Here is a 110,164-nt window from a genome sequence, read left to right as displayed (position 1 = left end):
GATGAGGCGCGTGCGCAGGCTGGCGAAGCGTGGCTGAACGCCAGCTCTTATGCGTTGGAAGGCGAGCATATCGCGCAGGACAAGGACGGGATCACGCAGCGCGTCGCCAGCGCCGACAGCTTCGTCCACCTGCAGGATCTGGCCGAGACCGACCTGTTGCTGGCCAATGACTATGCCACGCATGAGGCCGGATTTGCCGCCGCCAAAAAGATCACCGGCGGCACGGCGCAGCTATACCATCTGGACAATACCAACCCCGAAACGCCCCGCGCGCGGACCCTGCCCGAGGAGATCAGCCGCGTGGTCCACGCCCGTGCCGCCAATCCCGGCTGGATCGCAGGGATGCAACGCCACGGATTCCGTGGCGCGGCCGAGATCGCCGCAACGCTGGATCACATGGCCTCATTCGCGCATCTGTCGGGTACGGTCGCGCCGCATCTGTTCGACCTCTACCACGATGCCACGCTGGGCGACGCAGACGTTGATGCCTTCCTGCAAGAGGCCAACCCGCAGGCGTATCAAGCCATGCAGGACCGGTTCCGCGCTCTGCTGGAGGCAGGGCTTTGGAACACGCGGCGAAACTCGATCCGCGCCGATCTGGAGGGGCTGGGATGAGCGCCCCTATCGTTCAGGGCTGGTGCCCCGGCGCACATCGTCCGATGATGTCTGGCGACGGGCTTGTGGTGCGCGTGCGCCCTCGGCTGGCTCGGTTGACGGCTGAACAGGCAGTGGGTCTGTGCGATCTGTCGGACCGCTTTGGCAACGGCACCATTGACCTGACCAACCGCGCCAACCTGCAGTTGCGGGGCGTTGCGGAGGCTGATCATCAGCCCCTGCTGGTCGAGCTTGCCGCGCTGAACCTGTTGGACGCCGAGCCGGGGATCGAGGTGCGGCGGAACATTCTGGTCTCACCCCTCTATCGCGCCGGAGACCTGACCGCCCGGCTGACGCAGGAATTGATCGACCGGCTGGCCGAACTGCCCGCCCTGCCCGCCAAGTTCGGTTTCGCCATCGATACAGGGCCAGAGCGCCTTTTGGCGAGTGACTCAGCTGATATTCGGCTGGAGAGCGGCCCCGAGGGTCTGATCCTACGCGCAGACGGGGTCGAGACTGGCCGTCTGGTTGCGGAACCTGAGGCCATCGACCAAGTGATCGCGCTTGCGCGTTGGTTTGCCGATACATACACGCCCGAGACCCGCCGCATGGCACGCGTGACCTCAGCGTTGCCGCAAGAGTGGCAAGGCTCTGAACCGGGCCGCGTGGGGACGCCTCTACAACCCGGCCCCTGTGATCAAGGTACTTTCTATGGCGCGGCCTTTGGGCAACTGCCTGCGCGCGCGCTTAAAGACCTGATCGCGCAAAGCGGTGCGCACGCCCTGCGCGTCACCCCGTGGCGGCTGATCCTGCTGGAAGGCGGGGCGGCGATCCCTGCCCCGGGTTTTGTGACAGACGGCACCGACCCTCTGATGACCACCGACGCCTGCCCCGGCGCACCGTTCTGCCCGCAGGCACAGGTGGAAACCCGCGACATCGCGCGCGCTCTGGCTGCGCGTGTACACGGCACGTTACATGTCTCAGGTTGCGCCAAGGGATGCGCGCGAATGGGACCGGCCGATTTCACATTGGTCGGCGATGCAGGGCGATTTGATCTTGTTAAAAAGGGCCGCGCAGGGGATGAGCCCTGCCAGCGCGGTCTAACCGAAGAAACACTGTTGAATATGGACTTCACCTGATGCCCTACACTTACGAAACCGATGGCGCGGCGATCTACAAGGAAAGCTTTGCCACCATCCGGTCCGAAGCCGACCTCGCGCGGTTTGACAGCGATGAAGAACAGGTCGCCGTCCGCATGATCCACGCCGCCGGCATGGTCGGGCTGGAGGAGTTCGTACACTTCTCACCGGGATTTGTTTCGACCGCACGTGCTGCGCTGGAAGCTGGCGCGCCGATCCTGTGTGACGCGCGCATGGTCAGCGAAGGTGTGACCCGGTTCCGCCTGCCCGCCGACAACGAAGTGATCTGCACCCTGCATGACGAACGTGTCCGCCCTCTGGCTGCTGAGATGAGCAACACGCGATCCGCCGCCGCGCTGGAACTGTGGCGCCCGCATCTGGAGGGCGCTCTGGTCGCCATTGGCAACGCGCCCACAGCGCTGTTCCACCTGCTGAATATGCTCGAAGACCCCGACTGCCCGCGCCCCGCCGCGATCATTGGCTGTCCCGTGGGGTTTGTTGGTGCGGTCGAATCCAAAGACGCCCTGTGGGAGGCACAACCCGTCCCGTCTTGCATCGTCAAAGGTCGTCTGGGCGGCAGCGCCATCACCGTCGCCGCCGTGAACGCCATCGCGAGCCGCGCCGAATGACTGCGGGTAAAATATACGGCGTCGGCCTTGGCCCCGGCGACCCGGACCTGATGAGCGTCCGGGCCGATCGGCTGCTGCGCAACGCACGACATGTGGCGTTCTTTCGCAAACCCGGCCGCAGCGGACAGGCGCGCAATATTGTCAACGGCATCATTCCGGGTGAAGCCATCGAGTTCCCTATGGAATACCCGGTGACGACCGAAATCCCGGTGACCGACCCGCGCTATAACGAGTTGCTGTCAGCCTTCTACGAAGACTGCGCCGCGCATCTGAAGGCATTGTCCGAGCAAGGTGAGGACGTTGTCGTCCTTTGCGAGGGAGATCCTTTCTTCTACGGCTCTTTTATGCACCTTTATAATCGCTTGCGCGACGAAGCTGATGTAGAGGTCGTGCCCGCAATTACCGGAATGTCCGGCGCATGGACCGCGACCGGAGACCCCATTACCTGGGGCGATGACGTGTTGACCGTTTTGGTCGGAACCCTGCCCGAGGACGATCTAGCGCGACGCATGGCACAGACCGACGCTTTGGTGGTCATGAAGATCGGTCGCAACATCGACAAGGTGAAGCGAGCGCTTAAAAGCGCTGACTTGTACGACCGGGCTTGGATCGTCGAGTTCGCGCAAATGCCCAACCAAAGGGTGATGAAACTGTCCGAGGCAAGCGACGACGTCACGCCCTATTTCTCGATCATCGTTGTACACGGTCAGGGGCGGCGACCATGAGCGGTTGGGTCAAGATTGCAGGTCTTGGGCCTGGGGATGAAAACCTGGTGACGCCCGAAGTTACTGCGGCGCTGGCCGAGGCAACGGATGTGGTCGGCTACATCCCTTACGTCGCGCGCGTCGCCGAGCGTGCGGGCCTGACCCTTCACGCCAGCGACAACCGGGTCGAGATCGACCGCTCGCAGCATGCGTTGCAAATGGCGGCAGAAGGCAAGCGCGTGGTCGTGGTGTCCTCGGGCGATCCCGGCGTCTTCGCCATGGCAGCCGCTGTGTTTGAAGCGCTAGAGAACGGCCCGGAAGAATGGCGCGATCTCCAGATCGACGTTCTGCCCGGGATCACGGCGATGCTTGCAGCCGCAGCACGTGCGGGTGCACCGCTGGGTCACGATTTCTGCGCGATCAACCTGAGCGACAACCTAAAACCGTGGTGGCTGATAGAAAAACGCCTACGTCTGGCAGCGCAGGGTGATTTTTCCATGGCCTTCTACAATCCGCGCTCAAAGTCCCGGCCTGAGGGCTTTGAGAAAACACTGGATATCCTGCGTGAAGAATGTGAACCCGGGCGCGTGATCCTGTTTGCCCGCGCGGTATCCCGCGCGGATGAAGCGATCCGAATTTCGACTTTGGCCGAGGCAACGCCGGACATGGCGGACATGCAAACCGTCGTTCTGGTCGGTTCCTCGCGAACACGCCTGATCGAGCGGGACGGAAAGCCCATCGTCTACACGCCGCGCTTTACCCCGGACGAGGATCAGGCCGAGGTTCAGGGATGATCCAACCAGTCCAGAACCTGAGCAACGCTCGTCAGTTCTGTTCTTTGCGGCAGGACCGGTCGGTCGATCATCAAAACTGGCACGCCCAAAGATCGGGCAGCGTCCAGTTTGGCTCGAGCCCCGGTTCCGCCTGCGTTTTTGGAGACGACCAACTCGGTCCCGTGCCTTTGCATCAGCGCGCGGTCGTCCGCTTCGGCGAAAGGTCCGCGATCCACAACAACCTCGCAGTGCGGCAGGGGCAGCGCGCCGGGCGCATCCACCAGCCGCAGCAGGTAGTGGTGCTGGGGTTGGGCTGCAAAGTCCTCAAGGTGCATACGCCCGACCGCAAGGAAAATGCGACGAGGGTCGCCGGACAACGCCACAACCGCCGCCTCGATATCGGGAACGTGGTGCCAATCGTCACCAGCCTGCGCCGTCCAGGAGGGGCGGGTCAGCGCAGCAAGCTTTGTTTGAGCAACCGCGCTGGCCTCTATCGCGTTTCGGCTCATCTGGGCGGCAAACGGGTGGGTTGCATCGACAATGTGGGTTATTTCGTTGTCATGAACGTAGGCAACCAGTCCGTCAACGCCGCCAAAACCGCCAACCCGCACCGGCAGCGGTTGCGGGCGCGGGTTGTCCACGCGCCCGGCATAGGAATAGGTCGCAGGCATCCCCAGATCCGCTATGGCTTGGGCCAATGCATTCGCTTCGGTTGTACCACCAAGAATCAGGAGGTTGGGCATGTCTGATACTCCGTGGTTGACCGTTTTGGGCTTGGGCGAAGATGGACTGGATGGCCTTTCGCCTGCAACCCGTCAAGTGCTGGAACAGGCCGAAGTCATCATGGGCCCGCCGCGCCATCTTGCGTTGATAACGCAAAGCGAGGCTGAACACATTGAATGGCCGGTCCCGTTTTCCGACGGCCTGCCCATCCTGAACGGGCTGAGGGGGCGCAAGACCGTGGTTTTGGCTTCGGGCGATCCATTCTGGTTCGGCGCAGGCTCGGTGATTGCCCGCAATTTTGAGGCCAGTGAGTGGACCGCTCTGCCCGGGCAATCGACCTTTTCACTGGCCGCCGCGCGGTTGGGCTGGCCGCTGGAGGGAACCCAGACTTTCGGCTTGCACGCAGCGCCCCTGACGCGATTGCGGCCCCATCTGGCACCGGGCCTTCGTGCGATACTTCTGTTGCGCAACGGTGCAGCGGTCGCAGAGCTGGCGCAGTATCTGACCGAAACCGGCTTTGCCGACACCCGGCTTCACGTGATGGAGGCTTTGGGTGGCCCACGAGAACGATCGCGCAGCCTGACCCTGACCGAAGCCTTGCTGGGCGGGTTCGATCACCCCGTGTGCGTCGCACTGGATGTGGCGGGGCAAGGCAGCGCCTTTCCCAAAGCCTCTGGCAAGCCCGATGAGATATTTGAAACCGACGGCCAAATCACGAAACGCCCCATTCGGGCACTGACCCTGTCCGCGCTGGCCCCTCAGAGGGGCGAGCACCTGTGGGATATCGGAGGCGGCACCGGCTCGATCAGTATCGAGTGGCTGATGTGTGATCCGACGCTAAGCGCCACCACAATCGAACCGCGCAAGGACCGCGCCGACCGCATTCGGCGCAACGCGGACGCATTGGGGCAAGACCGGCTGGACGTGGTGCATGGCACTGCGCCTGACTCTCTGACCTCGCTGCCAAAACCCAACGCGGTTTTCATCGGCGGTGGCCTGAGCACCGCCCTTCTGGAGTGGATCAGTGAAACACTACCGGCGGGGACGCGATTGGTCGCAAACGCCGTGACGTTGGAAAGCGAAGCGGTGCTGGCTCAGTGGCACGAGAAACTGGGCGGTGAGCTGTTGCGGATTGAACTGGCGCAGGCATCGGCTTTGGGCCCCCGTCGCGGGTGGAAGTCATCCTATCCGGTCGTCCAGTGGAGCGTGACGCTATGATTGTTGCGGGCCTTGGTTTTTCGTCATCTGCGACGGTCGAAAGCCTGCGCGCAGCCTATGATGCAGCCGCCGCTGGTCACGACATTTCGGCCTTGGCGACGGCCAGCGACAAAAAAGGGCATCCGGCTCTGGCGGCCTTTGCGGACGCACTGGCCCTGCCCTTGCACTATGTAGCGGCCAGCGAACTGGCCGGACAACGCACCCTGACATGCTCGAACCGCAGCCGGGCCACGTATGGCACTGGCAGCGTATCCGAAGCATCCGCTCTTTCTGCTGCTGGGCCTCAGGCCCGGTTGCTTTCCCCCAGACACATATCGGACGACCGGCTGGCCACCTGCGCCTTAGCCATCGGAGGACAATCATGACCGTTCATTTCATTGGTGCCGGACCCGGTGCCGCCGACCTGCTGACCCTGCGCGGGCGCGATATCATCGCGTCGTGCCCCGTGTGCCTGTACGCGGGCTCGTTGGTGCCCGAGGAAATCCTTGGCCATTGCCCCGAAGGGGCGCGGATCATCAATACCGCGCCTATGGATCTGGACCAGATCATGGCCGAGATCGAGGCGGCGCACAAAGCGGGCCACGACGTCGCGCGCCTGCATTCCGGCGACCTGTCGGTCTGGTCCGCTATGGGCGAACAAATTCGCAGGCTGAAAAAGATGGGAATCCCCGTCAGCGTCACGCCGGGCGTGCCCTCGTTCGCTGCTGCTGCGGCGGCGCTGGGAACCGAGTTAACACTGCCCGGTCTTGCGCAATCCGTGGTTCTGACCCGGACGCCGGGCCGCGCGTCCTCGATGCCCGAAGGTGAGACGTTGGAAAACTTTGCCCGCACAGGCGCTACGCTGGCCATCCACCTGTCGATCGGCAATCTGGACAAAGTGCTCGCTGACCTAATCCCGGCCTATGGAGCAGACTGCCCCGTCGCCGTTGTCTATCGCGCAAGCTGGCCGGACGAGCGCATCATTCGCGCTACGCTAAACACGCTAAAGGATGCGCTGGACGAAAGCATCTCGCGCACGGCTCTGATCATGGTTGGTCCAGCTTTGGCAGGTGAAGGATTTGACGAAAGCTGCCTGTATTCCAAGGATTACGACCGCCGCTATCGTCCACAGAGCGCGGACAGCCCGTGGTCGAGCTGGAGCCACGGCGATGACTAACCCTCCGGGTCTGCTGATTTCCGCTCCGTCTTCGGGGACTGGAAAAACCACCGTAATGCTGGGGCTTCTAAGGGCGTTGGCCGAAGATGGGCTGACCGTGCAGCCGTTCAAAAGCGGACCGGATTATATCGACCCGGCCTTCCACAGGGCGGCGGCTGGGCGTGCCTCGTTCAATCTTGATAGCTGGGCGATGGGAGAGCCGCTTTTGACTGCGATCTCGGCACAAGCCGAGGGTGCGGATATCGTTGTGGCCGAAGGGTCGATGGGCCTGTTCGACGGTGTTGCCAAACCCGGTGAGCTTGGGCACGGCTCAAGCGCGGAAACCGCGCAACGGATGGGGTGGCCCGTCGTTTTGGTGCTGGATGTCGGGGGGCAGGCACAATCTGCAGCGGCAACGGCGCTGGGATTTCGGATGTACAATCCCGATCTTCCCTTTGCAGGCGTGATCCTAAACCGCTGCGCCAGTCCACGTCATGAACGTTTGACACGGCTGGGCATGGAACGCGCCGGGTTGCCTGTTCTGGGTGTCTTGCCGCGCCGGGGCGACTTAACGCTTCCTGAACGGCATCTGGGTCTGATTCAAGCTGTTGAGCACCCTGACCTTGAAAGCGCAATCGTTGGATATGCCGCGTTTCTTCGGGAACACGTGGATCTTGAGGCCATCAAACGTGCGGCTTCCTCAGGCCCCAAGGGGCCATCGTCATCCGCGCTGCCGCGGCCTCCGGCGCAGCGGATCGCGCTGGCTCGGGACGCGGCGTTTTCCTTTACCTATCCGCACTTGTTGGAAGGGTGGCGCGCAGCGGGGGCAGAAATTCTGCCCTTTTCACCGCTGGCGGATGAGCCGCCCGCACCTGACGCAGATCTGGTTTGGTTGCCGGGCGGCTATCCCGAGCTTCACGCAGGCACACTGGCCGCCGCCACAACGTTCTTGGCCGGCTTGCGCACCCACGCAGAAACCAAGCCCGTTCATGGTGAGTGCGGAGGTTACATGACCCTTGGACAAGCCCTTGTCGACAAGGAGGGCACCCAACATCAAATGGCAGGATTGCTGGGGTTGGTCACGTCCTATGAGAAGCGCAAGTTCAACCTTGGGTATCGCAGGGCTGAGCTTTTAGCCCCGATGCCCGGATTTGAAGCCAAGACACCGCTAAGGGGACACGAATTCCACTACTCTTCTATTCTCGAACAACCGGACGCACCATTGGCGCGCGTTTTCGACGCTGAAGGAGCTGAAGGGCCGCAGACCGGGTCGGTACGCGGCAATGTGACCGGCACGTTCTTTCACCTGATCGCGGAGGCCACGGCATGAGCGGGTTTGTCTCATTCATAGGTTCCGGCCCCGGCGATCCTGAGTTGCTGACGTTGAAGGCCGTGGGCCGGATGCAAAAGGCGGACGCCGTGCTGTTTGACGACCTCAGCAGCGGCCCGATCCTGTCCCACGCGCGGGACGATGCTGATCTGGTTGGCGTCGGCAAACGGGCGGGACGGCCCTCACCCAAGCAAGATCACGTCAGCCGACTATTGGTCGATTACGCCAATACCGGCGCGCATGTGGTGCGTTTGAAATCGGGCGATGGGGGCTTGTTCGGACGGCTCGAGGAAGAACTTGTCGCCCTGCGCGAAGCTGGCATCGAGTACGAGATCATTCCGGGCATTCCTTCGGCGGTCGCCGCCGCAGCCGCTGCTGGTATTCCCCTGACCCGTCGGATGACCGCCCGGCGCGTGCAATTTGTCACGGGCCACGACGTCAGCGGCAAACTGCCCGACGATCTGAATCTGCCCGCTTTGGCCGACCCGGACGCAACCACCGTGGTTTTCATGGGCAAACGGACTTTCCCCCTTCTGGTCAAAGCGCTGCACGCTCACGGTCTGCCGCTGGACACCCCGGCATTGATGGCCGAGTCCGTGTCGACCCCCGACCAGAAATTGCATCGCTCCTCGGTCGGTGAACTCTCCGAGAAGTTGGAGGCTGAGATCGGCACAGCCCCTGCCCTGATCCTTTACGGCCCATTGGCAGAGCTTGAAGATGTTTGATCTAACCCTTGTCGGCATCGGTACCGGCAATCCCGACCACGTCACCTTTCAAGGCGCAAAAGCCATTCGGTCGGCGGACCTGATCCTGATTCCCCGCAAGGGTGAAAACAAGGCCGATCTTGCAGGGCTGCGTGAGGAGATCATCCAAGCCGTGACTGAGACACCTCCTCAGATTGCCTATTTCGATATCCCCAAACGCCGCTCGGATGACGGATACCTCCGCGGTGTGGACGAATGGCACGATGCTATTGCCCTTCGCTGGCAAGAAGCCATATCTGCCCACCCAAAGGCGCAACATGTCGCCCTGCTGATCTGGGGCGATCCGTCGCTTTATGACAGCTCGCTGAGAATTGCGTCGCGCCTGAACCCCCAACCGGAAACTCGGGTGATTCCCGGCATTACTGCTTTGCAGGCGTTGACCGCCGCCCACGCGGTTCCGATCAACGAACTGGGCGCACCGTATGTCGTGACAACCGGGCGCCGAATCCGAGAGGAAGGATGGCCGAAAGACGCCTCGAAAGTCGCGGTCATGCTGGACGGGGAATGTTCTTTCCAGAGCCTTGAGACGAAGGACTATGACATTTGGTGGGGCGCTTACGTGGGAATGAAAGAGGAAATTCTGATCCAAGGCCCACTGGCCGAAGTCTCTGGGCAGATTTTGAAAACCCGAGCGCAAGCCCGCGCAGACCACGGGTGGATCATGGATGTCTATTTGCTGAAAAAGCGCGGTATCTGACGCAAAAGGTCGCAAATGACGATTGCGCCCCTGCCCTCATAAGGGCTAAATGGAGGCGTCTGGTCCTGCCGGAGAAATCCGGATGCTAAGAGGGAATTTGGTGCGACTGCCCGTGCAGTCAAGTCCAGAGCCGCCCCCGCGACTGTAAGCGGATAGCCCTTGTTCAACCAGCCACTCCTGATTTCAGGGGGAAGGCGAACAGGGGCATCGACCCGCAAGCCAGGAGACCTGCCAGGCGAAGAATTGAAACACCGGCCGTCGGGTGCGGCGGCAAAGGAGAAAAAAGATGGCAACACAAACAACAACGGCATCCGCATCGCGCGCTGGCTTCTTTCCGGTCATGTTCGCAGTGGTTCTGGGCCTGGGCGTTATCACGCTGACCGGGCATGTTCAGGCAGCCGCCCTGCACGACGCAGCGCACGACGTTCGTCACGCGACCGGCTTCCCCTGCCACTAAGACCATGTTTAGCCGTATTCTAACCAGCGCGTTGTTCGCTGGTGCTGCAGCGGGGCTGATTGCCGCCTTGCTGCAGTTGGTCTTTGTGCAACCTGTGCTGTTACACGCCGAGCTGTATGAATCGGGCGAATTGGTCCATTTCGGCGGAGAGGCCGTCAGCGCACACCCTGAGCTGCCGGGCATGTTCTCGGACCTGTTCCGCGACGCCCTGAGCGTGATTTTCGCCATGCTGACTTATACCGGCTACGCCTTGGTGATGGTGGCGCTGATGTCGGTAGCGGAAGGCAATGGGCACAAGATTGATGGTCGAACTGGCGTGCTTTGGGGTCTGGCCGGATTCGTTGCGTTCCACCTTGCGCCCGGCTTTACGCTGGCCCCCGAGGTGCCCGGAGTTGCTGCGGCCGACGTTTATGCGCGTCAGGTCTGGTGGTTTGCCACCGTTGCGGCTGCGGTAGTCGCCATGTGGCTGATCGCATTCGGCGGAAACCTGATCAGCTACGTGATCGCGGCTGCTCTGCTTCTTGCGCCTCATCTGATCGGAGCGCCGGAGCCGGATGTATTCACAGGACCTGTCCCGACCGAGATCGGCGCGCTGTTTGCCGCTCGTGCTTTTGGTATCGGACTGGTGGCTTGGGTTCTTGTCGGTGCCTTCGCCGGGTATTTCTGGCAGCATGAAGGTCAACGCGCCGAAGCAACGGCCTAATCGTCGAACAGACACGCGCGCCGGGTTTTACCCGGCGCGTTTTCTTTTTGTTTTCAAGGAACTGAAATGGCACGTTCACTTGCCCTTTTTGCAATCGGTCTTGTTTTTGGCGGGGGCGCTGGTTTCGTCGTTGCCGCCGCAAACGGGGTCACTTTCGACGGTCACGACCACGGAGATCCGTCACACCACTCAGGCACGGCCGCGGAATCGGTGGCCCATGATCACTCTGCCACCGTGAACCTACCCTCAGGCGAAAACGCGCCTGATGTCTCTGTCGCGCTAACGAAAGATCCAATGGCGGGGTGGAACCTGCACGTCATGCCCGAGAACTTTCGGTTCTCGCCAGAGAACGCCTCGACCGAGGACAAACCCGGAGAAGGCCACGCACATGTTTACGTCAACGGCGTAAAACTGGCGCGGCTATATGGCAACTGGATGCATATCAGCGACCTGCCGAAAGGTGAGGTCGAGGTGGCTGTCTCGTTGAACTCGAACAGCCACAGCGCACTGACCGTTGACGGCGCACCCGTCAGCGCCACGGTCAAGGTTCAGGTCGACTAAAGCGCGGGAATGCGCGCGCGCAAGCACATCCGAAGTCGCCCGCATGGACGGGCGTCTTCGATCCATCCGTTTGGGCTGCTCAGGTATGTCAGGCAAGTCGCGGCGATATCGTCCGCATCCGCCACCACATCGACCCCCGAAAACACGTAAGACGCCCGCCCCTGCCCTTGCAGCGCCAAGGCTGTGGGTTCAGCGCAACTGCTGAAACATGCTTGGTCGCCCAATGTCACCTGATCCTGCAGGCCAGCCGTTTTCAGCGCTTGCTGCACAGCCAGCAACTCAGCCGCGTGGTCGCGGGAACCGGAACAACTCTTGCAGATCAATAAGCGCATCTGATCCAAAGCAGACCTCGTTTCCTGTCATCCGCCTGTTTCTGAGCCTTTATGATCCGCCGCGCAATCCTGAAAGCGCACAAGATTGTGACTGCGCCGCGCAGTTGTTTCTGGCAAGTTTCGCTTGGGCACGTCTCAGGAGGTCGTCATATGAAAGCTCTCTGATTTGCGTTGGCAATTTTACCGCTGTCTGCTTGGGCCGAAGGGCCGCTGACGGGGTGGGCCACCTATCCGACAGAGAAAACCTTTGCCGACTTGGTGACTGACACCAAAAACGCCGTCAAAGAAAACGGGCTGATCGTTGTAACGCAAGCTGGGCCAACCAAAGCAGCCGCGGCGCGCGGGATCACTATTCCCGGCAATCTGGTCATAGGTGTTTTCAACAACGACTACGCAGTACAAGTTCTAGGAGCATCCGTAAACGCGATGATAGAAGCCCCGATCCGGTTCTATGTTACCGAAAACCCAGATGGCACCGCCACGTTGTCTTACAAGACGCCCAGCTTTGTATTCTCACCCTATTTGCCTGAAGGCGGTGACACGCTGAAAGACATAGCATCAGACCTGGACACAAAATTTCAAATTATAGCCGAAACCGCAGTCAATTAGTCACACTGGCGTGATCCGCCTTGCGTCCCGGGCTGTCCTCCGCAATCTGCTGTGAAACAGTTTATCGGAGCACGACTGATGCAGGACCTTTCGCCGCGCGCTGCGGACCTTCTGGCCGAACGTCTTTACGAGGCCGGGTGCCGCCACGCCTTTGGCATGCCGGGTGGTGAAGTTCTGACACTGGTGGACGCGCTGGAACAGGCCGGGATCACCTTTCACCTGACCAAACACGAGAACGCAGCAGGCTTCATGGCCGAAGCCGTGCATCACCGCGACGGCGCGCCGGCCATTCTGGTCGCGACGCTCGGCCCCGGCGCGATGAACGGGATCAACGTGGTCGCCAACGCCCTGCAGGACCGGGTGCCCATGATCGTGCTGACCGGATGCGTCGACGCGGATGAGGCGCTGACCTACACCCATCAGGTCATGGATCACGCGCAGGTCTACCGCTCGATCACCAAAGGAACCTTTACGCTTACTGCAAAGGGTGCGGACATCATTGCGGACAAAGCCGTTTCGCTGGCCAACCAACCCCGTCCGGGTCCGGTACATATTGATGTGCCGATCTCGGTCGCGGATACCCGCGTATCGGGCGTCAAACGTCGCAGGCTCACCAAACCCGGCGCGGTCGCGCCCGAGGGGAATTGCGTTGAGAAAGCCCGGCGCTGGGTCACCGAGGCTGAGCGCCCCATCGCCATTGTCGGACTTGATGTCCTTTACGATGACTCGCGCAACGTCGTGCAGGCGTTTCTGGAACACTTCAACATTCCATTCGTCACCACCTACAAAGCCAAAGGTGTTGTGCCCGAAGATCACCCCTTGTGCTTGGGCGGTGCGGGTCTGTCGCCGCTGGCAGATAAGCACTTGGTGCCGTTGGTCGAACAGGCTGATCTGGTGCTATGTCTGGGCTACGATCCGATCGAAATGCGCCCCGGCTGGCGCGAGATTTGGGACCCTGATGAGAAACGGGTCATTGATATCTCGGCCGTGGTCAATGACCACTACATGCATCAGGCCGGGTTGAATCTGGTGGCCGATACAGGTGCCACGCTTGAAGCGATTGCCAAGGGCAACCCCGCCCGCAAAACCTGGCCCGGCGATGAGCCAGCCAAGGTCAAATCCGCGTTGGCACAGGCTTTTCCAACCGATGATGAGTGGGGACCGGCTGCCGTCATCGCTGAAACACGGGTTGCCCTGCCGCCGGAAACGCTGGCCACGGCTGACAGCGGGGCGCATCGCATCCTGCTTAGCCAGATGTGGGAATGCGCCGAGGAACGTGGGTTGATCCAGTCCTCGGCCCTTTGCACGATGGGCTGCGCCGTTCCTATGGCGATCGGCCTGAAACTGGCCGAGCCCAACCGCCCCGTGATCAGCTTTTCCGGCGACGCCGGGTTCCTGATGGTCGCCGGAGAGCTTTCGACCGCCGCCGAATTGGGCGGCAATCCGATATTTCTGGTCTTCGTGGACGCAAGCCTCGCCCTGATCGAATTGAAACAACGGCAACGGCAGATGGGCAACAAGGGCGTAGACTTTGACCGCCACGATTTCGCGGCAATGGGCCGGGCTTTTGGCGGCAGCGGCCATACGGTCCGCAATCGTACCGAGTTGCGTGCGGCGCTGGACGCTGCGATGAAGTCCAACACATTCACTGTGATCGCCGCAGAAATCGACCGAGGAGGCTATGATGGCCGGATCTGAAGGCCCGCTGAAGGGCGTAAAGGTATTGGACCTGTCTCGCATCCTTGCGGGGCCGACCTGCACTCAGCTTTTGGGGGATCTGGGTGCCAACGTGATCAAGATCGAAAACCCGGCGACCAAAGGGGACGACACGCGCCAATGGGGGCCGCCCTATGTGGCAGACGCCGACGGAAACCCTTCGGACCTGAGCGCGTATTTCATGTCGGCCAACCGCAACAAGAAATCGGTCGCCATCGACATCGCGACAGCCGAAGGTCAGGCCGAGATCAAGAGGCTGGCCTCGCACGCGGATATTCTGATCGAGAATTTCAAACCCGGAGGGCTGGCGAAATACGGGTTGGATTACAAGGCGTTGTCGCAAGAGCTTCCCGGCCTCGTCTATTGTTCGATTTCGGGCTACGGACAGACGGGGCCGAATTCTTCGAAACCCGGTTATGACCTGATGGCGCAAGGGTATGGCGGCATCATGTCCTTGACCGGCGACCCCGAGGGCGCTCCGATGAAGGTGGGCGTGGGCATCGCGGATGTGATGTGTGGGATGTACGCAACCGTTGGCATTCTGGCCGCGCTTCGCCATCGCGACCTGACCGGAGAAGGTCAGCAGATCGACCTTGCGCTTGTGGATGCTCAGATCGCGTGGCTGATCAACGAAGGCGTCAACTACCTGACCTCTGGCGACGTTCCACAGCGGCGCGGAAATGGTCATCCGAATATCGTGCCCTATGATGTTTACGAAACATCGGACGGCCACGTCATTCTGGCGGTCGGGAATGACAGCCAGTTCGGGCGTTTCTGCGACTTTATCGGTCGCACGGACTTGGCCGATGACATCCGTTTTGCCACCAACCCGGCCCGTCTTGAAAATCGGGACGCGTTGAACGCGATCCTTCGCCCCGCCGTTCGGTCTTTTGACACAGAAACCGTGATCTCCGAGCTTGAAAACCGCAAAGTGCCCGTCGGCCCAGTGCAGACAATGGATCAGGTATTTGACACCGAACAGGTCGCGGCAAGGCAGATGCAGATTGCAATGCAGGCAGACCCGGCCGAGGTTAAATTGATCGGCAATCCGCTTAAATTCTCGCGCACGCCTGTCACATATCGTGCAGCACCGCCGGTCTTTGGGGCGGACACTCAGGATGTTCTGAACGCTGAAAATCCGTTCAACGATTGAAACACAACGCCGAATTAGGCGGCATGTTGCTGAAACATGCCGTTGAATCGGCGGTTTTTTTCACGTTTTACACACACGGCCTTTCACCAATTCGAGAGGTTGGTCGATACTGATACGACGCCGCTAGAGTCTCTGATAAGTCGAATATTGTAAAAAATTCTCAACTGGATCGGACCACAAGCATGAAACAAGACGTTTTCGGACAGATGAACACTCTGAGCCACCCGGCAAGCGTCGATGCGTGGAACGGAGTGCTGCTTGGGTTCATGGCGCACGCTGCGATCACCCCGCAGCACTTGGGCACAGTGCTCGAGCTTGAGCCCGACTTTGCATTGGGTCATGCGGTCAAAGGCTTGTTCATGGTTCTCTTGGGCCGGCGTGAAATGATGCCCGTGGCGACTGACGCGCTGGCCGCGGCAAATGCCGCGATGGAGCGCCAGCCGGTCACAGATCGCGAACGTCTGTACGTTGATGCATTGGGCCTTTACCTGTCCGACCTGCCCTCGCACGCGATCCAGAAGTTCGAGGAAATCTTGCGCGCACATCCACAGGATACGCTTGCGATGAAGCTCAGCCACGCCACCCGGTTTGTGCTGGGGGACTCCGCTGGGATGCGCCGCTCGATCGAACGGGTGATGCCCGCGTATGAACCCGACCACGCAGGGCGCGGATATCTGCTGGGCTGCCACTCTTTCGCGTTAGAAGAAACAGGCGCCTACGAAAAGGCCGAGATTGCTGGTCGTCAGGCATTGTGGATGGTGTCCGACGATGCATGGGGTCTGCACGCCGTGGCCCATGTGCACGAAATGACAGGCAATGCTCAACTGGGTCTGGACTGGCTGGCCGGGCGTGAGGACGCCTGGACCCATTGCAACAACTTTCGCTATCACGTCTGGTGGCACAAGGCGCTGATGCATCTGGATCTGGGTCAGGTCGATCAGGTGATTGAGCTGTACGACAACTACATCCGTCAGGACAAAACCGACGACTACCGCGACATCTCGAACGCGACCTCGCTGCTGTCCCGGCTCGAGCTTGAGGGCGTCAATGTCGGCAACCGATGGGAAGAACTGGCAGACCTCAGCGCCGCACGCACAGAGGACGGCTGCCTGATCTTTGCCGATCTGCACTATATGTTGGCCCTCACAGGCGACAATCGCCCCGAGGCAACCGGAAAGATTCTGCAACGCATCCAGAAAGACGCCCAGCGCAATCACGGCGACACACCGATCCGCATGTCCGATCCGGGGATCGCAGCGGCCAAAGGGCTTGAAGCCTTTGGCGAAGGTCTTTATGGCGAGGCCTTCAACTTTTTGTCGAGCGCGCGCGACTGTATGCAACTGGTAGGTGGCAGCCATGCCCAACGTGATGTTTTTGAGCGAATAACGATTGACTCCGGCCTGCGCGCCGGGCGCTTGGATGATGTCGAGCGCATCCTGGACGACCGCCGATCCAAACGGGCTGGTGGAGAGGACAATTATGCCCTTGCGCGCCGCGCTCTGATTGACGCGGCCCGCGACAGCGGCGACGCACAAAGCGTCCCAGCTGAATAACAAAAAGACTAAAGAAGGACAGAAAACGTATGGCGACTGCATCGCCCGCTTCTGATTTTGCGCCGGTGGCGTCCTCGACGGCTGCCCCTGCGCGCACGCGCGACCCGCGCCTTGATTTCTATCGCGGCATCGCGATGTTCATCATCCTGATCGCCCATATCCCGAACGACCCCTGGGCCAAATGGATTCCCGCTCGGTTCGGGTTCTCGGACGCAACCGAGATTTTTGTGTTCTGCTCGGGCATGGCTTCGGCCATCGCGTTTGGCGGTGCCTTTGTGCGCAAGGGCTGGTGGATGGGCACGGCGCGTGTCGCCTATCGCATCTGGCAGGTATACTGGGCGCATATCTGTCTGTTCTTCTTTGTGGCAATGTCGATGGCCGCGCTGGATCAGACCGGGCTTTTCGAGAAAACCTACGTCTCGTCACTGAACCTACAGCATTTCTTCAACGACCCTGCCCCGCAAATGGTCGGGCTGTTCACGCTGACTTACGTGCCGAACTACTTTGACATCCTGCCGATGTATCTAGTGGTTCTGGCCCTTATGCCCGTGTTCATGGGCCTGCACCGGATCGGATTCTGGGCCGTTGCCACCGCATCCATCGCGATCTGGTTGGTCGCACAGACAGGTGCACTGGCCTTGCCCGCCGAGCCGTGGTCGGAACGGCAGTGGTTCTTTAACCCGTTTGGCTGGCAGTTGCTGTTCTTCACTGGCTTTGCCTTCATGCGCGGCTGGATTCCTGCCCCGCCAGTGTCAAAAACGCTGATCTGGGCAGCGGCGCTTTTCCTGATCCTCTCGATGCCATTCGGGTCCTGGAAAGTGTTCATGTGGATCAATGCGGCAGCCCCTGACCTTGCCGACGAAATCCGCAAGGTCTGGCCCGTGACCAAGGAATTCCGCGACAAGACCGAGTTTGGCTTGTTCCGCTATATTCACTTCCTGTCGCTGGCCTATCTGGGCTGGGTCGTCGCAGGTGAACATGGCCACCGCCTGATTGCCACCGGGCACGGGGCCGCCGCGCGGGTCTGGCAATTCCTGTTGACCGTCATCACCAAAGTTGGGCAGCAATCGCTGGCGGTCTTCGTTTTTTCCATGGCAGCAGCACGACTTATCGGCGTCGGACTGGACCTGAGTGGGCGGGATGTTGCCAGTGTATTTGCCGCCAACATGATTGGCTTTGCCATGATCATCGGCGTCGCATACATGGCCGCCTGGTTTAAGTCACAACCTTGGAAGTCGAAAAAATGAATTTCACACGTCGCGCATTTCTGGCCTCAACCTCGGCGCTTGCATTCGCCCCGGCGACCTTTGCGGTAGGTGGTGAAGTTCCTTTCCAGCGCGACGATGTGGTCGCGCTTGCCCGTGATCTGGCCAGTCGACCGTTTGCTGAACGGGAAATGGTCCCGCAGGAATGGCAGGATCTGACCTATCAGCAATACCGCTCGATCCGGTTCCGTCTGGATCGCGCACTGTGGTACGAGACCGAGACGCCGTTTAACGTCGATTTCTTTACGCCTGGCCTCTACTTTCCCCGCACTGTCAAAGTGTCCACGGTCGAGGGTGGCATGGCCACGCCAGTCGCTTTCGATCTGTCGATGTTCGACAAATCCGAAGACGTGCCACAACTGCCCATCGACGATACGCTGGGCTTTTCAGGCCTGCGCCTGCGGACCGAGATGCACCGCCCCGGCGAAACGGACGAGTTCTGCGTCTGGCAAGGGGCCAGCTATTTTCGCGCTATCGGGCTGCACGAGGTTTACGGCCTGTCCGCGCGTGGCCTTGCCCTGAAGACCGGCGACCCGGACGGAGAGGAGTTCCCGGAATTCATCCGCTTTTGGCTGGAACGCCCTGAACCCGGCCAGCGCAACATGGTTGTGCACGCCCTGATGGACAGCCCCAGCGTGACCGGTGCCTATCGGTTCAACGTCTCCGCCGGCGCGGATTGCGTGATGGATGTCGAAGCCACGCTGTTCCCGCGAGAGGACCTGACCCATGTGGGTATTGCGCCGGGTACCTCGATGTTCCTGTTCGATCAGACCAACCACAGCCGCTTTGACGATTTCCGCCCCGCCGTCCACGACAGCGACGGGCTGCTGATCCGCAACGGCGCCGGAGAAGTTCTGTGGCGACCATTGGCCAACCCCACCCGCCTGCAGATTTCCTTTTTCGTCGACCTGAACCCGCGCGGTTTCGGCCTGATGCAGCGCAAGCGGGAATTCTCGGACTACGCCGATCTTGAGGCCAATTACCACAAACGCCCCAGCCTGTGGGTTGAACCGAACGGGGACTGGGGCAAGGGCACCGTAACGCTGGTGGAAATTCCGGCCGATCAAGAGATTTACGACAACATCGTCGCCTATTGGCGGCCGATGGAGCCATATGCGGCAGGCAGTCAGGTTGACCTGTCCTATCGCCTGATCTGGGGTGAAGAACCGCAGCGCACCCCAATGCCGCGCGTCATCAACACGGCGATGGGTGACAACACCTTTGGCGAAGGCCGTCTTGCCGTCATCGACTTTGAGCCAAGCGAGTTGTTCGATGATCCCGAGGCGATGACCATCTTCGTGGACTCGCCCCACGCCGAAACCTCGGATGGTGTATTGCAGCGTAACCCCGATACGGGCGGGTTGCGGCTGGCGTTCTCGTTCCAGCCGGGTGAGCGTAACCACGTCGAACTGCGCGCTCAGTTGATGAAAGACAAGCAACCGGCCTCTGAGGTCTGGCTGTACCGTTGGACCACATGAGCCACGACCTTCATATCATGCCGCCAGAAACCCCTTTGGCGATGCCAGCGCAGGATTTCCGCGCGGGGTTCCGCGATGCGCAGGTGCCGGGCGGCAAGCGCCCTTCGGCTGGTTTCTGGCGCGCGCTTGCGTTCTCGCCCGCGATGGCGGCGACGCTCGGCTTGCTATGGGTCATGGCGGACTGGTTTGCGGCGGAAGGGATCAATCTGGTGGAAGGTATCCTTCTGTCCTTGATCTCGTTCAATTTCTTCTGGATCGCCTTCACGGTCTGCACTGTTCTTCTGGGCATGATATCACTGTCCCGGCAAGAGCCGCCGCAGCGACAGGATCGCGCGCAACCGCTGCGCGTAGCCCTGTTGATGCCGGTCTACAACGAAGTGCCGTGGAATGTTCTGGGGAATGCCCGGACGATGCTGGAAGACCTGCGCGCGCAGGGAGGGCAGCACCACTATGCCATGTTCATCCTGTCCGACACTCGCGACCCCGAAATTGCGGCGCAGGAACAAGCCAGTATCGAAGCATTGCGCACCACGCTCGCCCCGGGGCTGGAGCTCTATTACCGTCGGCGCGAACAGAACACGGACCGCAAGGTCGGAAATATTGCCGATTGGGTCAGTCGCTGGGGCGCTGATTGGGACGCGATGCTGGTGCTGGATGCAGACAGCCTGATGACCGGCCAAGCGATCCTGCGCCTGACCGACTCGTTGGCGCGCGACCCCGGCGCGGGTCTGATCCAGAGCTATCCCCAACTGATCGGCGCGCAGTCGGTTTTTGCCCGCATGCAGCAGTTTGCCAACGGGGTTTATGGCATTGCCTTTGCCGAAGGTCTGGCCCGTTGGTGCGGGCAAGAGGGCAACTATTGGGGCCACAACGCCATTATCCGCACCAAGGCTTTTGCCAATTGCGCGGGCCTGCCAAAACTCCGGTCGCTGAGCGGTCAGGAAAAGCTGATCATGAGCCACGATTTCGTCGAGGCTGGGCTAATGCGCCGTGCCGGATGGGGCGTACGGTTCTTGCCCCGCATCCGCGGGTCTTACGAAGAGACCCCACCGACGCTGATTGATCACGCATTGCGGGACCGGCGCTGGTGCCAGGGCAACCTGCAGCACCTGAAACTATTGGACTCTACCGGGTTTCGGGCCGTATCGCGGTTCCACATGTTCCACGGTGCTGTTGGATACCTGATGTCACCGCTTTGGTTCGCCCTGCTGGTTATGTGGGCGCTTATCGGTCAGGGCCAGGACGCTTCGGTTCTGCACTATTTCAGCCCCGATAACCCTCTGTTCCCGCAGTGGCCGGAAATGTCGGAAACCCGCCACGTCCTGATCATTCTCGTCATGTACGCCATGCTGCTGGCCCCCAAAGTGCTTGGCGTTCTGGCGCTGCCCCTAAGCGGTAAGCGCTATTCCGAGTTTGGCGGCGGCTCCAAGTTTCTGACCTCATTTCTGGCCGAAGTGGTCCTGTCCGTTCTCTATGCTCCGATCCTTATGGTGCAGCAGATGATCGCCGTTTTCCGCACTGCGTTAGGCGTGCAGAAAGGCTGGTCCCCGCAGGCGCGGGACGGCGGCAGCTATGGGCTGCGCACCTTGATCCTTTGCCATGCGCTGGAAACGGTCAGCGGCATCGCCCTAAGCGTTGGCATTCTGTCCGGCCTCGTGTCGATCTGGCTGGCTCCGATTGCCATAAGCCTTGCGTTTGCCATCCCGCTGTCAGCGCTCAGCGGCGTATCATCCGCACCCGCGCGCCGAATGGTCGGAATGAAAGAAGACATTCAGGAACCCGCGATCACCAGATCGGCTCGCAGACACCGGGACGAGTTGAAACGCCTGATTGAGGGAAAGGGCGTCATGACACCTGCCGAGTAAGGGGCTTTGATCACCCCCCCGGCAGACCCTCATACCAGTCAACCATCATATCGGCCCACCCCTTTGGCACGTTGTGCCCACCGGGAAACAGCGCGAATTCCAGCGCGCTGCCATCGGCGCAGCCGCTCCAGTGACGACGCATGAATTGGCCGGTTGAGGAAAAGCCCGTTGGCTTGGTATCTGCGCATTCATTGGCCACACGCCATATTTCCAACCCCGCGAAAATGTCGCCCTGATGAAAACGGCCTCCGCCAAGGATACGGCCTTCCAGCGGGACCACATTATCCGTCCAGCCATGCGTGTGAAACATACGCACCGGTCCGTCGCAGCTTTGGGGATGAGGCCGCCAAAACCCGCCGGATACCGGCACATAGGCCGAAAATGTCTCGGGCGCGGCACAGGCGAGATAGTAGACCATGAAGGCACCGGCTGAGAATCCGCCCAGCACCACGCGGTCGGCGTCAATACCGAACCGGTCCGAGGCGTCCTGCACCACTTCGGTCAGGAAGGCGGTCTCGTCCCTGCCCTCCCATCCGGGGAAAAAGTTCCAGCTTTGGCGTCCGTTTCGCTCGGACCCTTCCGGCGCCATAACCGCATAGCCACGGGCCAGCAGAGGATCGACCATACTGCGGTTTTTCAATGTCCCCGTCGCGGTGCCGCCATACCCGTGCAGAAAAACCACCAGCGGCGGATTTTCAGCCTGTGGCAGTTCGATGTGATATCCACCCGAAGCCGTTTCGCACATCCTGTCCTGCTCGGCGCAGGCGGCAAGGCCGGTCTGTCCTGCAAGTGATAATCCAAGTGCCAGAGTTACCGTTCGGATCATAGAATTTCCTCGCCATATACGCCCACAGGCAACCCCGCACGCAGCCATCCCGGTCCGGCGGCGGACCCGAGCATTCCTTCGGGAACGTCAATAATATTGGAAAACCCGGCCGCGCTCAGACGGTTACTCAACCGCGCAGATCGCACACCGCGCGCACAGATCAAAGCGATTGCCGCGGTTCTATCGCCGTCTGCCAATTCATCCAACACGTCGACAAAATCTTCCCGGCGCATGTCCAGCGGTGCCGCGCCTTCTGCGACGCCTGTGGCCTTCCACTCTCGCGGCGTGCGGATATCCAGCAACAATATCTCACCAGAGACAGCCTGCTGATGCGCGTCCACGACGCCAATCTGGCCCCCATCGTACGGAGGAGGGGTAAGCTGATATTCCCGAACAGCGAAGCCGACAGCCAAGACAGCAGCGCCACCCAGCAATATCCATCTGCGCGCTTTGTTCATTTTGTCCGACACGCCGCCTTCTCCTGAACCGACGCAACCGGTTTATCACAGCATAGGTTTGAATTCCGCGCCGAAATTTTGCGCAGTCATCAAGATCGCGTCATTTCATCGCGTCAAAAACATCGGTTTGCGACCGCACTAGATCAAAGCTCTAAACTTGCAATAGCTGGACAGTCGGAAAAATTTCCTTACAAAATCAGTACCACTTTTGACCGCCCAGACCGGAGTATCGCACTTGTCCCTATTCCTCATCGCGGCCCTTCCCTTTCTCGGCGCTGTGTTTCCAGCCCTACTTATCAGGGCGGGACGCAACGCAGCTGCATCAGCGGCGGGTTTGACCACTTTCCTGGCACTTATGGGGCTTTTGATCCACATCCCTTCGGTCATGCGCGGCGAGGTCGTAACGGCCAGATTCGACTGGATTCCAAGTCTTGGGCTGAACGCAAATTTCATGCTGGACGGGCTGGGGTTTCTGTTTGCCCTGCTTATCCTTGGGATCGGCCTGCTCATCATTCTGTACGCGCGATTTTACCTGTCGCGCGAAGACCCGATGGGGCAGTTCTATACCTACCTGCTGCTGTTTCAGGGCGCGATGGTGGGTATTGTTCTGTCTGACAATATCCTTCTTCTGCTTATTTTCTGGGAACTTACGTCGCTGAGTTCATTCTTGCTGATCGGCTATTGGAAACACCTTCCCGAAGGCCGCCAAGGTGCGAGGATGGCGCTGGCTGTCACGGGGTCAGGTGGGCTTGCCATGATCGCGGGGATGCTGATCCTCGGCAATATCGTCGGCTCTTACGACCTGAGCGTCATTCTCCAGAACAAAGAGCTGATCCAGTCGTCGCCATACTACCTGCCGGCGCTGATCCTGATCCTGCTGGGGTGTTTCACCAAGTCGGCCCAATTCCCATTCCACTTCTGGCTGCCCCATGCGATGGCTGCGCCAACGCCGGTTTCGGCCTATCTGCACTCTGCCACGATGGTGAAGGCCGGGCTATTCCTGATGGCGCGGATGTGGCCGGTTCTGGCCGGAACCGACGCGTGGTTCTATATCGTTGCGACAACGGGTCTGGTCACGATGCTGATCGGTGCGTGCATCGCGTTGTTCAAGGATGACCTGAAGGCGCTGCTGGCGTTTTCGACGGTGTCGCATCTGGGGTTGGTGACGATGCTGTTGGGCTTTGGCACCAAGTTCGCAGCCGTCGCCGCCGTTTTCCACATCATCAACCACGCGACGTTCAAAGCCGCCTTGTTCATGACTGCCGGTATTGTCGATCACGAGACCGGAACCCGTGACATCAAGCGGCTGGGCGGTCTGCGTCAGCTCATGCCGATAACATTCACCATCGGAACGATTGCTGCACTGTCGATGGCCGGGCTGCCGCCGTTGAACGGCTTTCTATCCAAGGAAATGATGCTTGAGGAAACCGTTCACACCACTTGGCTGAACTCGCACTATCTGGTGCCGGGGCTAGCTTTGCTGGCGGCGCTGTTCTCGGCCGCATATTCGTTCCGTTTCGTCAGCCACGTGTTTCTTGGCCCCCAGCGCAACGACTACCCGTCGCATCCGCATGATCCCCCGGTCGGACTATGGCTGGCTCCGGCCTTTCTGGTTGTTCTGGTCGTTTTGATCGGTCTCTATTCTGCGGCCATCGTGGGACCGCTAGTCGCGGTCGTATCCAGCGCGGTGATCGGTGGAGAGAAGTTGCCCTATTACTCACTAAAGCTGTGGCATGGCTTTACGCCCGCGCTTTACATGTCGATCGTTGCCACGCTGGGCGGTCTGTTCCTGCTGGCCCTCCACCGCCGGGGAGAGCAGTTGTGGACCACCATGCCCCGCCCCGAGGCCAAAGCGATCTTTGACAGGGTCATCGGCGCCCTCACGATCCTGAGCCGATGGATCACAGATGCGCTGCACAACGGCGTTATTAGCCGCTATGCCATCATCATGATCGCCTTCACGGTCGGGCTTGGGTACTACGCATACGCGACCGGGTCGATTGGTGCCGCAACACGCGAGCCGCTGCCCGCTCCGATCATCCCGATCATTGGCTGGATCTGCCTTGTAGGTGCAACGCTGGCGATCATGTGGTTCCACCGCAACCGGCTGTTGTCGCTGGTTCTGATCGGAGTCGTCGGCCTCATCGTTTCAATGGCGTTCAACTATCTGTCGGCACCTGACCTCGCCTTGACACAAATCTCGGTCGAGGTGGTGACCATGATCCTGCTGTTGCTGTCGCTGAACTTCCTGCCCACGGATACGCCGTGGGACAGCAGCGCGGCACGGCGGTGGCGGGACGCAGCGATCTCGGTTGTGGCAGGGATCGGATCGGGCGCTTTGATCTACGCGCTCATGCTGCGCGACTTTGCGTTCCCGACCATTTCCGAGTTCCACCTTGCCAACTCGTACAAGGGCGGAGGGGGCACAAATGTGGTCAATGTGATCCTGGTCGATTTCAGGGGCTTTGATACCTTTGGCGAGATCATTGTTCTGGGCATCTCAGCCCTGATTATCTTTGCCCTGACAGAATCCGTTCTGGGCACCAATGTGCGCAGCTACCTGCTGAACCGCAAACCACACTGGCCTCAGTCAGGAGACGCGCATCCCCTGATGATGGTGGTGGTGACTCGAATGATGATGCCTATTGCGCTGATGGTTGGCGCATACATCTTCTTCCGTGGCCACAACCAGCCCGGAGGCGGCTTTATCGCCGGTCTGATCGTCGCCATCGCCTACCTGATGCAATACATGGCCAGTGGGTACACCTGGGCCATCGAGCGGCAGCGGTTCTATTATCACGGGACGATTGGATGGGGTGTGTTGATCGCCGCCGCCACCGGACTGGGCGCGTGGTTCAATGAACGCCCGTTCCTGACCAGCGACTTCGGGTATCTCCACTGGCCCCCGCTGGAAGAATTTGAATGGGCGACTGCGATGCTGTTCGATACCGGCGTTTTCCTTGCGGTTCTGGGGGCCGTGATGCTGGCGCTCGACAGCCTGTCACGGTTCGCTTGGCAGCCGGGCATGGCGCAGGAGTTTCCAATGGACATCAACCCGCTTCGGGACGATCCGCCGGAAGAAGAACTAGAGAAGGAGCAATCCTGATGGAAGCGCTCGTAGCCTCAGCAGTAGGCATCATGACCGCCGCCGGGATTTTCCTGATCCTGCGCCGCCGGACGTTCCCCGTTATTCTCGGCCTTTCGCTGCTGACCTATGCGGTGAACGTGTTCCTGTTCGCAACGGGGCGGCTGGCGCTGAATGCACCGGCCGTTCTGAACAAGTACGAAGACGTGCCTTATACCGACCCACTGCCACAGGCACTTGTGCTGACGGCCATTGTGATCTCGTTCGGGATGACGGCGGTGATCGTCATGATTGCACTCAGCGCGTATTTGTCCTCGAAGGACGACCATATTGACATGAAGGCACAGGACAGCACCGACGCTGCGGGAGAAGACGCATGAACCATTGGATCGTTGCGCCGATCGTCCTGCCCGCGATCCTGGCCCCATTCATCATCATGGTCCTGCGATACCATCTGGACCTGCAACGCATCTTCTCGGTCGCAGGTGTTGTGGCGCTTTTGGGCATTGCCCTGACCATCACCACTCAGGCTGCTGGCGGGGACATACAGGTCTACGAACTCGGCGACTGGCCTGCGCCATTTGGCATTGTTCTGGTGCTCGACCGGCTGTCCGCCATGATGGTCCTGCTCACCGCGTTGCTGGCCGTGCCCATCGTGCTCTATGCGATTGCGTCAGGCTGGGATGACAGAGGCAAACACTTCCACGCCCTGTTCCACTTTCAACTGATGGGCGTATGTGGCGCGTTCCTGACTGGCGACGCCTTCAACCTTTTCGTGTTTTTCGAGGTTTTGCTGATCGCCTCTTACGGTCTGATGACGCATGGTGGCGGCGCGGTTCGTCTAAAGGCCGGCGTACAGTACGTGGCCTATAACTTGCTAGGCTCAACCCTGTTCCTGTTTGCGCTGGGGACACTGTATGCCGTGACCGGAACGCTAAACATGGCGGATATGGCAGTGCGCGTTGCGGAACTGCCCGCAGAGGATACCGCGCTGTTGCGGGTTGGCGCTGTGCTGCTGTTGCTGGTGTTCTGCATCAAGGCGGCCGTACTGCCATTGCACTTCTGGCTACCTGCGAGCTATGCCAACGCGCCTTTGCCGGTGGCCGCGCTGTTTGCGATCATGACGAAAGTCGGAGCTTATTCGATCCTGCGGATGTACACGCTTGGCTTTGGCCCTGACGTCCAAGCGACACAGGGGCTGGTCGGTGCATGGCTGCAACCGGCAGCATTGGTGACACTGGCCGTTGGAACAATCGGCATCCTCGGCGCGCAGCATATCGCGCGAATGGTGGCCTTTTGCGCTATTGCCTCGATGGGTACTTTGCTGGTTGCAATCTCTCTGTTCACCGAAACCGCGACGGCCGCAGCGCTTTACTATATCTACCATTCGACCCTTGCGACGGCCCTTCTGTTTCTGGTGGCCGACCTTGTTGTGGAACGCCGGGGCGGAGCAATCGCCCCCACTGCGCCCATGCCGCAGGGCGGTCTGATCTCGGCCCTGTTCTTCGTTGGCGCGATTGCCTTGGCCGGTATGCCGCCGCTGTCGGGTTTTGTTGGCAAGCTGCTGGTGCTGGATGCTGCACGAGATGCGCCAGATGCCACCGCGATCTGGGCGGTGATCCTGATCGGGTCGTTTGTCACAATAGTCGGGCTGGCCCGAGCTGGGTCACTGATCTTCTGGAAAAGCCACGACGCCCAGCACAACACAGAACAAGACCCGAAAAACGAGGACAAAGCTGAGCCCGCCCCGGCACCAGAACCTCAACCCGGTCTGGCGTTCACCGCGGTGTTCGCGGCCGCTCTGGGCCTTGTTGTGCTGACCTTGTTCGCGGGTCCGGCTTTGCAATACGCAAGCCGCACGGCCGAGCAGTTATTCACCCCAGAAGATTACATCGCAGCCGTATTGGGAGACGAAGAATGATGAGACTCCTGCACCGGGTTTTTCCGCACCCTCACCTGACCTTTCTCTTGACGGTTGTGTGGGTTCTGCTGGCAAACAAGCCCTCTCTGAACTCGTTGGTGTTTGGCCTGCTTTTGGGGATTATCATCCCATTCATCACGCAACCCTACTGGCCAGACCGCCCCAAGCTGCGCAACTGGCCCATGGTGGTTGAATACATCCTGGTTGTGCTTTGGGACATCGTGATCGCCAATATTACGGTAGCCCGGATCATCCTGTTCAAACGGGACGCTGACCGCCAGCCGAACTGGATCAGCGTTCCGCTGGACCTGCGCACGCCCGAAGCGATTACGGTTCTGGCCGGAACCATAACAATGACCCCCGGCACCGTTAGCTGCGATCTGTCGGCGCAGGGGCATAATCTGCTGGTACATTGCCTTGATGCGCCCAACCCGGACGAGGTGCGCGATCAAATCAAGCAGCGATACGAGCGTCGGCTAAAGGAGATTTTTGAATGATCACCTATGCGATCTATTTTGCCTTTGCCTGTTTCGGAGCCGCCATCATGATGTGCCTGTGGCGAATTATCACCGCCGATGGCGTCGGCACCCGAGTCTTGGCGCTGGACACTATGGTCATAAACACAATTGCGCTGATGATCCTGTACGGGCTGTCGCTGGGGACCGAGATTTTCTTCGAGGCCGCCATGATCATCGCCATGCTCGGCTTTGTTTCAACCGTTGCTTACGCGCGCTTCATGCTGCGCGGCAACATTATCGAGTGAGGGCGTCATGACATTTTTCTTTGAACTGCTAATCGCCTTCTTTCTTGTGGTTTCAGGCATCTTTGGATTTGTGGGATCATACGGGATGATCAAACTAAAAGATCCGATGTCCCGACTGCACGCGCCCACCAAGGCGACGACACTTGGGGTGGGCGGTGTGTTGCTGGCCTCGATATTCCACTCTGTTCTTCTGGAACAGAAGCTGTCGCTGCACGAGCTGCTGATTACACTGTTCCTGTTCCTGACCGCCCCGATTACCGCTCTGTTCATTGCCAAATGGCATATTCACCGTCACGAAAAGCCCGATAGCCTGCCGGACGCGGGCGAAGACGAGCTTTGGGCAACTCATGCGGTTGAACAGGTCGAAGACGTTCCGGACCATACGGCGAATTAGTGATATGCACACACCTCCGCTGCCCCTGACCCGCGACCTGGTTCTGATTGGCGGAGGTCACACCCACGCACTGCTGCTGCGCAAATGGGGAATGAACCCCTTGCCGGGCGCACGGGTTACCGTGATCAACCCTGATCCAACGGCCCCCTATTCGGGAATGCTGCCGGGCTTTGTCGCCGGACATTATGAGCGGCACGATCTGAATATTGATCTTGTACGACTGGCCCGGTTTGCTGGCGCTCGGGTGGTTCTGGGGCCGGTTGAGGGCATAGACTTGGACAATCGCGTTGTTCACGTGCCCGGACGCCCTCCGGTCGCGTTTGACGTGGCATCTATCAATGTTGGCATAACCTCGGACATGCCGTCGCTGCCCGGGTTTGCCGATCATGCCATTCCAGCCAAACCATTGGGGGCTTTTGCGACAAAATGGGCCAATTATCTTGAAGCCCCCGGCCCTGCCTCAGTCGTTGTTATCGGCGGCGGCGTTGCGGGTGTCGAATTGGTCATGGCAATGGCCTATGCCATGCGAAAAAAGGGCCGTCCGGCTCAGGTAACGCTGGTTGACAATGCACAAGCCCTGACCGCGACCGGAGACAAAGCCGCGGCAACCATTCGTCACGCCATGAGCGCCCTTGGCATTGACGTCTTCGAAGGCGCTGAGATCATCGAAATAACCGGCGACCATGTCGCACTGAAAGACGGGCGGCAGATACCTGCGACCTTCGTGACCGGAGCAGCAGGTGCACGGCCCTATGAGTGGATAGCCCAAACGGGGTTGGACCTTCACGACGGCTTTGTTCGCGTCAACGGGCACCTTCAGTCGAGTGATCCCAACATCTTTGCGGCCGGAGACTGCGCGCACCTGTCCGAGAACCCTCGCCCCAAGGCGGGCGTCTACGCCGTCAGAGAAGCGCCGATATTGTTCCAAAACGTGCGGGCGGCACTGGGGGCCGGGACATTTCGCAGGTATGTCCCCCAGAATGACTATCTGAAACTCGTATCATTGGGCGCTAAATCCGCGCTGGCCGAACGTCTGGGCACCTCGTTCAAAGGACCTTTGATGTGGAAATGGAAAAACCACATCGATCAGAAATTCATGGACAAGTTTCGCCGCTTGCCGAAGATGCCTCAGCCAGCCCCACCCAAGCTGCACGCCAGCGGTGTTCACGAAGCGATGGGCGAGAAACCCCTGTGCGGCGGATGCGGAGCAAAGGTAGGGCGCGACGCATTACAAAGCGTGCTGCATGATCTGCCCAAACCGGCTCGTGCGGATGTGGTTCCGCTTCCGGGTGACGATGCGGCCTTGCTGCAAACCGGGGGCGCACGACAGGTCATGACCACGGATCACTTGCGCGGGTTTACCAACGACCCTGTGCTGATGGCGCGGATCGCCGCCGTTCACGCGCTCGGAGACATCTGGGCGATGGGGGCGCAGCCACAAGCGGCGACGGCAACGATAATCCTGCCGCGCATGGCCCCGAACCTTCAACACCGCACGATGGTTGAAATCATGACCGCTGCAAGTGAAGTCATGGGGGCGGCAGGTGCTGAAATCGTCGGTGGTCACAGTTCGATGGGGGATGAGATGACCATCGGATTTACGCTGACCGGACTATGCAGCAGCGATCCAACCACCTTGGCAGGCGCACGCGCCGGGGATGCCCTTATCCTGACCAAGCCCTTGGGCAGCGGGGTTCTGATGGCTGCGGAAATGTCTGGTGAGGCCGCCGGAGAATGGGTCGCAAAGGCGTTTCAACACATGACCCAACCCCAAGGCGACGCAGCGCGTATCCTGAATGGCGCCCACGCGATGACCGATGTCACCGGATTTGGGCTGGCCGGTCACCTACAGGGCATTTGCGAGGCTTCGGCGTGTGGGGCAACGCTTGATCTGGATGCCATTCCGATCATGGCGGGCGCGTTGGAACTAAGCGAACAGGGTGTCAGGTCTACCATCTTCAATGACAACCGCTCGGCCGCGCCAGAGCTTCCCTTGGGCGGCAAGGTGGATTTGCTATTTGACCCTCAAACAGCCGGTGGCCTCTTGGCCGCCGTCCCCTCGGATGACGCGCTGGGGATATGCGAAGACCTGCGCAAGGCCGGATACCCGGCAGTAGTTATCGGACATATGACCGACGCGCCCGGCCTGAATCTTCAAAGTTCCTCCAGAACGCGCTGAACCTGGGCTGCAGCGTTCTCCAGTCCGGTCTCGTTCAGTTCGGACACATTGATTTGCGCGACCACGTTCACGTCACGCGCACAGCTGGCCTTTGCGTAGGCCGGATCGTAGTGCTGTTCCATCAATGCGCGGGTCAAGGCCAGTTTGTCCCCGGCCTCAATCATTTCCAGCCACCCGTCCACAACGTCGTGGCCGCGATGAAACCGTAGCGGAAACAGCCGATCCCGCAGCCGGTCGCTGTCCGAGAGAACGTCATCATAGGCCGATACCAGATAGCTCGAGCGAACTTCGATTGGCGCGCTGATCTGAATTCGCGGAGCAGCACGCAAAGCGGCCCAAACGGTCGGCGGCAGGATCAAAGACCCGATTTTTGACGATTCCGCCTCGACCAGAACCGGGCGAGCAGGGTCCAGGTGACACAGACGCGCCGCCAACGCGGACTCGAATGCCTTTTGGCTTGGCTGTCCACCGGGCATTTCACCCAGCAAGGACCCTCGATGATTGGCCAACCCTTCCAGATCGAGCACCTGAACGCCGCGCGCACCAAGCTTGGCCAGCAATTCGGTTTTTGCAGTACCTGTGTAACCGTCCAGCGCAATCAAACGGTGGGGCAACGGGTCGTGGTAAAGGTACCGGTTCACCAGCCTGCGATAGGTGCGATAGCCACCTTCAACGACCTCGGCACGCCAGCCGATTTGTTGCAACATCCAGGTGAACGAACCCGACCGCTGCCCGCCTCGCCAGCAATAGACCAGAGGCTTCCACCCCCCTTCATGGTGAGACAGGCTGCGTTCGATGTGGTTCGCAGCGTTGCGAAACACCAATGCTGCGCCCAGCTTTCGCGCCAGAAAAGGGCTTTGCTGCACGTATATCGTTCCGACCCTCGCGCGTTCCTCATTGTCCAGTACCGGCAGATTAATCGCGCCGGGCAAATGATCTTCGGCAAATTCCGCAGGGCTGCGCACGTCGATCACGGTGTCGAAACCATGCGCATACAGCTCGGGCAGGTTGGAAAATTTCAGAACCATGTCAACGGTCTAACCCGCCCGGTGTGGTTTGAAAAGAAGTGTGGTCACGCATCTACCGGCTCAATCAGGTCTGGTCCGGCCGCCCGGTTGGAATTTACAACCGGGTCCACCCGGTGAAAGCTCAGAACATCTTCGGCCCCGGGCTGCATCAACCGCGCGGCCCCCTTTCTAGCTTCGCCCAACCACAAAGGCCAGGCGTCCTGCTCAAGGATCAGGGGCATTCGGTGATGGATCGCGCTCAGGTGCGTGTTGGCAGGGGTTGTTACAATCGCACATGTCCCCTGCCGCGCGCCCTCAGCCCCCCAGTTCTGCCAGACACCGGCGAACGCAATGGGCGCGCGATCATTGCGCTGAATATACCAAGGCAGCCGGTCACCTTGATCCGTCTTGGTCCATTCGTAAAACCCGGTGGCCACGATCAGGCACCGTCGCTCGCGGCAGGCTGCACGAAAGGCGGGCTTCTCGGCCAGCGTTTCGGCCCGCGCGTTGATCAGCAAGGGACCGGCGGTTTCCGTCTTGTACCAATGCGGCAGAAACCCCCATCGCAGCGGATCCAGCGTGCGGCCGTTTTCACCGGCCCGCACCACATGCACCTGATTTGTCGGGCAAACATTGAAATTGGGCACCGCAGGCAACGTATTGGCAGGCCGAGCCGAAAAAAGCTGCGCCATTGCGTCGTTGGGAAGAGTTATTGCAAACCGTCCGCACATGGGTAATGAACCATCAACAGTATTTCCTACAGGCACAAGTTCTCACGGGGTCACATGCAAAATCAAACGGCGAATTCCCTCAAAAGCAAGGCGCTGTCCGCCTTGGACGCGGGCAAGCTGCAGCAGGCACTGAAAAAAGCGCAACTGGGCCTCAAGAAATTCCCCAAGGACACGGACTTTCACGCCATTTCAGGCTTTGTCCTGACCGAGATGAAACAGTACCGGAAGTCGATACCGCATTTCATCGAAGCCTCGCGGATGAAGCCGGATGACCCGCAATTTGTTGAAAACCTTGCCAACGCATTGATGCAGACGGGCCAGATTCCGAAGGCCATGGAATTTGCCGAACAAAAGCTGGAAAAATTCCCGAACAACAAGGAACTGACCCGCGTCATTGACGAGATTCAGCAAAAGGGCAGCAACTGGCGCCTTATCATCGACTATACCACCAGAAAGCTGGCCTCTGACCCGGACAATGCGGGTCTGTTGTGCGCGCGGGCACGGGCCTATGGACGCATCGCATTTGTCGAGAACGGCACGCGCGACATCACGCGGGCCTATGCGCTTGAACCTGAAAACAACAATATCGCGTTTCAAATGGCAGTTAACCTGCACCAGAGTGGCGACAAAGCGGGTTCAAAGGACATTATGCAAGGTATTGTGGCCAAAGACCCTGGCCACGTGGCGACGCTGTTTCAACTCTCTACAATGGCAAATGCCGAAACAGCGCCGGATCTGATGCAAGCGGTTGAGGCGGCCCGCCAAACTCATGAGCATGGCGTTTCCGAGTTGGAGTTCGCCAAGGCAGAGCTGATCTCAAAAACCGAAGGGCTGGGCGCCGCGCTTCCGCAATTCGCACGGGCCAACGCCATACAACACGAAGCAAACCCCTACGATTTCGCCGCCGAAGAAGAAAAGCTGGCCCAGATCACTGACCTTTTCCCCACGACCTCTGCACCGGTTGTGACCGATCTTTCAGAGACCCCAAAACCGATTTTCGTGCTGGGCCAGCCGCGTTCAGGCACCACGCTGATGGAGATGATGCTAAGCACAGATCCCAAAATCGCCGGGTGCGGGGAACTGACAATCGGCAGCGATCTATCGCATGTTCATTTGAAAACGCGCAAACGATTTGGAGCCAAGGAAGCTGCGGAATTCGCGCGGGAGTTCCGCAGGCTAATGCCGCCAGTCCCTGAAGACTCGGTCGCATTCGTGGATAAGATGCCGCATAATTTCCAGCGCGCAGGGTTCCTGCTGTCGGCCTTTCCGAACGCCAAAGTCATAAACATGCTGCGCGACCCTCGGGATGTTGGTTTGTCCAAGTGGATCAGAAGGTTCCCCGCCGGCGGGATGCGCTATGCGTCGAACCTTGAGTCCATTGCTCATTCAGCGAACTTGTACCGCCGCTACATGGCGCATTGGATTGCCGTGTTTGGCGACAGAATCTTGACTGTCCCCTACGAAGAGCTGGTTTCTGATCCAAAGACCTATAGCCAGAAAGTCGCGGAGTTCTGCGATATCGAGTGGTCCGAAGCCATGATGCACCCGGAACAGAACAAGCAACAGGTCAGAACTGCCAGCATTGACCAAGTGAGGAAAAAGATTTCGACCAAATCAATCGGCGGTTGGCGCGATGTCTCGGAACATCTGCAGCCAATGCTGCAAGGGTTCGACCCCGAGCTTTGGCCGGAATATGATTTTAGCTGAGCAATCCGAAACCAAAAAAGGCCGCATCATTTGATGCGGCCTTTCTTCTGGTCTGAAGGCGCGGTCACTTCTGTTTGATGCGGCCGTCCAGATAAGGTGTGTAGGGCGCGTTTTCGGCCAGATACTCGGCCGTCACATCCGCAAGGTCCGGCCCGAAGTCGTAGGCGTTTTTGTCGTCGCCCTCAAACATGCTGTAGCCATCCCCTCCGTTGCGAACATAGTTATTCGTCACGACCAGGTACGTGGCGCCGGGATCAATGGGCTGAAAGCCGTCACCACTTGCCACCATGACCTCGGACACGCGACCCTCGTTCGGTGCCACGGCTGGATCCCAAGTAAAGGTGAGCCCCGCCACCTGCGGAAAGCGCCCCTTGACCTCTTCCACCTGACTTACGCCGTTTTCCAACGCATCGATCACGCCCTGCCCGCTGATTTCAAAGGTCGATAGCGTGTTCTGGAACGGAAGAACCGTCAGCACTTCGCCCATTGTCACATCGCCCGGATCAATCGAGGCACGCAATCCGCCCGAGTTGGCAATCGCGATCTGAACGCCCTGATCCGCAACGCGCGCAAGCATCGCGTCGGCGACCAGATTGCCCATCTGACATTCCTGCACCCGACAGATCGAGCGGTCACCCTCAATCGCGTCGGCTGCACTGGCGACAACCTTGTTGCGGATTTCGTCCAACGGCACCGCCAGTTCCGCGATACGGTCCAGCGCAGCCTGATCTTCAGTGACGGTATTGTCCATGATCAGCGGTTCACCCGCTGCTTCGACCACATTGCCGTCATCGTCGAACGTCACATTCAATTCGCCCAGAAACTTTCCGTATGCATAAGCCTGCACGATCTGAACGCCATTCACTACGGTCGGATAGGGACCAACCGCCCGGTCCGAAACGTTGGACAGGTAGGTATTCGAGTGGCCACCCACGATCACGTCAACACCAGTTGTCTCCTGCGCGACCCGCTGGTCCACGCCGTATCCCGAGTGACTGAGGACTATGATCTTGTTGACACCCTCTCCGGTCAGCTTGTCGACTTCGGCCTGAACTGCCGGGACAGGGTCCGAGAAGGTGACATTCGGGCCGGGTGAAGCCAGCTCATCGGTATCCTCGGGCGTCAGCCCGATCAGGCCGATCTTTTCGCCGCCCACTTCGATCACCGTCGATTTCTTGATCTTGTCGGTCAGCAATTCTTCGTCGCGAATATCGGCGTTGGACATCAGAACAGGAAAATCAACAGAGTCGACGAACCCGCGCAGCACTTCCGGGCCGTCGTCGAATTCGTGGTTGCCCACGGTCATGGCATCATAGCCCAGCTTGTTCATGAACTCGGCCGCGACTTTGCCCTTGTAGTAGGTATAGAATAGGGAACCCTGAAACTGGTCTCCGCCATCCACGAGGATCGAGTTTCCAGCCCTTCCGCGTGCCTCGTTCACCGCTGTGACCAGTCGGGCCGAGCCGCCAAAACACTTGCCTTCGGCGTTGTCTTCGTCGCTGCACCCACTGTCATACTTGTTGATCGGCTCAAAGCGCGCGTGGAAATCGTTAGTGTGTAGAATTGTTAGCTTGTACTCGGCTACGGCCATACCTGCGGTCAGGCCCAATACGGCAGCCGAAGCCAGGAAACGGGTCAACATATTGAAACTCCCTGTTGTTATTGCCGCCGATGGTGCGCCTAACGCGGCTAAGAGTCAAAGGGGGAAATCCGCCTTGATTCTACTCGTCTCGCGGGGCATCACGACCCCATGCTGATTTACAAGATATTTCGGGCCGACGAATGGGCCACGCTGCAGGCAAACGGAGAGTCAGACGGCGCGCCGATTGATGTTTCGGATGGGTATGTTCATTTTTCAACCGCTGCGCAGGCCGCTGAAACGGCGGCCAAGCACTTTGCCGGAGTCGAAGGTCTGTTTCTACTTGCGTGCGACGCGGACGCAATGGGTGACGACCTTAAATGGGAGGTGTCCCGCGGTGGGGCGCTATTCCCGCATCTTTACCGCAAAATTCGCATGACCGATATCGCCTGGTCGCGTCCCCTGCCTTTTGATGGGCAATCGCACCAGTTTCCCGAGGAAATGAAATGACCGGTTTCATCGACCCAGAACGCGCCCAGTTCGAGGCGTTCAAAGCGCTGGATCGCGACCAGCCAATCGAAATGCTCAACCTTGTGAAGTTTCGCCCCAAGGCCGAATATCCGGCCGGGCACGAACTGGCTGATGTGGGGCTGACCGGCGCTCAAGCATATCAGAACTACGGAGCCGAAACCGCCCCCATTGTGGCGCGGCTGGGCGCTTCCATCCTATGGCGGGGCGCATTTCAAACCACTCTGATCGGCCCTGATGACGAAACCTGGGACGCCATGTTCATCGCACGCTATCCCACTGCTCATGCGTTTCTCGAGATGGTTACGGACCCTGTTTATCGAAAGGCGGTTGTGCACCGTCAGGCGGCTGTCGCAACATCGCGCCTGATCCGTTGTGCCCCAACCCACGGTGGAGATTCCTTCGGATGAAATTGACTGAAAAACTTGGCCTTGCCGCCTTGCACCGGATGGACCCGGAAGCCGCCCATGGGCTTTCGATAAAAGCCCTGAAAGCTGGCCTGGCCCCGGCACCGGGACCGATTACTTCGCCCCGTCTGCGCACGTCTGTTGCAGGGCTTGATCTGCCGAACCCAGTTGGTTTGGCCGCAGGTTTCGACAAGAACGGAGAGGTTCTGGCCCCGCTATCGCGGGCAGGGTTCGGGTTCGTCGAGGTTGGCGCAGTCACGCCGCGCCCCCAGCCCGGCAACCCGAAACCACGCCTGTTTCGCCTGACCGAAGACCGGGCGGCCATCAACCGATTTGGCTTTAACAATGAAGGCATGGAGGTCATGGCACGCCGTCTGGAGCAGCGCCCAAAGGATGCCGTGATCGGCCTGAACCTTGGCGCGAACAAAGACAGCGACGACCGACCGGGCGATTTTGCCAAGGTGCTGGCCCATTGCGCCCCGCATCTGGACTTTGCCACGGTGAACGTGTCCTCTCCCAACACCGAAAAACTCAGGGATTTGCAGGGTAAAGCTGCGCTGAGTGCCCTGTTGAGCGGCGTGATTGAAACACGCGACGCGCTGGCCCGTCCTTTGCCGATTTTCCTGAAGATTGCCCCGGACCTGACCGAAGCCGAGCTTCAGGACATAGCGGACGTGGCCCGCGAAACTGGTGTCGACGCCGTAATCGCCACCAATACGACACTGTCGCGTGACGGGCTGAGCAGCCCTCACAAATCCGAGGCCGGTGGTCTTTCCGGCGCGCCGCTGTTTGAAAAATCCACCCGCGTTCTGGCGCAGTTGAGCCAGTTGACGAACGGGCAGATTCCGTTGATCGGTGTCGGCGGCATCAGCTCGGCAGAGCAGGCTTATGCCAAGATTTGTGCCGGGGCGTCGGCCGTTCAATTCTATACGGCCATGGTATTCGGCGGCATTTCCCTTGCCTCCGACATCGCGCTGGGGCTGGACAAGCTATTGGCGCGCGATGGGTTTGAAACTGTCGCACAGGCCGTTGGCAGCAAACGAGAGGATTGGCTGTGATCGAATATTGGCACAACCCGCGCTGTTCCAAGTCCCGGGCCGGGCTTGCCCTGCTGGAGGAAAACGGCGCAAAGGTTGAAATCCGCAAGTATCTGGACGATGCACCTTCGGCAGAAGACATTCGCGCCGCCCTACAGCGCTTGGGCATTCCTGCCATCGAAATGATGCGGACAGGCGAAAAGCGTTTTAAGGAACTGGGCCTGTCCAAGACAACGCCTGAAGATGACTTGATTGCTGCCATGGCCGCCAATCCGATCCTGATCGAACGCCCTCTGGCGATATCAGGCGGCAAGGCTGCTATTGGGCGGCCTCCGGAAAATCTGCTGGCCCTGCTTTAAGCGATCTGGGCTTCCAGTCTGGGGTATCGCCATCCCAAGGTGACGCCCCGGGCAATGTTCAGCACCATCAGCGCGGCCCATAATCCGTGATTGCCCAGCAATGGGACAAAGACAAAGAGCGCCACGACATAGATTGCGACGGACTGGATCATCGCCTGCCGCATGGCTCGGGTCCACGTCGCGCCAATGTAGATACCGTCAAACATCCAGCTTGCCACCCCGATCACGGGCGCCAGTGCTGCCCAGACCAGATACTCTCGCGCCGCGACGCGCACATCCGGCGAGGTGGACATCACGTCGATTAGCGCAGGCCCAGCCAGGAAAAACGCAGCGCCCAGCACAAAGGCTCCGCCCACGCCCCATTGCGTTGCCATGACAGAGGCCCGCCGCACCTGATACCGGTCCCTGGCTCCAACGGCGCTCCCGACAAGCGCCTCGGCTGAGAAGGCGAACCCGTCCAAGGCAAACGCCGTGATTTCAAGGAATTGCAGTAAGACCTGATTGGCGGCAAGGTTGACGTCGCCCAAATCTGAACCGACGAACAGAAAGGTCGTGAACGAACCGGTCAAAAGGACCGAGCGGATCATGATATCCCTGTTCACCTGCATCATGCGGCGCAGACGGGCGGGATCGAAAATTCGCGGCCAGTCGCGCCATTGATTGCCGCCAAACGCACTGCGGCACAGCCAGAGACCCAGCGCCAGGCCGGTCCATTCAGCGATCAATGTGGCAATCGCGACACCTTCGACACCCCAGCCAAGGCCCAGCACAAACCAAAGATCCAACGCGATATTCAAGCCGTTCATCCAGACCTGAAGGATGAACACCCCTCTTGTCCGCTCGATCGCGATCAACCAGCCGGTCACCGCATACAGGGCGATGGTCGCCGGTGCCCCCCAGATGCGAATCTCCAGATAGTCGCGCGTCAACGCTTCGACTTCGGGGCTGGCGGGCGACAAGGCAAACGCCCCCCAGAACACCCAGATTTGCGTCAGGACAAAGAACAGTCCCGCCGCGCCGCCCAAAAGCAGCCCCCGCATCAAAAGCGCGCCGGTCTCGGCTGTGTCCCCTGCCCCGCGCGCCTGTGCTGCCAAACCAGTGGTTCCCATGCGCAGGAACCCAAAGATCCAATATATCGTGGACAGGATAACGGCGCCCATTCCGACGGCCCCAATGGGCGCGGCCTGACCCATTTGCCCGACAACACCGGTATCCACGGCCCCCAGAATGGGAACCGTGGCATTTGACAGCACGATGGGCACCGCAATCTTCAGCACCCGCCTATGCGTTATGGGTGCCGAAGCATCCTGCACGGCCCCTACTCTTTAGGGGCTGGTGGCTGCGGCATCAGGAAATGCCCTGTGGCCTGCGCATAGGGGCGCGCGTGATTGTCCTGCCACGCCTCAACCCGAACAGAGGCATACCGTCGCCCCGAGCGGCTGACGAAGGCCCGTGCATACGCGTCTCGCGGCAGGCCAGAGCGCAAGTAGTCAACGGTGAAATCCACCGTTTTGGGAAAGCGCACGGAGTCATCCTTGAAGATGTCGCTCGCATCCAGTTCGCCGCTTTCGATCCGGGGAAAAAAGTACTCCCAACTCAAGGTGATGACGGCCGTCACTTCGAGAAAGGCCGCTGTGACGCCCCCGTGCAAAGCTGGCAGAAACGGGTTTCCGATCAGCTTGTCGTCAAAATTCAGAACGCCGGTCAGTTCATCCCCGCGCCGGTCAAATCCGATATTGAGGAACCGGATATAGGGCACGCCATCAACGATAGCGTTCAACGCAGCATCGCGGCGTTGCTTGACGACTTGCATAGGCTCAGGACGGGTACGTGCCATTACAGCCCCTCCACGGTGAAAGACCCAGATGCCGTCGCCACTGGCAGATCCTGATCTTCGTCCATTGCAGTTGCTCGGACAAAAGCGACGTTGCGCGTGATGTGATAGCAGGTCGCATGTGTTGTAATGCTCTGCCCCGGCGTGGCGGCTCGCATATAGTCGATCCGCAGATCAATCGTGGCCGTCCCGCCCGGGGCCGAAGGGTGGCTCATGACCGCCGCGCCGCAACAGGTGTCCAACACGGCAAAGACCGCCCCGCCGTGGATGACCCCGGTGCGCGGATCACCGACAAGATCCTTGCTGTACGGCATCGTGATCCCGGCCTCGCCATTGCCGATTTTGGTCAGCGTCATGCCCAAGGCTCTGGCATGAGGAATCGCCTCGATGAACTGACGCGCGATAGCTGATTTGTCGACCATGTACTTGTGTCCTCTTGGTTTCTCCCTTTATGAGCGAGGGGCTAGTAAAAGAGCAAGCCTGCCTGTTGCGCTTGATGCCGGCACGCCATAGGCTGATTCAGAGGAGATCAGGAATGACTGACGACCGATTATCATTCAAAGAGATGTGCGCCGAGTTTGACGTAACTCCACGCACCCTGCGCTACTATGAATATATTGAACTTCTGCAGCCCGAAAGGGAAGGAAGATCGCGCTATTATGGTCCTCGGGAATGTGCCCGGATGACTTTGATCATGCGGGGCAGAAAATACGGATTTCCTTTGGAAGACATCCGCCAATGGCTTCTGATCTATGAAGACCAGGGAACTCAGGCCCAGATGAAAACATTCGTGGAAGTGGCCGACCAGCAGTTGATCGAGCTGGACAAGCAAAGAAAACAACTGGACGAAGCGATCGACGCGCTCAAGCAAATGCGTGAGCAAACCGCCAAGTCGCTAGAATGACTGAAGGGCAGCCACCGCTGCCCGATCCCTTGACCCTCTCCCCAAGAAATTTCCAAGGCCCGCACCCCGCATGCGCAAGAACTCCTGTACAGTTCTCGCTGCGGGATCAAGCCGGTGCACCGTGTCAGCGACACAATTTCGTGACGCTACGTTCGTAGAATTCCCGCCCTCAGAACCTTGACGCGAGTGGATGTTACGTCAACTTGTTTGTGACGTAGCGTTTGCATTACGCGAACGTCATCTCCGTGTTGTAAGAGGCGCATCAACTGCGCAACTGACCTTGATAGACGCCAGTGACAAGAGTGCTGAAACCATGACCGAAGATCTGCTGACCATTCGTGAAATGTGCGAGACATACGATGTCACGCCCCGCACATTGCGATTTTACGAGGCCAAGGAACTTTTGTTTCCCATCCGTGAAGGGCAGAAACGCCTGTTCACCAAGCGTGATCGGGCGCGATTGAAACTGATCCTTCGCGGGAAACGTTTTGGGTTCAGCCTGGAAGAGATCCGGCAACTGCTGGATCTGTATCATATGGGTGATCAGCAAATGACACAGATGACCCGCACATTCGATATCGCCCGCGAACGTCTGGCGGATATGGAATCGCGCCGCGAGGAGCTGACACAGGCCATCGACGATCTAAAGGAACAGTTGCGTTGGGGCGAGAAAGTTATCGCCTCGATGAAAAATGACAAAAACGCCGCCGAGTGACTTGGCGGTCTCAATCTCCGGACATCTGAATTTAAAGGGAGCTTCAAATGCCCGTTTACAACGCGCCAACAAAAGACATGCAGTTCATCCTGCACGAAGTACTGAACGTTTCGGGATCGGACATTCCCGGATACGACGAACTTGAGGCCGAATTCACCGGCGCCGTGCTGGAAGAAGCCGGTAAAATCGCCTCGAACGTTCTGCACCCGCTGAACGTCGTGGGTGACACCGAGGGCTGCCGCCTTGAGAACGGCATCGTCTACACGCCGACCGGCTTCAAAGACGGTTTCGAGCAGATGAAAGAGGGCGGCTGGACCGGTCTGGACATGCCCGAAGAATTCGGCGGCCAGAACATGCCCTACGTCATTGGCAGCGCCGTTGGCGAATTCTTCCAATCTGCGAACCAGGCGTTCACCATGTATCAGGGTCTGACCCACGGTGCAGCCTCGGCGATCCTGGCGCACGGCACGGACGAGCAGAAGGCAAAGTACCTGCCCAACATGGTCAGCTGTGAATGGACCGGCACCATGAACCTGACCGAACCGCATTGCGGCACCGATCTGGGCCTGATGCGCACCAAGGCTGAACCGCAGGACGATGGCAGCTATAAGGTGTCGGGTCAAAAGATCTTTATCTCGGCCGGTGACCACGACATGGCCGACAACATCATTCACCTGGTTCTGGCCAAAATCCCCGGCGGCCCCGAAGGTATCAAGGGCGTTTCGCTGTTCATCGTGCCCAAGTTCATGGTCAACGATGACGGCTCGCTGGGCGAGCGCAACGGCGTCTCGGTCGGCAAGATCGAAGAGAAAATGGGCATCCACGGCAACTCGACCTGTGTGATGAACTATGACGAGGCCACCGGCTTCTTGCTGGGTGACCTGCACAAAGGTATGCGCGCCATGTTCACCATGATGAACGAAGCGCGTCTGGGTGTGGGCATGCAGGGTCTGGCACAGGCCGAAGCCGCCTATCAGAACGCTGTGGAATACGCCAAAGACCGTCTGCAAGGCCGTGATGTGACAGGTGTGAAAAACCCCGATGGCCCGGCCGATCCGTTGATCGTGCATCCGGACATCCGTCGCAACCTGATGGATCAGAAAAGCTTTGCCGAAGGCGCGCGCGCATTTGTTTTGTGGGGCGCTACGCTGATCGACCAGGCGCATCGCAAGGATGACAAGGACGCGGACGGCCTCATCTCGTTGCTGACTCCGGTCATCAAGGGCTTCCTGACCGATCAGGGTTATGACATGACCGTTCAGGCGCAGCAGGTTTACGGCGGTCACGGCTACATCGAAGAATGGGGCATGTCGCAATATACCCGCGACGCTCGGATCGCGATGATCTACGAAGGCGCGAACGGCGTTCAGGCTCTGGACCTCGTTGGTCGTAAACTGGCCACCGATGGCGGCAAGCACGTCATGGCCTTCTTCGAGATCGTCAAGAATTTCTGCAAGGAAAACGGCGGCCAGAATGAAGCCTTTGACAAGGCATTCATCGAACCGCTCAAGGCGGCTTCCAAAGACCTGCAGGCCGCTGGCATGTACTTTATGCAGAACGGTGCGAAGAATCCGAACCACGCGCTGTCCGGCTCGAACGACTTCATGCACATGTTCGGCCATGTCTGCCTGGGCCTGATGTGGGCGCAGATGGCAAAAGCCGCCTACGCAGCCCTTGACGGTGGCACCTCGGATACCGAGTTCTACGAGACCAAGATTGCCACTGGCCAGTTCTACATGGCGCGTCGCCTGCCTGCCACGGGTCTGCACCTGTCGCGCATCCAGACCGGCGCTGACACAGTGATGGCGCTGGAGGCGGCAAGCTTCTGATCCTTATCTGGTTCCGGGGGACACCTCGGAACCAGCTCCTCGGGAGGGAAAGATATGCCAAAACGATTTCGCCTGACCCGCCGGTTTCCGGTCGCCATGACCGAGGACGGGTACCGCAAGCTGAAGGGGTTTGCCCGCGAAGCTGGTCTGGACGAAGGCGAAGCGCTGTCATTCCTTTTTGAAAACTTCAACAGCGTCATAGATCAGGACAACCTGACCCACCGCCTGCGCGTTTTCAATTCCGAACTAGAGGCGCGCAAGCGCTGAACCACGAACAAAGTTTACCAGGGAACAAACGTAGTTTCAGCAAGAAGAAACATTCCGAAAAGACCGCAACGTCATTCCAGAGAAACACTTTCTTCTTGCTAAAGAGACGCATGATTCACAGTCGGCAACACGCCACGGGAGGGGCGCCGCAATGACCATAAAACTGTATTGTTTCGGCGAAAGCGGTAACTCTTACAAAGCTGCTCTGGCGCTAGAATTGTCCGGCCTGAATTGGGAACCGGTCAAAGTCGATTTCTTCAAGGGTGAGACTCGGTCTGCTGAATATCGTCAGAACGTCAATGAGATGGGCGAAGCGCCGGTCTTGATCGACGGCGATTTTCGCACCAGTCAGTCCGGTGCGATCCAAGCCTATATCACCGAAAAAACCGGCAAGTTCGGCGGCTCCACCCAAGAGGAGAAATACGAAGTTCTGCGCTGGGTGCTTTGGGACAACCACAAGCTAAGTTCTATGGCAGGAATGACCCGTTTTCTGATGAATTTTCTGCCTGAAGAACACCGCAATGCAGATGTCATTGCATTTAATCAGGGCCGCCTGAAGGCCGCCTACCAAGTTCTGAACGCTCATCTGGACGGCCGCGACTGGATCGTGGGCAACGCCCCGACCAACGCCGATTTCAGTTGCTGCGGCTATCTTTATTACCCCGAACCCTTTGGCTTTGACCGAGCCGAATGGCCCCACATCGACGCTTGGTTGACTCGGCTATCCGAACAACCCGGCTGGAAACACCCCTATGACCTGATGCCCGGCAATGCGCCGGATCGAGCTTAAGGAGAGCTACTCATGACCGAAGCTTATATCTATGACGCCCTGCGCACCCCGCGCGGCAAGGGCCGCAAGGATGGCAGCCTGCACGAGGTGACCTCGGTGCGCCTGTCGGCCGTTGCCCTGAACGCAATGAAAGAGCGGAACAACCTCGAAGGGCACGCCGTCGAAGACGTGATCTGGGGCAACGCCACGCAAGTAATGGAACAAGGCGGCTGTCTGGCCCGGACTTCGGTTCTGGCCTCGGACCTGGACGAGCGTATCCCCGGCCTGTCGATCAACCGTTTCTGCGCCTCGGGCATGGAGGCCGTAAACCTGGCCGCCAACCAGGTCAAAGGCGGTGCCGGTGACGGCTATATCGCTGGCGGCGTCGAGATGATGGGCCGCGTGGCAATGGGTTCGGACGGCGCTGCGATCGCTGTTGATCCTTCGGTGGCAATGGACACCTATTTCGTGCCGCAGGGGATTTCCTCGGACATCATCGCGACCGAATACGGCTTTACCCGTGATCAGGCCGATCAGCTGGCGATGGAATCGCAGCGTCGTGCAGCGAAGGCATGGGAAGAAAACCGGTTCGAGAAATCGGTCATCTCGGTCAAGGACCGCAACGGCCTGACCATTCTGGACCGCGACGAGTACATGCGCCCCGGCACCGACATGCAGAGCCTCGGCAGCCTGAACCCCGCCTTTCAGATGATGGGCGAACAGATGCCCGGTTTCGACAAGGTCGCGCTGCTGAAGTACCCGCACCTGGAAAAGATCAACCACATCCACCACGCGGGCAACAGCTCGGGCATCGTGGACGGGGCTGCGGCTGTTCTGATCGGCAACAAGGAATTTGGTGAAAAGCACGGCATCAAGCCGCGCGCACGCATCAAAGGCACCGCCAAGATCGGTCTGGACCCGACCATCATGCTGACCGGCCCCGTGCCCGTCACTGAGAAAATTCTGGCCGATACCGGCATGGCGATCTCTGACATGGATCTGTTTGAAGTCAACGAAGCTTTCGCCTCGGTGGTTCTGCGCTTCCAGCAGGCGTTTGATGTCGATCCCGAGCTGGTCAACGTCAACGGCGGCTCGATCGCGATGGGTCACCCGCTGGGCGCAACCGGTGCGATCATCATCGGCACCCTGCTGGACGAGCTGGAGCGCCAAGACAAGGAAACCGGTCTGGCGACCCTGTGTGTGGCGTCCGGCATGGGTGCGGCCACGATCATCGAGCGGGTCTAATGCCCAAGCTGGATCTCACTCAGATCCCGTTTCAGGGCGGCTCGGCCTATCCCGGCAAGCTGGCCGAGGCGACCGCGGGTCGTTTCGTACAGCGCATCGGTGATGCGGGCGGGCTGACCCAATACGGGGTCAACATCGTGCGGTTGGAGCCGGCGGGGCAATCCTCGTTGCGTCACTACCACATGGAGCAGGACGAGTTCGCCATTGTGCTGACCGGCACCTGCACCCTGATCGACGACGATGGTGAGCATGAGATGCAGCCCGGCGACTGCGCCGCTTTCCCGGCTGGTGAGCCTAACGGACACCAGCTTGTGAACAATACCGATGCGCCCGCGACCTTTTTGGTGGTGGGCACGCGGACCCCGACCGAGACCGGCTATTACAGCGATATCGACATGATGGTGAAGGATGACGAGAACGGATTTTCCTTCACCCGTAAAGACGGCAGCCCCCTGACGGCTGACCAGATTGGAGACGACGGATGACCGAGTTTACGCTCAGCAAAGACGCAGATGGCGTCGCAACAATCACCTGGGATGTTCCCGGTAAATCAATGAACGTGATGTCCTATGACGGGCTGTCGCAATTGAACGACTGCATCGATCAGGCATTGGCCGATGACGAGATCAAGGGCGTCATCATCACAAGCGGCAAAGAAGGCTCTTTCGCCGGCGGAATGGACCTGAACCTTCTGGCCGTCATGAAAGAACAGGCCGGTGATGATCCAGCCAGGGGTCTGTTTGAGGGCACGATGAACATTCACGCCCTGCTGCGCAAAATCGAACTGGCAGGCATGGACCCCAAGACCAAAAAGGGCGGCAAGCCGATTGCGACCGTTCTGCCCGGCACTGCCGCAGGGATCGGCATGGAGCTGCCCCTGTCCACACACCGTATCTTTGCGGGTGAAAACCCCAAGGCCAAATACGGTCTGCCCGAAATTCTGATCGGTATCTTCCCCGGCGCGGGCGGTACAACCCGGATGGTCCGCAAAGTTGGCGCGATTGCTGCTGCACCTTTGCTGCTGGAAGGTAAGCTGCTGGACGTCAAGAAAGCCAAGGGTGCCGGTTATGTCGACGAGATCGCAGCCGATCCGATGGCCGCAGCCAAAGAGTGGGTTCTGAACGCGAAGGACGCCGACCTGGTTAAACCTTGGGATGCCAAGGGGTACAAGATGCCCGGCGGCGCTCCGTTCAGCCCGGCTGGTTTCCCGAACTTCGTCGGTGCCGCCGCGATGGTGCACGGCAAGACCCAAGGCGCCTTCCCTGCGGCCAAGGCTCTGCTAAGCGCGGTCTATGAAGGCGCGCTGGTTGACTTCGACACCGCCATTCGCATCGAAGCCCGCTGGTTCACAACCGTCCTGTTGAACCCGTCATCGGGCGCGATGATCCGCTCGTTGTTCCTGAACAAGGAAGCTCTGGAAAAAGGCGCTGTGCGTCCTGCGGGTATTCCGGATCAGTCGGTCAAGAAGATCGGCGTTCTGGGCGCAGGCATGATGGGCGCCGGTATCGCTCTGGTTTCGGCGCAGGCCGGGATGGAGGTTGTGCTGATCGACCGTGATCAAGCTGCCGCCGACAAGGGCAAAGCCTACACCGAAGCGTATCTGGACAAAGGAATGAAGCGCGGCAAGGTCACAGCCGAAAAGAAAGAAGCCATGCTGGGCCGCATCACCGCGACGCCCGAGCTTGAGCAACTGCAAGGTTGTGATCTGATCATCGAGGCCGTCTTCGAGGATCCGGGTGTCAAGGCCGAGATGACCAAGAAGGTCGAAGCGATCATCCCCGAGGATTGCATCTTTGCGTCGAACACGTCGACCCTGCCGATCACCGATCTGGCCAAGGCGAGTGCGCGGCCTGAGCAGTTCATCGGCATCCACTTCTTCTCGCCGGTCGAGAAGATGTTCCTTGTCGAGATCATCAAGGGCAAGGAAACCGGGGATCGCGCGGTCGCCAAGGCGCTGGACTATGTGCGCCAGATCCGCAAGACGCCGATCGTGGTCAATGACGCGCGGTTCTTCTACTGCAACCGCTGCATCATTCCTTACGTCAACGAAGGCGCGCGGATGATCACCGAAGGCGTCAGCGCTGTTCTGATCGACAACGCGGCCCGTCAACTGGGCTTCCCGGTGGGTCCGATCAACCTGACGGACGAGACCTCGATTGATCTGGGTGCCAAGATTGCCCGGGCGACCAAGGCCGCGATGGGCGATGCTTATCCCGAAAGCTCGGCGGATGATCTGATCTTCTGGATGGAAGAACAGGGACGTCTGGGTCGCAAGGCCAATGCAGGCTTCTTCGACTATGACGAAAAAGGCAAGCGCCTGGGCTACTGGAAAGGTCTGCAGGACAAATATCCGCTGGCCGTCGAGCAGCCCGACCTGATCGAGGTTCAGGAACGTCTGATGTTCGCACAGGTTCTGGAAGCCGTCCGCGCGCTGGAAGAAGGCGTTGTGGAAGACATCCGTGAAGCCGATGTGGGCGCGATCCTGGCCTGGGGCTTTGCGCCGTGGTCCGGTGGCCCGCTCAGCTGGGTTGACATCATCGGCACGCCTTACGCCGCCGAGCGTTGCGACCAGCTGGCCGCCAAATATGGCGAGCGTTTCTCTTGCCCGCCGCTGCTGCGTGAGATGGCTGAAAAAGGCCAGACCTTCTATGGCCGCTTCGACCCCGAAGCCAAAGCTGCCTAAACGAAAAAAGCTGGCGCATGATCCTATGCGCCAGCTTTCCACTTTCTGTGAAGCCCGCACCTATCTTGCTGCTGAGCTTCACCGCGCAACCCTCTCAAATATTGTTTGAATTCGCGATCAGGACGGCGGGTCGAACTGGTACCCAAACCGGTCGATATCTTCCGTGCAGGCACGCGCAATAGCCGACGCGGTGCGGTCTGAGTAGTATTGCCTATACCCTTCGGAACGCAGAGACGGGTTCAGGCGCGGCAGATCGAACCGAAATCCAAGATGCGCAAATAATGGTTCTGCATCCTGCTCAAAATGTTCCAGCCGAATGTAGGCCCGGCAACACTCCCGCCCCTCTGCCGTGGTCATGTATTGGCGCGCTGGATGGTTGTGAAATGATCGCAATGTTGCGGGGTGCAAGACGAAGTCTTCAAAAGGCAGCGCCTTGGCCAGCGAGACCGCAGGATGATCAAAATCCTGATCCTGCAACCAGTGAAAATAACTGACCATTCGGTCCCATGGATTGCGTACCAGCGTGAAGGTAAACATATCCTTCAGGTCGTCGGCTGTCAGAACACCGTCGATATCCGCAAGTGTCGAGTGTTTCCACAGCCGCCCACGGGCAGATAGCGATTTGGCCCGATTGCGACGCCTCTTGGCTTTGGGTGTGTCCCCCAACAAAATGTCATCTTTCATCGCACGCTGTTCCAGCGCCAGCGAGAGCGATGTCCCCCCTGTTTTGGGAATGTGGACGAAAACATAGCGCCGCTCGCGCGAAATAATCACGCCGCCACCTTTCGCACCGCTTCGCGCGAGGCGCGCCACCCCAACAATGCCCCAGCCGTGGCGATCAGGCCAATTCCCACCGTCTGCAACATTCCGATTGTTTGACCGAACGCGAACCATGCAAAGAGAGGCCCAAAGACCATAACCGAGTATTCAAAGACCGCGACATATGACGGCTCGCCGATCTGGTATGACTTGATCAGCATAAAAACGGCAATCGTTGACCCTCCGGCCTGCAACAAAATCCAAGGGACGGCAGGCATCATATTGGGTTCCCAACCGCGGGTCGCAAAGCCTTGCGCTCCGGCGGCTGACTCCAGCGGAAAAACGGACAGGACTACAAGCCCGATTGCCCCGGCCATCCCCAAGGTGATGACCATGGCCGCCAATAGCGAAACAGTACTTTCCTCAGAGCAATGGCTGCGCGTGATTATGGCGCTCAGGGCATAGAACAAGCCCCCTGCAACAGGCAGCAAGCTCAACGTGTCAAACTCATACGGATTCGGCTGCAAGACGCATAAGATACCGCAAAACCCAAGGATGACCGCAAAGATACGCCACGGCCCGATGGTCTGTTTCAGCCACAGGGCCGAGATCAAAAGCACGAAGATCGGTGACGTGAACAATCCCGCAAGCGCTTGGGCAATCGGCATCAGCGCCAATGACGAAAAGTAGAACAACATGGCCAGGGTGATCAGAACACTGCGCAGAACAACCGGCCCCAGCCGTTTCGGGCGCAAGCTGCCCAGCCCCATCAGCGACAGCCCGGCAATCAGCGGCAACATCAGCAAAGAACGGCTTAGGTGGAACTGCCACAATCCGATCGTTTCGGCCAACAATACCACCACATTGTCGATCACCCCGATAATCGCCATGGCGCTGATCATCAGTATCGACGCGAGTATTGGTGATGTCTGCGCTTCTGACTGCATCTGCCGCCCCGACACTGATCCCGACCGCGAAGTTTTCCCCGCGCGTCGTGATATCCAGCACAATTCCCAATTGACGTGCAACAGGTTTGCGCCATTGGATTTTAGCGTGCTAAACTAAGTTCAAATAATAAACGAGCAGACCTCACCTTGATGACGGCATTGAAACAGTACCAACGGATCGAAGCTACCGGTCTGTGGCGTCCCTCGCCCGATGTGCAACGGCGCGAGGTCGTGGTTTCGATTGGCGAAGCGACCCTGACGATTTCGGATTTCAATGACCGCGCCCTGACACATTGGTCACTGGCCGCGCTAGAGCGGCAGAATCCCGGCAGCTTTCCCGCGATATTCAACCCCGATGGAGACCCGGAAGAAACGCTGGAGCTGGCAGAATCCGAAACCACGATGATCGAGGCCATCGACCGCCTGCAACGCGCAATCGACCGCGCGCGGCCACATCCGGGGCGGCTGCGCTGGCTGAGCGTTGTGGGCGTTGTCGGGGCGGTACTTGCGCTTTTGCTGCTATGGGTACCGGCGGCCTTGCAAAACCACGTTGTGTCTGTGGTGCCAGAGATCAAAAGGCAGGACATCGGCGACGCCATCCTGAACCGGATCGAAAGGGTATCTGGGCAGGCTTGCACCTCAGCGGATGCACAGGACGCACTGGACCGATTGGCAGAGCGGACGGGGGTTCGCAGCGTTGTTATCCTGCCAGCGGGCGTGCAAAGCAGCCTCAGCCTGCCCGGAGGGATCATCCTTCTGAACCGGTCATTGGTCGAGGATCACGAAGACCCCTCGGTCGCGGCAGGCTATATCATCGCCGAGCGCGCGCAGGCCGCGGCGCAGGATCCACTGGACGATCTTCTGGACCGAACCGGAGCACGCTCTGCCTTTCGTCTTCTCACGACCGGAGAGCTGACACCCGAGATCGTCGATACCTATACCGAGCAAGTCTTGTCAGAGCCGCGCCCGACATTGTCGGACGACGACCTGCTTGAGCTTTTTGCGCAAGTCGCCCTTCCCTCGACACCGTATGCCTATGCGATGGACGTGACAGGCGAGACTGTTCTTGGCTTGATCGAGGCCGACCCGATGGCGGGACGACCTTTGCAACAGGTATTGCCGGACCGCGATTGGGTCCGGCTTCAGAACATCTGCGGAGAGTAGACCGCTTATTTGGTGCCGAACATCCGGTCCCCGGCGTCACCGAGACCCGGCATGATATAGCCTTTGGAGTTCAGCTCGCGATCCAGCGAGGCGGTCACGATGTGAACATCGGGGTGCGCCTCTTTCATACGCGCAACACCTTCAGGGGCTGCCAACAGGCATAGGAACCGGATATCGGTGGCGCCCGCCTCTTTCAGCAGGTCGATCGCTGCGGCCGAGCTGTTGCCCGTGGCCAGCATCGGATCGACGGCGATCACAAGGCGGTCTTTCAATCCTTCGGGCGCTTTGAAGTAGTACTGAACAGGTTTCAGCGTTTCTTCATCCCGGTAGAGGCCTACAAATCCCACGCGGGCCGATGGGACCAGTTCCAGCACACCATCCAGCATGCCGTTACCAGCCCGCAGGATGGACACCAGCGCCAGTTTCTTACCTGCCAGTATCGGGGCGTCCATCTCCTCCATCGGGGTTTCGATGTGTCGGGTGGTCAGGGGCATCTCGCGCGTGATCTCATAGGCCAGCAGCAGCGTAATCTCGCGTAGCAGTTGGCGGAAAACGGCGGTCGATGTGCCCTTGTCCCGCATGAGCGTCAGTTTGTGCTGAACCAGCGGGTGGTCGACGACGGTCAGGTGTTCGCTCATGATCTCTCCAGTCTTTTCTTGACCCGTGCGCGGGTCTCTTCATCGCAAAAGGCCGCTGTCAGGGCCGTTTCATTCAGGGCTGCAAAATCGTCGGCTGTCCAGCCGAAGGCTTTGGCCAGCATCTCATATTCCCGTCGCATTGTGGTATGGAAAAACGGGGGATCGTCGGTTGAAACCGTCACTTTAACACCAGCGTCCCGCAGATTTGCGATTGGGTGGGCCGAAAACTCGGGGAACAGCCCAAGAACCACGTTCGAGCCGGGGCAGACCTCAAGCGTCACCTCGCGATCCACCAGTTCATGGACAAGATCGGGGTCTTCGTGCGCGCGAACCCCATGGCCGACACGCTCTACGCCCAGTTCCCGGATGGCGTCCCTAACGCTTTCGGGGCCGCCGAATTCACCCGCATGAGTGGTCAGACGTAACCCGGCCTCGCGCGCGCAGTCAAAGGCCCACTTGTAATCTCCCTGCGTTCCAACGGATTCGTTGCCGCCCATTCCAAAGCCGGTGATCCAGTGCCCAGCAGTTTCCGCAGCGCACCGGGCGCTGACCTTGGCCTGTTCCGCCCCGAAATGACGCACACAAGTCACGACACCGCGCAGAGTGATATCGTATTTCCGTTCGGCCTCATCCGCGGCGTCCTGAATGGCATTCAGGTAGTCGCGCCAGGCATGCAGGTCTCCGCCGCCACAGAAGTCGGGGCTAAGGAAGGTTTCCGAGTAAACGACCCCGTTCGCTGCACTTTCCTCAAGGATCGCCAGCGTAAGCCGTCGAAAATCCTCGGGCGATTTCAGCACTTCGCAGGCTGCCTCGTACACGCTGAGGAAATGCGCGAAGTCCCGGAAATCATAGCTGCCGTCCGGCTTGAAAATCCCGCTCAGGTCGATGCGTTTTTCATGGGCCAACTGTCGGATAAAGGCGGGCGGCGCCGCGCCTTCGTGATGCAGATGCAGTTCGATCTTTGGCAGGTCTGCTACGGTCATAGAAAACTCCGTCCCGGCCCTTGGGCCGGAATGTTCAAATGGGTCGCAATACTTGCGGCGATATCAGCGAAATTGACGGCTCCGATTTCACCCGCGCCCAGTCCGGCGATCAGCACCGGCACTTGTTCACGTGTGTGGTCCGTTCCGATCCAGCTTGGATCATTTCCGTGATCTGCGGTCAACAGCATCATATCTCTGGGGCGCAGGCGCGAAAGAAGGGCGCCGATCTCACGATCAAACCACTCCAACGCACGGGCATAGCCGCTGATATCCCGGCGGTGACCAAAAAGGCTGTCAAACTCGACGAAATTGGCAAAGGTCAGGCCGCCCTCTTCGGCCTCGTCCACCAGGTCGGACAGGTGCCCCATCAGTTCCGCATCCGAGCCCTTGCGCAGCGTATCAATCCCCTGCATCGAGAAGATGTCGCCGATCTTGCCCACCGCATGCACCCGCCGCCCCGCGTCCTGAACCCAATTCGTCAGAACCGGCGCAGGCGGTAGGATGGCAAAATCCTTGCGGTTGGTTGTGCGGGTAAAGCCCGTGTCCGGTGAGCCGATAAAGGGACGGGCGATCACGCGCCCAACCCTCATCTCGTGCAGCCGAGGCGCAAGCGCACGGCACATGTCCAAAAGACGCTCAAGACCAAAACTTTCTTCATGGGCGGCGATCTGAAAGACGCTGTCTGCCGACGTGTAGCAGATCGGCCAACCGGTTCGCATATGCTCGGCCCCCAATTCCGCGATGATCGCCGTGCCCGAGGCATGGCAATCGCCCAAAATCCCTTCTGTTCCAGCCGCTTGTGCGGCAGCATGGCTCAGATCATTGGGAAAACTGGGGATTGTATCCGGGAAATAGTGCCAGTCCCAAGGTACGGGAAGGCCCGCCAGTTCCCAGTGCCCTGACGGTGTGTCCTTGCCTCGCGAATGCTCGCGCGCGCAGCCCCAAAGACCGATTGGCTCGGCCTGCAATCCCGGCGTTTCATCGCCAGAGGCCAGCCGAGTGGCCGCCCCCAGCCCCAATGCGTCTAAGTTCGGCAGGCGCAGCGGCCCAGACCGCCCTTCCTCGGCCCAGCCCTCGGCGCAGGCCTGCGCAATATGGGCCAGCGTGTTTGCTCCGGTATCCGGCACGTCACCGTTATAGAACCGATCCGCGTCCGGTGCCCCACCGATGCCAACCGAGTCCATGACGACCAGAAATGCTCGGCTCATGCTGTGATCCTTTCGTGCACGATACCCGAAAGCGACGGGCTTTCAGGGCCAAGGCTGATCGCGCGCAAGACCGATTGCGCGGCCTGTCGCGCCGCATCCTCGCGGGCGGCGTGGATCACGGCCAAGGGCGCGCCCTTGTCGATCTTGCTGCCCAATCGCACGATATCGGAAATGCCAACAGCCGGGTCGATCACGTCATCCTCGACCTGTCGGCCACCGCCCAGCGCAACAACGGCAAGGCCCAGCGCCTCACCGTCCATTGCGGTGACATATCCGCTGGAAGGTGCCGGAACCTCGAGAATAACGCTGGCTTCGGGCAAGTAGCGCGACCAGTTTTCGACAAAGTGCAACGGGCCGCCAACAGCAGCCACCATGCGCCCGAACCGTTCCGCGGCGCGGCCATTGCGGATAACCTCGGCGACCTTGTCGCGCCCTTCATCCAGTGTTGAGACCATTCCGGCATCAACCAGCAGAACACCGCCCAGTTCTGCCGATATCTCGACCAGAGGTGCATTCTGCCCGCCGGTCAGAACCTTCATGACCTCGCAGATTTCCAACGCATTCCCCAGTGCCGGGGCTAAGGGCTGGTTCATATCCGTGATCACGGCCGATGTCCGGCACCCGGCGGCATTGGCTGTCTCGGTCAATGCCTTCGCTAGTTTGCGCGCGTCCTCATGCGTTTTCATGAATGCGCCGCTGCCAACCTTGACGTCCAGAACCAGAGCGTCCGGGCTGGCCGCCAGTTTTTTGGACAGGATCGAAGCGGTGATCAGATCAAGGCTTTCCACCGTCGCGGTAACATCCCGGATCGCGTAAAGCCGCTTGTCCGCTGGGGCGATCTGCCCCGTCGCGCCGACGATGGCCGCCCCCTCATCACGCAATATCTGGGCCAGTCGATCCTGCCCGATCTGCGTGGAAACACCGGGGATGGCTTCGAGCTTGTCCAGCGTTCCTCCGGTATGGCCCAGCCCACGTCCCGAGATCATGGGAACAAAAGCGCCCAATTCGGCCAGCGCCGGGGCCAGCACCAGACTGACACTGTCGCCCACCCCCCCGGTCGAGTGTTTATCGATCACCGGGCCGTCAACGTCCCACGTCAGAACCTCGCCGCTGTCACGCATCGCGACGGTCAGATCGGCCCGTCCCTGTGCACCAAGCCCGCCCATGCAGACAGCCATTGCAAAGGCTCCGGCCTGCGCGTCACTGACCCCGCCATCCGCAAGCCCCTGCGCAAACCAGTTCAACTCGGCAGCCGTTGGAACCTCAGACCGGCGCAACTTTGCGATAATCGAACGGGCGTCCATGCGATCAGACATCCTCCATATGCGATGCGTCGAACGCACCGGGCAAAAGGTCACCGATCGTTGTTACCAATTCGGCGCCGTCCACGCTGGCCAATGTCACCTTGACGTCTCGCTTGCCGAATTCAGCCAGCTTTTGCCTGCATCCCCCGCAAGGCGGCACAGGCTGAGGGGACGAGGCCACCACATACACTTCGGTCAAGCCCTGCTCACCTGCGGCGACCATGGCAGCGATCGCACCGGCTTCGGCACAGGTGCCTTCGGGATAGGCCACGTTTTCAACATTGCACCCGGCATAGACCTGACCCGAGTCCGACCGGATCGCCGCGCCGACCTTAAAGTTGGAATAGGGCGCGTATGCGTTTTCCCGAACCGAAAGTGCTGCGTCTTTCAATGTCATGGCGAATCCCCAATTTTTGATCATCTGGTCAGAAAGTAATACCCTAAAGGAATGCACTCGGGGAATTGAAGCCCCAAGCGCAGATTTCCTGAACCAAATCGGTTAGTCCAGCGCCGTGTTAAAGACACCCGGCAGCGTGACCTCCAACAGTTCGACGTCATCCGACGGGTCGGCCAATCGGGTGCGCATGCCGGGTGGGATGACAAAAGCGTCCCCCTGCTCCAACCGGTACGGATCGCGCCCTTCGCCCTCAAGGGTGACTTCGCCGTTCATGACGAACGTAAAGTGAATGTCGGTATCGTGCGTTGCCCAAGCCGGCTCGCCCTGCCCTTTGCGCACCACCTGCACCCCGGCCACACCCTTGGTGTTTTCGGCAATCGTGGTATCCCGGCAAACATAGCCCGGCAGCCGGAACGCCCCCCATTCTGCACCCTCGGCCCGGTTAAAGACGAACTTCTGGCCCTGCCATTCCCGGTCTGGACGGAGGTGCGGGGTGGGGAGTGTCATGTCGTGGTCAATCTCGGTGACGTGCTCGGCTGGCACACCGATCTCGATCACTTGCACGTTGTCTGATGCTTCGAGCACGCGATGGCGAATTTCCGGCGGCTGGATAAAGCAATCGCCGGCTGTCAGTCGCATCTTGTCGCCCTGATCCTCGTAGACCACGTCCACCCAGCCGTGGATGCAGAAGATCAACTGAAACCCGACCTTGTGGAAATGCACCATGTCCGGCACCGGCCCGCCATCCGGTATCCGAATATGGCTGGCAATGATCGACCCACCCAAACGGTCGGGCACCAGATCGCGGTAATGCATCCCAGCGCGCCCAATAATCCACGGCGCCTGATCCTTGAGCCGCCGCACCACAAACGAATGAACCGTATCCGGCATCACCATCGGAGGGTTGAGTTCTTCGATCTCGACCCGCGTACCGTTCGGGGCGATCAATGAGCGCTGACCATCGGCAAACCCGTCAGGATCATCGGTCAGAATACGCAGTGTCCCCGGACTTTCCGGTGCATCCTTTTCAATCCGAAGTCGCAACCCGTGCCCTGAAAACACTGCGATACGCGGATCATCAGCGGGATAGATCATATCCATCCGCATACCCAGAACCTTGGTAAAAAAGGGGATGTCGTCGCGCAGTTCCTGCGTCGGCAGTCGAAATTCAGCGCGGGTCTGGTTGGGGCTGTCCGTCATTCAATGTCCCATCGATTTCAGCTTTGGGCCATCCGATCAGAACGGAGGCCAAAATGCCAATCGAAAAGAACATCTCGAGCATTTCTTCAAGCACGAAAAACCGTACCATCATGATGCCGGAAAACACCTCTCGGTAGACGAAAGATACTTCCTCAAGCCCTTGGGCGACGACTGCACAGGTGCCCGCCAGCACGAAAATCACAAGAAACGGCGCGCGATCTCTAGCAGCACGAAACGCGTTTGGTATGCCATGCCAGACCAACCCACCCAGAACGATCAAACCCAATGCTATTCTGACGGCGGTCATATCAAGCGCAGCATCCAGACCAGTCAGAACCTCAAACGGCATACTGCCTACGGGGTATATGTCGGCATCCAGTTCTCTTTCTGCCAATAGCAGGCAGACCAGCCCGATATACATCCGCTTGATACCGGGAAAGCGGTAGAACGCAGCAAGACCCGCAGAGAAAAGCGCCGCGGCGGACAAAGTCTCGATCAAGCCGCCTTCCTGATTGAGCGTAGAACTCTGGACGGGCCAAAAGGCGGCGACACCGAGCAAAACAGCGCCCAAAGCCAACGCAGCCCGAAACGCAATCCACCCGGAACCGAGGAACACTTTTTCCGTAGGAAAAACGTTCCCGGCCTGAAACTCGTCTTTATAGCTCATGGGTGTCCTTTGGTGCCAGACAGGATTGCGACGATTTCGCAGATGCCGGAACGTAACCACTTTGCGACGGATTTCAACCAAGCGGGCAATACAAGGTTTCAAAACTGTTGCAGATTGACGCAACGTAGCCAAGCCGGAAAAAATAGTTTAACCCTCAACCAAATTTCGGAAGGGAGATGAATCGCCGATGTCTGACACACCTAGCCTGCGGCAGGCCGCGCTTGACTATCACGCCCATCCGAAACCCGGAAAGCTAGAGATCAAAGCGACCAAACCTATGGCCAACGGCCGCGATCTGGCCCGCGCCTACTCGCCCGGCGTGGCCGAGGCCAGCCTTGAAATCAAAGCAAACGCGGAAAATGCCGAACTCTATACGGCTCGTGGAAATCTTGTGGCCGTGGTCTCCAATGGCACGGCCGTTCTAGGGCTGGGCGATATCGGGGCGTTGGCTTCCAAACCCGTGATGGAAGGCAAGGCCGTCCTGTTCAAGAAATTCGCAGGGATTGACTGTTTCGACATCGAGGTCGATCAGCCTGACCCGGAAAAGCTGGCCGATATCGTCTGTGCGCTGGAACCGACCTTTGGCGCGATCAATCTGGAAGACATCAAGGCGCCGGACTGTTTCATCGTTGAAAAGCTGTGCCGGGAACGGATGAATATCCCTGTTTTCCACGACGATCAGCACGGTACTGCCATCGTTGTCGGGGCCGCCGCCAAGAACGCCCTGCACGTGGCTGACAAGAAATTCGAGGACATCAAGGTGGTCTCAACCGGCGGCGGAGCGGCGGGGATTGCCTGTCTCAGCATGTTGGTCAAGCTGGGCGTCAAGCGCGAGAATATCTGGCTGTGCGATATTCACGGGCTGGTCTACGAGGGCCGCGCCGAGGATATGAACCCGCACAAAGACCAGTTCGCGCAGAAATCTGACCTGCGCACTCTGGATGACGTGATCGGAGAAGCGGACCTGTTCCTGGGCCTCAGCGGACCAAACGTGCTGAAACCTGAAATGGTGGCAAAAATGGCCAGCCGTCCGATCATTTTCGCGCTAGCCAACCCCACGCCCGAGATTCTGCCCGATGCAGCCCGCGAGGTTGCCCCCGATGCGATCATTGCCACCGGCCGCAGCGATTTCCCCAATCAGGTCAACAACGTCCTGTGTTTCCCATTCATCTTCCGAGGCGCTCTGGACGTTGGTGCGACCGAGATCAACGATGAAATGCAGATCGCTTGTGTGGACGGGATTGCAGAGATGGCCCGCGCCACCACCAGCGCCGAAGCAGCCGCTGCGTACAAGGGCGAACAACTGACCTTCGGGCCAGATTATCTGATCCCCAAACCGTTTGATCCCCGACTGGTTGGCGTTGTGTCCTCGTCTGTCGCCAAGGCTGCAATGGAGAGTGGGGTCGCCAAACGCCCCATCGAAGATATCGAGGCATATAAAGAGCGGCTGAACCAGACCGTCTTCAAATCCGCCCTCATCATGCGACCCGTCTTTGAGGCCGCCGCCGCTGCGTCCCGCCGCATCGTATTTGCCGAGGGCGAGGATGAACGTGTCCTGCGTGCCGCTCAGGCCATCCTTGAGGAAACGACAGAGACTCCAATCCTGATCGGACGCCCTGACGTCATCGCCGCGCGATGCGAGCGTCTGGGCCTGACCGTACGTCCCGGCGAGGACTTGCAGATCGTGAACCCCGAAAACGACCCTCGCTATTATGACTACTGGAATTCATACCACGATCTCATGCAGCGCCGGGGTGTGACGCCAGACCTTGCCAAGGCGATCATGCGGACAAACAGCACCGCGATTGGCGCGATCATGGTTCATCGGGGTGAAGCGGACAGCATGATCTGCGGCACATTCGGCGAATACCGATGGCACCTGAACTATGTCGAACAAGTGCTGGGCGACGGCGATCTGAGACCTCACGGAGCACTGTCGCTGATGATCCTTGAGGACGGCCCGTTGTTCATTGCCGATACGCATGTGCGGCAACTGCCCACGCCCGAGGAATTGGCCGAAGCCACCCTTGGGGCAGCGCGCCATGTACGGCGGTTCGGGATAGAACCCAAGATCGCGTTTTGCTCGCAATCTCAGTTTGGCAACCAGGCGGAAGGGTCGGGCAAGCGCCTGCGCGCTGCGTTGGACATTCTCGATTCGGAACCTCGCGACTTTACCTACGAAGGCGAGATGAATTTGGACGTGGCACTGGATCCCGAACTGCGTTCGCGGATCTTTCCGAACTCGCGCCTTGAGGGGGCGGCCAACGTACTGATTTTTGCCCATGCAGACGCAGCCAGCGGAGTCCGCAATATCCTCAAGATGAAGGCCGACGGGCTTGAGGTCGGTCCGATCCTTATGGGGATGGGCAATAAGGCGCATATCGTGACGCCCTCGATAACGGCGCGCGGGTTGCTGAACATGGCGGCCATCGCGGGCACTCCGGTCGCGCACTACGGATAAGACAGCGCCGGGCATCCTTTTGGATGTCCGGCCTGATTCTACCGCTGTTTGCACGCAGCGATTTGCAGATTTGCAAATGCGGCAACGCCACACCTTCAAATCCATCGAACACAGTGGATTTGCAAAAATTTGCAATCGAAAATGGGCCTGTCTGCAAATATTTTGCGGTAAAGTGACGCCCCGTCACAGCGGTCGCTTGTGCGGTGCTCTTTGCAGCCCTAACAACAGCGCAGGGAATTTTCGGAGGAGACCACAGTGGCATATCAGGACGTTTACGATAGCTGGAAATCCGATCCAGAGGCATTCTGGATGGAAGCCGCCAAAGGGATAGACTGGGTCCAGCCGCCGACCAAAGCTTTGTTTGACGACAAAGCCCCTCTGTATGAGTGGTTTTCCGACGCCAAGGTGAACACCTGCTGGAACGCGGTGGACCGGCATGTCGAAAATGGCCGGGGCGAGCAGACCGCGATCATCTACGACAGCCCGATCACCCACACCAAGCGTGAGATTTCCTATGTCGAACTCCGCAACCGTGTGGCGACCCTTGCGGGCGCCTTGCGGGCCAAGGGGATCGAGAAAGGCGACCGGGTGATCATCTATATGCCGATGATCCCCGAGGCGCTTGAGGCAATGTTGGCCTGCGCCCGTCTGGGTGCCGTTCACTCCGTGGTGTTTGGCGGGTTTGCAAGCAATGAACTGGCAGTGCGGATCGACGACGCCAAGCCCAAGGCAATCATCGCGGCCTCATGCGGGATCGAACCGGGGCGCGTCGTGCACTACAAACCCCTTCTGGACGGCGCCATTGATCTGGCCAGCCACAAACCCGACTTCTGTGTGATTTTTCAACGCGAACAGGAAGTGGCGCAACTGATTGAGGGGCGCGATTTCAACTGGCACGGCTTTCAATACGGCGTCGAACCCGCGGAATGCGTCCCAGTAGAGGGCAATGATCCGGCATATATTCTGTATACATCGGGCACCACGGGTTTGCCCAAAGGTGTTGTGCGTCCGACAGCCGGTCATCTGGTCGCCTTGAACTGGACGATGAAGAACATCTACGACGTCGATCCCGGCGACGTGTTTTGGGCAGCGTCCGACGTCGGTTGGGTCGTGGGGCATTCCTACATCTGCTACGCCCCGCTGATCCACGGCAACACGACCATCGTGTTCGAGGGCAAGCCAGTCGGCACCCCGGATGCGGGGACGTTCTGGCGCGTGATAGCTGAGCACAAGGTCAAGAGCTTTTTCACCGCCCCAACCGCCATCCGTGCGGTCAAGCGCGAAGACCCCAAGGGTGAGCTGATCTCGAAATACGACTTGTCCAGCCTGCGCGCGCTGTTCCTTGCAGGTGAACGTGCGGACCCCGACACGATCGAGTGGGCACAGGACGCCCTGAAGGTTCCAGTCATCGACCACTGGTGGCAGACCGAGACCGGATGGACCATCGCTGGCAACCCGATAGGGATCGAAGAACTACCGGTCAAGCTGGGCTCTCCGGCGAAACCAATGCCGGGCTACGATGTTCAAATTCTAGATGAAGGCGGTCACCCGATGAAACCCGGTGAGCTGGGCGCGATCGCGGTCAAGCTGCCCCTGCCCCCCGGCACTCTGCCGACGCTGTGGAATGCGCAGGACAGGTTCCAAAGCTCATACCTCAACCAATTCCCCGGCTACTATGAAACCGGAGATGCGGGGATGATTGATGAGGACGGATACCTCTACATCATGGCGCGCACCGATGACGTGATCAACGTCGCCGGTCACCGCCTGTCCACCGGCGGGATGGAGGAGGTTCTGGCCGCCCACCCCGATGTGGCCGAGTGCGCGGTCATTGGTGTGACCGATCAGTTGAAAGGGCAAATGCCCGTCGGGTTCCTGTGCCTGAATGCCGGGTGCGAACGCGACCATGCAGAGGTTGTACAGGACGTGGTCAAACTGGTTCGCGAAAAGATCGGCCCGGTTGCGGCGTTCAAACAGGCCGTGGTGGTGGATCGCCTGCCCAAGACACGTTCGGGCAAAATCCTGCGTGGGACGATGGTGTCGATCGCGGACAGCAAGGACTACAAGATGCCCGCAACAATCGACGATCCCGCCATTCTGGATGAGATTACGGACGCGCTGAAAACCATCGGCTACGCCCAGTAATCGGGCTGAGGGGCACGGCGCGTCACCCCCTGCCCCGGCTTTTTCTTGCAACCCGTCACCGGGCCTCTACTGTCTGACCAAGACAGTGAGGCCCCATGACATCAAGTGACATCTGGCGTCTGAACGCCACCGATCTGACCGCCCTGACCCGCAATGGGGACATCAGCGCCGAAGACGCCGTAAAATCATCCCTTGATCGGATGCAACAGGTGAACCCCGACCTGAATGCCGTGGTCGAGGACCTGAGTGGCGAAGCCCTGACCCGTGCCCAAAATCTGGACAAGACCGTGGCCAATGGTGCCGAGCCTGGGCCACTGCACGGTGTTCCCGTAACGATCAAGATCAACGTGGATCAAAAAGGTCACGCGACCTCGAACGGGGTTGTTGCGCTGAAGGACGTGATCGCTCCGGCTGATGCGCCGGTTGTTCGCAATCTTCAGAATGCAGGGGCCATCGTCATTGGGCGCACGAACACGCCTGAATTCTCATTCCGGGCGGATACGGATAACGAACTCCACGGTCGGACGAATAACCCGTGGGGCCGCCACATCTCGCCCGGAGGGTCGTCGGGTGGCGCGGGGGCCGCGGTGATGGCCGGAATTGGTGCGCTGGCTCATGGCAATGACATCGGCGGTAGCCTGCGCTTTCCGGCTGCTGCAAACGGAGCCGTGACGGTGAAGCCGGGGCTCGAGCGCGTGGCTGCATGGAACCCCAGCCAAAAGACCGAACGGGGTTTGCTGGCGCAGTCGATGTCGGTGCAGGGTTTGATCACACGCTCGGCCGCTGATCTGCACCTTTCGATGCCCAGCCTGATTGCGCCCGACCCGCGCGATCCCTTCCATGTACCGATGCCGTGGCGCGGCCCTGCCGACGACGGCCCGATCAAAGTCGCATTCACAAAGGACACACTCGGATACGCGCTGCACCCCGAGGTTGACCGGGCCTTGGACACCGCCCGAGACGCGCTGGTGGACGCAGGTTATCACGTCGAAGAAATCGCACCCCCGGATGTATTTGAATGCGGCCGCGGCGGGTATCGCGCCTTGATGGGCGAAGTGCTGACCCTGTTGAAAAGCGATATCGAGGCGGCCGGATCGCAGACCATTCGCGATATCTTTGAGGTCTATTTTCAGGAGTTCCCGCCAATCACCGGAACAGACCTGATCGAGATGCTGGCCAAACGTACGCACTATGCCCGTGAATGGTCGCTTTTCATGCAGGACTACCCGCTGATACTCTCTCCGTTTCTGCCCCAGCCGTTCTTCAAACCCGACCGCGACACCGAAGGCGCGGAAGGCGTTCATGAGGTTCTAGGCTGTGCCGTCTATTCCTATGCGATGAATTTCCTCGGCCTGCCTGCGGCCAGTGTCCCCACGCATCTGGCGAACCTTCCGCAAGGGCCGCAGCCGATCAACGTGCAGATCGCGGCCCGCCGCTGGCGCGAAGACATGGCGGTGGACGCGGCTGCCGCGATCGAAGCGCGCGTCGGCCAGATGTGCCTTCCGCTCTGGGACAAGATGAGCGCGTCAGAGTAAACAAGCGCTCAGAACAAAATAGACCCCGGGTTTTTGTGCCCGGGGTCCGCTTGCTAAAATATGCCCGGAGATCCGATAACGAGCGTAGCACCACCTACCCCCGCCAGCGCGAAAAATGCGCATTCATTTCGAAAACACCGTTGGCGGCCACTCACTCCCACCTTGATGTGTTCTTCGGGCAAGTTCAGATTAAACCAGCGTTAATCCAATTCCTGTGAACTGGTTCACATAAGCCAAAAAATTTTCGTTGGCCGCAGGGTTACGTGAACTGTTCGGAAATAAGACGTTCTTCGAGACCATGACCGGGGTCGAACAGAATACGGTGTTGGATGGATGGTTCCGACCTGATCTCAACCCAGTCGATATCGGGAAAAGACACCGAGTCCGCATCCGCCATGACCGGCCGCTTGTCCGCATCCAGCACATCAAACCGGACCTTGGCGATTTTTGGCAGCAACGCTCCACGCCAGCGACGGGGCCGAAATGCCGCAATCGCTGTCAAAGCTAGAACGTCCGATCCGATTGGCAGGATCGGGCCATGCGCCGAATAGTTATAAGCAGTTGATCCCGCAGGCGTGGACAGCAACGCGCCGTCGCAGACCAACTCATCCATGCGAACGCGGCCGTCCACGCTGATCTTCAGCCGCGCGGCCTGAGGACCGGCCCGCAGCAGCGAGACCTCGTTGATCGCCAGCGCCTCGTGCATCTTGCCGGATTGGTCCATTGCACGCATGGCCAACGGGTTGATGACCTCTTCTTCGGCAGCAGCAAGGCGGTCCATCAGGTCGGTTTCGTGAAACTCGTTCATCAAGAAACCGATGGTTCCACGATTCATACCGTAAACCGGCGTGTCGAGATGCTGCATATTGTGCAGCGTGTGCAGCATGAAGCCATCTCCGCCCAGCGCAACGACGACGTCAGCATCGCGCGGCGCGGCGTTTCCATAACGCTTGACCAGCTTGTCACGGGCGGATTGCGCCACTTTCACGTCGCTGGCGAGAAAGGCGATTCTCTGGATCATCTTTTGCGGTTTCCGGTCTTGCACATTTGGTTCCGAAACAAGCATACCTTTCCCCGATAGGCCAGACTTGACGCCGCAGCAGGCCAATTCGTCGCTTTAAGCCTTTTGCCCCTGATCGGTTTCCGATAGGAAATCCGCAAGAATTACCCCCAGCATGTGGAGCCCCCATGAACGCCAATCTTCGTGATACCGGATTTTTCACCCAGTCACTTGCGGACCGCGACCCCGAGCTGTTCGGCTCGATCACGTCAGAGCTGGGCCGTCAACGCGACGAGATCGAGCTGATCGCATCCGAGAACATCGTCTCTGCCGCCGTGATGGAGGCGCAGGGCTCGGTGATGACCAACAAATACGCCGAAGGCTATCCGGGTCGTCGCTACTATGGCGGTTGCCAATTTGTCGACATCGCCGAGAATCTGGCCATTGACCGCGCGAAGCAGCTGTTCGGCTGTGAGTTCGCCAACGTCCAGCCCAACTCGGGGTCGCAGGCCAACCAAGGTGTGTTTCAGGCGCTGATCCAGCCCGGCGACACCATTCTGGGGATGAGCCTGGACGCAGGTGGTCACCTGACACACGGTGCAAAACCCAACCAATCGGGCAAATGGTTCAACGCCGTTCAGTACGGCGTGCGCCAGCAGGACAACATGCTGAACTACGATCAGGTCGAGGCGTTGGCGAAAGAGCACCAGCCAAAGCTGATCATCGCCGGTGGTTCCGCCATTCCGCGTCAGATCGACTTTGCCCGTATGCGTGAGATTGCCGATATGGTCGGCGCTTACCTGCACGTGGACATGGCGCATTTTGCCGGTCTGGTTGCGGCGGGTGAGCACCCCAGCCCCTTCCCGCACGCGCACGTCGCGACCACCACCACGCACAAGACCCTGCGCGGTCCGCGCGGCGGCATGATCCTGACCAATGATGAGGCGATCGCCAAGAAAGTGAACTCGGCCATCTTCCCCGGCATTCAGGGTGGACCGCTGATGCATGTCATCGCTGGCAAAGCCGTTGCGTTCGGAGAGGCCCTGCGCCCCGAGTTCAAGACCTACATCCAGAACGTGGTCAACAACGCGCAGGCTCTGTCGGATCAACTGATCAAGGGCGGTCTGGATACCGTGACCCACGGGACCGACACGCACGTCGTTCTGGTCGACCTGCGGCCAAAAGGTGTGAAGGGCAACGCGACAGAAAAGGCTCTGGGCCGGGCACATATCACCTGTAACAAGAACGGAGTGCCGTTTGACCCGGAAAAGCCGACTATCACCAGCGGTATCCGTCTGGGCTCGCCCGCCGGAACCACCCGCGGCTTTGGCGAGACTGAATTCCGCCAGATCGCGGATTGGATCATCGAAGTGGTCGACGGTCTGGCCGCCAATGGCGAAGACGGAAACGGTGAAGTCGAAGCCAAGGTCAAGGCCGAAGTGGCCGAGCTTTGCGCCCGCTTCCCGATCTACCCGAACCTATAAATCTGTTCAAATTCAGACAGTTAAACGGCGCCCAAAGGGCGCCGTTTTTCTGTCAGATCAGCCCCTGCCACCGCAGAAATACCAACACCAGAACAGTCAAAACCAGCAAGTTGAACGCCAGACTACTCAGCATCCCCAAAAACCAACCCATGCGCCGATCAGCCAGATTGATCCCGCTTAGATGTTTTTGCACTTCTTCCGATGCCTGAGCCAGCTTTGGCGTATCCAGAACCAGCCTGAGCTTGGGGTGGGCGGCCATCTGCTCGGCTCGGGCCAATAGCAACGCTTGTTTGTAGATACCTCGGGGAAGCTGGCGTTTCGCCTTTCTGACCGACTCGGTCAGCGTCTTACCGCGAACACCTAACTTGTCACGCAACAATTGCACGGTCTGCGCGATCTGAGTTTGAATGTCGGGGTTCTTCGGCATAAGGCGGTCTCCTGATGCGGCACTCTATCCCGGCTGCCCAGATGCGACAATGGGGCTGGTCGTTTCAAATCACGGCGGGTATCACACGGTCATGCTGAACACGATTGTACATGGCGAACCCACCGATAACCCACCGCTTCTTATCGCGCATGGGCTTTACGGCTCGGCCCGGAACTGGGGCGTCATCGCCCGGCGTCTGTCCGATGAACGGCAGGTTGTTGCCGTCGACATGCGCAACCACGCGAACAGCCTGTGGACCGAACAGCACGACTATCCCGACATGGCAGATGACCTGGCCCAGGTAATCAGGCAATTCGGTGGACAGGCAGACGTCGTCGGGCACTCGATGGGTGGCAAGGCGGCAATGACCCTGGCCCTGTTGCATGGTGAATTGGTGCGCAAGCTGGTGGTCGCGGATATTGCTCCTGTCACCTACACGCATAGCCAGATCCAATTCATCGAGGCGATGCGCGCGGTCGATCTGTCCAAGGTCGAACGCCGCTCGGACGCGGAACAGCAGTTGGCGGACCAAGGTGTTGAAAAAGCACTGCAGAGTTTCTTCACACAATCCTTGGACATCAAAGGGCAGCGCTGGCTTCTTAATCTGGATGACTTGGCGTCTGAAATGCCAAAGATCATGAGTTTTCCTGATCTGAACGCGTCTTGGACAGGGCAGACCTTGTTCTTGTCAGGCGGCAGTTCGGACTATGTGCTTCCGGAACACCGAGACAGAATTCGCGCGCTGTTTCCAGCCGCGCGCTTTGCCAAAATACCCGGAGCAGGACATTGGCTGCACGCTGAAAAACCCCGCGAATTCGAGGCTGCGGTCAGAACTTTCCTAAACGCTTAGATCGCCCAACAAAGGACGGCTTTGCGCTTAACTTTCAGAGGTTTCGCCCCCGGCATTCACCCAGTCGGCCAAGCCACCAAGGTTATACACCTGATCATAGCCCATGTCCTTTAGCAGCTTTCCCGCAAGGGCTGCGCGTCCGCCTGATGCGCAATACAGTACGATCGGGCGGTCCTTTTTCAGTTCGGGGTCATAAGACTGAAGCGCATCATCGGCGCGAAATTCAAGCATTCCACGCGGAATATGATGTGCCCCGCTTGCGCGACCTGTGTTCTGGACTTCCACCGCGTCACGGACATCAAGCAACAGGCCGCCCTGCTCTAGCAGGTCTTGTGCCTTTAGCCTGTCGATACGTTCGACCACAGCATTTGCGGCTTGCATCATTTCCTTCACGGTTGCGGGCATGGTTAAGTCTCCTGCTGACAATGACAGGATGCTAACATGCAAAAACTGGAAGGTGTAGGTTGATCGCCCTTGGTGGGCGATCAATGTTCCCGGAAAGCGCGCGACATGCTGTCTGTCACCGGTTTTGCAATATAGGCCGCAAAAGTGCGTTCTTCGGTCTGGATCATGATCTCGGCCGGCATCCCCGGCGTGGGAATAAAGCCGCGCACTCTTTCGATTTCTTCCGGCTCAAGCGATATGCGCGCAAGATACACCTCTTGCGGGGAACCAGAGGAATCTTCGACCAGCGCATCGGCGGAAATATAGAAAACCTCACCACTCAACACCGGCGTCGTGCGCTGGTTGAGAGCGACAAGGCGCACCGTGGCATCCTGACCGGTGACGACGCTGTCAATCTCTGTGCGGGGGATTTGCGCCTCGATAATCAGCGGAGCGTCTGCTGGCAGGATTTCCGCGATGGGCTCACCTGTTTCGATCACACCGCCGGGCGTGTGATAGTGCAGGCGAACAACCGTTCCCGTAACCGGAGCCCGCACAACGGCGCGATCCAGAACACTGCGGGCCTGCCGCGCCTTTTCGCGTACACTTTCCAGATCGGCTTCGATCACACCCAATTCATCCAGCGCAGCCTCGCGATAGGCAGATCGCGTGCGGGTGATTTGCTCGTCATATTTCAGCAACATCTGGTTGATCTCGGCCGTTTCTGCCGCCAACCGCGCCTGTTGGCCATCGGCTTCGGCTTGCACCCTGCGGATCGTGTTCAAGTCACCCTTGCGCACCAGCCCCTTTTCAAACAGCGCCTGCTTGGTTTCATATTCTTCCTGAAGAATTTCCGAGCGCCGCTTCATGCTGGCAAGCTGCGCTTCAAAGCCGCTGGACCGAATTTTCAGGGCTTCCATGTTGCGTTCCAAAAGGGCGATGTCGTTCAGCAAAGTTTTGCGGGACACATCAAAACTGATGCGTTGGCCGTCGAGGATCGTCATCACCTCAACATCGTCCGTGGCAGCCAGCAATCCTTGCGAGAATTCAAGCCGGTCGCTTTCGTTGTATTCGGCCTGCAAACGCTCGGTCATGGCCTGCAGGCGGATTTTTCGGATGAACAACTCGCGCTCGTTGGCTTCGGCCGAGGTCTGATCAAGCGTCATCAGCACTTGACCCGCCTTCACGGACTGGCCCTCGATCACCTTGATGTCTTCGATAATGCCCCCTTCTAGGTGCTGCACGATCTTGTTGCGACCCGTCGCGACAAAGCTGCCCTGTGCGATCACCGCAGCAGCCAGAGGCGCGCGGAAAGACCAGACGCCGAACCCGCCGAAACACAGGACCAGCAAGACAAAACCAATCACGATCAGCCGATTGATGGATCGCGGAACCTCGGCATACCAGACGGTTGGATCCTTGGGGTCGTTGTTGATTGCAACAAGATCGTTCATTGTCCATCCCCCTTCTGTCCTGCGATGCCTTGTTGATTGCGCGGTCCGTTCAGTTGTTGCAGAACCTGTTCGCGCTGCCCAAACAGGGCCACGCGGCCATCGGTCAGCAGCATGATCTTGTCGACCGCGTTCAGCAGTGTCGGCTTTTGCGTGATTACGACAACGGTGATCTTGCTTTCCTTGGCCTGGGCAATCGCCCGCGCCAACGCCTGATCCCCGGCGACATCCAGGTTCGAGTTCGGCTCATCCAGAACAACCATCCTTGGGTTGCCGAAAAAGGCCCGCGCTAGGGCGATGCGCTGTTTTTGGCCTCCTGACAATGGCGATCCGTCCGCAGCGACGACGGTCTCATAACCTTGTGGCAGCGTGGCGATCATGTTGTGGACATCTGCAAGAACCGCCGCGTCGTGGATCTGGTCGTCCGTCGCGTCATCGCGCATCCGTCCGATGTTATCCTTGATTGTGCCGGGGAACAGTTGAACATCCTGCGGCAGATAGCCGATGCTTTCGCCAAACTGCCGCGGGTCCCAGTTGCGAATGTCCATCAGGTCCAGCCGCACGCTCCCCGAGGTTGGCAGGATGGACCCGACCAGCGTTTTACCCAAGGTCGTCTTGCCCGCACCGGAATTTCCAATGATGGCCAGGGTCTCACCCGGGCTAAGAGAGAAACTGATCCCGTTCAGAACAACCCGTTTGGTCCCGCCGGGTACGTAAAGCAAGCGCTCGACATCCAGCCGCCCCTCGGGGCGCGGTAAGCGCAGCTTTTCAAACTGCAGCGCCGAATTGGACAGCAGATTGCTGATGCGACCATAAGCGCCGCGGGTCAACAGGAAGCCATTCCACCCCTCGATCGAGCCTTCAATCGGGGCAAAAGCGCGCCCCGCGATGATCGAGGCCGCGATGACCATACCGCCCGTGATCTCACCCTGCAGAGCAAGAAACGCCCCCCACCCCAGAATTGCGATCTGGGTCAGCAAACGCACCGCCCGCGAGATTGCGGCGAAAATGACATTGCGATCCTGCGCACGCACCTGCCACGTCAGCGATTGTGCCGTGTCCCGTCCCCAAATCCGCACGGCCTCGGGGATCATGGCCAGCGCATTGATGATCTGACTGTTGCGCGCCATCGAATCCAGATGCTGGTTTGCCATCGACTGCGCCTTGTTCGCCTCGGCAAACGGCTTGGCGGTCATGCGCTGGTTTATCAGGGCTATCACCATCAACAGCAGAGCCGTCGCGATAACGATCGTGCCCAACTGGGGATGTACGAGGAAAATCATCAGGATGAACAGCGGGGCGAACGGCACATCCAAGAAGGAGATCAGGGTTCCTGACACAAGAAACCCTCTTACCTGCTGCAAATCACCCAATGTCTGATATTCGCGCCCGGTCCCATGCAGCGACGCATGCGCCGCCGCACTCAGGATCGGTGCGCCAAGGCGTGCGTTGACCTCGACCGCCGTGCGCATCAGCATGAACCGACGCACAGCATCAAAGGCCGATTGAAAGATCACCGCCCCGGCGACTATCGCCGTCAGCATGATCAACGTATCCAACGAACGGCTGGTCAACACGCGGTCACTGATCTGGAACAGATAGATCGGGATGGCCAGGATCAGGATATTCGTCGCGCAGGTCAGCACCAGAACGAAAGCCAGGTTCCGCCAGATTGCGCGGAGTGACGTGCGGAGTGTGTTTTTGAAATCCTCGGGCGGGGTACGCTTGTGAAAAGTCTGGGGTGGCCCATTTCCGCCGCCGCCACCTCCGTTTCGGAGCAGCAACGGCTGGTTTGCCTTGGCCTCGATTGTGGTACCTATGGCTTCACCGCCTAGCGAGCGCGACGAGGGGGGTGTTCGTGCGGTCGAGTCTCTGGCGGTCTCAGGATCGGGACCTTTGGCATCGGCCACCCCAGCGCCACGACCCTTCTTACATTCGTCTTGCTTGGGTTGTGGCTGAACGCGCCGGGGGGAAGGTGCGGCGCGCTCTGGAGGTTCCGTTTTCGCGCGATGCCGCACAAAGCAAGCGGCTGTCGCGCTGATGTCGTCCTTTTCAACTGTTTTTGGTCTTGCTTCTTGGGTCTTCTTCAACCGCATCGCTTCGGTCAGACGCAAACCGGCCATCTTTGCCGGTTTGTGTACTGGCCCGTCGTGTGACGGCTTTTCTTGGCCAACCACGCCTTGACCAACCAACGAGTTGGCAAACGGGGTACGGCGCGACGAAAATAAAATCGACATACTCAAACTTTCGGGTCACTCGTAAATAAAAAGGGGCTTATGCTAGCATGCTCTGCATACCATCATCCAAACTGGCCGCCTCGGACGGCGTCAGTTTGTTTTGACCGGGTGCAAGATCGGAATTCCCCGGCCCGTTTGTTTCCTCCATCAGAAAAGCTATGGCTTCGTTGGCGATCTCTTCGGCCAAATCATCGTCGGGTGAGTCGATCAGGCTTGCCTGATGCAGCAGCACATCAGAGTACTCTCCCTCTGCCGCCATGACGACAGAGTCGACGCCGATCTTTGAAACGCTGGCCGCGTTCAGCAGTGCATTCCCACCGCCCAATACAGATGCTTCGGCGCCATTGGCTCCGTTCAGATGAACGTCATCCTGATCCTGCAACAGAGTCACTTGTGTAATCACGTTTGCCTGAACCAGATCACCTTCGATCTTGAGAACACGGAGTTGTTCCATCCCGGCATATTCAGGATCGTTCAGCAAAGCATCTTCAAGCGCTTCGGTATCCATTTCCTGCAGCGGCAGGACATCAGCCAAGTTCTGAGACAACTCGTCGTGCGAGTCTTCGCCCGTCGTGTTCAGCGACACCTGGTTCATGACCAAGTTGTCCTCTACCTCGTCCGGGACACCTCCGGCGACGACGTCGTCGTCCATCAACACAATGGTTTGGTGCACCATGTCCACCGAAACCATGTTTCCACCAACCAGTATCAAATCATAGAAATTGCCAAGCTGAACAATGTTGGTCACGTTGACCATATCGTTGTCTCCCAGCACGTACATGCTGGTCGATGCCGAAATCTCGGTCGAGATGTGGTCTATGTCGGTGGCGTCGATCACCTGCTTGACGAAATTGGTGACAAACAGATCACCGCTTATCCAGCTAATCACGACAAGAGGGTCTTGGCCTGCAGGCGCTACATTGTCCTCAAGCCAGGGCGCTTCGTGGGCTTCCACGCCGATTTGCGACGATTGGTAAACCTTTGTCTCGCCCTGCGCACCCGGCTCACCCTGGTCAACATCAGACACAACAGCAACCTGACTGACGACGGTCAGGTCATAGGACTTGCCACCAACAGCAATGACAGGCGCGTCGACCCAGCCTACGGTAATGGCGACTTGGTTGATCGCAAGGTTGCCGCCCGCGATCACCGTGTGGCCGTCGCCGAATTCGTCATCGTCCGACCTGTCCCATTCGTCAGGAAACAGGTCCGGCTGGTCGCTGCCTTCGTCCTCTGCCGTCTGATGGTGTTCCGGCAGAAGGTCTTTCCACTCCGGCAGTTCCTCTACCCGCTCGCCATTCACGATGAGACCCAAGGCTTCGTCGCCGTGGAATTGATGAACCGTGGCCCCTTCGACCTCGACGACCTTCACCGATTTCATCTGCTCGGCCAACGCCTCCAGCTTTTCAACCGACTGGTAATCCGCCATGTCCATTGACGGCACCGGCATCGCGTGCAGGGACTGGGCCACTTCCAGCATTTCGCGGCCTTGCTCCATCAGGACTTCGGCACTCCGAAAGTCGCCATGCCCAATCGTATCGTTGTCGCTGAGGTTCAGTGTTTGGAAAGTATAGGTTACCGCAGAACCAATCAGGTCGGGCACCAACTCGGGAACGAGGATGACCATCTCGAAGGAGGTTGAGAAAATCTGACCTTCTGGAATAGCGTCATCAGGGCCAGTCGGCGGCTCTAGGAAAATCGCTGGGTCGGATGCCGGAGCCCCGGGAACAATGGGAAGCGAACCCTCATTTGCAGGTGCTTGGAACTTGAAAGGAAGTGCGTCGTATTTTCCGGGATCCAGCTTGAGATCCGCCTTCACTTTGAAGACTTTGCCTTCTTCAAGTTCATCCAATTCCTGTTTGCGCCTTAGCGCTGCAAATTCCTCATACTGGTCACGCAATCTGGCCTGTTCACTGGTAAGCTCAAAGGTTCCGATAAAATGCGCAATCGTTTCACTAATACTGTCTAACGACATAACGTTTTCCTTTCCCCATCCGGCCAATAATTTCCGTTTTGGGATAAGCTGGGCCGAGGCCGCCTAAAGCGGCCTCGACGTTTTCTTTCAGCGGGTCAGGGTCATAATCTCTGGCACCCTGACCCTTGCCGTGTCAGCGAGTTACGCGTCGGTGTCGTCGCTGGAGTAGCTGGAGGTCATCGACCCGCCGACCATTGTCGTATCGACCGAGTTGCCAAGCACGTTGGCACCCATGACGATGGACTGGTTGAAGGCCGACGTATCAACAACGGCTGCGGCCGAAGCGTAGGACTCGCCGGTCACAATTCCGTCTCCGGCATTGTTCGAGCCCCACATTCCAGCGTTTCCGCCAGAACCGCCAGTGCCCGAGTTGGCACCAGATGCGTCGCCGCCGTTCACCATTGCGCCCGAAATCGCGCCGTTGGTGGCAGATCCCATGGCGTCACCGCTGGTTCCGCCGTTACCCGCGCCGGCACCACCGCCGCCGCCGATACCCGACATCGCCGAACCGGTCGCGCTGCCCGCGCCAGTCGAGGTGGCGTCATTGTCGGACATCGCATCGCCGCCGTATCCAGCAATGGCACTTGCCAGACTATCGGCTGTTCCGTCGGTATCAGAGACCGAGAACAGACCGGAATCGCCGCCCGCGCCAGCGGTATTCATGGCATCAGCAGATCCAGCACCGGTTCCGCTGGACATTGCGTCCTGCTGGATCGCGCCGCCGCCACCACCGAAGCCGTCGGCAGTTGACGAACCGCTTCCCGACCCTGTGGCAGAACCGTTGGTGTTGTTGCCGCCACCTGCGCCGCCATCGCCGCTGGTGTTCTGAGGCGTGCTGGCCGTGCCATTCACGTCACCCGGAGATTGCGTGATGTTCGGACCAGTGGTCGCCTGATCACCAACACCCTGAGCACCGGACTGTGCGCCGGCCGTTCCGCCGGTTCCTGTTCCACCGGTGCCGTCACCGCCTGAACCGAAACCACCAGTTCCGTCGCCACCCGAGCCGAACGCGCCATTGCCGTCACCGCCCGAACCGAACGCGCCAGCACCTTCGCCACCCGTTGCAGGGTTGCCGCCGTTGGTATCTCCACCGCCATTACCGGCGCCCGCTTGACCCGCATTTAGGCCAACCAGACCGTTCTGCTGGTTCAGCGCGGCCAGAGCCGCATCAACCTGACCAGAGGTTCCGCCGTTGGCTTCACCGCCAGTGCCTTCGCCACCGGTGGCTTCACCGCCGGTGCCTTCGCCACCGGTGCCTTCTGCACCAGTACCTTCAGCGCCGTTACCCTGTGCGCCATCGCCGTCGCCACCGTCGGCGTCTGCGTCGCTGCCAGCCAAGCTACCAGCAAGGCCAAGCCCGACATTTCCTGCCGCAGCATCATTGGCCTCGGTGTCGCTGCTACCGCCGTTTACCGCGATCGCGCCAGTGTCTGCGTCACCGCTGCCACCGTTGGCACCATTCGCGTCAGAGTCATTGCCAGCCAGCCCGGCACCAAGTGCGTTCGCGTCCGAGTCGTTGCTTCCGCCAGAGGACGAACCGTCATTGTCGGCATTCGACAGACCCAGACCCAGACCCAGACCAATAGAGCCAGCGTTTCCGCCTTCTCCTGCGGTGCTGGTGCCATCCGAATCTGCGCTTCCGTCATTGTCCGCGCTTGAATCGGCGTCGGCTTGGCCACCATCGCCTGCTGTGCTGCTACCGTTTGAGTCAGCACCAGACAGCCCGACACCCAGACCGAAATTGGTGGCGTCTCCGGTCGCGCCGCCGTTTCCGCCGCTGCCGGTACCGTCTGCATCACCGGTGTGGCCGCCAAATGCCAGTGCCGCACCACCATGAGTGTCGCCATCGGCCTGCCCACCATCAGCTGTACCGCCGTCACCAGAGTTGCCTCCGTCTGTGTGCGAACCGATACCTTCATCAGCAGTAGCACTTCCGCCCCGAGCGTTTCCGCTTTGATCAAAGCGTCCGTCGTTGGACAATTCGGCAGTCTCCAGGTAGTCGTCGTCGCTCAGATTAACGAGCTGATTGTTGATCGACGACATGTCATTGCCGGGACCATCCAAGCTGATATCCAGATTCAGATCGTCACCCGGATCATAGTCCAGATCGTTGCCGACAGTGATGACATCACCGAATTCCGAACCGTTCGCATCGATGTCCACGACATCGTCATCACGGGGAATCCACTCACCTCCGCCGAAATCAATATTGACGGAATTGGAGTTGTCGTTGTTACCGTTGACTTGTGCTTGACCTTGGCCCTGTTGCTGACCCTGTCCTTGGTCCTGGCCCTGGCCTTGATCCTGGCCTTGCCCTTGATCCTGGCCCTGGCCGTTTTCAACCAATGTCGCCTGGGCCTGACCTTGATCCTGGCCCTGACCCTGATCGTTATCCACGTCAGTGTCCTGTGCGTTCAAATCCGCATCGATATACGCTTCATCCACGTGAAGATCGGCGTCGATTGGTGCGTGTACGCTACCGACATTTACTTCTTCGATGTCGGTCACACTGTTATGCGTTTGATGACGTCTAGACATATCAAATTCCACTTTTTGAGCGCCCTGACCGTCATTCATCTACAAAACGGTTACTGGCGCGGTTAAATTTTTGATCTGAGCACCCAAACGCGGAACGCGCCTGCGTGCGGTATGGATTGCTGATTTTTCCTCCCACCCTCCTTTCTCGGCCCAGCCGACACAGCACCTGCGATGGAAAATTGTGAAAATGCACGATTCGCAGGCACATCAGGAAAATTGACTTCAAAAATTGAAGCAAACTCATGATCGCAGGAGGAAGGCAGCCTGAATAGCTAGCCGTAAGCACTAGAACGAACAGTCGGCTGTTATTATTGCGATAAATTGCTTGACGGCAGAACAATGGGAAAGTCGGCACAATATGGCCGGATAAAACTGCCAGTTTAGGAAACGCAGTAATTTCCTCTACTTATGCGGGAAAGACGGCAAGCGACCTAGCTAAAAGTACTAGAACCTAAACCTTTGGAATCACGCAATGTTGATGAAACTTGCACTTTTCGCTATAGTCTCGCGCCTATACACGTTAATATTCTATTAATTCTGCTCTTCGCGTTTTGTTTACTGTTTGGCCGCTTTAGCGGCGTTGGTTTTTAAAGGGGGGAATAATGAGCATTCCGTTTGAGGATAGTGCTGTTCAAGACAATTTTCGCGCTGAAGAATTCTCGATCAATTTCGTCGGCAAAGAACTGTTCTACTCAAACCAGACCTTAAAGGAAGTGGAGAACGAATTCGGTGTCGCCACGCACCGAATTGAAACCATCGCTTCGCTTCCTATCTGGAATTTTCCCGATACAGGGACTGGCAGAGTAGTGATCGTTGACCAGATGATAATGGATGACCTGTTGTCCCGCCCAAAGACGTACAGGGACTGCACCGGCCCCGGCAGCTTGGCTTTTGCCTATCGCAAAGAGGATGCCGCGCGCTTTCTGTTTGAAAACTGGGACCGCAACCGGCACGGCGACATCGGCTATTTACCGATGAATGTTGCGCCAGACGTATGGCGATCGATCCTGCGCCTCTTATTGCACGAAGAATTCTACATGCCGTGTTTCCTGGCAGACAGCCTGGCGGCACAGGACAAATCGATCACGCAGGCGCGTCCAGCGCCCCCTCCGACCGAACCTGCGCCGCACCCGGTCTATTCCAAGCTCACTCCGCGGGAAAAGCAGGTGTTACAGTTGGTTTCTCAGGGGCAAAGCAACAAAATCATTGCGTCCAACCTTGGCATTACCGAGCACACCGTAAAGCTCCATATACATAACGTGGTCGGCAAGATCGGCGTGAGCAACAGAACAGCAGCCGCCCAGTTCTTTTTTGAAGTCGCGCCCGGAGAAGCGCAGGAAATGGCCGTTGACTGATGATTTTGAAACCCGGTTTGACCGCCTGATCCTGCTGGTCGGTCGGTTAAACTATATGTGGACCAACACAGAGAGCTTGTTGATCCACCTGATCGCAGGGTTAAGCGGAACCAACAAGGACGTGGCGGTCATTATCTTTCTGACCCTGAATACGACACGCGCCCGGATCGACCTGGTGGAACGGTTGGCCAAAATGGAGGGCCGCCCGGCTGATATTCGCGATCCCATTCTTGAGCACACGCAGAGGCTGGCCAAACTTTCAGGCGTTCGGAACAAATATAATCACTGCATCTATTCCTTTGACCCTGACAGCGGGAATCCCAAAACTATTTTGATGAGGATTTCCGACAGGAAAACCGATATTAAACTTGGTCGCGAAGACACCGTTGATGCCTCGGCGATGCAAGATATCGAGGGAATTGTCGATCAGCTCTCGGTTCTAAATCGTGACCTATGGCACCTGATCGGCAAGTTGGGATTTCCGATCTGAACTGTTGTGCGCCACTGTCGCTTGTTCCGCGCTAGTGAGAATGAGGGACGAGCACGCGACGCTCCGACCGCCCTCCGACAGCGACCACGATGACCAGAACGACACTACAAAACGCCGATATGCCGAGCAGAACACCGCCCAAGGCCGTCATCCCCCCGATCAGCGCCATCACAAACAGCAGCAACAGAAACTGTCTTGCATTCATATCAGTTTCCCCCTTGCGGTTAACTCCTAACGACTGAGTAAATAGGTCATGCCCTTTCCCAAGCCGTGTGGAAACGCGCCAAATTGTTGTGAATCCCAGTCACTTTGTTTTTTGCCAAGATTTCTGAACGCAATCGCTGACAGGTAGAACCTTGCACTAGCGCAGCAGCGCTCAAACGTGTTTTTCCGCGAAAGCAAGCCAACCCCGCCGAATAATGGCGCGTCGGCACACGCTTCTGGCATCAATTCGCAAGCGAAAACGCCGCGCGACAGTCATATGCGCCGCAGTCCCGTTGTATTGTTTGGTTGAATACCAATAGGGGAGACATGCAGCGGGAAAAGGGGGCGCGGCTCGCAGCTGACGTACCACGCACTCACAACAGTTGCGATGCCCCCCCGACGCGGTTGGCTACTTAGATTTTCGTTCAGGCTTGCTTAGGCTAAGGCTCAGCTATCCGACCGCGCGACTATCTTCAGAGTGTCTGAAAACGGATCGTACTTGCAGAAACCGGGCGCGATTTCAGACCCTCGTTGGTCCTGAAGGCCGATGCTCACGTAGTAGTCATCCCCCTTTGTCAGCCGTTGTGCCTTTCTTCCAAAGGGCACCCTGTATCCGGCGTCGTGCCAGAGGATTTTACATAGCGTTCCCCAAGCGGTCTGCGGATCGACAAAAATCCTTAGCGCCTGAACGCCAATGACAAATGCGAACACCATAGCCACCGGCCAAAACCATCTTTGAAACCGATACATTGAGCAGATTCCTTTCCAGAACGAATGGTCTTTGGATTTAAAAGGGCTGAGAACGCGAGTGTTGACGGCAGCCTAGCACGGCTAGACCAGCTAAAGGCGATTTACTTATCAAAACCGTTTGGATGGTACCAAATGGCCACTGCCCTTGATGAGACACCGGGGTGCAGCCCCGGCAGATTGGTCATCGGCCTACAAATAGTGAGCGCCCAACAGCGTCAGCGACGAACAAATAGCGAAGGCGGCACTCGCTTCATGAGTACCAACGAGTACCACAGCCAATTTGAAGAAGTCAGGAAAATCCGTTTTTGCCTTGCAAAACAAGGTGGTGCGGATGGCGGGGATCGAACCCGCAAGCCCTAGGGCGAGGGATTTTAAGTCCCTTGCGTTTACCTGTTTCGCCACATCCGCAGGGTGCCGAGCTATACAGGCTAGCACCTTTCGGAACTCTTAATGCCATCTAAACTGATTGAAAAGTCGGTAAGTTGATCACAGCCATGCCGAAGCACCCAAAAGCGGCTGTGGCCCCAAAAAATTCGGGCCAACGACCATTTTTGCGACCACTTCGCCCTTGGGTTCTATGGGTGGCCCTTTTTCACCAGCTATTCAGGTGGCGTATACCAAATCGGGGATGTGTATGCCCTTTCCTGTGTAAAAGTCGGAACCTCCTGAGGGACGTCATCACCAAAGCGGACCGCATCGTAGACCGTCCACCTGGGGGTCGGAATTTCCAGGACGCGAGCATAATAGAACGCGCGGACGGATGGATCGAATTCGGGGTCTGACCACACAGCGTACAGCTCGGGAGAGCCAATCGAGTTCGTGAAGGTCCCGGTTGTGGCATCTACGGTATTTCCGATTGCCGGCAATTTGCCATCGTCCCCAGGCGCTCGATCTCCGGACCAGACAACATCGAAAACCTTCTCCTCGGTTTCTCCGTCAGCGTTGAGCCATCCCTTAACAATCTGAATACGATCGAGATTCCCCGAATATGGGTCTTTCAATGCGGCGACAAGAAAGTTCGGCGCGCTTGCCCCATCCGGAGCGTCGGGAAAGTCGCCACCCATAGGCACGCCTTTTTCGTACCCGATATCAGCAGGCAGTCTGGAACGGGCATCTTCCTCGTCAAAGTCCCAGCCCCCGAAAAATCGAACCGAGATCCGGCTTCCGGTCGTGCCGTAGACTTCTTTCCGCTCCATCGCATCAAAGATAGCCTCACGAGTGTTGTCCTCTGCCCATACTGCGGCATAGCCCGAAGCGGCCATTTCCCACCCAAGTATGGTTAGCGCATCAAATTCGCCAACGACATGCTGCCATCGCCCAGGCTCAGGTTCGACGCCCGAATGTTTACCGAAAAAGTTGTCTTCTTCGGCGGTCGCAAGAGCGGTGTGGCTATCGGTCGAACCCACCACCCCGAACTTATAGGGGTTTGTTCCAAGTTCCGCTTCCAGTTTCAGCCCGTTCTTCAACGCCTCACGCGCATATTCGTACTGAAGCATCCATTCTTCTTTCGGCGTGGGGCCAAGGTTGGATTTATCCCACGTCTCGTAATCGGCAAATTCGTCGTTCGGGCTTAGGAAAGGGTGTGTTTCACCATCGCCTTTGATCTGGGTAATTTCATACATAGGCTCCCATTTGGCGCGCCGCTCGGCATAGTCCCCGGTCAGCGGCTCGCCAGTCTCAGGGTTGGTTTCCACTGGGAACATAAGACCGTTGGAAACATTCCCATTGTGGGCCAAGGCCAATACCCGGCCGCCGGTCTTCAACTCGTAGTCCTCCATCCAATCCCACAGCTCTTCTGGATTGAACGTTTCGGCTGTCGTGAAAGGCAGCATTTGCCGGGCTCGGATCGCATCGTCCCGATAGATGACGTTTCGATGCAGATTGTTACCAGATTCAGTCGAGGTCCACTCGTAACCTATGAAGGCCGTAAACCTGCCCGGATCATCGAACGCATCGGCGGTTTGCGTAAACTCGTCCCAGACAGACTGCACAAAGCGCCGGTCCGAAACCGCCTCGGGCAAGGCTTCACCCGAAATTCCAGCAAAGGTTTCGATAACCTCCATCGTCGCACCCAAAGCAACATCACCGCCCTGATTTAGCCTATCGTTCCAATCCCGCAGAGTCGGATCGCGCATCAACGTCGCGTTTCCAGCGATAATCTCATTCATCGCGCCCATCGCATCGGAATGATCCGATACAACCAGCCAATCGAGCGGCCGCGATAGCTTTACACGCAGACCATGCGATGTCGTAACCTCGTCCCCTCGGGCAAACCGGTAGGCATCCGCCGGAGAGAGAACGACACCGAACCCGCGTGCATCAAGTCAATTGGACGTGTGCAGATGCGTGTCCCCCCAAAGCGGTCGGGTCGGAAAACCCCGCCCTGCATAGGGTGAGAAATCCGCCGGTTCAGGGTCGCGCATGTCCTCGGCGGATATTGTCATCTCACCGACCTGCCCCCCTTGAACGGCCTCCTGCGCAATCGCTGCCGTGGCAGTTGCGGTGAACGAAAGAATAATCGAAGCGGAAAAGAATTTCACATCGGCCTCCCATAGATGCCCAATCAAGCTTTATGCGAGCACTTCCAACTGCGATGTGTCAAGTGAAGCCTGCTGAATCTCCGACGTCAGCGCCATTGGGACAGTTTAGGCCGATTTGATACGAGAGGGCTTCTGGCTCATCGTAACCGCCAAGAAATGGGGATGAGACAGAAACCCGGAACCCGTAAGAGCCACGCAAGGAGCGTGCAATCGGATCATAGGCCAATGTTCTGATGGCGCGACATGCTTCACGCCTGCCCAAAGCGGCGCTAGTCTCTGGTCATAGCAGCACTGAAAGGATCCGCCAAATGTCCCTCTTCTCTAAACTCTTCGGTGGCGGCGAAAAGTCAGAGCCAGAGCCGGTCTCTTACAAAGGGTTCGACATCTTTCCGGACCTGATGCCCGAAGGTGGCAATTACCGCCTTTTGGCCCGCATAGAAAAGACCATCGATGGAGATCGCAAGACCCATACAGTGATCCGGGCGGATGTCTTTGAAACCCGGGATCAGGGCGAAAGCTTCAGCATCGCAAAGGCGAAACAGGTGATTGACGAGCAGGGCGAGCGCATTTTCGATTAGAACCGAAGCTGTCTGCGCGCCATTCGGGCGCGTCAGTTGAAGAGTATTCAAGTACTGATTGATTTCGAGGATCGGCAGTTCGTCCACGTGAACATCTGCCCAGCGCGAAAAACGCAGCTTAGACGTTATGCGGTAATCCTTGGCAGTTTTCTCGACCATCGGAGCCTTGCCAGACGCCCGTTCGCGTGTGCGGTGTTCTATGTATTGTTCCAGAGCCTCGGCAAACGTCGGGATGCCAAGAACCGCTTTCTGAGTTTCGCGCTCATCCTTTGTGAGCACATTGCCTTTGTAGATGTCGAGTAGCGTCGCGCCCTTCTGCTTCTTGGCCCAAGCACAGTGCGCGCCTTTGCTCGCCCCCTGCGCCAGCTTGACCGAGCGCATCTTTTGTGCGCCAGAATCCCTCTTGGCTTCGTACCAAGTTTTGACGCCGCCCTTGGTCACGCAGAAGCGTAACCTTGCAGAACGGGTCTGAGAACCATGTTGTCTTGGTTGTGGACAGCGACTTGAGCGTCGAATCCGTGAACTTAATCTGCGGCATACCATGTCCTTGTAATGACCGTTTCGTTACAATGTTCATGATACGTTCCAACCACAATCAAACCCAACCGAAGATTAAGAATGCACCTCAAGTATTTGAGGAAACATCTTATTTTGCCGGTGTTTGACTGGGTTTTGAGTGGTGCCCCCACACTGATTTTTTCTATCCGGAATAGCTCCATAAGTAGCTGTTTTTTAACACCATCTCAAGACAATGACTGCTCTAAGTGGCCCCTTTTGTGTCACCTATGCGATGATCCCCTTTGCTCCGGTACTTGGTAAACTCGGCTCGGAACTTCGCTTGGCCTGTGGCTGACACCTTGGGCTTCTTCAGCCCCAAGATGATTTCAAACGTAGCCTCAAGGGCTGTCGAACCTCTCATGCTGTGGCCGCCCTTGTTGGCATGGTGAACCAAAACTCCCTATTCAGCAAATCGCTTGTGGTCGCTGACTTCAGTTTTGAAAGTTCGTTCACGTGTGTTCCTTTCCATATCCGTATGTTCTACGGATTTCGTGTTTTCGGTTTTCTAGGGTGGGCAGAGCTCAACCAGCCGTGGCAGATGGTGTTTCAGCCAGTGCTGGGCAGCTGACTTGGGAACAAGTCGGCATGGACAATTTTCTGTAGATGTTCAGCCAGAACACTAGCCGAGTAACCCTGACCGTAGTTCGCCCCCATTCCCTTGGTTTGCCAGCCGCAGATTGCGTCTTGGATTTCCTTTGGTACTTGGGCGTCCCTCAGCCTGTCTTGAACGGTGTGGCGGAACGAATGCGCCGACTTTTGATCCTTCCTGTCCAGCGGAAAAGACCTCAACCACTTGTTGATTGTGTTTGAAGCGTAAGTGGCCTTATTCGCGTATGGTGAACCTCGAAAATCGATGTAGCGTGGGAACAAAAACCCGTTCTGGGCATGATCTTTGGCCCGTCTCACAGCCCACAGCCCAGCGCCGACGAGCGGCACCAATCTTTCTGACCCTTTTGTCTTCAGGCTCCGTGCCTCATTTGGGCGCAACATCAGATAAGGGGTGGGTTCGCTCAAGAAAACGTCTTCGACCCTCAAACCCACCGCTTCTGCACAACGCATTCCGGTGTCAGAAAGCAGGGCAATAACTCCACCCTCTTTCTTCTGTGTAATGTATTTCGCTGAGATCATAATCGCTCCAAGTTCAGCGATGACTAGAGGCATAGCGTCACCTCGAATGTCACCTTTGAATCCAGCGAATGCGCTTTAATGCGCTGATATTTAAGAGATTTCATGAGTTTTGTGGTGCCCCCACACGGACTCGAACCGCGGACCTACTGATTACAAATCAGTTGCTCTACCAGCTGAGCTATAGGGGCACTTGGTGTCGATTACTTCCTCTGGTTCAGGACTGCAACCCTGATTTTTTATCTTATCTTTAGGATTTTGGATTTTCATTGCCGGACCCCTCATTTCACTGGTCCTCGCTGGCGGGTTTGACTGCGCCGCAGGCAGCATGTAACTCGGCAGATGGGGCAAAATATGCAAGGGTAAGAACCGAATATGCAGGTTGCGATCCACGCAGGAGCCGCATTTACTGACGAAGGCAGGCTATCAAGGTCCTTACGGGCCAACAAGAATGTGCTTTCTGAACAAGGCGTTGCAACATTTGGGCCGCGCCGATACCGGCAGGTGTTCAAGCCTGCTTTTGCTGCGCCTCCTACGCGCCCGCTAAAGCCACAGGAAATCGATCAAGTTCAGGCAGCCTTGCCCTCTGACCCGCAAGTTCGTCGCACTGTATTTCTAAGCAACGACCTTATTGCCGATGGAAAATCTGCCATACAGCACGGACAGTTTTATCCACTGGCCGGGCAGCGGATGTCCCTGTTGGATCAGGCGTTGGGCAGCACACAGGTTGAACTTTTCTTTTCATTGAGAAATCCGGGCAGCTTTGTGCCGAAACTCCTCATGTCACTGCCGGATGCAGACCGCGAAAACATCACCCGAAGCACTGACCTGAGCTGCCTAAGCTGGACAGGAATGATTGACGACATCCGCGATCTGGCACCGGAGGTTAAAATTACGCTCTGGAGCAATGAGGAATCGCCGTTTCTGTGGGGAGACATTGTCCGATCAATCTCTGGTCTGCCGGATGACACGCCCATTCAAGGCGAACACGACCTGTTGCTCTCGCTTTTGACTGAGGCGGGGAAGGAGAAGGCACAGGAAATTGTCAGCGCAGGGTCAGATCAGAATCAAGCCAGCACCCGTGACGCGCTAGCTGAGGTTCTGGAAGAACATGCGCGGCCCGATATGGTCGAAGAAGAACTGGAACTTCCCGGTTGGAACACCGAGATTATCGAAGCGTTTTCAGAGCTGTACGAACAAGACCTTGCAAGGCTGGAAACCATGCCGGGGGTTCGGCTTCTGAGACCTTGATTCACACGCCCCCGGGCAGGTTACAGTTCGCTGTATTCCCTTTGGTTTGGAAAGGCCCAGCTTTGACCGCAGCACGCCTCAGAGCGGACTGGTCGGAATATTTGAACTGCACGCGAAACGGCGCCCTTAACGGACCCTGGGCTGACCGGTGTCAGCCCATGCCCAACGCTTCTTTGTACATTTCCAGCACCGCCTCTTCTTCGGCGATATCGTCCTTGTCACGCTTGCGCAGAGCAATCACCTTGCGCATGACCTTGGTATCGTAACCGCGCGCCTTGGCTTCGGCCATGACCTCTTTCTGCTGCTCAGCGATGTCTTTTTTCTCGGCGTCCAGACGCTCAAACCGTTCGATAAACTGACGCAGCTCTCCCGCGGTTACGCGATAGTTGGCGGCGGCTTGATCTTCGGTCATATCTTCCATTTATTTTTCTCCCGGAGGCTGAGGTCTGTTACCGCAGAACGGCACTAAGCCGGATACATCGCTGCCGCGCGCGCCGCAAGCGGACAATCCGGCGCCGGGCTTGTGTGGCGCGGGGTGATCCGATAAGCGCAGTAGAAATTTGCAGGCCAATGTGGGGAACCATGTTTGAAATCATCACCTGGGGCGGAGCAGCCCTGTCCCTCGCCGGTCTTTTGGGGCTCGTCTGGTGTATTCTGCGTGTGATGAAAGCGCGCAAATCCGGGCTATCTGACGACGAATTGCGCGCTGCTGTTCAGGGTGTCCTGCCGTGGAACCTGGCCTCGCTATTTCTCTCCGTAATTGGACTGATGCTGGTTATTCTGGGAATATCGTTCAGCTAGCTCTGCGCGTTAAATTGGCAGATTGTCGAACTGAGCCTCCATCGCGTCTTCACACAGCGCAGCATCCAGTCGCCGCAATCGCGACGGTACACGGACACCCTCTTGCCGCATCCGCTCAATAACCTTTGTCACACTCGGCTGAAGGGCCAAACGCGTTTCAAGGCAAGCCCCCTGCAGGTTCCGCTCAAGCTGTTCAGCCTCGGAATACAAGTTCAGTGTAGACATTTCCATCCTCCCAAATGGTGCCTTATTACCCTGATATAGGTAACCGTTTTAAGACTTGCTGATCTTAACCCGGGGACACGCGAAAACCCGCCTGCGCCAAATGCTGTTTCGGCAGCGAACTGCGGAATGGTTAAATTCTAGGCCGTTCTGCTTTAACCTGCCTTGACAAACATCAAATCACGGACAGTTGATCCCGATACATTCCGTAATTAATATACGTATTGGGCAGCAATGACGGAGGGCGAGATGACACCCAAGGTGAAAGCGTTTTTTGATACAGACACGTTTACGGTGTCCTATCTGGTGCAGGAACCCGAGGGCACGGCCTGCACGATCATCGACAGCGTACTGGATTTCGACCACGCGTCGGGCCGAACAAACACCGGCTCCGCCGACAAGATTATTGAGTACGTCCGCGACAATGGCCTGAAAGTCGAGTGGATTCTGGAAAGCCACGTACACGCAGACCATCTGTCAGCCGCGCCGTATCTGCAGCAGGAACTTGGCGGAAAGATCGGAATTGGGGATCAGATTGTCACCATCCAGGAAACCTTCGGCAAAATCTTCAACGAAGGGACTGAGTTTCAGCGTGACGGCAGTCAGTTCGATGCGTTGTTCCGCGAAGGCGACAGCTTTCACGTGGGCCAAATGCGCGGTGACGTGCTGCACACACCCGGCCATACTCCGGCTTGCCTGACCTATGTCATCGGTGATGCCGCTTTCGTCGGCGATACCCTGTTCATGCCAGACTTTGGCACCGCAAGGTGCGACTTTCCGGGCGGGTCTTCGGAAATGCTGTATGCCTCAATCCAAAAAATTCTCTCTTTGCCCGACGAAACCCGTATCTTCGTGGGCCACGACTACAAGGCTCCGGGCCGGGATGAATACGCCTGGGAAACAACGGTCGGAGAGCAAAAGGCTCTCAATGTCCACATAGGACAGGGCAGATCGATCGAGGAGTTTGTCGAGATGCGCGATGCTCGGGATGCGACACTTGGCATGCCCCGCCTGATCCTGCCATCTCTGCAGGTCAACATGCGCGCAGGACAGATGCCGCCAGCGGACGAACAAGGGGACGTTTTTCTGAAGATCCCGGTGAACAAACTGTGACCCTGCAAGGCGCAGAAACAAGGAAATAACTATGCAGTCAGAATGGATATGGGGATTGGGCGGAGGCATCCTTATTGGACTGGGTGCCGCCGTTTATCTGCTTGGAAACGGACGAATTATGGGAGCAAGCGGCATACTGGGCGGGCTGGTTGACAATAGCGACCGCACGCTCGAGCGGCTGGTATTCGTAGCGGGCCTTATCGGGATGCCCCTACTGCTTCGCCCTTTGCTTTCCCCCGCACCGGAAACGCACCTGACCGGCAATTTTGCAGTGATCATCCTGGCAGGATTGTTGGTCGGCGTCGGCACCAGGATCGCCAATGGCTGCACTTCGGGCCACGGGGTTTGCGGTATCTCACGGTTTTCTCTGCGCGGGATAGTGGCCACTGTCGTCTATATCTTGGCCGGAGCGGTCACCCTCGCGGTTCTGCGACATATGTGGGGGGTGATCTGATGCGTTTGCTGATTTCATTGATCGCAGGGTCGCTGTTCGGAGCGGGTCTTCTGATCTCGGGTATGACCGACACGACCAAAGTTCAGGGATGGCTGGACGTGTTCGGGAACTGGGATCCAACCTTGGCTTTTGTAATGGGCGGAGCGATCCTGCCGATGTTGCTCGCGTGGCGTCTGACGGAACATCGCCACCCTTTGACCGGTGGGGACTTTCCCGCCATGTCGCCACCAGAACTGGACCGCCGCCTGATCCTTGGTTCGGTTATGTTTGGCGCGGGATGGGGATTGGCCGGGCTTTGTCCGGGACCTGCAATCGCGTCTGTGACATACGGCGGTCTGGGCGGGCTTGTGTTTCTGGCGGCAATGATCGCAGGTATGTACGCTGCGCCAACCGTAGGGGCACAACTGGACAGATCCGCAAACGCAGCCTAAGCAATTGGCATGGAGATTCGACCCATTACCCCCCGCTACGCCGTCTCGCCGCAAATCACGGTCGACGATATTCCAGCCATTGTCGAAGCCGGTTTCGTCAAGGTCATTTGCAACCGCCCGAATACCGAAGTTCCAACGGGCATGCAGTCAGACGCGATCGGTCAGGCCGTCCGTGCTGCGGGACTTGAGTATGAAGTTCTGGAGCTGACCCATCAGACGATGACGCCTGAAAACGTTGCCCTCCAACGCGAGCTGGCAGAAAGCTGCAGTGGACCGGTTCTGGCCTATTGTGCGTCTGGCACACGCTGTTCGGTCGTCTGGGCGCTGGGCCAATGCGATCGGATGAGCACCGACGAAATTCTGGATGCAACCACCAAGGCTGGTTACGCCCTGGAAAACCTTCGCCCTGCTCTCAATCAGATACGGAACTCGGGCGAATAATACCGCAGGATCAACTAAGCTGTCCTGAGTCATCACTCAGACCGGCCAGCTTTGAAATTTCCGCGGCAATCTGATCAGAATCGCCTAACTCCAGATCGTCCACTAGGCCGTTGGCTTCGTTCAGGACAATTTCGGCTGAATCTGCTGAGATGTCTGCCGCAGGCTGGTTGTGCGCCCGAGCTGCGAGAAATTCCTGTGCGTCCGCACCCAAGGGTGAAGGCAACGGAACCTGCTCATTCAGACGAACGGCACGCATCCCGCCACATTGCCCCAACCGCCCCACGGCTGCACGAGAACGATCAATCGTCAATACTTCGGCCTGGTCAAGTCTTGCGCCAGCCAGCGGCAGAATGTCCCCGGTCGCCAGCGCGGACAGAGAGGCCAGCGGCACCGACATTCGACATATCACGGTGTCCAGTTCAGCGCGAAGAACACCTGCCCCTTGCCCGAGTTTAAGTGCAGCATCTTCATCATGTTCCTCGGCATCTGAACCGCTTGAAAGCTCTGGCAAAAGGACAGAAACTTTCCCTTGCCGCAGACCATTCCCCAGCTCCACAGTAAGGTCATATGAGACATACGCGTCTTCGACCAAAGCAAGCGACAAGGTTCGCAAATCGGCCAGTCTAAGACGGTATTGAAATCCGGTCAGTCTTTCCTGATCCCGTGCTTCCTCAACCAGATTTGCCGCGCGTCTGAAGACTTCTTCGACCCAAGGCGCAACCATTGCGGCGTCCGTGTCTGTAAATGCGCGTTCCACTGGGGGCGACGGCATCACTTCGCCAACCGTCTGAACCTGCACGATCGCCGACACGGTCCCCATATCCATGCATACTGCAGCTTGCAGCCCTTCGGCGCCGGTGAATTGCAACAACAGCCAGTCATCACCAACCTGACCTCCCAGCGTATCCGGACTCCCCGCCACCTGCTTTGCCGCGATCACCGCCAGCGGCAGCCGCAGCCTGTCAGCAGCCGCGCGTGCCAAGGCCAAACGCAGCGCGCGCAGCACCGAATGAGGTCTATCGCCCCGCCCCTCCTGTCCTGCAGTTAGTTTTCGCGCCAAGGCTGCGCTGACCGGCTGTGTCATGCCCGAAACCGTCAATCCAAACTTTGTCTGGTATCAGGTCTACCCCAGCGCAGGTTACGAATACCTTTACGTCGGGGCTATTGCGCGGCCTGTCTGTAAGCCAGCGGCACTCTTACACGGAAGGCTGCGCCGCCCTGCCCGGGCAAATAGCTGATTTCTCCACCAAGACGCTGCATGATCTCACGGCAGATTGCCAAGCCCAGACCTGCTCCGCCTGCCTTGTCGCCTCCTACTCGGGCGAATTTTTCAAACACCATGGAACGGGCTTCGAGTGGAATGCCGCTTCCGTTATCCGCAAAATCAATCACGACTTGCCCGCCGACGTCGTGCGCCGAAATAGTCAGGACCGGCTCGTCAGCATCACAGTATTTCTGCGCGTTGGAGATCAAATTGATGAACACCTGACCTAACCGATCCAAATCTGTGTGCAGGGGGATGCGTTCAGAGGTTTTCGACCGGCGCACCGTCAGGGACTTGCTGGTACCGGCCAAGGCGCTGGATACAGCCCGATCCAACACCGAGCGCAGGGTATCCCCGCCCATATTCAAGTTGACCTGACCGCTTTCCAGGACACTCAGATCCAGCAGGTCGTCAAGCAATCGTGTGAGCCGCAGAGCCTCGTCATGGATGATCGCGGCATAGCGTGTCTGCTCCTCTGGGCTAAGTCCGTCGGTGTCTCGCATGATCTCGGAAAAGGCGCGGATCGAGGTCATGGGCGTCCGCAATTCGTGGCTGACTTGACTGAGGAAGCTGTCTTTCTGCTCAGAAATCTGCGTTAGTTTGGTATTTGCCTCTCGCAACTGCAGCGCAGTGCGGCTGAGCTCTGCGGATTTCACCTCTAGCTGGCTAGAATACTCAAGCAGTTGCGCGGATTCGTCGGCCACCGCCAACAAATCCTCGACCGACACCGAAGACCCGCCGACAATCTGGCCGATCATGGCATGCGCCGTCGCCGCCCCGACCGAGCCGCTCAATTCACGCTCCAGACGCTCAAGAAAGGCAGGTGTTGGTTCGGGCAGGCTGGACCGTCCGCCTTGTTGTTCGGCTTCGGCCTGAAAGAACTCCTGCGCGGGACCAGCCCCCAGTATTCGCTGGGTCATGATCATCAGATCCTCGCTCTGCGCAACTGAGCCGGTCCAACCGCGCGGCGCGACAGAATGGTCAAAGACGTTGACGAACTGTGCGCCCTGCAAGCGTTCCAGCGGGCTGGGAAAGCTCAGCAGCGACGCCACGCAGAAAGCGACGGTATTCAGGGACAGCGACCACATGACCGTATGGACCATGGGATCCATACCTTCGATCCCGAACAATGCCTGCGGCCGCAGCCAGCCGATCCCAAACGGACCGTTCTGCAGAACCGACTCGGACATCAGCGCCCCACCCATCCCGGGCAGAAGCAGCGTGTAGATCCACAAGAGGAACCCCACGGTCAGCCCGACCAGCGCCCCCGTCCGCGTTGCCCCGCGCCAGAACAAACCTCCGACCAGAGCGGGCAGAATCTGAGAGATACCAGCAAAGGCCACAAGTCCGATCGAGGCAAGCGCCGCGCCGCCACCGGACAGCCGATAATAGAAATAGCCCAGCGCCATGATAGCCGCGATTGAGACACGGCGCGCGACCAATACAACGTGCCGAACGTCGCCGGATACGGACCCCGACCCCTCCTGAGTGCTTAACCAGATCGGCATCACCAGGTGGTTCGAGACCATGGTCGACAAGGCCATCGCTGTGACGATCACCATCGACGTGGCCGACGAGAACCCGCCGATGAAGGACAGCATGGCCAGCCAGTCATTGCCCTGCGATAGGGGTACAGTCAGGACGAACAAGTCCGGGTTTGATCCTTCCGGCAACAGGTCCAGCCCCACCACGGCGATCGGCACCACAAAGAGGCTCATCAACAGCAAGTACAACGGAAACGCCCACGCCGCTGTCCTCAGGTGTCCTTCATCTGCGTTTTCGACCACCATGACCTGAAACATGCGCGGCAGGCAGACAAAGGCCGCAGCCGACAAGAAGATGAACGTCGTCCAGCGCCCCGCGTCCACGTTCCATTGACCAATCTCCGAGGCGTCTATGCGATCCATCATCGGCCCAACGCCGCCTGCGACCCCCCAGACGACAAAGATGCCGACCGCCAGCAAAGCGAACAGTTTGACCACAGATTCCAACGCGATAGCGGTCACGACCCCGTGGTGACGCTCGTTCGCGTCCAGGTTTCGTGTCCCGAACAGGATGGCGAAAACCGCTAGCCCAGCGGCCACCCAAAACACGCTCGACCCTTCGCGGTAAAGGCCAGAAGGGTCAGCCTCGGCAAAAATCGAGAAAGACAAGGTGATGGATTGCAGTTGCAGGGCGATATAGGGCGTACCACCAAGCACCGCCAGAATGGTCACGCAGATCGCCAGCGTATTCGACTTGCCATACCGGGACGAGATCAGGTCAGCGATCGAGGTCACCCGTTGGCTGCGCCCGACCCTGACCAGTTTCCTGAGCCCCCACCACCAACTGATCATGACCAGCGTGGGACCCAGATAAATCGTCACGAACTCCAGCCCTGACCGGGCAGCATTTCCAACCGCGCCGTAGAATGTCCATGCCGTGCAGTAGATCGACAGCGACAGCGTATAGATCAGCGGAGATCGCAGCCACGCGCCACGCCCAGCGGCTGCCATTCGGTCAGCGGCAAAGGCCACACCGAACAAAAGAACCACATAGCCCAGACAGACAAGGATCAGAAGGTTCAGCGTTGCCATCGGTCCGCGTCCAGGTCGGTGTCATCCCGCGCCGCCGTGCGACGGGCGGCGAAGCCAAAGATCAGGCTAATCAGTATCAACAGCCCCCAGCAGGTAAAGATATAGAGGATGGCCGACGACAAAGTGACCGCCCCGGTTTCCCCCGGCTCGGGCCAAAGCAACGGAATTGCGATCAGCGCAGCCCCGAGAATCGGCAACAACCGAGCCGCATCCGTCAACCGGCGACGACGATAGCTTTGGCGTTCCAGAAACAGCGAAGGCCGAACACCCTGAGGCTGCCGATCTTCGCCATTGCTCATGATTGTGTGGCCTGTGCGTGCAGATCCCGCACGGCGGTCAGGACCTCGGCATTGGAAAACGGCTTGGTCATAAAGCGGCTGACGCCCGCGCTTTCGGCCATTTCGCGATCCCGAAGCTGGCCGCGTGCGGTTAGCATCAAGACCGGCAGACCCCGAAGGTCCTCCAACTCGCGCAGATCGCGCAGAATATCCATGCCGCTTTTGCCCGGCAGCATGACATCCAAAATGACAAGATCAGGATTTGCGCCCTGAATGACCTCGACAGCGTCCGATCCTTCGGCGTGCGTTTCGACCTGCCAACCCTCACGCGTCAGCAGAAACCGAATGGCCTCGGCGATGTTCGGCTCATCCTCAATCAGTAGAACCTTACGGCTCATATGTTTCATTCCTCCCCGTGACAGGATACCCATCCGCAGTCCTGTCTGTGCCAGCTTACGCCGTCTGTCAGGAAAGTGTCAAAAGCCTTCGCTCAGAATCGACGGCTCTCGGCGCGACTCGCAGTCAGCGTTCGGACATACCCTGCAACTTGGCCCGACCTTGGCAACCGGCTGGCCGCCCTGCCCGCCTTCTTCGACGGAACGGACCAGCATGACCGAGCGGTAGACAGGCGCGTCGTCATACCCAGAGATCGTTTGCGGCCAAGCATAGGCAAAGCAATCAAACTCGGCCGCGGACCGGCCTAGCTGCACGATACGCTTGCGGATCGGCACCAAAGGTCGGTTCAACGCCTGAAACAAAGGCCACAAAGGACACGCTTCACCAAAGCGCGGCATCGCAAATCCCGGCACCGACTTTGTAAACAAGATACTTCCAGACGCGTCACAAACAACCAGCCCGGTCGGACGTGACAGAACCCCGTCGGGCAAAGCCGCCAAGCGTCGCAGAACCGTCGCAATGTCCACTGAAAACTGTGCTGCCAGCCTGATTGGGTCAGGCTCGGCACCAGCCAAAGCATCTATTACTGCTTCCAATGGCATGGCCTTCGCGTCAGCCGCATAGATGTCCAAAAAGCCACGAGTCACAGTTTTCGCAGCCACAGAATCCATCTCGCTCAGGTCTATTGCTGCGATCTCTCCTCCGGCCTCAACCTCGGGAAAGTGGTGCCCGTGCTGTTCAAAAAATGCCTCAACCTCCTCAAGAGGAACGCCCCGGCGGTCGTCGGCACTGTCAGAATCGTCGAGATAGGCAACCAAGGACTTGGAACTGTCGGCAAGGCGTTCCGCATCTTGGTGCAGGTTTCGATGAAAGCGGTCCTGCCATTCCGGTTCGATTTCCTGCGTCTCGGCCAGAATCGCTGCGGTCGAACGAATCGCAGCCGCGGTGGACAGAACCTCATGCATCGAAGCAGCCAGATGTGGATCATGGGTCAAGCGGTCGGACAGGGTTTCGACCGTCCGCTCAAGCGAGACAACGCGCCTGTGCATCTGTGCCAGCACAGCAGCCCACCCCGGAAAGCGCCCCGCGAACTCCTCTAGACTGTCGACTTCGGCCTGCTGCCCCACCGCATCCGCCGCAGCCTCGCGCAGCGCGGAAATAAGCGTCGCCTCCAGCCCCTGCGTCAGCAGCGAAGGTTCAACAGCCAGAGCCGAGGCGATATCGACCAGCAGCTTGCCGCCAATCCTGCGGCGATTGTGCTCGATCAGGTTCAAATACGAGGCCGAGATCCCGACCTGACGCGCCAGCTCTGCCTGACGCAGACCCGCGATTTGTCGCCTCTCTCGGATACGGCTGCCTGTCAGCGTGTCGCGCATGTTCTCGCTCCTTCCCAAGCGAAATCCATCTTCAAGAACCTTCAGTCTTTTCTGAACTCTATATTGTTTTCTATCTTTTAGACCTGAATTTTCAAACCCAGTTTACACCTTTGACAGAGTATTTGCACAATCATGAGGAGCGCCCTGACGCCCGTCAGCACCACAATCTGCGTGCTACCCCTTCTAATTCCAACCAATTCCCGGCACGATACCAGGATGAGTGATGCTGCCTTTGAATATGCTCCTATCGGATTGGTGGAACTGGAAAACCGTATCATCCGACGCTGCAATCTGCAGTTTGCTCGCACCTTCGGCGGGGACGAAGCCGACTATCGCAACATGCCCCTGCTGCATCTTTATCCCTCGGTCGCGGATTGGGAACGCATTGGTGCGCGTAGCCTTCAGGTCATGCGCGATACCGGATATTACACCGACGAACGCGTCATGCGGCGGCGAAATGGTGACTTGTTCTGGTGCCGCGCGCGCGGTCGTTCACTGACCCCGGACGATCCCTTCCGCCACGGCATCTGGAGCTTTTCTGACATCTCGGAAGAACGCCCATTGGTCGAATTGACCACGCGGGAACGCGAGGTCGCGATTTTGTCCTGCCGCGGCCTGTCTGCCAAGGAAATCGGCGTCGAACTTGGCTTGAGCTATCGCACCATCGAAGCATACCGCGCGCGCCTTCTCGAGAAATTCGGGGCGCGTAAACTGCCTGAACTCGTCGCGAAACTTTCCGGAATGCCTCTCTGACCCCTTTCGCCCCTCGCAATCTTCGTTAAAACCCCCATCTGACAGGCCGAGACTGCGCTTTTCATGACCGAGCGCATGGCTTATAACGCTGCGTAATCAGACCAAAGCCCGCAAGAAACAGACGGGCCATAGGGGAACCGTCGAGGACACTCATGACAGAAACCAAACACGAAGCGGATGTGGCATTCATCAAGGCATTGGCCGAATTGCTGCGCGAGAATGACCTGACCGAACTGCAGGTCAAACGCGAATATGGCGAGGAAGACAGCCTGAATGTACGCGTCAGCCGCTTGTCGCAAACCGCTGCCGTAGCCCCGGTTCAGGTGGCCGTTCCGACTGCGGCCCCTGCTGCTGCTGCTGCTGCTCCGGCCCCGGCTGCTGCTGCTGCCGAAGCACCGGCCGCCGCTGAAGACCCAGCCAGCCATCCGGGTGCGGTAACCTCGCCCATGGTCGGCACCGTTTACATGCAGCCCGAACCCGGCGCGCCCGCATTCATCTCGGTCGGCGCATCCGTGTCCGAAGGCGACACGCTGCTGATCGTCGAAGCCATGAAAACCATGAACCACATCCACGCGCCCAAGTCGGGCACCATCAAGCGCATTCTCGTGGGCGACGGGGATGCCGTCGAATTCGGCACACCTCTGGTCATCGTTGAGTAAGGCGGGCCCATGTTCGACAAGATCCTGATTGCCAACCGAGGCGAGATCGCCCTGCGCGTCATCCGCGCCGCGCGCGAGATGGGGATAAAGACGGTCGCCGTCCATTCCACCGCCGACAGCGACGCAATGCATGTGCGCATGGCGGACGAGTCGGTCTGCATCGGCCCTCCGCCCAGCCCGCAAAGCTATCTGTCCGTGCCCGCGATCATCTCGGCCTGTGAAATCACAGGCGCGCAGGCGATCCACCCCGGCTATGGCTTCCTGTCCGAGAACGCTGAATTTGTGCAGATCGTCGAGGACCACGACATCACTTTCATCGGCCCCACCGCCGAACATATCCGTGTGATGGGTGACAAGATCACCGCCAAGGACACGATGAAAGCGTTGGGCGTGCCGTGCGTTCCCGGCTCGGATGGTGGTGTTCCCACTCTGGAAGACGCTAAGCGCATTGGTGAGGAATTCGGCTATCCCGTCATCATCAAGGCCACCGCCGGTGGCGGCGGACGCGGCATGAAAGTCGCGCAGACCGCCGATGAGATGGAAAGCGCCTTCATGACCGCGCGGGCCGAAGGCAAAGCGGCCTTTGGCAATGACGAGGTCTATATCGAGAAATACCTCACCACGCCGCGCCATATCGAGATTCAGGTCTTTGGCGACGGCAAGGGCAAAGCGGTTCACCTGGGCGAACGTGACTGCTCGCTTCAGCGCCGCCACCAGAAAGTGTTTGAAGAGGCTCCCGGCCCCAGCATCACCCCCGAGGAACGCGCCAAGATTGGTAAAATCTGCGCCGACGCTGTGGCCAAGATCAACTATATCGGCGCGGGCACCATCGAGTTCCTGTATGAAAACGGCGAGTTCTATTTCATCGAAATGAACACCCGCCTGCAGGTGGAACACCCTGTAACCGAAGGCATTTTCGGCGTCGATCTGGTGCGCGAACAAATCCGCGTGGCCGCAGGCGAGGATATGTCCTTCGGTCAAGACGATCTGGAAATCAACGGCCACGCCATCGAGGTTCGGATCAACGCGGAAAAGCTGCCCAACTTCTCACCCTGCCCCGGCAAGATCAGCGCTTATCACGCGCCCGGCGGTCTGGGTGTGCGGATGGATTCGGCGCTCTATGACGGGTACTCGATCCCGCCCTACTACGACTCGCTGATCGCCAAGCTGATCGTGCAGGGCCGCGACCGGGCCGAGGCGCTGGCGCGTCTGGAACGCGCCTTGGGTGAATTGATCGTGGACGGAATCGACACGACTGTGCCGCTATTTCATGCTCTGCTGCAAGAAGCCGACATCCACAGCGGCGACTACAACATTCACTGGCTGGAGCATTGGCTTGCGGAGAATATGGCCGAGTAACACAACCACTTCGAGGGGCTTTTGCCCCTCGAACGTCGGACCGTCTGTATGAGCCTTTCTCCCGAACTCCTGCTACATGGTTATTCCATCGGCATTTTCCCGATGGCCGAACACCGCGACGACCCGGACTTGTTCTGGGTCGATCCAAAGTTTCGGGGCGTTATCCCCCTGAACGGGTTCCACATATCGCGCAGCCTTGCGCGGCGAATCCGCAAATGCGGTTTCTCAGTTACGATCAATCAGAACTTCGCTGGTGTTGTCGATGGCTGTGCCGACCGCGCCGACACCTGGATCAATGCAGAGCTGCGGGATCTGTATCAACGCCTGCACCAATCCGGCTATGCGCACTCATTAGAAGTCTGGGACGGCCCCGCGCTTATCGGAGGTGTCTACGGAGTTTCCCTGGGCGCTGCGTTCTTCGGTGAAAGCATGTTTTCGCGGCGAACGGATGCCTCGAAAATTGCGCTGGCCTATCTGGTCGATCGGCTAAGGCGCACCGGTTTTTTGTTGTTCGACACCCAATTTCTAACCGCGCACTTGGCTTCACTGGGCGCAATTGAAGTTCCGCGCTCTGAATACAGGCAGGCCTTGGAGGAGGCGATCAACGCCAGCGCAGACTTCACCGCTGAGCTGGATCAGTCGCCGGACGGCGTTATACAGCGGATCACCCAGACATCGTAACGTGAATGATCCAACGCATTCAGCGCCGGGGAAGTGGCGATCATCCATCCGTCAAATAGTTGATCTGTCTTGCCCTTTTCCCAAATCGTGAGATAGGCGAAAGCGTCCCCGGTCGGGTTTTCTGCCGGATAGCGGCAATCGCCCAAAGCAACATCCAAGCCGAATATCGCTTCGGTCTGACCGCTCTGCATCTCGACATCAACGGTCTGTCCGCTCACCTTATCCAAACCACGCAGCATCGCGCCCGGACCAGATTGGACCTTTTGCTGGGCTGCTGCGCCCGTGGACACAAGCAGCGCTGCAATCAGAAATAAACGCTTCATTCGCCGCCATCCCCGGCCACGAATTTGACCAGAAGCGAAATCAGGCTGACCGCACCCTGCGTATCCTCGACCTGATCACCGGGTTCAAAGAAGAAGGGCGATCCACCGGGCATTACCTCGACAAAGTTTCCACCCAGCAAACCTTCGGACGAGATGACGATCGCGCTGTCATCCGGCACCAGTATCCCGTCAGAGATCGAAAAAGTTGTGTCCGCGCGATAAGTATCCGGGTTCAATTCAACACCTGTCACGGTCCCGATCTTAACGCCGGCAAGTCGAACATCCGTGCCGACACCGACACCCTCAAGCGATCGGAAGGATGCACCCAATTCGTACCCCGGCCCGCTTTGCGACAGGCCGGTTGACTGGCTGGCATAAACGCCAAAAGCCACGGCACAGGCAAGAACGGCCCCGCCCACCAGGACTTCGGTTACATTATAGCTCGACATTGCTCGCCTCGCTTATTCTGGGGTCCATGCCTCATAGTCCGAACGCTCGACCGGGTCAGGTCGGCGCAACGAACCCGCAGGCGCATAGGCCAGGGCTGTACCTGTCAAATTTTCCTGATGCGGTTTTTCCCAGGACTTATGCTGCAACGGCTTGTCCGTTGGAGGCTCATCCCAGGTCCGGTGCAGCCATCCATGCCAGTCAGGGTCGATCCGACTTGCCTCGGCCTCACCATTGAAAATAACCCAGCGTTTGCTGTCGTCGGAATTGCGATAGAAAACATTGCCTTCGTTATCTTCGCCAACCTTCACTCCCTTACGCGCAGTGTAAATCTGCGTATTCAGAGTGGCCCCGTTCCACCAGGTTACGGCCCGCAAAAGACTGTTCAGGATTCCCATCGTCTGACTCCGGCATTTCTGTTCCTGCAGATATGGACCAAAGGCTCGCCAAGGTCCAGTGCCACACGGACCACAGCCGCTATTCCGGCAGATATGCGGTCACTTCGATTTCGATCCGGAACTTCGGATCAATCAATGCACATTCGATCATCGTTGTCGCCGGAGGGTTTTCCCCAAACGTTTCACGGAGGATCGGCCAGCAGGGTTCAAATTCGCTTTTGTCAGGCAGCATGTATGTCACGCGCGCCACATCCGCAAAGCTGGCGCCGGCTTCTCTCAACGCCTTTTCGATCACCTCAAGTGCAGATCGGCACTGTTCAACAACACCGTCACCCTGTCCGACCGTGCCAGAGACATGAACCCATCCGCCTGCCACAACAGCGCGGCAATAGCCGACCTTGGCCTCAAATTCTCCGCCCGACGAAATTCGTTTGATTGCCATACCGCCCTCATAAGAAAACGGCGCGGGTGAACCGCGCCGAATATGCCTGAAATCTTTGGAATTATCCGGCCGAGGCAGACTCGGCCGCATCCGCGTAAATGATCAGCGGCTGCGAGTCGGAAGACACCGCTTCCTCGTTCACAACGACCTCGGTCACGTTTTTAAGACCTGGAAGCTCGAACATCGTATCCAACAGGATGTCTTCCAGGATCGACCGCAGACCACGTGCACCGGTTTTCCGTTCAATCGCCTTCTTCGCGATCGCTTTCAGCGCGTCATCCGTGAAGGCAAGTTCAGCGTCCTCAAGCTCAAACAGACGTTGGTATTGCTTGACCAGAGCGTTCTTCGGCTTGGTCAGGATGGTCACCAGCGCGTCCTCGTCCAAGTCTTCCAGCGTTGCCAGAACCGGCAGACGACCGACGAATTCCGGGATCAGACCGAACTTCAGCAGGTCTTCGGGCTCAAGGTCTTTGAAGATTTCCCCGACGCCACGCTCATCATTGTCGCGCACGTCTGCACCAAAGCCCATCGCCGAGCCCTTGCCGCGCTGAGCGATGATCCTGTCCAGACCGGCAAACGCACCGCCGCAGATGAACAGAATATTCGTGGTGTCCACCTGCAGGAATTCCTGCTGAGGATGCTTGCGCCCACCTTGCGGTGGCACGCTGGCCACGGTGCCTTCCATCAGTTTCAGCAACGCCTGCTGTACACCCTCACCCGATACGTCGCGCGTGATCGAGGGGTTCTCGGACTTGCGCGTGATCTTGTCGACCTCGTCGATATAGACGATGCCGCGCTGTGCGCGTTCCACATTATACTCAGACGCTTGCAGCAGCTTGAGGATGATGTTCTCGACATCCTCACCCACGTAGCCGGCTTCGGTCAGCGTGGTTGCATCCGCCATTGTGAACGGCACATCCAGAATGCGCGCCAGCGTTTGCGCCAGCAGCGTCTTGCCGCAACCGGTGGGGCCGATCAGCAGAATGTTGGACTTGGCCAGCTCAATATCGCTGCCCGCTTTCTGCGCATGGTTCAGACGCTTGTAGTGGTTGTGAACCGCCACCGACAGAACCCGCTTGGCCGTGGCCTGACCGATCACATAGTCGTCCAGAACCTCGCAAATATCCTTGGGTGTCGGCACCCCATCGGAGGACTTCAGGCCGCTGGCTTTGGTTTCCTCGCGGATGATGTCCATGCACAGTTCGACGCATTCATCACAGATGAAAACTGTGGGTCCGGCAATCAGCTTGCGCACCTCATGCTGGCTCTTGCCGCAGAAGCTGCAGTAGAGCGTGTTCTTGCCGTCACCGCCTGAATTCGTCGCCATGTTCTACCTTTCGGACTTCGTCCCTGCGGCCCCCGCCTGAGCGTATGTACCGCCTGTTGATGCAGCTTAGGCCACCACAAAGGCGGCTACAATCTCAAAAATGGCCCCCACGCCGTTGACGCGGGGACTTATCTTCAAGCCTCATCGCCATCCATTTTGGCGCGGTTTTCGACGATTTCGTCGATGTGACCCCAGTCTTTCGCTTCTTCCGGGCTCATGAAGTTGTCCCGATCCAGCGCTTTTTCAACAGCCTTTTTGGTCTGCCCGGTGTGGCGCACGTATATATCATAAAGGCGATCTTTCAGTTTCTGCGTCTCGGCCGCGTGAATCATGATGTCGCTCGCCTGGCCCTGATAGCCGCCGCTGGGCTGGTGGACCATGATCCGGCTGTTTGGCAGCGAAAAGCGCATTCCCTTCTCGCCACCGGCCAACAAAACCGACCCCATCGAGGCCGCCTGACCGATCACCAGCGTTGAACATTTCGGCTTGATGTACTGCATTGTGTCGTAGATCGACAATCCGCTGGTAACCACACCACCCGGAGAGTTGATGTAGATCGAGATTTCCTTGTTCGGGTTCTCAGCCTCAAGATGAAGCAACTGCGCAACGACCAGATGGCTCATTCCATCATGGATCGGACCGTTGATGAAAATGATCCGCTCTTTCAATAGGCGCGAGAAAATGTCGTACGCGCGTTCCCCACGGCTGGTCTGCTCAACAACCATCGGGACGAGCGTATTCATATAGGTATCAACGGGATCGAACATTAGGAACCTGCCTGCTTTGCTATGGATCGGGACATTACCCGAAGAAACGTTACCTGAGTCTTAGTGTCGCCACCCAAGGGCTGCAAGGGGGGCCGATTACTTCTGACCAAGACAGCGTGTTTTCGTCTGCATCAACGCCCCTTGGCCGTTTCGTGCAAACACATCCTGACGCGAAACAAAGCAAGCGGCTGTTAAAGTTGGCAGGCGGACTTTTTCTCATCACGTCATTTTGATTCATGCATATGGAAATGCGTTGCCAAAATATATAAGTGGGCGGCGCGCGCAGGCGATCATCGAATACACAGCAGACTCTCGTCCATGACCGGACCAACAAGGAATACACAAATGGCACTGCCTCAGATTTCACAGGAATCGTTTTCCGACAACTTTGAACTTATTGCCGGAAGCGCCACGCGTGCGTCGAATTTCCTGAAGGCCATCAGCCATGAAGGTCGTCTTATGATCCTGTGCCACCTTGTATCCGGCGAGAAATCCGTGACCGAGTTGGAGGAACTGCTTTCCGCTCGACAGGCCGCTGTATCACAGCAACTGTCGCGATTGCGGCTCGAAGGATTGGTAACGCCCCGCCGGGAAGGCAAAGCGATCTTCTACCGGCTGGCCGATGACCGCCCCCGTCGTATGCTCGAAGTCGTTCACGAACTTTTCTGCACCGAGGAGGCGGCCTAACACTGCCAAAGGCTCTCGGATTTTACGACCCGTTGGCGCATCCCAGGTATCCGCTGGCCATACCGCGCAGCAAATTGGCATAGTGTTTTGCACCGGGCTCGATAGATACTCCGATCGGGTCCAACTCAAAGATTGTCACGTCCGTCCCTTCGATCGCGGTTTCCACCAGCCGCGTATCGAACTGAGGTTCAACGAAGGCGCAATTGATCCCATCTTTGGCAACCTTGTCCTGCAGTGCCGCCAGCCGCGCGGGACCGGGATCGCTTGCATCCCCAAGGCTGACCGAGCCGGACGTCTCCAAACCAAACCGCTTCTCGAAATATTGATAGGCATCGTGAAAGGTGATGAAGCGACGGCTCTGCATTTCAGCCAAATCTGCTTCGATCTGTTCGCGCAGGCTGATCAACTCAGCATCAGCCGCCGCCGCATTTTCCCGGTACAACTGCGCATTGTCAGGGTCGGAAGATGCCAAGGCTTCAGCAATCACCTGAACCCAAACTCGAGCGTTCTCGGGGTCAAGCCACGCATGCGGGTCTACCCCATCGTGATCGTGCCCGTGATGATCCCCTTCATGAGCAGCGTGGTCGTCATGGTCATCATGACTTTCGTGGTCTGCATGATCGTCGTGATCAGCGTGGTCGTCGTCATGACCTTCGTGGTCCGCATGATCGTCGTGGTCGTCATGGTCCGCATGATCGTCGTGGTCTGCGTGATCGTCGTGGTCGTCATGATCTTCACCATGGTCACCAGCGACCACATCCCTGAAGTCAAAAAGAACAGTGCCGTCTAACTCCAGCAAGGCGATATGCTGCGCTTCTGCGGAAAGCGTGCCAAGTGGCTTTTCCATCCACGGCGTCAATTCATCTCCAACCCAGATCACAATGTCCGCCGATTGAAGCGCCCGCGCCTCAGACGGTCGCATCGCATGGTCGTGCGGCGAAGCGCCCGGCGGAATAATCAACGCGGGTTCGCCCACACCGTCCATGACACGCGCCACGAGGGAATGAACCGGCGCGATATCGACGGCAACTTTCGGGGGTTCAGCGGCAACCTGGCTAGCCAAAGCCGCACCAAGGACGCTTAGGGTTGATCGTAGCATATTCGCTCCAGAATGATATGTTATTACATTTCTCAATGGCTTGATATGCCCCACGTTATAACATATCAAGTCTAAAAAATGCGGAGCAGCGAATGAGCACCGTCGGATTCAGACAACATGATCACGCCCACTGCGTTCATACCGCCTTGGCGCAGGCCGAAGCAAAATGCAAAGCGCAGAGGCTGCAGTTCACCCCGGTCAGGCGCCGTGTATTGGAGATCCTTCTGGAAAAGCATAAAGCCATGGGCGCTTATGACATCCTTGGAATTCTGGCGGCCGAAGGTATGGGATCGCAGCCGCCTGTCGCCTACCGTGCGCTGGATTTTCTGGTTCAGCACGGCTTTGTGCACCGCATAGAACAGCTAAACGCCTACGCAGCCTGCGCACACCCGACCCATGACCACGTTCCCGCCTTTCTCATTTGCCGGTCTTGCAAAGCGGTCGCAGAAACTGAAACTGAACTGACCCAGGGACGCCTGGGAGCCGCCGCAAACACATCAGGCTTCCTGATCGAACGAGTTGTTGTCGAGGCCGAGGGGCTTTGCCCCGAATGTATCGGGATGAAAGCGTGACCGACCCTTTGATAACACTTCAAGATATGACCATCCGTGTTGACGGCAGGACGATACTCGAGCACGTAAATGCCTCGGTTTCCGCGCCAGAGATTGTGACGATCGTAGGTCCGAACGGGTCAGGAAAGTCTACCCTGTTGCGCGCGATGATCGGCGCCATTCCACCAGCAGAAGGAGCAGTGGTTCGCAGACCGGGCCTTCGTATAGGGTATGTTCCGCAGAAATTGGCCTTGGACGCGGCCTTGCCAATGACTGTTCAACGCTTCCTGGGCCTCCCAAGACGGGTTTCTGCCAAAAAGGCGATAAACGCGCTTGAACTGGCCGGTGTTCCCGACCTTCGAAACAGGCAGATGACAAAGCTGTCCGGCGGTCAATTTCAACGAGTTCTGTTGGCGCGTGCTCTGTTGGAAAACCCACAACTGCTGCTTCTGGACGAAGCCACGCAGGGGCTTGACCAACCAGGTGCCGCGGCGTTTTACCAAAGAATTGAGCAGGTTAGACATGACATTGGCTGCGCCATCGTCATGGTCAGCCACGACCTTCACGTCGTTATGGCGGCATCCGACCGGGTTCTTTGCCTGAATGGGCACATATGCTGTGAAGGATCCCCGAGAACCGTTGCGGACGCTCCGGAATACCGCGCCCTATTTGGCAGCGGCACCAAGGGCACTATGGCGCTGTATCAACATCAGCACAGTCATTCCCACGACCACGATCACAATCACGCGCAGGACAAGGGCCACTGATGCTAGACGACTTCATGGTACGTGCGGCCCTCGCGGGTGTCGGCGTTGCAATAGCTGCCGCCCCGCTTGGGTGTTTCGTGGTCTGGCGGCGCATGGCGTATCTCGGTGAAGCCACCGCGCACGCCTCGATCCTTGGAGTTGCCTTGGCGCTGGCCTTTTCCCTGCCCTTGCTGCCGGCAATTATCGCCGCGGCTCTGGCCATGGGGCTGGCCGTGACCCTGCTGAGGGGCAAGGGGTTTGCGATGGACACATTGCTGGGTGTGATTGCGCACACGGCTCTGGCCGCTGGGTTGGTTACAGTGTCGTTGCTTGCTGACGTGCGCCTTGACCTCAGCGCGTTTCTGTTTGGCGACATTCTGGCGGTGACTAAAGGCGATCTGGCAACAATCTGGATCGGAGGCGCCGCCATTCTAGCCGTCATGGTCCAGAGGTGGTCCGCCCTGCTGGTGGCCACTCTAAACCCGGACCTGGCATACGCTTCGGGCATTGATCCCAAGCGCGAGGAATTGTGGCTAACGCTAGCAATGGCACTGGCCGTTGCGGTGGCGATTAAAGTTGTCGGTATCCTATTGATCGCCGCGCTGCTGGTCATTCCGGCTGCGGGGGCTCGGTCGCTTGTCAAAACACCGGAAACAATGGCTTTTTTCGCCGCAGGCATTGGCTCTTTGGCGGCACTGGTCGGGTTAGGAGGCGCATATCTGGCGGACACTCCTGCGGGTCCAAGCATAGTCTGCGCAGCCGCTTTGATCTTTGTTTCAACAGCCCTTTTGGGGCCAATAATCCGCAAGGATTAAGGCGAGAGCAAAACGCTGGCTACAGATTAAAAAAACTGTTAGGCACAACCGAAAGAACACCTATGGAGAACGCAATGATCCGTACAATTCTGATTGGATTGACCCTGTTGTCACTTACAGCCTGCGAAACGGCGAAAGGTGTTGGTCGAGACATTGAAAAAGCGGGTGATGCTATTTCCAACACTGCCAGCGATGTTCAGCAGGCAATCTGATCCTGACCACCATATTGCGGGACGGGCCCAACCAAGCCCAACATATGGTTGATCCACACCTCCGGTCGCGGTAATGTACTGATACAGGTGCATAGACGCGGCATTGCATTTCTGACACGACCTCGGGGTTCTTGTGCACGCACAAGAACCCCGATCCCGTTCTAGAGGGGGTGGAGTGGCAGCCTGTATGAATCCAGAGTCTGGCAAAAGGAAAAGGCGTCAGGTGCGCAGACGCGGTCTTTGCACATGCCCTTGCGGACACTCCTGACGCCTTGCCGGGTCGACACGCCCGAGGGACGCTCCGATCCAGTTGTCCCGGCCCGGATCAGGGTCGAAACTGCCGCGCAGCGTCTGCGGACGCCTTGCAGCACGCACTGACCTTCTGTGAGGGTGATCAAGCGGCCGGGACCTGCGTCCAAGTCAATCAATCATCCACCGGTAAGCCTTTGTGAACAGACGCAAATCCTAAGACCCGCCACTTCCACACAGACCCCCTTGGCCTTTGCGTCCCGCCGCGGTTCCTAAGAACCTCTGCGGTGATTTGACTTTTGCATCCGGGTCAGAGTCCGACAAGAAAATAGCACTGCAGCATGGAAATTAGCCGTGGATAAAGTGTTGATATCCGCTGGGACTGTTTTGTGGACAACTCCAGAAACCGCGATCCTGTGCAGGCTTGATGAAGGAAAAGTTCAAACAGTGGGCACCCGGTCTATTTTTCATCATTTCTGCGGGTGCAAACGTCTTTTCAGGCGCACGGGTCAAGATTTCTACAACCTTCAGACGCGCAGGGCTGCGAATCGTACTGACCAGGATTCGCGGAAACCGCTCGGCATCCAGGCGGGCCAAACAGAAAACCGAGGGCGGCCGGTACCCCCGCAAGCGCTAAGGGTGCCGCCCGCCCTGCCTCCTCCCTGTGGAGACACTGGTTCCGTAAACTGAGAAGCGTCCGGCCCGATCGGCAATACCTACTACGTGCCACGAGCGAACGCAGCCAGTACCCCCTACAGCCCAATCAGGCCGGAAACGCTTCAGTTCACCTGACGCTCCAGAACGGTGCTGTAGGTCGTTCCGTTTCGCAGGCTACGGAAATCCGCAAATATCTTTCCGTCCTCATACCGGGCGTCGATCAGCGCGTTTGCACCAATCACCATTGGCGAGGTCTCGACAATCCCGATCTTGCCGGACCCATCCAGGCTTATCGTCCCGGTGGCCTCATTTTCGTTCCATGCGGTGTCACCGTCCCGGCGCCAGAGGCTTGGCCCCCAAAAGACGTTGTCTTCCTGCACCTGCACATCCAACATCCACTCGGCCTGATTGAACCGTGGTTCACTACCGCTCTGGGCATGCGTCGGCTGAACAGTCGTATAGGTCCCCACCCATGTGCCGCGCAGATCGGGCGTGGTATCGGCCATCGCAGCCGTTCCGAGGGTGAGTGTCGTGGCCAAAGCGGCCGCTCCGGCAGTCATGTATCTGGTCATTGGCTCTCCTCCCTGAGGTTTGGGCCGTTGCTGGCCTGCTGAACAGATTGGAAGGGAGAGGGTCGGATGCAACTAACCTTAGGGAAACTTCATGAAGGGTTTAGGTGGCGCTTACCTGCCGCTCAAAGCAAAGGGCGCTCTGGCCCGAGCGCCCTTTCTCTAAGCCACTGTTAAAAATAGAAATTCAGTTCAACTCAAGGCTACCCGAAATCGTGTTGACGAATTTCTGCGTATCCGGGTCGGTGAAGGACGAGAACGTTCCGCCCCCCGTGGCGCTGGCCCAACCGCCCGTGCCGCCGGACACTGACCAGTCGCCGGTCAAAGCGCCGTCCGCACCGATCCCCGTGGCGGTCCAGCTCATCACTGCCTTGTCGCCGGAGGTTGTATCAAAAACGCAATTGCCCGCGCCCGACACCTCGGCCCCCTTGACCAGCATCGAACCAAAACACGACCCCGTCGCCCCTTCTAACGGGTGACCGGCGGAGACCTCGAAACTGTCATAGTCGGTCTGAGATTTGATCACCGCGTGCCCGTCCGAGATGCCGAAAACCTGGTTCGAGCTTACGCCCGACCCCTTACCGGCGGCGTCATAACTTTCGGCCATAGCAAAGGTGCTGGACAGGCCGATGGTCAGGGCTGAGATTGCGGTCGCTGTTAAGAACTTGTGCATAATAACCTCTCATTTCTGAAGGTCTCGCGTTGCAAGCATATAATCAAAAAGGCCGCCTGAACGCGGTCCCTCGGGGCCGAGGATAACACATTCCGATCTTTGCGTCTAAACCGCGCCTTAACCTTCCAGCTTGCGCGCCACCATGTACGAGGCAGGGAACGCCGCAACAAAGCCCGCCACCGCAGCGATCAGCATGGCCGTCCACGAAGCAAAGCCCAAAACCAAAACCGCAATCACGGCGGACCCGGCAAGGGTAGAACCAAGGAAGATGTGAAGGATCAGCGTCAGCGGTGACATTGGGGCCTCGTGCGTTCTGAGTGTTTTGGTGGAGACTAGAACTGAGACTAAGGGTGGTCCTTGATCTGGGTCAGGACGGGTTGCGCTTAGGCTGAAAACTCGGCGATAGTTTAATTGAACTGGGAGAAGCGCCGCCCAATAGAGGCGGGTCGGCGCGGCCAGGCGGTGCCTACGGTCGAGCCTTTACTATACTGATGCCCACAGAGAGATACTTAATGTTCCACCGCCTCCAGCTCTAAATAGTTCGAAAAAAGCCAGAATAGTCACTGACCAGTTGCGCACAATCTGTCTTATGAAGCTGGAAGCCACTCTCACGGACGCCGCCTTGTTTGAGCCAACTCGCTAATCCATTTCTAGCAATTTTAGCGTTGAAATCTGACATCCCTCTCAAAGTGCCAAAGACTCTAAACAGCGCTTCTGTTTCAGGCTTAAGAAATTTCATGTTTAGATCAAGAAAAGAGAAACCTAAGAACCACACAGAATCGGTGTCGAGTATCGATTGTCTGATAGCTTGGCGTGCGTGACGCTCACCACCTTCGGTAAACACCTTGATGTTCTTTGATGCCGATAGAAGAGCTTTTTGGTGGTTGTTTTCGCCAAACCCAGATTCACGGTTTCTTGGTTGAAGTCGACCCAGCGATCCGTATGGATGCAAAACTGTTAAGTGCTCTTCGCAAAACTGAAAGGCTTCTTCTTCATTAAAATCAAACACAACCTGTACTGCTAGGAAGAAAAAGCGATGAATGACTCGATCATAGTTAAATGGCACAAAGGTTATTCTATCGAGCCAATCGGCAAGTTGCTCTACTTTTCCAGCTGTCACAATCGCCCTGAACAATGCAGCGAGCCACGTATTATCTACTTTTGCAAAGTTAAAGGATTCATAGATATTTTGAGGATTATAGTAGAGCGAAGAATTTCGTTCAGCTTTTATTAATGCATCCGCAATTAATAGCTTGCCAAGCTTTACCCTAACTGCGTTATCTGAATGCGCATGCAGATAATTGTCAATCGAGGGCATCAAAAGAACGCCAGAAGAAATCCTTCTTAGTTCTTCTATGAAATCAACGCGTCCATTTTCGAAGCTTATTTCCTGCGCCGCAGAAAACAGCTTCGGATCACCATTGTTTTTGTGAGATTCACCATTCATGTGAAGCAAATGGGCCGCTTTCGATATTTGAGCAGCTAGTTTCGATCCAACCGGCAGCCCAAACTCTGCGCTTGCTCCAGCCCCAACGACGATTACAAGTTTACTAGCCATCCATCTTCAGCGCCGAAATAAACGCCTCCTGCGGGATGTCGACCTTCCCGAACTGGCGCATCTTTTTCTTACCGGCCTTCTGCTTCTCTAGCAGTTTGCGTTTCCGCGTGGCGTCGCCGCCGTAGCATTTCGCGGTCACGTCCTTGCGCAGGGCGCTCAGGGTCTCGCGGGCGATGACCTTGCCTCCGATCGCGGCCTGGATCGGGATTTTGAACATGTGGCGCGGGATCAGGTCCTTGAGCTTTTCGCACATCGCGCGGCCCCGCATCTCGGCCCGGTCGCGGTGAACCATGGTCGACAATGCGTCGACCGGTTCGTCATTCACAAGGATCGACATTTTGACCAGCGCGTCCTCGCGGTAGCCGGTCATCTGGTAGTCGAAGGACGCATAGCCCTTGGTCACCGATTTCAGGCGGTCGTAAAAGTCGAAGACGACCTCGTTCAGCGGCAGGTCATAGACGACCATGGCGCGGCTGCCCGCATAGGTCAGGTCCATCTGGATACCCCGGCGGTCCTGACACAGTTTCAGCACGTCACCGAGGTATTCATCGGGCACCAGAATGGTCGCCTTGATGCGCGGCTCCTCAAGGTGATCGACTTTGGACAGGTC

At 58.3% G+C, this 110,164-nt stretch carries 115 protein-coding genes, 2 tRNA genes, 1 pseudogene and 1 riboswitch (2 of these 119 cut by a window edge); of the genes and pseudogenes, 66 read left to right on the top strand and 52 right to left on the bottom strand.

Features of this window, described 5'->3' with window-relative positions; all coding sequences use genetic code 11:
• The 5 genes in view from cobN to cobJ are tightly spaced (each overlapping or abutting the next) and all read left to right on the top strand, a layout consistent with a single transcriptional unit that may run on beyond the window.
• Positions 1 to 615 carry the 3' portion of a cobaltochelatase subunit CobN gene (cobN, locus tag ACR0KS_RS06685; protein ID WP_170565270.1) on the top strand. It extends 2,679 nt beyond the left edge of the window, so 615 of the gene's 3,294 nt are visible here — the last part of the coding sequence; its start codon lies beyond the left edge, outside the window; its stop codon occupies positions 613 to 615.
• Positions 612 to 1,733 (top strand): precorrin-3B synthase, encoded by a 1,122-nt coding sequence (cobG, locus tag ACR0KS_RS06680; protein WP_170565273.1) that lies wholly within the window; start codon positions 612 to 614, stop codon positions 1,731 to 1,733. The genes cobN and cobG overlap by 4 nt, the downstream gene beginning before the upstream one ends.
• A complete protein-coding gene (locus tag ACR0KS_RS06675) occupies positions 1,733 to 2,362 on the top strand; it encodes a precorrin-8X methylmutase (RefSeq protein WP_170382399.1) in 630 nt (209 codons plus the stop codon). Before cobG ends, ACR0KS_RS06675 begins: the two co-directional genes overlap by 1 nt.
• Positions 2,359 to 3,087 (top strand): precorrin-2 C(20)-methyltransferase, encoded by a 729-nt coding sequence (locus ACR0KS_RS06670; RefSeq protein WP_170382397.1) that lies wholly within the window; start codon positions 2,359 to 2,361, stop codon positions 3,085 to 3,087. Before ACR0KS_RS06675 ends, ACR0KS_RS06670 begins: the two co-directional genes overlap by 4 nt.
• A complete protein-coding gene (cobJ, locus tag ACR0KS_RS06665; RefSeq protein WP_170565275.1) occupies positions 3,084 to 3,860 on the top strand; it encodes a precorrin-3B C(17)-methyltransferase in 777 nt (258 codons plus the stop codon). Before ACR0KS_RS06670 ends, cobJ begins: the two co-directional genes overlap by 4 nt.
• Here the strand turns inward: cobJ and ACR0KS_RS06660 are convergent.
• Positions 3,851 to 4,582: a cobalt-precorrin-6A reductase gene (locus ACR0KS_RS06660; protein WP_170565277.1), complete on the bottom strand. Its 732-nt coding sequence runs from the start codon at positions 4,580 to 4,582 to the stop codon at positions 3,851 to 3,853. The two genes, cobJ and ACR0KS_RS06660, sit on opposite strands and share 10 nt — an antisense overlap.
• Here ACR0KS_RS06660 and cbiE point away from each other — a divergent pair.
• The 9 genes from cbiE to ACR0KS_RS06615 all read left to right on the top strand — a co-directional run bounded on the left by cbiE (position 4,581) and on the right by ACR0KS_RS06615 (position 11,427).
• Positions 4,581 to 5,780, top strand: coding sequence for a precorrin-6y C5,15-methyltransferase (decarboxylating) subunit CbiE (gene cbiE, locus ACR0KS_RS06655; RefSeq protein ID WP_170565279.1), 1,200 nt, complete (start codon positions 4,581 to 4,583; stop codon positions 5,778 to 5,780). The two genes, ACR0KS_RS06660 and cbiE, sit on opposite strands and share 2 nt — an antisense overlap.
• A complete protein-coding gene (locus tag ACR0KS_RS06650) occupies positions 5,777 to 6,145 on the top strand; it encodes a cobalamin biosynthesis protein (protein WP_170565281.1) in 369 nt (122 codons plus the stop codon). The genes cbiE and ACR0KS_RS06650 overlap by 4 nt, the downstream gene beginning before the upstream one ends.
• Entirely contained in the window at positions 6,142 to 6,936 is a 795-nt protein-coding gene (cobM, locus tag ACR0KS_RS06645) for a precorrin-4 C(11)-methyltransferase (protein ID WP_170565283.1), read from the top strand. Before ACR0KS_RS06650 ends, cobM begins: the two co-directional genes overlap by 4 nt.
• A complete protein-coding gene (locus ACR0KS_RS06640; protein WP_170565285.1) occupies positions 6,929 to 8,245 on the top strand; it encodes a cobyrinic acid a,c-diamide synthase CobB in 1,317 nt (438 codons plus the stop codon). Before cobM ends, ACR0KS_RS06640 begins: the two co-directional genes overlap by 8 nt.
• Positions 8,242 to 8,970, top strand: a complete 729-nt coding sequence (gene cobA, locus ACR0KS_RS06635; RefSeq protein WP_170565287.1) for a uroporphyrinogen-III C-methyltransferase — start codon at positions 8,242 to 8,244, stop codon at positions 8,968 to 8,970. Before ACR0KS_RS06640 ends, cobA begins: the two co-directional genes overlap by 4 nt.
• Positions 8,963 to 9,706: a precorrin-6A synthase (deacetylating) gene (gene cobF, locus ACR0KS_RS06630; protein WP_170565290.1), complete on the top strand. Its 744-nt coding sequence runs from the start codon at positions 8,963 to 8,965 to the stop codon at positions 9,704 to 9,706. The genes cobA and cobF overlap by 8 nt, the downstream gene beginning before the upstream one ends.
• Positions 9,707 to 9,749: 43 nt before the next feature.
• Positions 9,750 to 9,956: riboswitch (cobalamin riboswitch) on the top strand.
• Positions 9,957 to 9,992: 36 nt separating this feature from the next.
• A complete protein-coding gene (locus ACR0KS_RS06625; protein WP_170382380.1) occupies positions 9,993 to 10,163 on the top strand; it encodes a CbtB domain-containing protein in 171 nt (56 codons plus the stop codon).
• 4 nt (positions 10,164 to 10,167) lie between these two features.
• Positions 10,168 to 10,866 carry a CbtA family protein gene (locus ACR0KS_RS06620; RefSeq protein ID WP_170565293.1) on the top strand — a complete coding sequence of 233 codons (699 nt, stop codon included), beginning with the start codon at positions 10,168 to 10,170 and terminating at the stop codon, positions 10,864 to 10,866.
• 66 nt (positions 10,867 to 10,932) lie between these two features.
• Positions 10,933 to 11,427 (top strand): hypothetical protein, encoded by a 495-nt coding sequence (locus ACR0KS_RS06615; protein ID WP_170565296.1) that lies wholly within the window; start codon positions 10,933 to 10,935, stop codon positions 11,425 to 11,427.
• Here the strand turns inward: ACR0KS_RS06615 and ACR0KS_RS06610 are convergent.
• A complete protein-coding gene (locus tag ACR0KS_RS06610; RefSeq protein ID WP_170565958.1) occupies positions 11,424 to 11,759 on the bottom strand; it encodes a DUF1636 family protein in 336 nt (111 codons plus the stop codon). The genes ACR0KS_RS06615 and ACR0KS_RS06610 overlap by 4 nt on opposite strands.
• A 171-nt stretch (positions 11,760 to 11,930) precedes the next feature.
• Between ACR0KS_RS06610 and ACR0KS_RS06605 the strand changes: the two genes are divergently transcribed.
• From ACR0KS_RS06605 to mdoH, 7 genes are all read left to right on the top strand, one after another.
• Complete coding sequence (locus tag ACR0KS_RS06605) at positions 11,931 to 12,368, top strand: DUF302 domain-containing protein (RefSeq protein ID WP_170565299.1); 438 nt, start codon at positions 11,931 to 11,933, stop codon at positions 12,366 to 12,368.
• A 78-nt stretch (positions 12,369 to 12,446) separates the two neighbouring features.
• Positions 12,447 to 14,066, top strand: a complete 1,620-nt coding sequence (locus ACR0KS_RS06600; RefSeq protein ID WP_170565302.1) for a thiamine pyrophosphate-binding protein — start codon at positions 12,447 to 12,449, stop codon at positions 14,064 to 14,066.
• Complete coding sequence (locus ACR0KS_RS06595; protein ID WP_170565304.1) at positions 14,053 to 15,237, top strand: CaiB/BaiF CoA transferase family protein; 1,185 nt, start codon at positions 14,053 to 14,055, stop codon at positions 15,235 to 15,237. The genes ACR0KS_RS06600 and ACR0KS_RS06595 overlap by 14 nt, the downstream gene beginning before the upstream one ends.
• A gap of 182 nt (positions 15,238 to 15,419) precedes the next feature.
• Entirely contained in the window at positions 15,420 to 16,790 is a 1,371-nt protein-coding gene (locus ACR0KS_RS06590) for a tetratricopeptide repeat protein (protein ID WP_170565307.1), read from the top strand.
• Between the two features lie 29 nt (positions 16,791 to 16,819).
• Positions 16,820 to 18,037: an OpgC domain-containing protein gene (locus ACR0KS_RS06585; RefSeq protein WP_170565310.1), complete on the top strand. Its 1,218-nt coding sequence runs from the start codon at positions 16,820 to 16,822 to the stop codon at positions 18,035 to 18,037.
• Positions 18,034 to 19,533 carry a glucan biosynthesis protein G gene (locus tag ACR0KS_RS06580; RefSeq protein ID WP_170565313.1) on the top strand — a complete coding sequence of 500 codons (1,500 nt, stop codon included), beginning with the start codon at positions 18,034 to 18,036 and terminating at the stop codon, positions 19,531 to 19,533. The genes ACR0KS_RS06585 and ACR0KS_RS06580 overlap by 4 nt, the downstream gene beginning before the upstream one ends.
• Positions 19,530 to 21,398 carry a glucans biosynthesis glucosyltransferase MdoH gene (gene mdoH, locus ACR0KS_RS06575; RefSeq protein ID WP_170565316.1) on the top strand — a complete coding sequence of 623 codons (1,869 nt, stop codon included), beginning with the start codon at positions 19,530 to 19,532 and terminating at the stop codon, positions 21,396 to 21,398. The genes ACR0KS_RS06580 and mdoH overlap by 4 nt, the downstream gene beginning before the upstream one ends.
• 10 nt (positions 21,399 to 21,408) lie before the next feature.
• Here the strand turns inward: mdoH and ACR0KS_RS06570 are convergent, their stop codons facing one another.
• Both ACR0KS_RS06570 and ACR0KS_RS06565 read right to left on the bottom strand, forming a co-directional pair.
• Entirely contained in the window at positions 21,409 to 22,224 is an 816-nt protein-coding gene (locus ACR0KS_RS06570; protein ID WP_170565319.1) for a PHB depolymerase family esterase, read from the bottom strand.
• Positions 22,221 to 22,682 carry a rhodanese-like domain-containing protein gene (locus tag ACR0KS_RS06565; protein ID WP_170565961.1) on the bottom strand — a complete coding sequence of 154 codons (462 nt, stop codon included), beginning with the start codon at positions 22,680 to 22,682 and terminating at the stop codon, positions 22,221 to 22,223. The genes ACR0KS_RS06570 and ACR0KS_RS06565 overlap by 4 nt, the downstream gene beginning before the upstream one ends.
• A gap of 235 nt (positions 22,683 to 22,917) precedes the next feature.
• Between ACR0KS_RS06565 and ACR0KS_RS06560 the strand changes: the two genes are divergently transcribed.
• Genes ACR0KS_RS06560 through selD form a run of 7 tightly spaced genes read left to right on the top strand, consistent with a single transcriptional unit; the run spans position 22,918 to position 31,024 of the window.
• Positions 22,918 to 25,788, top strand: a complete 2,871-nt coding sequence (locus tag ACR0KS_RS06560; protein ID WP_170565322.1) for a monovalent cation/H+ antiporter subunit A — start codon at positions 22,918 to 22,920, stop codon at positions 25,786 to 25,788.
• Positions 25,788 to 26,147 (top strand): Na+/H+ antiporter subunit C, encoded by a 360-nt coding sequence (locus ACR0KS_RS06555; protein WP_170382364.1) that lies wholly within the window; start codon positions 25,788 to 25,790, stop codon positions 26,145 to 26,147. Before ACR0KS_RS06560 ends, ACR0KS_RS06555 begins: the two co-directional genes overlap by 1 nt.
• Positions 26,144 to 27,688, top strand: coding sequence for a monovalent cation/H+ antiporter subunit D (locus ACR0KS_RS06550; protein ID WP_170565325.1), 1,545 nt, complete (start codon positions 26,144 to 26,146; stop codon positions 27,686 to 27,688). Before ACR0KS_RS06555 ends, ACR0KS_RS06550 begins: the two co-directional genes overlap by 4 nt.
• Positions 27,688 to 28,185 carry a Na+/H+ antiporter subunit E gene (locus ACR0KS_RS06545; RefSeq protein ID WP_170383255.1) on the top strand — a complete coding sequence of 166 codons (498 nt, stop codon included), beginning with the start codon at positions 27,688 to 27,690 and terminating at the stop codon, positions 28,183 to 28,185. Before ACR0KS_RS06550 ends, ACR0KS_RS06545 begins: the two co-directional genes overlap by 1 nt.
• On the top strand, positions 28,182 to 28,451 hold the full coding sequence (locus ACR0KS_RS06540) for a K+/H+ antiporter subunit F (RefSeq protein WP_170382360.1): 270 nt from the start codon (positions 28,182 to 28,184) through the stop codon (positions 28,449 to 28,451). Before ACR0KS_RS06545 ends, ACR0KS_RS06540 begins: the two co-directional genes overlap by 4 nt.
• A 7-nt stretch (positions 28,452 to 28,458) precedes the next feature.
• Positions 28,459 to 28,845 (top strand): Na+/H+ antiporter subunit G, encoded by a 387-nt coding sequence (locus ACR0KS_RS06535; protein ID WP_170382358.1) that lies wholly within the window; start codon positions 28,459 to 28,461, stop codon positions 28,843 to 28,845.
• Between the two features lie 4 nt (positions 28,846 to 28,849).
• Entirely contained in the window at positions 28,850 to 31,024 is a 2,175-nt protein-coding gene (gene selD, locus ACR0KS_RS06530) for a selenide, water dikinase SelD (protein WP_170565328.1), read from the top strand.
• Here selD and mnmH read toward each other — a convergent pair.
• On the bottom strand, positions 31,000 to 32,052 hold the full coding sequence (gene mnmH, locus ACR0KS_RS06525; protein WP_170565330.1) for a tRNA 2-selenouridine(34) synthase MnmH: 1,053 nt from the start codon (positions 32,050 to 32,052) through the stop codon (positions 31,000 to 31,002). The two genes, selD and mnmH, sit on opposite strands and share 25 nt — an antisense overlap.
• Before the next feature lie 44 nt (positions 32,053 to 32,096).
• Complete coding sequence (locus ACR0KS_RS06520; RefSeq protein WP_170565333.1) at positions 32,097 to 32,762, bottom strand: SOS response-associated peptidase; 666 nt, start codon at positions 32,760 to 32,762, stop codon at positions 32,097 to 32,099.
• A gap of 54 nt (positions 32,763 to 32,816) precedes the next feature.
• Here ACR0KS_RS06520 and ACR0KS_RS06515 point away from each other — a divergent pair, with 54 nt between their 5' ends.
• Complete coding sequence (locus ACR0KS_RS06515; protein WP_170565336.1) at positions 32,817 to 34,469, top strand: tetratricopeptide repeat-containing sulfotransferase family protein; 1,653 nt, start codon at positions 32,817 to 32,819, stop codon at positions 34,467 to 34,469.
• A gap of 64 nt (positions 34,470 to 34,533) precedes the next feature.
• Here the strand turns inward: ACR0KS_RS06515 and ACR0KS_RS06510 are convergent, their stop codons facing one another.
• Positions 34,534 to 36,111, bottom strand: coding sequence for a bifunctional metallophosphatase/5'-nucleotidase (locus tag ACR0KS_RS06510; RefSeq protein WP_170382348.1), 1,578 nt, complete (start codon positions 36,109 to 36,111; stop codon positions 34,534 to 34,536).
• Positions 36,112 to 36,219: 108 nt separating this feature from the next.
• On the opposite strand from ACR0KS_RS06510, the gene ACR0KS_RS06505 reads away from it, so the two are divergent.
• Genes ACR0KS_RS06505 through arsC form a run of 4 tightly spaced genes read left to right on the top strand, consistent with a single transcriptional unit; the run spans position 36,220 to position 38,379 of the window.
• A complete protein-coding gene (locus ACR0KS_RS06505) occupies positions 36,220 to 36,558 on the top strand; it encodes a DUF952 domain-containing protein (RefSeq protein ID WP_170382346.1) in 339 nt (112 codons plus the stop codon).
• Positions 36,555 to 36,986 carry a DUF1330 domain-containing protein gene (locus ACR0KS_RS06500; protein WP_170554858.1) on the top strand — a complete coding sequence of 144 codons (432 nt, stop codon included), beginning with the start codon at positions 36,555 to 36,557 and terminating at the stop codon, positions 36,984 to 36,986. The genes ACR0KS_RS06505 and ACR0KS_RS06500 overlap by 4 nt, the downstream gene beginning before the upstream one ends.
• A complete protein-coding gene (locus ACR0KS_RS06495; protein ID WP_170565339.1) occupies positions 36,983 to 38,041 on the top strand; it encodes a quinone-dependent dihydroorotate dehydrogenase in 1,059 nt (352 codons plus the stop codon). Before ACR0KS_RS06500 ends, ACR0KS_RS06495 begins: the two co-directional genes overlap by 4 nt.
• The gene (gene arsC, locus ACR0KS_RS06490) at positions 38,038 to 38,379 is read left to right on the top strand and encodes an arsenate reductase (glutaredoxin) (RefSeq protein ID WP_170565342.1); all 342 of its coding nucleotides are present in this window, start codon (positions 38,038 to 38,040) and stop codon (positions 38,377 to 38,379) included. Before ACR0KS_RS06495 ends, arsC begins: the two co-directional genes overlap by 4 nt.
• On the opposite strand, the gene ACR0KS_RS06485 is transcribed toward arsC, so the two are convergent.
• From ACR0KS_RS06485 to ACR0KS_RS06475, 3 genes are read right to left on the bottom strand one after another with little or no spacing between them, the layout of a single operon-like run.
• Complete coding sequence (locus ACR0KS_RS06485) at positions 38,376 to 39,692, bottom strand: MATE family efflux transporter (RefSeq protein WP_170565343.1); 1,317 nt, start codon at positions 39,690 to 39,692, stop codon at positions 38,376 to 38,378. The two genes, arsC and ACR0KS_RS06485, sit on opposite strands and share 4 nt — an antisense overlap.
• A 5-nt stretch (positions 39,693 to 39,697) precedes the next feature.
• Positions 39,698 to 40,216: a PaaI family thioesterase gene (locus tag ACR0KS_RS06480; protein WP_170554866.1), complete on the bottom strand. Its 519-nt coding sequence runs from the start codon at positions 40,214 to 40,216 to the stop codon at positions 39,698 to 39,700.
• Entirely contained in the window at positions 40,216 to 40,635 is a 420-nt protein-coding gene (locus tag ACR0KS_RS06475) for a PaaI family thioesterase (protein WP_170382336.1), read from the bottom strand. Before ACR0KS_RS06475 ends, ACR0KS_RS06480 begins: the two co-directional genes overlap by 1 nt.
• A 113-nt stretch (positions 40,636 to 40,748) precedes the next feature.
• On the opposite strand from ACR0KS_RS06475, the gene ACR0KS_RS06470 reads away from it, so the two are divergent.
• From ACR0KS_RS06470 to ACR0KS_RS06435, 8 genes are all read left to right on the top strand, one after another.
• Positions 40,749 to 41,117: a MerR family transcriptional regulator gene (locus ACR0KS_RS06470; protein WP_170417629.1), complete on the top strand. Its 369-nt coding sequence runs from the start codon at positions 40,749 to 40,751 to the stop codon at positions 41,115 to 41,117.
• Between the two features lie 313 nt (positions 41,118 to 41,430).
• The gene (locus ACR0KS_RS06465; RefSeq protein ID WP_170565346.1) at positions 41,431 to 41,832 is read left to right on the top strand and encodes a MerR family transcriptional regulator; all 402 of its coding nucleotides are present in this window, start codon (positions 41,431 to 41,433) and stop codon (positions 41,830 to 41,832) included.
• Positions 41,833 to 41,879: 47 nt separating this feature from the next.
• The gene (locus tag ACR0KS_RS06460; RefSeq protein WP_170484742.1) at positions 41,880 to 43,661 is read left to right on the top strand and encodes an acyl-CoA dehydrogenase C-terminal domain-containing protein; all 1,782 of its coding nucleotides are present in this window, start codon (positions 41,880 to 41,882) and stop codon (positions 43,659 to 43,661) included.
• Positions 43,662 to 43,715: 54 nt separating this feature from the next.
• The gene (locus ACR0KS_RS06455; protein WP_170382328.1) at positions 43,716 to 43,928 is read left to right on the top strand and encodes a hypothetical protein; all 213 of its coding nucleotides are present in this window, start codon (positions 43,716 to 43,718) and stop codon (positions 43,926 to 43,928) included.
• 151 nt (positions 43,929 to 44,079) lie between these two features.
• Positions 44,080 to 44,718 (top strand): glutathione S-transferase family protein, encoded by a 639-nt coding sequence (locus tag ACR0KS_RS06450; protein WP_170565348.1) that lies wholly within the window; start codon positions 44,080 to 44,082, stop codon positions 44,716 to 44,718.
• Between the two features lie 12 nt (positions 44,719 to 44,730).
• Complete coding sequence (locus tag ACR0KS_RS06445) at positions 44,731 to 45,942, top strand: acetyl-CoA C-acetyltransferase (RefSeq protein WP_170382324.1); 1,212 nt, start codon at positions 44,731 to 44,733, stop codon at positions 45,940 to 45,942.
• Entirely contained in the window at positions 45,942 to 46,427 is a 486-nt protein-coding gene (locus tag ACR0KS_RS06440) for a cupin domain-containing protein (protein WP_170382322.1), read from the top strand. The genes ACR0KS_RS06445 and ACR0KS_RS06440 overlap by 1 nt, the downstream gene beginning before the upstream one ends.
• Positions 46,424 to 48,625 carry a 3-hydroxyacyl-CoA dehydrogenase NAD-binding domain-containing protein gene (locus tag ACR0KS_RS06435; protein ID WP_170565351.1) on the top strand — a complete coding sequence of 734 codons (2,202 nt, stop codon included), beginning with the start codon at positions 46,424 to 46,426 and terminating at the stop codon, positions 48,623 to 48,625. Before ACR0KS_RS06440 ends, ACR0KS_RS06435 begins: the two co-directional genes overlap by 4 nt.
• A gap of 117 nt (positions 48,626 to 48,742) precedes the next feature.
• Here ACR0KS_RS06435 and ACR0KS_RS06430 read toward each other — a convergent pair whose 3' ends face one another.
• Positions 48,743 to 49,399: a sulfotransferase family 2 domain-containing protein gene (locus tag ACR0KS_RS06430; RefSeq protein WP_170565355.1), complete on the bottom strand. Its 657-nt coding sequence runs from the start codon at positions 49,397 to 49,399 to the stop codon at positions 48,743 to 48,745.
• Positions 49,396 to 50,331: a DMT family transporter gene (locus tag ACR0KS_RS06425; RefSeq protein ID WP_170565358.1), complete on the bottom strand. Its 936-nt coding sequence runs from the start codon at positions 50,329 to 50,331 to the stop codon at positions 49,396 to 49,398. The genes ACR0KS_RS06430 and ACR0KS_RS06425 overlap by 4 nt, the downstream gene beginning before the upstream one ends.
• A gap of 150 nt (positions 50,332 to 50,481) precedes the next feature.
• On the opposite strand from ACR0KS_RS06425, the gene ACR0KS_RS06420 reads away from it, so the two are divergent.
• On the top strand, positions 50,482 to 51,495 hold the full coding sequence (locus ACR0KS_RS06420) for a hypothetical protein (RefSeq protein WP_170565361.1): 1,014 nt from the start codon (positions 50,482 to 50,484) through the stop codon (positions 51,493 to 51,495).
• Between the two features lie 5 nt (positions 51,496 to 51,500).
• Here the strand turns inward: ACR0KS_RS06420 and upp are convergent, their stop codons facing one another.
• The 7 genes from upp to ACR0KS_RS06385 all read right to left on the bottom strand — a co-directional run bounded on the left by upp (position 51,501) and on the right by ACR0KS_RS06385 (position 57,892).
• Complete coding sequence (upp, locus tag ACR0KS_RS06415) at positions 51,501 to 52,133, bottom strand: uracil phosphoribosyltransferase (protein WP_170382313.1); 633 nt, start codon at positions 52,131 to 52,133, stop codon at positions 51,501 to 51,503.
• Complete coding sequence (locus ACR0KS_RS06410) at positions 52,130 to 53,116, bottom strand: adenosine deaminase (RefSeq protein ID WP_170484722.1); 987 nt, start codon at positions 53,114 to 53,116, stop codon at positions 52,130 to 52,132. The genes upp and ACR0KS_RS06410 overlap by 4 nt, the downstream gene beginning before the upstream one ends.
• Positions 53,113 to 54,324, bottom strand: coding sequence for a phosphopentomutase (locus ACR0KS_RS06405; protein WP_170565364.1), 1,212 nt, complete (start codon positions 54,322 to 54,324; stop codon positions 53,113 to 53,115). Before ACR0KS_RS06405 ends, ACR0KS_RS06410 begins: the two co-directional genes overlap by 4 nt.
• Positions 54,321 to 55,628, bottom strand: coding sequence for a thymidine phosphorylase (locus ACR0KS_RS06400; protein WP_170565964.1), 1,308 nt, complete (start codon positions 55,626 to 55,628; stop codon positions 54,321 to 54,323). The genes ACR0KS_RS06405 and ACR0KS_RS06400 overlap by 4 nt, the downstream gene beginning before the upstream one ends.
• 4 nt (positions 55,629 to 55,632) lie before the next feature.
• A complete protein-coding gene (locus ACR0KS_RS06395; protein WP_170565366.1) occupies positions 55,633 to 56,025 on the bottom strand; it encodes a cytidine deaminase in 393 nt (130 codons plus the stop codon).
• A 102-nt stretch (positions 56,026 to 56,127) separates the two neighbouring features.
• Positions 56,128 to 57,225 (bottom strand): cupin domain-containing protein, encoded by a 1,098-nt coding sequence (locus tag ACR0KS_RS06390; RefSeq protein ID WP_170565370.1) that lies wholly within the window; start codon positions 57,223 to 57,225, stop codon positions 56,128 to 56,130.
• Positions 57,194 to 57,892 carry a hypothetical protein gene (locus ACR0KS_RS06385; RefSeq protein ID WP_170565373.1) on the bottom strand — a complete coding sequence of 233 codons (699 nt, stop codon included), beginning with the start codon at positions 57,890 to 57,892 and terminating at the stop codon, positions 57,194 to 57,196. Before ACR0KS_RS06385 ends, ACR0KS_RS06390 begins: the two co-directional genes overlap by 32 nt.
• A gap of 187 nt (positions 57,893 to 58,079) precedes the next feature.
• Between ACR0KS_RS06385 and ACR0KS_RS06380 the strand changes: the two genes are divergently transcribed.
• The 3 genes from ACR0KS_RS06380 to ACR0KS_RS06370 all read left to right on the top strand — a co-directional run bounded on the left by ACR0KS_RS06380 (position 58,080) and on the right by ACR0KS_RS06370 (position 64,033).
• Positions 58,080 to 60,353, top strand: coding sequence for an NADP-dependent malic enzyme (locus ACR0KS_RS06380; protein WP_170565376.1), 2,274 nt, complete (start codon positions 58,080 to 58,082; stop codon positions 60,351 to 60,353).
• Between the two features lie 255 nt (positions 60,354 to 60,608).
• Complete coding sequence (gene prpE / locus ACR0KS_RS06375; RefSeq protein ID WP_170417671.1) at positions 60,609 to 62,498, top strand: propionate-CoA ligase PrpE; 1,890 nt, start codon at positions 60,609 to 60,611, stop codon at positions 62,496 to 62,498.
• A 95-nt stretch (positions 62,499 to 62,593) separates the two neighbouring features.
• Positions 62,594 to 64,033: an amidase family protein gene (locus tag ACR0KS_RS06370; RefSeq protein ID WP_170565379.1), complete on the top strand. Its 1,440-nt coding sequence runs from the start codon at positions 62,594 to 62,596 to the stop codon at positions 64,031 to 64,033.
• 259 nt (positions 64,034 to 64,292) lie between these two features.
• Here ACR0KS_RS06370 and ACR0KS_RS06365 read toward each other — a convergent pair whose 3' ends face one another.
• Positions 64,293 to 65,054 carry an NAD kinase gene (locus ACR0KS_RS06365; protein ID WP_170382295.1) on the bottom strand — a complete coding sequence of 254 codons (762 nt, stop codon included), beginning with the start codon at positions 65,052 to 65,054 and terminating at the stop codon, positions 64,293 to 64,295.
• Between the two features lie 167 nt (positions 65,055 to 65,221).
• Between ACR0KS_RS06365 and glyA the strand changes: the two genes are divergently transcribed.
• Positions 65,222 to 66,517, top strand: a complete 1,296-nt coding sequence (glyA, locus tag ACR0KS_RS06360) for a serine hydroxymethyltransferase (protein WP_170565382.1) — start codon at positions 65,222 to 65,224, stop codon at positions 66,515 to 66,517.
• Between the two features lie 52 nt (positions 66,518 to 66,569).
• Here glyA and ACR0KS_RS06355 read toward each other — a convergent pair whose 3' ends face one another.
• A complete protein-coding gene (locus ACR0KS_RS06355) occupies positions 66,570 to 66,944 on the bottom strand; it encodes a hypothetical protein (RefSeq protein WP_170565384.1) in 375 nt (124 codons plus the stop codon).
• Between the two features lie 49 nt (positions 66,945 to 66,993).
• Here ACR0KS_RS06355 and ACR0KS_RS06350 point away from each other — a divergent pair, with 49 nt between their 5' ends.
• On the top strand, positions 66,994 to 67,794 hold the full coding sequence (locus tag ACR0KS_RS06350; RefSeq protein WP_480693177.1) for an alpha/beta fold hydrolase: 801 nt from the start codon (positions 66,994 to 66,996) through the stop codon (positions 67,792 to 67,794).
• 27 nt (positions 67,795 to 67,821) lie between these two features.
• Here ACR0KS_RS06350 and ACR0KS_RS06345 read toward each other — a convergent pair whose 3' ends face one another.
• The 5 genes from ACR0KS_RS06345 to ACR0KS_RS06325 all read right to left on the bottom strand — a co-directional run bounded on the left by ACR0KS_RS06345 (position 67,822) and on the right by ACR0KS_RS06325 (position 76,379).
• Positions 67,822 to 68,199, bottom strand: coding sequence for a rhodanese-like domain-containing protein (locus tag ACR0KS_RS06345; protein WP_170565387.1), 378 nt, complete (start codon positions 68,197 to 68,199; stop codon positions 67,822 to 67,824).
• Between the two features lie 80 nt (positions 68,200 to 68,279).
• Positions 68,280 to 69,632 (bottom strand): HlyD family type I secretion periplasmic adaptor subunit, encoded by a 1,353-nt coding sequence (locus ACR0KS_RS06340; RefSeq protein WP_170484702.1) that lies wholly within the window; start codon positions 69,630 to 69,632, stop codon positions 68,280 to 68,282.
• Entirely contained in the window at positions 69,629 to 71,866 is a 2,238-nt protein-coding gene (locus ACR0KS_RS06335) for a type I secretion system permease/ATPase (RefSeq protein WP_170565390.1), read from the bottom strand. The genes ACR0KS_RS06340 and ACR0KS_RS06335 overlap by 4 nt, the downstream gene beginning before the upstream one ends.
• Positions 71,867 to 71,903: 37 nt before the next feature.
• Positions 71,904 to 73,841, bottom strand: a complete 1,938-nt coding sequence (locus ACR0KS_RS06330; protein ID WP_170565393.1) for a type I secretion protein — start codon at positions 73,839 to 73,841, stop codon at positions 71,904 to 71,906.
• Positions 73,842 to 73,982: 141 nt separating this feature from the next.
• Positions 73,983 to 76,379, bottom strand: a complete 2,397-nt coding sequence (locus ACR0KS_RS06325; RefSeq protein WP_170565396.1) for a hypothetical protein — start codon at positions 76,377 to 76,379, stop codon at positions 73,983 to 73,985.
• 602 nt (positions 76,380 to 76,981) lie between these two features.
• Between ACR0KS_RS06325 and ACR0KS_RS06320 the strand changes: the two genes are divergently transcribed.
• Together ACR0KS_RS06320 and ACR0KS_RS06315 are read left to right on the top strand one after the other, a co-directional pair.
• Positions 76,982 to 77,734: a response regulator transcription factor gene (locus ACR0KS_RS06320; RefSeq protein ID WP_170565399.1), complete on the top strand. Its 753-nt coding sequence runs from the start codon at positions 76,982 to 76,984 to the stop codon at positions 77,732 to 77,734.
• Positions 77,727 to 78,224, top strand: coding sequence for a hypothetical protein (locus tag ACR0KS_RS06315; protein ID WP_170565402.1), 498 nt, complete (start codon positions 77,727 to 77,729; stop codon positions 78,222 to 78,224). The genes ACR0KS_RS06320 and ACR0KS_RS06315 overlap by 8 nt, the downstream gene beginning before the upstream one ends.
• 31 nt (positions 78,225 to 78,255) lie before the next feature.
• Here the strand turns inward: ACR0KS_RS06315 and ACR0KS_RS06310 are convergent, their stop codons facing one another.
• From ACR0KS_RS06310 to ACR0KS_RS06290, 5 genes and pseudogenes are all read right to left on the bottom strand, one after another.
• The gene (locus ACR0KS_RS06310; protein WP_170565405.1) at positions 78,256 to 78,429 is read right to left on the bottom strand and encodes a hypothetical protein; all 174 of its coding nucleotides are present in this window, start codon (positions 78,427 to 78,429) and stop codon (positions 78,256 to 78,258) included.
• Positions 78,430 to 78,875: 446 nt separating this feature from the next.
• Entirely contained in the window at positions 78,876 to 79,178 is a 303-nt protein-coding gene (locus tag ACR0KS_RS06305) for a hypothetical protein (RefSeq protein ID WP_170565408.1), read from the bottom strand.
• A gap of 323 nt (positions 79,179 to 79,501) precedes the next feature.
• A tRNA-Leu gene (locus ACR0KS_RS06300) sits at positions 79,502 to 79,586 on the bottom strand.
• 191 nt (positions 79,587 to 79,777) lie between these two features.
• Positions 79,778 to 81,490, bottom strand: a pseudogene (locus ACR0KS_RS06295) (DUF3604 domain-containing protein); the annotation flags it as partial.
• A gap of 12 nt (positions 81,491 to 81,502) precedes the next feature.
• Positions 81,503 to 81,718 carry a hypothetical protein gene (locus ACR0KS_RS06290; RefSeq protein ID WP_480693153.1) on the bottom strand — a complete coding sequence of 72 codons (216 nt, stop codon included), beginning with the start codon at positions 81,716 to 81,718 and terminating at the stop codon, positions 81,503 to 81,505.
• Positions 81,719 to 81,951: 233 nt separating this feature from the next.
• On the opposite strand from ACR0KS_RS06290, the gene ACR0KS_RS06285 reads away from it, so the two are divergent.
• A complete protein-coding gene (locus ACR0KS_RS06285; protein WP_480693152.1) occupies positions 81,952 to 82,296 on the top strand; it encodes an HlyU family transcriptional regulator in 345 nt (114 codons plus the stop codon).
• 36 nt (positions 82,297 to 82,332) lie between these two features.
• Positions 82,333 to 82,599: a hypothetical protein gene (locus ACR0KS_RS06280; RefSeq protein ID WP_170565414.1), complete on the top strand. Its 267-nt coding sequence runs from the start codon at positions 82,333 to 82,335 to the stop codon at positions 82,597 to 82,599.
• Between the two features lie 801 nt (positions 82,600 to 83,400).
• Here ACR0KS_RS06280 and ACR0KS_RS06275 read toward each other — a convergent pair.
• Positions 83,401 to 83,982 carry a tyrosine-type recombinase/integrase gene (locus ACR0KS_RS06275; protein ID WP_170565970.1) on the bottom strand — a complete coding sequence of 194 codons (582 nt, stop codon included), beginning with the start codon at positions 83,980 to 83,982 and terminating at the stop codon, positions 83,401 to 83,403.
• A gap of 112 nt (positions 83,983 to 84,094) precedes the next feature.
• A tRNA-Thr gene (locus ACR0KS_RS06270) sits at positions 84,095 to 84,170 on the bottom strand.
• Positions 84,171 to 84,483: 313 nt separating this feature from the next.
• Between ACR0KS_RS06270 and ACR0KS_RS06265 the strand changes: the two genes are divergently transcribed.
• Complete coding sequence (locus ACR0KS_RS06265; protein ID WP_480693151.1) at positions 84,484 to 85,230, top strand: hypothetical protein; 747 nt, start codon at positions 84,484 to 84,486, stop codon at positions 85,228 to 85,230.
• Positions 85,231 to 85,381: 151 nt separating this feature from the next.
• Here the strand turns inward: ACR0KS_RS06265 and ACR0KS_RS06260 are convergent, their stop codons facing one another.
• Positions 85,382 to 85,651 (bottom strand): DUF2312 domain-containing protein, encoded by a 270-nt coding sequence (locus ACR0KS_RS06260; RefSeq protein ID WP_170414533.1) that lies wholly within the window; start codon positions 85,649 to 85,651, stop codon positions 85,382 to 85,384.
• A 161-nt stretch (positions 85,652 to 85,812) separates the two neighbouring features.
• Here ACR0KS_RS06260 and ACR0KS_RS06255 point away from each other — a divergent pair, with 161 nt between their 5' ends.
• Positions 85,813 to 86,031, top strand: a complete 219-nt coding sequence (locus ACR0KS_RS06255; RefSeq protein WP_170565420.1) for a hypothetical protein — start codon at positions 85,813 to 85,815, stop codon at positions 86,029 to 86,031.
• A 9-nt stretch (positions 86,032 to 86,040) separates the two neighbouring features.
• Here the strand turns inward: ACR0KS_RS06255 and ACR0KS_RS06250 are convergent, their stop codons facing one another.
• A complete protein-coding gene (locus tag ACR0KS_RS06250; RefSeq protein WP_170565423.1) occupies positions 86,041 to 86,256 on the bottom strand; it encodes a hypothetical protein in 216 nt (71 codons plus the stop codon).
• A 246-nt stretch (positions 86,257 to 86,502) separates the two neighbouring features.
• On the opposite strand from ACR0KS_RS06250, the gene ACR0KS_RS06245 reads away from it, so the two are divergent.
• Genes ACR0KS_RS06245 through ACR0KS_RS06230 form a run of 4 tightly spaced genes read left to right on the top strand, consistent with a single transcriptional unit; the run spans position 86,503 to position 88,692 of the window.
• On the top strand, positions 86,503 to 87,366 hold the full coding sequence (locus tag ACR0KS_RS06245; RefSeq protein WP_170565426.1) for an MBL fold metallo-hydrolase: 864 nt from the start codon (positions 86,503 to 86,505) through the stop codon (positions 87,364 to 87,366).
• A 31-nt stretch (positions 87,367 to 87,397) separates the two neighbouring features.
• Positions 87,398 to 87,820 carry a YeeE/YedE thiosulfate transporter family protein gene (locus tag ACR0KS_RS06240; RefSeq protein ID WP_170386579.1) on the top strand — a complete coding sequence of 141 codons (423 nt, stop codon included), beginning with the start codon at positions 87,398 to 87,400 and terminating at the stop codon, positions 87,818 to 87,820.
• A complete protein-coding gene (locus tag ACR0KS_RS06235; RefSeq protein ID WP_170565429.1) occupies positions 87,820 to 88,251 on the top strand; it encodes a DUF6691 family protein in 432 nt (143 codons plus the stop codon). Before ACR0KS_RS06240 ends, ACR0KS_RS06235 begins: the two co-directional genes overlap by 1 nt.
• Before the next feature lie 9 nt (positions 88,252 to 88,260).
• Positions 88,261 to 88,692, top strand: coding sequence for a TIGR01244 family sulfur transferase (locus ACR0KS_RS06230; protein ID WP_170386572.1), 432 nt, complete (start codon positions 88,261 to 88,263; stop codon positions 88,690 to 88,692).
• 10 nt (positions 88,693 to 88,702) lie between these two features.
• On the opposite strand, the gene ACR0KS_RS06225 is transcribed toward ACR0KS_RS06230, so the two are convergent.
• The 5 genes from ACR0KS_RS06225 to ACR0KS_RS06205 form a co-directional block, all read right to left on the bottom strand.
• Positions 88,703 to 89,776 carry a FliM/FliN family flagellar motor C-terminal domain-containing protein gene (locus tag ACR0KS_RS06225; protein ID WP_170565432.1) on the bottom strand — a complete coding sequence of 358 codons (1,074 nt, stop codon included), beginning with the start codon at positions 89,774 to 89,776 and terminating at the stop codon, positions 88,703 to 88,705.
• A 77-nt stretch (positions 89,777 to 89,853) separates the two neighbouring features.
• A complete protein-coding gene (locus ACR0KS_RS06220) occupies positions 89,854 to 92,532 on the bottom strand; it encodes a sensor histidine kinase (RefSeq protein ID WP_170565435.1) in 2,679 nt (892 codons plus the stop codon).
• Positions 92,520 to 92,831 carry a hypothetical protein gene (locus tag ACR0KS_RS06215; protein ID WP_170565437.1) on the bottom strand — a complete coding sequence of 104 codons (312 nt, stop codon included), beginning with the start codon at positions 92,829 to 92,831 and terminating at the stop codon, positions 92,520 to 92,522. The genes ACR0KS_RS06220 and ACR0KS_RS06215 overlap by 13 nt, the downstream gene beginning before the upstream one ends.
• On the bottom strand, positions 92,828 to 93,208 hold the full coding sequence (locus tag ACR0KS_RS06210; protein WP_170386560.1) for a response regulator: 381 nt from the start codon (positions 93,206 to 93,208) through the stop codon (positions 92,828 to 92,830). The genes ACR0KS_RS06215 and ACR0KS_RS06210 overlap by 4 nt, the downstream gene beginning before the upstream one ends.
• A 78-nt stretch (positions 93,209 to 93,286) precedes the next feature.
• Positions 93,287 to 94,582 (bottom strand): helix-turn-helix transcriptional regulator, encoded by a 1,296-nt coding sequence (locus ACR0KS_RS06205; protein ID WP_170565440.1) that lies wholly within the window; start codon positions 94,580 to 94,582, stop codon positions 93,287 to 93,289.
• 216 nt (positions 94,583 to 94,798) lie between these two features.
• On the opposite strand from ACR0KS_RS06205, the gene ACR0KS_RS06200 reads away from it, so the two are divergent.
• The 4 genes from ACR0KS_RS06200 to aat all read left to right on the top strand — a co-directional run bounded on the left by ACR0KS_RS06200 (position 94,799) and on the right by aat (position 98,034).
• A complete protein-coding gene (locus tag ACR0KS_RS06200) occupies positions 94,799 to 95,335 on the top strand; it encodes a LuxR C-terminal-related transcriptional regulator (protein ID WP_170386554.1) in 537 nt (178 codons plus the stop codon).
• A gap of 152 nt (positions 95,336 to 95,487) precedes the next feature.
• Positions 95,488 to 95,994, top strand: a complete 507-nt coding sequence (gene accB, locus ACR0KS_RS06195; protein WP_170565443.1) for an acetyl-CoA carboxylase biotin carboxyl carrier protein — start codon at positions 95,488 to 95,490, stop codon at positions 95,992 to 95,994.
• A gap of 9 nt (positions 95,995 to 96,003) precedes the next feature.
• The gene (gene accC, locus ACR0KS_RS06190) at positions 96,004 to 97,353 is read left to right on the top strand and encodes an acetyl-CoA carboxylase biotin carboxylase subunit (RefSeq protein WP_170386548.1); all 1,350 of its coding nucleotides are present in this window, start codon (positions 96,004 to 96,006) and stop codon (positions 97,351 to 97,353) included.
• Positions 97,354 to 97,401: 48 nt separating this feature from the next.
• Positions 97,402 to 98,034: a leucyl/phenylalanyl-tRNA--protein transferase gene (gene aat, locus ACR0KS_RS06185; protein WP_170565446.1), complete on the top strand. Its 633-nt coding sequence runs from the start codon at positions 97,402 to 97,404 to the stop codon at positions 98,032 to 98,034.
• Here the strand turns inward: aat and ACR0KS_RS06180 are convergent.
• The 6 genes from ACR0KS_RS06180 to ACR0KS_RS06155 all read right to left on the bottom strand — a co-directional run bounded on the left by ACR0KS_RS06180 (position 97,989) and on the right by ACR0KS_RS06155 (position 101,738).
• Entirely contained in the window at positions 97,989 to 98,357 is a 369-nt protein-coding gene (locus ACR0KS_RS06180) for a DUF2155 domain-containing protein (RefSeq protein WP_170386542.1), read from the bottom strand. The two genes, aat and ACR0KS_RS06180, sit on opposite strands and share 46 nt — an antisense overlap.
• Positions 98,354 to 98,806 (bottom strand): outer membrane lipid asymmetry maintenance protein MlaD, encoded by a 453-nt coding sequence (gene mlaD, locus ACR0KS_RS06175; RefSeq protein ID WP_170565449.1) that lies wholly within the window; start codon positions 98,804 to 98,806, stop codon positions 98,354 to 98,356. Before mlaD ends, ACR0KS_RS06180 begins: the two co-directional genes overlap by 4 nt.
• Positions 98,807 to 98,818: 12 nt before the next feature.
• On the bottom strand, positions 98,819 to 99,202 hold the full coding sequence (locus ACR0KS_RS06170) for an NADH:ubiquinone oxidoreductase subunit NDUFA12 (RefSeq protein WP_170484655.1): 384 nt from the start codon (positions 99,200 to 99,202) through the stop codon (positions 98,819 to 98,821).
• Between the two features lie 79 nt (positions 99,203 to 99,281).
• A complete protein-coding gene (locus ACR0KS_RS06165; RefSeq protein ID WP_170565452.1) occupies positions 99,282 to 99,644 on the bottom strand; it encodes a RidA family protein in 363 nt (120 codons plus the stop codon).
• Positions 99,645 to 99,705: 61 nt separating this feature from the next.
• Positions 99,706 to 100,971, bottom strand: a complete 1,266-nt coding sequence (gene clpX, locus ACR0KS_RS06160) for an ATP-dependent Clp protease ATP-binding subunit ClpX (protein ID WP_170386531.1) — start codon at positions 100,969 to 100,971, stop codon at positions 99,706 to 99,708.
• 134 nt (positions 100,972 to 101,105) lie between these two features.
• Positions 101,106 to 101,738, bottom strand: a complete 633-nt coding sequence (locus ACR0KS_RS06155) for an ATP-dependent Clp protease proteolytic subunit (protein WP_039970058.1) — start codon at positions 101,736 to 101,738, stop codon at positions 101,106 to 101,108.
• Between the two features lie 345 nt (positions 101,739 to 102,083).
• Here ACR0KS_RS06155 and ACR0KS_RS06150 point away from each other — a divergent pair, with 345 nt between their 5' ends.
• Entirely contained in the window at positions 102,084 to 102,425 is a 342-nt protein-coding gene (locus tag ACR0KS_RS06150; RefSeq protein ID WP_170565455.1) for a metalloregulator ArsR/SmtB family transcription factor, read from the top strand.
• Between the two features lie 22 nt (positions 102,426 to 102,447).
• Here the strand turns inward: ACR0KS_RS06150 and ACR0KS_RS06145 are convergent, their stop codons facing one another.
• Positions 102,448 to 103,524, bottom strand: coding sequence for a metal ABC transporter solute-binding protein, Zn/Mn family (locus ACR0KS_RS06145; protein ID WP_170565458.1), 1,077 nt, complete (start codon positions 103,522 to 103,524; stop codon positions 102,448 to 102,450).
• Positions 103,525 to 103,616: 92 nt separating this feature from the next.
• Between ACR0KS_RS06145 and ACR0KS_RS06140 the strand changes: the two genes are divergently transcribed.
• From ACR0KS_RS06140 to ACR0KS_RS06125, 4 genes are all read left to right on the top strand, one after another.
• Positions 103,617 to 104,096, top strand: a complete 480-nt coding sequence (locus ACR0KS_RS06140) for a transcriptional repressor (protein WP_170386521.1) — start codon at positions 103,617 to 103,619, stop codon at positions 104,094 to 104,096.
• Positions 104,097 to 104,122: 26 nt separating this feature from the next.
• Entirely contained in the window at positions 104,123 to 104,842 is a 720-nt protein-coding gene (locus ACR0KS_RS06135) for a metal ABC transporter ATP-binding protein (RefSeq protein WP_480693176.1), read from the top strand.
• Positions 104,842 to 105,636 carry a metal ABC transporter permease gene (locus ACR0KS_RS06130; protein WP_170565464.1) on the top strand — a complete coding sequence of 265 codons (795 nt, stop codon included), beginning with the start codon at positions 104,842 to 104,844 and terminating at the stop codon, positions 105,634 to 105,636. The genes ACR0KS_RS06135 and ACR0KS_RS06130 overlap by 1 nt, the downstream gene beginning before the upstream one ends.
• A gap of 74 nt (positions 105,637 to 105,710) precedes the next feature.
• Positions 105,711 to 105,848, top strand: a complete 138-nt coding sequence (locus tag ACR0KS_RS06125; protein WP_170386514.1) for an entericidin A/B family lipoprotein — start codon at positions 105,711 to 105,713, stop codon at positions 105,846 to 105,848.
• A 1,028-nt stretch (positions 105,849 to 106,876) separates the two neighbouring features.
• Here the strand turns inward: ACR0KS_RS06125 and ACR0KS_RS06120 are convergent.
• The 5 genes from ACR0KS_RS06120 to lepA form a co-directional block, all read right to left on the bottom strand.
• Positions 106,877 to 107,326 carry a hypothetical protein gene (locus tag ACR0KS_RS06120; protein WP_170414468.1) on the bottom strand — a complete coding sequence of 150 codons (450 nt, stop codon included), beginning with the start codon at positions 107,324 to 107,326 and terminating at the stop codon, positions 106,877 to 106,879.
• Between the two features lie 184 nt (positions 107,327 to 107,510).
• On the bottom strand, positions 107,511 to 107,996 hold the full coding sequence (locus ACR0KS_RS06115) for a hypothetical protein (RefSeq protein ID WP_170565467.1): 486 nt from the start codon (positions 107,994 to 107,996) through the stop codon (positions 107,511 to 107,513).
• 117 nt (positions 107,997 to 108,113) lie between these two features.
• The gene (locus ACR0KS_RS06110) at positions 108,114 to 108,293 is read right to left on the bottom strand and encodes a CTP synthetase (protein ID WP_170484645.1); all 180 of its coding nucleotides are present in this window, start codon (positions 108,291 to 108,293) and stop codon (positions 108,114 to 108,116) included.
• 235 nt (positions 108,294 to 108,528) lie between these two features.
• Entirely contained in the window at positions 108,529 to 109,554 is a 1,026-nt protein-coding gene (locus ACR0KS_RS06105; protein WP_170565470.1) for a hypothetical protein, read from the bottom strand.
• A protein-coding gene (gene lepA, locus ACR0KS_RS06100) for a translation elongation factor 4 (RefSeq protein WP_170557284.1) crosses the window boundary here: on the bottom strand, positions 109,547 to 110,164 show its 3' portion. It continues 1,182 nt past the right edge of the window; only the last 618 of its 1,800 coding nucleotides appear in the window; the start codon falls outside the window, past its right edge; its stop codon occupies positions 109,547 to 109,549. Before lepA ends, ACR0KS_RS06105 begins: the two co-directional genes overlap by 8 nt.

The sequence above is a fragment of the Ruegeria sp. BC7 genome, assembly GCF_056539165.1.
The sequence above is the reverse complement of the archived record's forward strand: the minus strand, read 5'-3'. Positions and strand labels throughout refer to the sequence as shown.

What these genes read in the sequence shown, in the direction of transcription:
- ACR0KS_RS06125 (WP_170386514.1), top strand. Translation starts at nt 105,711, where the DNA reads ATGATCCGTACAATTCTGATTGGATTGACCCTGTTGTCACTTACAGCC.
- ACR0KS_RS06445 (WP_170382324.1), top strand. Translation starts at nt 44,731, where the DNA reads ATGACCGAAGCTTATATCTATGACGCCCTGCGCACCCCGCGCGGCAAG.
- ACR0KS_RS06625 (WP_170382380.1), top strand. Translation starts at nt 9,993, where the DNA reads ATGGCAACACAAACAACAACGGCATCCGCATCGCGCGCTGGCTTCTTT.
- ACR0KS_RS06580 (WP_170565313.1), top strand. Translation starts at nt 18,034, where the DNA reads ATGAATTTCACACGTCGCGCATTTCTGGCCTCAACCTCGGCGCTTGCA.
- ACR0KS_RS06620 (WP_170565293.1), top strand. Translation starts at nt 10,168, where the DNA reads ATGTTTAGCCGTATTCTAACCAGCGCGTTGTTCGCTGGTGCTGCAGCG.
- ACR0KS_RS06670 (WP_170382397.1), top strand. Translation starts at nt 2,359, where the DNA reads ATGACTGCGGGTAAAATATACGGCGTCGGCCTTGGCCCCGGCGACCCG.
- ACR0KS_RS06520 (WP_170565333.1), bottom strand. Translation starts at nt 32,762, where the DNA reads ATGTGCGGACGGTTTGCAATAACTCTTCCCAACGACGCAATGGCGCAG.
- aat (WP_170565446.1), top strand. Translation starts at nt 97,402, where the DNA reads ATGAGCCTTTCTCCCGAACTCCTGCTACATGGTTATTCCATCGGCATT.
- selD (WP_170565328.1), top strand. Translation starts at nt 28,850, where the DNA reads ATGCACACACCTCCGCTGCCCCTGACCCGCGACCTGGTTCTGATTGGC.
- ACR0KS_RS06305 (WP_170565408.1), bottom strand. Translation starts at nt 79,178, where the DNA reads ATGTATCGGTTTCAAAGATGGTTTTGGCCGGTGGCTATGGTGTTCGCA.
- ACR0KS_RS06215 (WP_170565437.1), bottom strand. Translation starts at nt 92,831, where the DNA reads ATGAGCAATGGCGAAGATCGGCAGCCTCAGGGTGTTCGGCCTTCGCTG.
- ACR0KS_RS06205 (WP_170565440.1), bottom strand. Translation starts at nt 94,582, where the DNA reads ATGCGCGACACGCTGACAGGCAGCCGTATCCGAGAGAGGCGACAAATC.
- ACR0KS_RS06440 (WP_170382322.1), top strand. Translation starts at nt 45,942, where the DNA reads ATGCCCAAGCTGGATCTCACTCAGATCCCGTTTCAGGGCGGCTCGGCC.
- ACR0KS_RS06320 (WP_170565399.1), top strand. Translation starts at nt 76,982, where the DNA reads ATGAGCATTCCGTTTGAGGATAGTGCTGTTCAAGACAATTTTCGCGCT.
- ACR0KS_RS06660 (WP_170565277.1), bottom strand. Translation starts at nt 4,582, where the DNA reads ATGCCCAACCTCCTGATTCTTGGTGGTACAACCGAAGCGAATGCATTG.
- cobG (WP_170565273.1), top strand. Translation starts at nt 612, where the DNA reads ATGAGCGCCCCTATCGTTCAGGGCTGGTGCCCCGGCGCACATCGTCCG.
- ACR0KS_RS06515 (WP_170565336.1), top strand. Translation starts at nt 32,817, where the DNA reads ATGCAAAATCAAACGGCGAATTCCCTCAAAAGCAAGGCGCTGTCCGCC.
- ACR0KS_RS06120 (WP_170414468.1), bottom strand. Translation starts at nt 107,326, where the DNA reads ATGACCAGATACATGACTGCCGGAGCGGCCGCTTTGGCCACGACACTC.
- ACR0KS_RS06140 (WP_170386521.1), top strand. Translation starts at nt 103,617, where the DNA reads ATGAGCACCGTCGGATTCAGACAACATGATCACGCCCACTGCGTTCAT.
- ACR0KS_RS06355 (WP_170565384.1), bottom strand. Translation starts at nt 66,944, where the DNA reads ATGCCGAAGAACCCCGACATTCAAACTCAGATCGCGCAGACCGTGCAA.
- ACR0KS_RS06565 (WP_170565961.1), bottom strand. Translation starts at nt 22,682, where the DNA reads ATGAACAAAGCGCGCAGATGGATATTGCTGGGTGGCGCTGCTGTCTTG.
- ACR0KS_RS06110 (WP_170484645.1), bottom strand. Translation starts at nt 108,293, where the DNA reads ATGTCACCGCTGACGCTGATCCTTCACATCTTCCTTGGTTCTACCCTT.
- ACR0KS_RS06130 (WP_170565464.1), top strand. Translation starts at nt 104,842, where the DNA reads ATGCTAGACGACTTCATGGTACGTGCGGCCCTCGCGGGTGTCGGCGTT.
- ACR0KS_RS06210 (WP_170386560.1), bottom strand. Translation starts at nt 93,208, where the DNA reads ATGAGCCGTAAGGTTCTACTGATTGAGGATGAGCCGAACATCGCCGAG.
- ACR0KS_RS06465 (WP_170565346.1), top strand. Translation starts at nt 41,431, where the DNA reads ATGACCGAAGATCTGCTGACCATTCGTGAAATGTGCGAGACATACGAT.
- ACR0KS_RS06345 (WP_170565387.1), bottom strand. Translation starts at nt 68,199, where the DNA reads ATGCCCGCAACCGTGAAGGAAATGATGCAAGCCGCAAATGCTGTGGTC.
- mnmH (WP_170565330.1), bottom strand. Translation starts at nt 32,052, where the DNA reads ATGGTTCTGAAATTTTCCAACCTGCCCGAGCTGTATGCGCATGGTTTC.
- ACR0KS_RS06400 (WP_170565964.1), bottom strand. Translation starts at nt 55,628, where the DNA reads ATGGACGCCCGTTCGATTATCGCAAAGTTGCGCCGGTCTGAGGTTCCA.
- ACR0KS_RS06385 (WP_170565373.1), bottom strand. Translation starts at nt 57,892, where the DNA reads ATGAGCTATAAAGACGAGTTTCAGGCCGGGAACGTTTTTCCTACGGAA.
- ACR0KS_RS06250 (WP_170565423.1), bottom strand. Translation starts at nt 86,256, where the DNA reads ATGTCTACACTGAACTTGTATTCCGAGGCTGAACAGCTTGAGCGGAAC.
- ACR0KS_RS06480 (WP_170554866.1), bottom strand. Translation starts at nt 40,216, where the DNA reads ATGGCACGTACCCGTCCTGAGCCTATGCAAGTCGTCAAGCAACGCCGC.
- ACR0KS_RS06135 (WP_480693176.1), top strand. Translation starts at nt 104,123, where the DNA reads ATGACCATCCGTGTTGACGGCAGGACGATACTCGAGCACGTAAATGCC.
- ACR0KS_RS06115 (WP_170565467.1), bottom strand. Translation starts at nt 107,996, where the DNA reads ATGCACAAGTTCTTAACAGCGACCGCAATCTCAGCCCTGACCATCGGC.
- ACR0KS_RS06380 (WP_170565376.1), top strand. Translation starts at nt 58,080, where the DNA reads ATGTCTGACACACCTAGCCTGCGGCAGGCCGCGCTTGACTATCACGCC.
- ACR0KS_RS06585 (WP_170565310.1), top strand. Translation starts at nt 16,820, where the DNA reads ATGGCGACTGCATCGCCCGCTTCTGATTTTGCGCCGGTGGCGTCCTCG.
- ACR0KS_RS06240 (WP_170386579.1), top strand. Translation starts at nt 87,398, where the DNA reads ATGCAGTCAGAATGGATATGGGGATTGGGCGGAGGCATCCTTATTGGA.
- ACR0KS_RS06545 (WP_170383255.1), top strand. Translation starts at nt 27,688, where the DNA reads ATGAGACTCCTGCACCGGGTTTTTCCGCACCCTCACCTGACCTTTCTC.
- ACR0KS_RS06230 (WP_170386572.1), top strand. Translation starts at nt 88,261, where the DNA reads ATGGAGATTCGACCCATTACCCCCCGCTACGCCGTCTCGCCGCAAATC.
- ACR0KS_RS06540 (WP_170382360.1), top strand. Translation starts at nt 28,182, where the DNA reads ATGATCACCTATGCGATCTATTTTGCCTTTGCCTGTTTCGGAGCCGCC.
- cobM (WP_170565283.1), top strand. Translation starts at nt 6,142, where the DNA reads ATGACCGTTCATTTCATTGGTGCCGGACCCGGTGCCGCCGACCTGCTG.
- ACR0KS_RS06150 (WP_170565455.1), top strand. Translation starts at nt 102,084, where the DNA reads ATGGCACTGCCTCAGATTTCACAGGAATCGTTTTCCGACAACTTTGAA.
- ACR0KS_RS06170 (WP_170484655.1), bottom strand. Translation starts at nt 99,202, where the DNA reads ATGGGAATCCTGAACAGTCTTTTGCGGGCCGTAACCTGGTGGAACGGG.
- ACR0KS_RS06370 (WP_170565379.1), top strand. Translation starts at nt 62,594, where the DNA reads ATGACATCAAGTGACATCTGGCGTCTGAACGCCACCGATCTGACCGCC.
- mlaD (WP_170565449.1), bottom strand. Translation starts at nt 98,806, where the DNA reads ATGTCGAGCTATAATGTAACCGAAGTCCTGGTGGGCGGGGCCGTTCTT.
- ACR0KS_RS06615 (WP_170565296.1), top strand. Translation starts at nt 10,933, where the DNA reads ATGGCACGTTCACTTGCCCTTTTTGCAATCGGTCTTGTTTTTGGCGGG.
- ACR0KS_RS06600 (WP_170565302.1), top strand. Translation starts at nt 12,447, where the DNA reads ATGCAGGACCTTTCGCCGCGCGCTGCGGACCTTCTGGCCGAACGTCTT.
- mdoH (WP_170565316.1), top strand. Translation starts at nt 19,530, where the DNA reads ATGAGCCACGACCTTCATATCATGCCGCCAGAAACCCCTTTGGCGATG.
- cobA (WP_170565287.1), top strand. Translation starts at nt 8,242, where the DNA reads ATGAGCGGGTTTGTCTCATTCATAGGTTCCGGCCCCGGCGATCCTGAG.
- ACR0KS_RS06285 (WP_480693152.1), top strand. Translation starts at nt 81,952, where the DNA reads ATGGCGCGACATGCTTCACGCCTGCCCAAAGCGGCGCTAGTCTCTGGT.
- ACR0KS_RS06475 (WP_170382336.1), bottom strand. Translation starts at nt 40,635, where the DNA reads ATGGTCGACAAATCAGCTATCGCGCGTCAGTTCATCGAGGCGATTCCT.
- ACR0KS_RS06470 (WP_170417629.1), top strand. Translation starts at nt 40,749, where the DNA reads ATGACTGACGACCGATTATCATTCAAAGAGATGTGCGCCGAGTTTGAC.
- ACR0KS_RS06435 (WP_170565351.1), top strand. Translation starts at nt 46,424, where the DNA reads ATGACCGAGTTTACGCTCAGCAAAGACGCAGATGGCGTCGCAACAATC.
- ACR0KS_RS06610 (WP_170565958.1), bottom strand. Translation starts at nt 11,759, where the DNA reads ATGCGCTTATTGATCTGCAAGAGTTGTTCCGGTTCCCGCGACCACGCG.
- ACR0KS_RS06245 (WP_170565426.1), top strand. Translation starts at nt 86,503, where the DNA reads ATGACACCCAAGGTGAAAGCGTTTTTTGATACAGACACGTTTACGGTG.
- ACR0KS_RS06225 (WP_170565432.1), bottom strand. Translation starts at nt 89,776, where the DNA reads ATGACACAGCCGGTCAGCGCAGCCTTGGCGCGAAAACTAACTGCAGGA.
- ACR0KS_RS06155 (WP_039970058.1), bottom strand. Translation starts at nt 101,738, where the DNA reads ATGTTCGATCCCGTTGATACCTATATGAATACGCTCGTCCCGATGGTT.
- ACR0KS_RS06395 (WP_170565366.1), bottom strand. Translation starts at nt 56,025, where the DNA reads ATGACATTGAAAGACGCAGCACTTTCGGTTCGGGAAAACGCATACGCG.
- ACR0KS_RS06340 (WP_170484702.1), bottom strand. Translation starts at nt 69,632, where the DNA reads ATGAACGATCTTGTTGCAATCAACAACGACCCCAAGGATCCAACCGTC.
- ACR0KS_RS06145 (WP_170565458.1), bottom strand. Translation starts at nt 103,524, where the DNA reads ATGCTACGATCAACCCTAAGCGTCCTTGGTGCGGCTTTGGCTAGCCAG.
- accB (WP_170565443.1), top strand. Translation starts at nt 95,488, where the DNA reads ATGACAGAAACCAAACACGAAGCGGATGTGGCATTCATCAAGGCATTG.
- ACR0KS_RS06640 (WP_170565285.1), top strand. Translation starts at nt 6,929, where the DNA reads ATGACTAACCCTCCGGGTCTGCTGATTTCCGCTCCGTCTTCGGGGACT.
- ACR0KS_RS06550 (WP_170565325.1), top strand. Translation starts at nt 26,144, where the DNA reads ATGAACCATTGGATCGTTGCGCCGATCGTCCTGCCCGCGATCCTGGCC.
- ACR0KS_RS06180 (WP_170386542.1), bottom strand. Translation starts at nt 98,357, where the DNA reads ATGAAGCGTTTATTTCTGATTGCAGCGCTGCTTGTGTCCACGGGCGCA.
- ACR0KS_RS06310 (WP_170565405.1), bottom strand. Translation starts at nt 78,429, where the DNA reads ATGAATGCAAGACAGTTTCTGTTGCTGCTGTTTGTGATGGCGCTGATC.
- ACR0KS_RS06105 (WP_170565470.1), bottom strand. Translation starts at nt 109,554, where the DNA reads ATGGCTAGTAAACTTGTAATCGTCGTTGGGGCTGGAGCAAGCGCAGAG.
- ACR0KS_RS06425 (WP_170565358.1), bottom strand. Translation starts at nt 50,331, where the DNA reads ATGCAGTCAGAAGCGCAGACATCACCAATACTCGCGTCGATACTGATG.
- ACR0KS_RS06455 (WP_170382328.1), top strand. Translation starts at nt 43,716, where the DNA reads ATGCCAAAACGATTTCGCCTGACCCGCCGGTTTCCGGTCGCCATGACC.
- ACR0KS_RS06165 (WP_170565452.1), bottom strand. Translation starts at nt 99,644, where the DNA reads ATGGCAATCAAACGAATTTCGTCGGGCGGAGAATTTGAGGCCAAGGTC.
- ACR0KS_RS06590 (WP_170565307.1), top strand. Translation starts at nt 15,420, where the DNA reads ATGAAACAAGACGTTTTCGGACAGATGAACACTCTGAGCCACCCGGCA.
- ACR0KS_RS06500 (WP_170554858.1), top strand. Translation starts at nt 36,555, where the DNA reads ATGACCGGTTTCATCGACCCAGAACGCGCCCAGTTCGAGGCGTTCAAA.
- ACR0KS_RS06255 (WP_170565420.1), top strand. Translation starts at nt 85,813, where the DNA reads ATGTTTGAAATCATCACCTGGGGCGGAGCAGCCCTGTCCCTCGCCGGT.
- ACR0KS_RS06495 (WP_170565339.1), top strand. Translation starts at nt 36,983, where the DNA reads ATGAAATTGACTGAAAAACTTGGCCTTGCCGCCTTGCACCGGATGGAC.
- cobF (WP_170565290.1), top strand. Translation starts at nt 8,963, where the DNA reads ATGTTTGATCTAACCCTTGTCGGCATCGGTACCGGCAATCCCGACCAC.
- ACR0KS_RS06505 (WP_170382346.1), top strand. Translation starts at nt 36,220, where the DNA reads ATGCTGATTTACAAGATATTTCGGGCCGACGAATGGGCCACGCTGCAG.
- ACR0KS_RS06390 (WP_170565370.1), bottom strand. Translation starts at nt 57,225, where the DNA reads ATGACGGACAGCCCCAACCAGACCCGCGCTGAATTTCGACTGCCGACG.
- ACR0KS_RS06510 (WP_170382348.1), bottom strand. Translation starts at nt 36,111, where the DNA reads ATGTTGACCCGTTTCCTGGCTTCGGCTGCCGTATTGGGCCTGACCGCA.
- ACR0KS_RS06330 (WP_170565393.1), bottom strand. Translation starts at nt 73,841, where the DNA reads ATGTCGTTAGACAGTATTAGTGAAACGATTGCGCATTTTATCGGAACC.
- cobJ (WP_170565275.1), top strand. Translation starts at nt 3,084, where the DNA reads ATGAGCGGTTGGGTCAAGATTGCAGGTCTTGGGCCTGGGGATGAAAAC.
- ACR0KS_RS06275 (WP_170565970.1), bottom strand. Translation starts at nt 83,982, where the DNA reads ATGATCTCAGCGAAATACATTACACAGAAGAAAGAGGGTGGAGTTATT.
- ACR0KS_RS06650 (WP_170565281.1), top strand. Translation starts at nt 5,777, where the DNA reads ATGATTGTTGCGGGCCTTGGTTTTTCGTCATCTGCGACGGTCGAAAGC.
- ACR0KS_RS06405 (WP_170565364.1), bottom strand. Translation starts at nt 54,324, where the DNA reads ATGAGCCGAGCATTTCTGGTCGTCATGGACTCGGTTGGCATCGGTGGG.
- ACR0KS_RS06235 (WP_170565429.1), top strand. Translation starts at nt 87,820, where the DNA reads ATGCGTTTGCTGATTTCATTGATCGCAGGGTCGCTGTTCGGAGCGGGT.
- ACR0KS_RS06260 (WP_170414533.1), bottom strand. Translation starts at nt 85,651, where the DNA reads ATGGAAGATATGACCGAAGATCAAGCCGCCGCCAACTATCGCGTAACC.
- upp (WP_170382313.1), bottom strand. Translation starts at nt 52,133, where the DNA reads ATGAGCGAACACCTGACCGTCGTCGACCACCCGCTGGTTCAGCACAAA.
- ACR0KS_RS06365 (WP_170382295.1), bottom strand. Translation starts at nt 65,054, where the DNA reads ATGATCCAGAGAATCGCCTTTCTCGCCAGCGACGTGAAAGTGGCGCAA.
- cbiE (WP_170565279.1), top strand. Translation starts at nt 4,581, where the DNA reads ATGTCTGATACTCCGTGGTTGACCGTTTTGGGCTTGGGCGAAGATGGA.
- accC (WP_170386548.1), top strand. Translation starts at nt 96,004, where the DNA reads ATGTTCGACAAGATCCTGATTGCCAACCGAGGCGAGATCGCCCTGCGC.
- ACR0KS_RS06555 (WP_170382364.1), top strand. Translation starts at nt 25,788, where the DNA reads ATGGAAGCGCTCGTAGCCTCAGCAGTAGGCATCATGACCGCCGCCGGG.
- ACR0KS_RS06535 (WP_170382358.1), top strand. Translation starts at nt 28,459, where the DNA reads ATGACATTTTTCTTTGAACTGCTAATCGCCTTCTTTCTTGTGGTTTCA.
- ACR0KS_RS06570 (WP_170565319.1), bottom strand. Translation starts at nt 22,224, where the DNA reads ATGATCCGAACGGTAACTCTGGCACTTGGATTATCACTTGCAGGACAG.
- ACR0KS_RS06410 (WP_170484722.1), bottom strand. Translation starts at nt 53,116, where the DNA reads ATGACCGTAGCAGACCTGCCAAAGATCGAACTGCATCTGCATCACGAA.
- ACR0KS_RS06325 (WP_170565396.1), bottom strand. Translation starts at nt 76,379, where the DNA reads ATGTCTAGACGTCATCAAACGCATAACAGTGTGACCGACATCGAAGAA.
- ACR0KS_RS06350 (WP_480693177.1), top strand. Translation starts at nt 66,994, where the DNA reads ATGGGGCTGGTCGTTTCAAATCACGGCGGGTATCACACGGTCATGCTG.
- ACR0KS_RS06335 (WP_170565390.1), bottom strand. Translation starts at nt 71,866, where the DNA reads ATGTCGATTTTATTTTCGTCGCGCCGTACCCCGTTTGCCAACTCGTTG.
- ACR0KS_RS06420 (WP_170565361.1), top strand. Translation starts at nt 50,482, where the DNA reads ATGACGGCATTGAAACAGTACCAACGGATCGAAGCTACCGGTCTGTGG.
- glyA (WP_170565382.1), top strand. Translation starts at nt 65,222, where the DNA reads ATGAACGCCAATCTTCGTGATACCGGATTTTTCACCCAGTCACTTGCG.
- ACR0KS_RS06200 (WP_170386554.1), top strand. Translation starts at nt 94,799, where the DNA reads ATGAGTGATGCTGCCTTTGAATATGCTCCTATCGGATTGGTGGAACTG.
- ACR0KS_RS06220 (WP_170565435.1), bottom strand. Translation starts at nt 92,532, where the DNA reads ATGGCAACGCTGAACCTTCTGATCCTTGTCTGTCTGGGCTATGTGGTT.
- ACR0KS_RS06460 (WP_170484742.1), top strand. Translation starts at nt 41,880, where the DNA reads ATGCCCGTTTACAACGCGCCAACAAAAGACATGCAGTTCATCCTGCAC.
- clpX (WP_170386531.1), bottom strand. Translation starts at nt 100,971, where the DNA reads ATGGCGACGAATTCAGGCGGTGACGGCAAGAACACGCTCTACTGCAGC.
- ACR0KS_RS06675 (WP_170382399.1), top strand. Translation starts at nt 1,733, where the DNA reads ATGCCCTACACTTACGAAACCGATGGCGCGGCGATCTACAAGGAAAGC.
- ACR0KS_RS06450 (WP_170565348.1), top strand. Translation starts at nt 44,080, where the DNA reads ATGACCATAAAACTGTATTGTTTCGGCGAAAGCGGTAACTCTTACAAA.
- ACR0KS_RS06595 (WP_170565304.1), top strand. Translation starts at nt 14,053, where the DNA reads ATGGCCGGATCTGAAGGCCCGCTGAAGGGCGTAAAGGTATTGGACCTG.